The sequence below is a fragment of the Herbidospora mongoliensis genome, assembly GCF_001570545.1.
GTDB classification, from domain to species: Bacteria; Actinomycetota; Actinomycetes; order Streptosporangiales; family Streptosporangiaceae; genus Herbidospora; species Herbidospora mongoliensis.
This window is the reverse complement of record NZ_BBXD01000013.1, coordinates 173,015-287,676: the sequence shown is the minus strand read 5'-3', so window position 1 is coordinate 287,676 and position 114,662 is coordinate 173,015. Positions and strand designations below refer to the sequence as shown.

106 protein-coding genes (1 of these 106 cut by a window edge) are annotated in these 114,662 nt (G+C 69.1%); 60 read left to right on the top strand and 46 right to left on the bottom strand.

What is annotated here, in order from left to right; translation table 11 throughout:
• The first annotated feature begins 289 nt into the window (after positions 1-289).
• From AW272_RS43195 to AW272_RS18365, 5 genes are all read left to right on the top strand, one after another.
• Positions 290-559 (top strand): hypothetical protein, encoded by a 270-nt coding sequence (locus AW272_RS43195; protein ID WP_066366516.1) that lies wholly within the window; start codon positions 290-292, stop codon positions 557-559.
• A gap of 37 nt (positions 560-596) precedes the next feature.
• Positions 597-1,229, top strand: coding sequence for a hypothetical protein (locus tag AW272_RS18380; protein WP_066366514.1), 633 nt, complete (start codon positions 597-599; stop codon positions 1,227-1,229).
• Complete coding sequence (locus AW272_RS18375) at positions 1,226-2,284, top strand: helix-turn-helix domain-containing protein (RefSeq protein WP_066366509.1); 1,059 nt, start codon at positions 1,226-1,228, stop codon at positions 2,282-2,284. The genes AW272_RS18380 and AW272_RS18375 overlap by 4 nt, the downstream gene beginning before the upstream one ends.
• A 221-nt stretch (positions 2,285-2,505) precedes the next feature.
• Positions 2,506-3,228 carry a hypothetical protein gene (locus AW272_RS18370; RefSeq protein WP_066366507.1) on the top strand — a complete coding sequence of 241 codons (723 nt, stop codon included), beginning with the start codon at positions 2,506-2,508 and terminating at the stop codon, positions 3,226-3,228.
• Entirely contained in the window at positions 3,225-4,193 is a 969-nt protein-coding gene (locus tag AW272_RS18365) for an LLM class flavin-dependent oxidoreductase (RefSeq protein WP_439649151.1), read from the top strand. The genes AW272_RS18370 and AW272_RS18365 overlap by 4 nt, the downstream gene beginning before the upstream one ends.
• Positions 4,194-4,206: 13 nt before the next feature.
• Here the strand turns inward: AW272_RS18365 and AW272_RS18360 are convergent, their stop codons facing one another.
• Entirely contained in the window at positions 4,207-4,668 is a 462-nt protein-coding gene (locus AW272_RS18360) for a GNAT family N-acetyltransferase (RefSeq protein WP_066366501.1), read from the bottom strand.
• A 27-nt stretch (positions 4,669-4,695) separates the two neighbouring features.
• Here AW272_RS18360 and AW272_RS18355 point away from each other — a divergent pair, with 27 nt between their 5' ends.
• Together AW272_RS18355 and AW272_RS18350 are read left to right on the top strand one after the other, a co-directional pair.
• Positions 4,696-5,244, top strand: a complete 549-nt coding sequence (locus AW272_RS18355; protein WP_066366497.1) for a CGNR zinc finger domain-containing protein — start codon at positions 4,696-4,698, stop codon at positions 5,242-5,244.
• Positions 5,245-5,263: 19 nt separating this feature from the next.
• A complete protein-coding gene (locus AW272_RS18350; protein ID WP_066366495.1) occupies positions 5,264-6,562 on the top strand; it encodes an FAD/NAD(P)-binding protein in 1,299 nt (432 codons plus the stop codon).
• On the opposite strand, the gene AW272_RS18345 is transcribed toward AW272_RS18350, so the two are convergent.
• The gene (locus AW272_RS18345) at positions 6,523-7,662 is read right to left on the bottom strand and encodes a glycosyltransferase (protein ID WP_066366493.1); all 1,140 of its coding nucleotides are present in this window, start codon (positions 7,660-7,662) and stop codon (positions 6,523-6,525) included. The two genes, AW272_RS18350 and AW272_RS18345, sit on opposite strands and share 40 nt — an antisense overlap.
• On the bottom strand, positions 7,662-8,210 hold the full coding sequence (locus AW272_RS18340; protein ID WP_066366491.1) for an EXLDI protein: 549 nt from the start codon (positions 8,208-8,210) through the stop codon (positions 7,662-7,664). Before AW272_RS18340 ends, AW272_RS18345 begins: the two co-directional genes overlap by 1 nt.
• A 297-nt stretch (positions 8,211-8,507) precedes the next feature.
• Here AW272_RS18340 and AW272_RS18335 point away from each other — a divergent pair, with 297 nt between their 5' ends.
• Both AW272_RS18335 and AW272_RS18330 read left to right on the top strand, forming a co-directional pair.
• Complete coding sequence (locus AW272_RS18335; protein ID WP_245657613.1) at positions 8,508-9,617, top strand: glycosyltransferase family 4 protein; 1,110 nt, start codon at positions 8,508-8,510, stop codon at positions 9,615-9,617.
• Positions 9,580-9,882, top strand: coding sequence for a hypothetical protein (locus tag AW272_RS18330; protein ID WP_157518626.1), 303 nt, complete (start codon positions 9,580-9,582; stop codon positions 9,880-9,882). The genes AW272_RS18335 and AW272_RS18330 overlap by 38 nt, the downstream gene beginning before the upstream one ends.
• Here the strand turns inward: AW272_RS18330 and AW272_RS18325 are convergent.
• Complete coding sequence (locus AW272_RS18325; protein ID WP_157518625.1) at positions 9,879-10,802, bottom strand: RNA polymerase sigma-70 factor; 924 nt, start codon at positions 10,800-10,802, stop codon at positions 9,879-9,881. The two genes, AW272_RS18330 and AW272_RS18325, sit on opposite strands and share 4 nt — an antisense overlap.
• Before the next feature lie 59 nt (positions 10,803-10,861).
• On the opposite strand from AW272_RS18325, the gene AW272_RS18320 reads away from it, so the two are divergent.
• Entirely contained in the window at positions 10,862-11,917 is a 1,056-nt protein-coding gene (locus AW272_RS18320) for an NAD(P)/FAD-dependent oxidoreductase (protein WP_066366484.1), read from the top strand.
• A gap of 214 nt (positions 11,918-12,131) precedes the next feature.
• Positions 12,132-15,269, top strand: a complete 3,138-nt coding sequence (locus tag AW272_RS18315) for a glycosyl hydrolase family 95 catalytic domain-containing protein (protein ID WP_157518624.1) — start codon at positions 12,132-12,134, stop codon at positions 15,267-15,269.
• A gap of 80 nt (positions 15,270-15,349) precedes the next feature.
• Here the strand turns inward: AW272_RS18315 and AW272_RS18310 are convergent, their stop codons facing one another.
• Positions 15,350-15,955, bottom strand: coding sequence for a hypothetical protein (locus tag AW272_RS18310; RefSeq protein ID WP_066366482.1), 606 nt, complete (start codon positions 15,953-15,955; stop codon positions 15,350-15,352).
• Between the two features lie 165 nt (positions 15,956-16,120).
• Here AW272_RS18310 and AW272_RS18305 point away from each other — a divergent pair, with 165 nt between their 5' ends.
• Together AW272_RS18305 and AW272_RS18300 are read left to right on the top strand one after the other, a co-directional pair.
• On the top strand, positions 16,121-18,133 hold the full coding sequence (locus AW272_RS18305) for a sensor histidine kinase (RefSeq protein WP_157518623.1): 2,013 nt from the start codon (positions 16,121-16,123) through the stop codon (positions 18,131-18,133).
• Positions 18,130-18,774 carry a response regulator gene (locus AW272_RS18300; RefSeq protein WP_066366480.1) on the top strand — a complete coding sequence of 215 codons (645 nt, stop codon included), beginning with the start codon at positions 18,130-18,132 and terminating at the stop codon, positions 18,772-18,774. Before AW272_RS18305 ends, AW272_RS18300 begins: the two co-directional genes overlap by 4 nt.
• Positions 18,775-18,779: 5 nt before the next feature.
• Here the strand turns inward: AW272_RS18300 and AW272_RS18295 are convergent, their stop codons facing one another.
• Both AW272_RS18295 and AW272_RS18290 read right to left on the bottom strand, forming a co-directional pair.
• On the bottom strand, positions 18,780-19,757 hold the full coding sequence (locus AW272_RS18295; protein ID WP_066366478.1) for an aldo/keto reductase: 978 nt from the start codon (positions 19,755-19,757) through the stop codon (positions 18,780-18,782).
• Between the two features lie 36 nt (positions 19,758-19,793).
• The gene (locus AW272_RS18290) at positions 19,794-20,423 is read right to left on the bottom strand and encodes an HAD family hydrolase (protein ID WP_066366475.1); all 630 of its coding nucleotides are present in this window, start codon (positions 20,421-20,423) and stop codon (positions 19,794-19,796) included.
• A 27-nt stretch (positions 20,424-20,450) separates the two neighbouring features.
• On the opposite strand from AW272_RS18290, the gene AW272_RS18285 reads away from it, so the two are divergent.
• The 3 genes from AW272_RS18285 to AW272_RS18275 all read left to right on the top strand — a co-directional run bounded on the left by AW272_RS18285 (position 20,451) and on the right by AW272_RS18275 (position 22,458).
• Positions 20,451-21,305 carry a hypothetical protein gene (locus AW272_RS18285; protein ID WP_066366473.1) on the top strand — a complete coding sequence of 285 codons (855 nt, stop codon included), beginning with the start codon at positions 20,451-20,453 and terminating at the stop codon, positions 21,303-21,305.
• Positions 21,306-21,362: 57 nt separating this feature from the next.
• Positions 21,363-21,953 (top strand): HNH endonuclease family protein, encoded by a 591-nt coding sequence (locus AW272_RS18280; RefSeq protein ID WP_066366470.1) that lies wholly within the window; start codon positions 21,363-21,365, stop codon positions 21,951-21,953.
• 73 nt (positions 21,954-22,026) lie between these two features.
• Complete coding sequence (locus AW272_RS18275) at positions 22,027-22,458, top strand: ester cyclase (RefSeq protein ID WP_066366849.1); 432 nt, start codon at positions 22,027-22,029, stop codon at positions 22,456-22,458.
• Here AW272_RS18275 and AW272_RS18270 read toward each other — a convergent pair.
• Positions 22,445-23,164 carry a GDSL-type esterase/lipase family protein gene (locus tag AW272_RS18270; protein ID WP_083958426.1) on the bottom strand — a complete coding sequence of 240 codons (720 nt, stop codon included), beginning with the start codon at positions 23,162-23,164 and terminating at the stop codon, positions 22,445-22,447. The genes AW272_RS18275 and AW272_RS18270 overlap by 14 nt on opposite strands.
• A 49-nt stretch (positions 23,165-23,213) precedes the next feature.
• Here AW272_RS18270 and AW272_RS18265 point away from each other — a divergent pair, with 49 nt between their 5' ends.
• Positions 23,214-24,389, top strand: coding sequence for a cytochrome P450 (locus tag AW272_RS18265; RefSeq protein ID WP_066366461.1), 1,176 nt, complete (start codon positions 23,214-23,216; stop codon positions 24,387-24,389).
• A 34-nt stretch (positions 24,390-24,423) separates the two neighbouring features.
• Here the strand turns inward: AW272_RS18265 and AW272_RS18260 are convergent, their stop codons facing one another.
• On the bottom strand, positions 24,424-25,395 hold the full coding sequence (locus AW272_RS18260; RefSeq protein ID WP_066366460.1) for a polysaccharide deacetylase family protein: 972 nt from the start codon (positions 25,393-25,395) through the stop codon (positions 24,424-24,426).
• 193 nt (positions 25,396-25,588) lie between these two features.
• Here AW272_RS18260 and AW272_RS18255 point away from each other — a divergent pair, with 193 nt between their 5' ends.
• A complete protein-coding gene (locus tag AW272_RS18255) occupies positions 25,589-27,589 on the top strand; it encodes a cellulose binding domain-containing protein (protein ID WP_066366848.1) in 2,001 nt (666 codons plus the stop codon).
• Positions 27,590-27,840: 251 nt separating this feature from the next.
• Here the strand turns inward: AW272_RS18255 and AW272_RS18250 are convergent, their stop codons facing one another.
• The 3 genes from AW272_RS18250 to AW272_RS45615 all read right to left on the bottom strand — a co-directional run bounded on the left by AW272_RS18250 (position 27,841) and on the right by AW272_RS45615 (position 31,138).
• Positions 27,841-28,809 carry a shikimate dehydrogenase gene (locus AW272_RS18250; protein ID WP_066366456.1) on the bottom strand — a complete coding sequence of 323 codons (969 nt, stop codon included), beginning with the start codon at positions 28,807-28,809 and terminating at the stop codon, positions 27,841-27,843.
• 70 nt (positions 28,810-28,879) lie between these two features.
• Positions 28,880-29,524, bottom strand: coding sequence for a TetR/AcrR family transcriptional regulator (locus AW272_RS18245; protein WP_066366454.1), 645 nt, complete (start codon positions 29,522-29,524; stop codon positions 28,880-28,882).
• Between the two features lie 24 nt (positions 29,525-29,548).
• Positions 29,549-31,138 carry a sugar phosphate isomerase/epimerase and 4-hydroxyphenylpyruvate domain-containing protein gene (locus AW272_RS45615; RefSeq protein ID WP_066366451.1) on the bottom strand — a complete coding sequence of 530 codons (1,590 nt, stop codon included), beginning with the start codon at positions 31,136-31,138 and terminating at the stop codon, positions 29,549-29,551.
• Positions 31,139-31,258: 120 nt separating this feature from the next.
• Here AW272_RS45615 and AW272_RS18235 point away from each other — a divergent pair, with 120 nt between their 5' ends.
• Positions 31,259-32,587 carry an MFS transporter gene (locus AW272_RS18235; protein WP_066366448.1) on the top strand — a complete coding sequence of 443 codons (1,329 nt, stop codon included), beginning with the start codon at positions 31,259-31,261 and terminating at the stop codon, positions 32,585-32,587.
• 5 nt (positions 32,588-32,592) lie between these two features.
• On the opposite strand, the gene AW272_RS18230 is transcribed toward AW272_RS18235, so the two are convergent.
• Genes AW272_RS18230 through AW272_RS18215 form a run of 4 tightly spaced genes read right to left on the bottom strand, consistent with a single transcriptional unit; the run spans position 32,593 to position 37,250 of the window.
• Positions 32,593-34,329, bottom strand: coding sequence for a glycoside hydrolase family 127 protein (locus AW272_RS18230; RefSeq protein WP_066366445.1), 1,737 nt, complete (start codon positions 34,327-34,329; stop codon positions 32,593-32,595).
• Entirely contained in the window at positions 34,322-35,101 is a 780-nt protein-coding gene (locus AW272_RS18225; RefSeq protein WP_066366442.1) for a carbohydrate ABC transporter permease, read from the bottom strand. Before AW272_RS18225 ends, AW272_RS18230 begins: the two co-directional genes overlap by 8 nt.
• Positions 35,098-35,973, bottom strand: coding sequence for a carbohydrate ABC transporter permease (locus tag AW272_RS18220; protein WP_066366434.1), 876 nt, complete (start codon positions 35,971-35,973; stop codon positions 35,098-35,100). The genes AW272_RS18225 and AW272_RS18220 overlap by 4 nt, the downstream gene beginning before the upstream one ends.
• Positions 35,970-37,250 (bottom strand): ABC transporter substrate-binding protein, encoded by a 1,281-nt coding sequence (locus AW272_RS18215; RefSeq protein WP_066366429.1) that lies wholly within the window; start codon positions 37,248-37,250, stop codon positions 35,970-35,972. Before AW272_RS18215 ends, AW272_RS18220 begins: the two co-directional genes overlap by 4 nt.
• Positions 37,251-37,399: 149 nt before the next feature.
• On the opposite strand from AW272_RS18215, the gene AW272_RS18210 reads away from it, so the two are divergent.
• The 4 genes from AW272_RS18210 (at position 37,400) to AW272_RS18195 (ending at position 44,314) form a co-directional block, all read left to right on the top strand.
• The gene (locus AW272_RS18210) at positions 37,400-38,389 is read left to right on the top strand and encodes a LacI family DNA-binding transcriptional regulator (RefSeq protein ID WP_066366428.1); all 990 of its coding nucleotides are present in this window, start codon (positions 37,400-37,402) and stop codon (positions 38,387-38,389) included.
• Positions 38,390-38,457: 68 nt separating this feature from the next.
• Positions 38,458-39,828, top strand: coding sequence for a glycoside hydrolase family 43 protein (locus AW272_RS18205; protein ID WP_245657612.1), 1,371 nt, complete (start codon positions 38,458-38,460; stop codon positions 39,826-39,828).
• Entirely contained in the window at positions 39,825-43,058 is a 3,234-nt protein-coding gene (locus tag AW272_RS18200) for a galactose-binding domain-containing protein (RefSeq protein ID WP_174551830.1), read from the top strand. The genes AW272_RS18205 and AW272_RS18200 overlap by 4 nt, the downstream gene beginning before the upstream one ends.
• Before the next feature lie 68 nt (positions 43,059-43,126).
• Positions 43,127-44,314 carry a cellulose-binding domain-containing protein gene (locus AW272_RS18195; protein WP_066366424.1) on the top strand — a complete coding sequence of 396 codons (1,188 nt, stop codon included), beginning with the start codon at positions 43,127-43,129 and terminating at the stop codon, positions 44,312-44,314.
• A gap of 18 nt (positions 44,315-44,332) precedes the next feature.
• Here the strand turns inward: AW272_RS18195 and AW272_RS18190 are convergent, their stop codons facing one another.
• Genes AW272_RS18190 through AW272_RS18180 form a run of 3 tightly spaced genes read right to left on the bottom strand, consistent with a single transcriptional unit; the run spans position 44,333 to position 48,163 of the window.
• Positions 44,333-45,577: a hypothetical protein gene (locus tag AW272_RS18190; RefSeq protein WP_066366422.1), complete on the bottom strand. Its 1,245-nt coding sequence runs from the start codon at positions 45,575-45,577 to the stop codon at positions 44,333-44,335.
• 31 nt (positions 45,578-45,608) lie between these two features.
• Complete coding sequence (locus AW272_RS18185; RefSeq protein ID WP_066366419.1) at positions 45,609-47,417, bottom strand: 3-oxoacyl-[acyl-carrier-protein] synthase III C-terminal domain-containing protein; 1,809 nt, start codon at positions 47,415-47,417, stop codon at positions 45,609-45,611.
• Between the two features lie 29 nt (positions 47,418-47,446).
• Entirely contained in the window at positions 47,447-48,163 is a 717-nt protein-coding gene (locus AW272_RS18180; protein ID WP_066366413.1) for an SDR family NAD(P)-dependent oxidoreductase, read from the bottom strand.
• A 71-nt stretch (positions 48,164-48,234) separates the two neighbouring features.
• Here AW272_RS18180 and AW272_RS18175 point away from each other — a divergent pair, with 71 nt between their 5' ends.
• Positions 48,235-49,173, top strand: a complete 939-nt coding sequence (locus AW272_RS18175; protein WP_066366410.1) for a LysR substrate-binding domain-containing protein — start codon at positions 48,235-48,237, stop codon at positions 49,171-49,173.
• Here AW272_RS18175 and AW272_RS18170 read toward each other — a convergent pair.
• A complete protein-coding gene (locus AW272_RS18170; RefSeq protein ID WP_066366409.1) occupies positions 49,104-50,270 on the bottom strand; it encodes an endo-1,4-beta-xylanase in 1,167 nt (388 codons plus the stop codon). The two genes, AW272_RS18175 and AW272_RS18170, sit on opposite strands and share 70 nt — an antisense overlap.
• A 253-nt stretch (positions 50,271-50,523) precedes the next feature.
• Here AW272_RS18170 and metH point away from each other — a divergent pair, with 253 nt between their 5' ends.
• On the top strand, positions 50,524-54,063 hold the full coding sequence (gene metH, locus AW272_RS18165; protein WP_066366408.1) for a methionine synthase: 3,540 nt from the start codon (positions 50,524-50,526) through the stop codon (positions 54,061-54,063).
• Here the strand turns inward: metH and AW272_RS42120 are convergent.
• The 6 genes from AW272_RS42120 to AW272_RS18140 form a co-directional block, all read right to left on the bottom strand.
• Positions 54,056-54,172, bottom strand: coding sequence for a nuclear transport factor 2 family protein (locus AW272_RS42120; protein ID WP_169807564.1), 117 nt, complete (start codon positions 54,170-54,172; stop codon positions 54,056-54,058). The genes metH and AW272_RS42120 overlap by 8 nt on opposite strands.
• 25 nt (positions 54,173-54,197) lie before the next feature.
• A complete protein-coding gene (locus AW272_RS18160) occupies positions 54,198-54,611 on the bottom strand; it encodes a nuclear transport factor 2 family protein (RefSeq protein ID WP_066366407.1) in 414 nt (137 codons plus the stop codon).
• A gap of 4 nt (positions 54,612-54,615) precedes the next feature.
• A complete protein-coding gene (locus AW272_RS18155) occupies positions 54,616-55,425 on the bottom strand; it encodes a sigma-70 family RNA polymerase sigma factor (protein ID WP_218010940.1) in 810 nt (269 codons plus the stop codon).
• Positions 55,426-55,471: 46 nt separating this feature from the next.
• A complete protein-coding gene (locus AW272_RS18150; RefSeq protein WP_157518621.1) occupies positions 55,472-56,314 on the bottom strand; it encodes a LolA-like protein in 843 nt (280 codons plus the stop codon).
• Between the two features lie 86 nt (positions 56,315-56,400).
• Positions 56,401-57,081, bottom strand: coding sequence for a hypothetical protein (locus AW272_RS18145; RefSeq protein WP_157518620.1), 681 nt, complete (start codon positions 57,079-57,081; stop codon positions 56,401-56,403).
• Between the two features lie 79 nt (positions 57,082-57,160).
• Positions 57,161-57,652, bottom strand: a complete 492-nt coding sequence (locus tag AW272_RS18140) for a MarR family winged helix-turn-helix transcriptional regulator (RefSeq protein ID WP_083958424.1) — start codon at positions 57,650-57,652, stop codon at positions 57,161-57,163.
• 63 nt (positions 57,653-57,715) lie between these two features.
• On the opposite strand from AW272_RS18140, the gene AW272_RS18135 reads away from it, so the two are divergent.
• Positions 57,716-58,900 carry an amidohydrolase family protein gene (locus tag AW272_RS18135; RefSeq protein WP_066366396.1) on the top strand — a complete coding sequence of 395 codons (1,185 nt, stop codon included), beginning with the start codon at positions 57,716-57,718 and terminating at the stop codon, positions 58,898-58,900.
• Here AW272_RS18135 and AW272_RS18130 read toward each other — a convergent pair.
• Both AW272_RS18130 and AW272_RS18125 read right to left on the bottom strand, forming a co-directional pair.
• On the bottom strand, positions 58,833-59,249 hold the full coding sequence (locus tag AW272_RS18130) for a hypothetical protein (protein ID WP_157518619.1): 417 nt from the start codon (positions 59,247-59,249) through the stop codon (positions 58,833-58,835). The two genes, AW272_RS18135 and AW272_RS18130, sit on opposite strands and share 68 nt — an antisense overlap.
• Complete coding sequence (locus AW272_RS18125; protein ID WP_157518618.1) at positions 59,164-60,861, bottom strand: CopD family protein; 1,698 nt, start codon at positions 60,859-60,861, stop codon at positions 59,164-59,166. Before AW272_RS18125 ends, AW272_RS18130 begins: the two co-directional genes overlap by 86 nt.
• A gap of 95 nt (positions 60,862-60,956) precedes the next feature.
• On the opposite strand from AW272_RS18125, the gene AW272_RS18120 reads away from it, so the two are divergent.
• Both AW272_RS18120 and AW272_RS18115 read left to right on the top strand, forming a co-directional pair.
• Positions 60,957-61,232 carry a hypothetical protein gene (locus AW272_RS18120; protein ID WP_066366390.1) on the top strand — a complete coding sequence of 92 codons (276 nt, stop codon included), beginning with the start codon at positions 60,957-60,959 and terminating at the stop codon, positions 61,230-61,232.
• Positions 61,229-61,555, top strand: coding sequence for a hypothetical protein (locus AW272_RS18115; protein WP_066366387.1), 327 nt, complete (start codon positions 61,229-61,231; stop codon positions 61,553-61,555). Before AW272_RS18120 ends, AW272_RS18115 begins: the two co-directional genes overlap by 4 nt.
• Positions 61,556-61,597: 42 nt before the next feature.
• Here the strand turns inward: AW272_RS18115 and mmuM are convergent, their stop codons facing one another.
• From mmuM to AW272_RS18100, 3 genes are read right to left on the bottom strand one after another with little or no spacing between them, the layout of a single operon-like run.
• Entirely contained in the window at positions 61,598-62,410 is an 813-nt protein-coding gene (gene mmuM / locus AW272_RS18110) for a homocysteine S-methyltransferase (RefSeq protein ID WP_066366385.1), read from the bottom strand.
• Positions 62,407-63,210 carry a GNAT family N-acetyltransferase gene (locus tag AW272_RS18105; RefSeq protein ID WP_066366383.1) on the bottom strand — a complete coding sequence of 268 codons (804 nt, stop codon included), beginning with the start codon at positions 63,208-63,210 and terminating at the stop codon, positions 62,407-62,409. Before AW272_RS18105 ends, mmuM begins: the two co-directional genes overlap by 4 nt.
• Positions 63,207-63,662 (bottom strand): GNAT family N-acetyltransferase, encoded by a 456-nt coding sequence (locus tag AW272_RS18100; RefSeq protein ID WP_066366382.1) that lies wholly within the window; start codon positions 63,660-63,662, stop codon positions 63,207-63,209. The genes AW272_RS18105 and AW272_RS18100 overlap by 4 nt, the downstream gene beginning before the upstream one ends.
• Before the next feature lie 23 nt (positions 63,663-63,685).
• Here AW272_RS18100 and AW272_RS18095 point away from each other — a divergent pair, with 23 nt between their 5' ends.
• The gene (locus tag AW272_RS18095; protein WP_066366380.1) at positions 63,686-64,417 is read left to right on the top strand and encodes a GNAT family N-acetyltransferase; all 732 of its coding nucleotides are present in this window, start codon (positions 63,686-63,688) and stop codon (positions 64,415-64,417) included.
• On the opposite strand, the gene AW272_RS18090 is transcribed toward AW272_RS18095, so the two are convergent.
• Positions 64,389-65,501 (bottom strand): alpha/beta hydrolase, encoded by a 1,113-nt coding sequence (locus tag AW272_RS18090; protein ID WP_066366379.1) that lies wholly within the window; start codon positions 65,499-65,501, stop codon positions 64,389-64,391. The genes AW272_RS18095 and AW272_RS18090 overlap by 29 nt on opposite strands.
• Before the next feature lie 35 nt (positions 65,502-65,536).
• On the opposite strand from AW272_RS18090, the gene AW272_RS18085 reads away from it, so the two are divergent.
• The 4 genes from AW272_RS18085 to AW272_RS18070 all read left to right on the top strand — a co-directional run bounded on the left by AW272_RS18085 (position 65,537) and on the right by AW272_RS18070 (position 68,851).
• Complete coding sequence (locus tag AW272_RS18085; RefSeq protein ID WP_066366378.1) at positions 65,537-66,103, top strand: class I SAM-dependent methyltransferase; 567 nt, start codon at positions 65,537-65,539, stop codon at positions 66,101-66,103.
• Positions 66,104-66,252: 149 nt separating this feature from the next.
• Complete coding sequence (gene modA / locus AW272_RS18080) at positions 66,253-67,032, top strand: molybdate ABC transporter substrate-binding protein (RefSeq protein WP_066366846.1); 780 nt, start codon at positions 66,253-66,255, stop codon at positions 67,030-67,032.
• Positions 67,033-67,085: 53 nt separating this feature from the next.
• The gene (locus AW272_RS18075; protein WP_083958452.1) at positions 67,086-67,823 is read left to right on the top strand and encodes an ABC transporter permease; all 738 of its coding nucleotides are present in this window, start codon (positions 67,086-67,088) and stop codon (positions 67,821-67,823) included.
• The gene (locus AW272_RS18070) at positions 67,820-68,851 is read left to right on the top strand and encodes an ABC transporter ATP-binding protein (RefSeq protein WP_066366843.1); all 1,032 of its coding nucleotides are present in this window, start codon (positions 67,820-67,822) and stop codon (positions 68,849-68,851) included. Before AW272_RS18075 ends, AW272_RS18070 begins: the two co-directional genes overlap by 4 nt.
• Before the next feature lie 5 nt (positions 68,852-68,856).
• Here the strand turns inward: AW272_RS18070 and AW272_RS18065 are convergent, their stop codons facing one another.
• From AW272_RS18065 to AW272_RS18050, 4 genes are all read right to left on the bottom strand, one after another.
• Positions 68,857-70,008, bottom strand: a complete 1,152-nt coding sequence (locus AW272_RS18065) for a UDP-N-acetylglucosamine--N-acetylmuramyl-(pentapeptide) pyrophosphoryl-undecaprenol N-acetylglucosamine transferase (protein WP_245657611.1) — start codon at positions 70,006-70,008, stop codon at positions 68,857-68,859.
• A 29-nt stretch (positions 70,009-70,037) separates the two neighbouring features.
• The gene (locus AW272_RS42115) at positions 70,038-70,301 is read right to left on the bottom strand and encodes a hypothetical protein (protein WP_066366376.1); all 264 of its coding nucleotides are present in this window, start codon (positions 70,299-70,301) and stop codon (positions 70,038-70,040) included.
• Between the two features lie 104 nt (positions 70,302-70,405).
• Positions 70,406-71,293, bottom strand: coding sequence for a sporulation protein (locus AW272_RS18055; RefSeq protein ID WP_066366373.1), 888 nt, complete (start codon positions 71,291-71,293; stop codon positions 70,406-70,408).
• A 45-nt stretch (positions 71,294-71,338) separates the two neighbouring features.
• Complete coding sequence (locus AW272_RS18050) at positions 71,339-72,139, bottom strand: ion transporter (RefSeq protein WP_066366371.1); 801 nt, start codon at positions 72,137-72,139, stop codon at positions 71,339-71,341.
• A 122-nt stretch (positions 72,140-72,261) separates the two neighbouring features.
• On the opposite strand from AW272_RS18050, the gene AW272_RS18045 reads away from it, so the two are divergent.
• On the top strand, positions 72,262-72,894 hold the full coding sequence (locus AW272_RS18045) for a LysE family translocator (RefSeq protein ID WP_066366370.1): 633 nt from the start codon (positions 72,262-72,264) through the stop codon (positions 72,892-72,894).
• Here the strand turns inward: AW272_RS18045 and AW272_RS18040 are convergent.
• Positions 72,891-73,634: an oxidoreductase gene (locus AW272_RS18040; protein WP_066366367.1), complete on the bottom strand. Its 744-nt coding sequence runs from the start codon at positions 73,632-73,634 to the stop codon at positions 72,891-72,893. The genes AW272_RS18045 and AW272_RS18040 overlap by 4 nt on opposite strands.
• Before the next feature lie 8 nt (positions 73,635-73,642).
• On the bottom strand, positions 73,643-74,362 hold the full coding sequence (locus AW272_RS18035) for an SDR family NAD(P)-dependent oxidoreductase (RefSeq protein WP_218010939.1): 720 nt from the start codon (positions 74,360-74,362) through the stop codon (positions 73,643-73,645).
• Between the two features lie 85 nt (positions 74,363-74,447).
• Here AW272_RS18035 and AW272_RS18030 point away from each other — a divergent pair, with 85 nt between their 5' ends.
• The 6 genes from AW272_RS18030 (at position 74,448) to AW272_RS18005 (ending at position 81,395) form a co-directional block, all read left to right on the top strand.
• Positions 74,448-76,058 (top strand): ABC-F family ATP-binding cassette domain-containing protein, encoded by a 1,611-nt coding sequence (locus tag AW272_RS18030; RefSeq protein ID WP_066366363.1) that lies wholly within the window; start codon positions 74,448-74,450, stop codon positions 76,056-76,058.
• A 63-nt stretch (positions 76,059-76,121) separates the two neighbouring features.
• Positions 76,122-76,934 carry a hypothetical protein gene (locus AW272_RS18025; protein WP_245657610.1) on the top strand — a complete coding sequence of 271 codons (813 nt, stop codon included), beginning with the start codon at positions 76,122-76,124 and terminating at the stop codon, positions 76,932-76,934.
• A gap of 15 nt (positions 76,935-76,949) precedes the next feature.
• Entirely contained in the window at positions 76,950-78,032 is a 1,083-nt protein-coding gene (locus tag AW272_RS18020; RefSeq protein WP_066366359.1) for a saccharopine dehydrogenase NADP-binding domain-containing protein, read from the top strand.
• Positions 78,033-78,556: 524 nt separating this feature from the next.
• Positions 78,557-78,997: a hypothetical protein gene (locus AW272_RS18015; RefSeq protein ID WP_066366358.1), complete on the top strand. Its 441-nt coding sequence runs from the start codon at positions 78,557-78,559 to the stop codon at positions 78,995-78,997.
• Positions 78,998-79,406: 409 nt separating this feature from the next.
• Entirely contained in the window at positions 79,407-80,234 is an 828-nt protein-coding gene (locus tag AW272_RS18010) for a S8 family peptidase (protein WP_218010938.1), read from the top strand.
• A 243-nt stretch (positions 80,235-80,477) separates the two neighbouring features.
• On the top strand, positions 80,478-81,395 hold the full coding sequence (locus AW272_RS18005) for a cyanobactin maturation protease PatG family protein (protein ID WP_169807563.1): 918 nt from the start codon (positions 80,478-80,480) through the stop codon (positions 81,393-81,395).
• An 845-nt stretch (positions 81,396-82,240) separates the two neighbouring features.
• Here the strand turns inward: AW272_RS18005 and AW272_RS18000 are convergent.
• The 3 genes from AW272_RS18000 to AW272_RS17990 are packed head-to-tail and all read right to left on the bottom strand — an operon-like array spanning position 82,241 to position 92,055.
• The gene (locus AW272_RS18000) at positions 82,241-89,221 is read right to left on the bottom strand and encodes a hypothetical protein (protein WP_157518617.1); all 6,981 of its coding nucleotides are present in this window, start codon (positions 89,219-89,221) and stop codon (positions 82,241-82,243) included.
• Positions 89,222-89,234: 13 nt separating this feature from the next.
• On the bottom strand, positions 89,235-90,551 hold the full coding sequence (locus AW272_RS17995) for a hypothetical protein (protein ID WP_066366345.1): 1,317 nt from the start codon (positions 90,549-90,551) through the stop codon (positions 89,235-89,237).
• Between the two features lie 4 nt (positions 90,552-90,555).
• Positions 90,556-92,055 carry a ComEC/Rec2 family competence protein gene (locus tag AW272_RS17990; protein WP_066366342.1) on the bottom strand — a complete coding sequence of 500 codons (1,500 nt, stop codon included), beginning with the start codon at positions 92,053-92,055 and terminating at the stop codon, positions 90,556-90,558.
• A 216-nt stretch (positions 92,056-92,271) separates the two neighbouring features.
• On the opposite strand from AW272_RS17990, the gene AW272_RS17985 reads away from it, so the two are divergent.
• The 5 genes from AW272_RS17985 to AW272_RS17965 all read left to right on the top strand — a co-directional run bounded on the left by AW272_RS17985 (position 92,272) and on the right by AW272_RS17965 (position 96,710).
• Positions 92,272-92,649, top strand: coding sequence for a hypothetical protein (locus AW272_RS17985; RefSeq protein WP_157518616.1), 378 nt, complete (start codon positions 92,272-92,274; stop codon positions 92,647-92,649).
• Positions 92,646-93,569 (top strand): alkaline phosphatase family protein, encoded by a 924-nt coding sequence (locus AW272_RS17980; RefSeq protein ID WP_083958420.1) that lies wholly within the window; start codon positions 92,646-92,648, stop codon positions 93,567-93,569. Before AW272_RS17985 ends, AW272_RS17980 begins: the two co-directional genes overlap by 4 nt.
• A gap of 95 nt (positions 93,570-93,664) precedes the next feature.
• Positions 93,665-94,969, top strand: a complete 1,305-nt coding sequence (locus AW272_RS17975; RefSeq protein ID WP_066366335.1) for an RNA polymerase sigma factor — start codon at positions 93,665-93,667, stop codon at positions 94,967-94,969.
• A complete protein-coding gene (locus AW272_RS17970) occupies positions 94,941-95,588 on the top strand; it encodes a hypothetical protein (protein WP_066366333.1) in 648 nt (215 codons plus the stop codon). Before AW272_RS17975 ends, AW272_RS17970 begins: the two co-directional genes overlap by 29 nt.
• 75 nt (positions 95,589-95,663) lie before the next feature.
• Positions 95,664-96,710 carry a C40 family peptidase gene (locus tag AW272_RS17965; protein ID WP_066366331.1) on the top strand — a complete coding sequence of 349 codons (1,047 nt, stop codon included), beginning with the start codon at positions 95,664-95,666 and terminating at the stop codon, positions 96,708-96,710.
• Here AW272_RS17965 and AW272_RS17960 read toward each other — a convergent pair whose 3' ends face one another.
• Positions 96,711-97,193 (bottom strand): inorganic diphosphatase, encoded by a 483-nt coding sequence (locus tag AW272_RS17960; protein ID WP_066366329.1) that lies wholly within the window; start codon positions 97,191-97,193, stop codon positions 96,711-96,713.
• Between the two features lie 104 nt (positions 97,194-97,297).
• On the opposite strand from AW272_RS17960, the gene dacB reads away from it, so the two are divergent.
• The 11 genes from dacB to AW272_RS17905 all read left to right on the top strand — a co-directional run bounded on the left by dacB (position 97,298) and on the right by AW272_RS17905 (position 107,366).
• Positions 97,298-98,671 carry a D-alanyl-D-alanine carboxypeptidase/D-alanyl-D-alanine endopeptidase gene (dacB, locus tag AW272_RS17955; protein ID WP_083958451.1) on the top strand — a complete coding sequence of 458 codons (1,374 nt, stop codon included), beginning with the start codon at positions 97,298-97,300 and terminating at the stop codon, positions 98,669-98,671.
• 23 nt (positions 98,672-98,694) lie between these two features.
• Positions 98,695-99,786, top strand: coding sequence for a zinc-dependent metalloprotease (locus tag AW272_RS17950; RefSeq protein WP_174551829.1), 1,092 nt, complete (start codon positions 98,695-98,697; stop codon positions 99,784-99,786).
• A 1-nt stretch (position 99,787) separates the two neighbouring features.
• On the top strand, positions 99,788-100,762 hold the full coding sequence (tilS, locus tag AW272_RS17945; protein ID WP_066366327.1) for a tRNA lysidine(34) synthetase TilS: 975 nt from the start codon (positions 99,788-99,790) through the stop codon (positions 100,760-100,762).
• An 11-nt stretch (positions 100,763-100,773) separates the two neighbouring features.
• Positions 100,774-101,331 (top strand): hypoxanthine phosphoribosyltransferase, encoded by a 558-nt coding sequence (gene hpt / locus AW272_RS17940; RefSeq protein WP_066366326.1) that lies wholly within the window; start codon positions 100,774-100,776, stop codon positions 101,329-101,331.
• A 258-nt stretch (positions 101,332-101,589) separates the two neighbouring features.
• Positions 101,590-103,596, top strand: coding sequence for an ATP-dependent zinc metalloprotease FtsH (ftsH, locus tag AW272_RS17935; protein ID WP_066366322.1), 2,007 nt, complete (start codon positions 101,590-101,592; stop codon positions 103,594-103,596).
• 5 nt (positions 103,597-103,601) lie between these two features.
• On the top strand, positions 103,602-104,186 hold the full coding sequence (gene folE, locus AW272_RS17930) for a GTP cyclohydrolase I FolE (RefSeq protein WP_066366319.1): 585 nt from the start codon (positions 103,602-103,604) through the stop codon (positions 104,184-104,186).
• Positions 104,187-104,278: 92 nt separating this feature from the next.
• A complete protein-coding gene (folP, locus tag AW272_RS17925) occupies positions 104,279-105,136 on the top strand; it encodes a dihydropteroate synthase (protein ID WP_066366318.1) in 858 nt (285 codons plus the stop codon).
• Entirely contained in the window at positions 105,123-105,566 is a 444-nt protein-coding gene (locus AW272_RS17920) for a nuclear transport factor 2 family protein (RefSeq protein ID WP_066366316.1), read from the top strand. Before folP ends, AW272_RS17920 begins: the two co-directional genes overlap by 14 nt.
• Before the next feature lie 469 nt (positions 105,567-106,035).
• Complete coding sequence (folB, locus tag AW272_RS17915) at positions 106,036-106,398, top strand: dihydroneopterin aldolase (protein ID WP_066366314.1); 363 nt, start codon at positions 106,036-106,038, stop codon at positions 106,396-106,398.
• Positions 106,395-106,895 carry a 2-amino-4-hydroxy-6-hydroxymethyldihydropteridine diphosphokinase gene (gene folK, locus AW272_RS17910; protein WP_066366305.1) on the top strand — a complete coding sequence of 167 codons (501 nt, stop codon included), beginning with the start codon at positions 106,395-106,397 and terminating at the stop codon, positions 106,893-106,895. Before folB ends, folK begins: the two co-directional genes overlap by 4 nt.
• Before the next feature lie 9 nt (positions 106,896-106,904).
• Positions 106,905-107,366 carry a DUF3180 domain-containing protein gene (locus AW272_RS17905; RefSeq protein ID WP_066366304.1) on the top strand — a complete coding sequence of 154 codons (462 nt, stop codon included), beginning with the start codon at positions 106,905-106,907 and terminating at the stop codon, positions 107,364-107,366.
• Between the two features lie 142 nt (positions 107,367-107,508).
• Here AW272_RS17905 and AW272_RS17900 read toward each other — a convergent pair whose 3' ends face one another.
• On the bottom strand, positions 107,509-108,654 hold the full coding sequence (locus AW272_RS17900) for an NADH-quinone oxidoreductase subunit D (RefSeq protein ID WP_066366301.1): 1,146 nt from the start codon (positions 108,652-108,654) through the stop codon (positions 107,509-107,511).
• A gap of 26 nt (positions 108,655-108,680) precedes the next feature.
• Here AW272_RS17900 and AW272_RS17895 point away from each other — a divergent pair, with 26 nt between their 5' ends.
• Positions 108,681-109,862, top strand: coding sequence for a cytochrome P450 (locus tag AW272_RS17895; protein ID WP_218010937.1), 1,182 nt, complete (start codon positions 108,681-108,683; stop codon positions 109,860-109,862).
• A 141-nt stretch (positions 109,863-110,003) separates the two neighbouring features.
• Here AW272_RS17895 and AW272_RS17890 read toward each other — a convergent pair whose 3' ends face one another.
• Genes AW272_RS17890 through AW272_RS17880 form a run of 3 tightly spaced genes read right to left on the bottom strand, consistent with a single transcriptional unit; the run spans position 110,004 to position 112,608 of the window.
• Positions 110,004-111,176: a cation:proton antiporter gene (locus AW272_RS17890; protein WP_066366295.1), complete on the bottom strand. Its 1,173-nt coding sequence runs from the start codon at positions 111,174-111,176 to the stop codon at positions 110,004-110,006.
• Between the two features lie 8 nt (positions 111,177-111,184).
• Positions 111,185-111,667, bottom strand: coding sequence for a cation:proton antiporter regulatory subunit (locus tag AW272_RS17885; protein ID WP_066366293.1), 483 nt, complete (start codon positions 111,665-111,667; stop codon positions 111,185-111,187).
• A gap of 5 nt (positions 111,668-111,672) precedes the next feature.
• On the bottom strand, positions 111,673-112,608 hold the full coding sequence (locus AW272_RS17880) for an SAM-dependent methyltransferase (RefSeq protein WP_066366290.1): 936 nt from the start codon (positions 112,606-112,608) through the stop codon (positions 111,673-111,675).
• A 106-nt stretch (positions 112,609-112,714) separates the two neighbouring features.
• Between AW272_RS17880 and AW272_RS17875 the strand changes: the two genes are divergently transcribed.
• The 3 genes in view from AW272_RS17875 to panD are tightly spaced (at most 10 nt apart) and all read left to right on the top strand, a layout consistent with a single transcriptional unit that may run on beyond the window.
• Positions 112,715-113,605 (top strand): Rossmann-like and DUF2520 domain-containing protein, encoded by an 891-nt coding sequence (locus tag AW272_RS17875; RefSeq protein ID WP_066366288.1) that lies wholly within the window; start codon positions 112,715-112,717, stop codon positions 113,603-113,605.
• Complete coding sequence (gene panC, locus AW272_RS17870; RefSeq protein WP_066366286.1) at positions 113,596-114,426, top strand: pantoate--beta-alanine ligase; 831 nt, start codon at positions 113,596-113,598, stop codon at positions 114,424-114,426. The genes AW272_RS17875 and panC overlap by 10 nt, the downstream gene beginning before the upstream one ends.
• A 10-nt stretch (positions 114,427-114,436) precedes the next feature.
• On the top strand, positions 114,437-114,662 hold the 5' portion of the coding sequence (gene panD / locus AW272_RS17865; protein WP_066366284.1) for an aspartate 1-decarboxylase. It continues 194 nt past the right edge of the window; the window shows 226 of its 420 coding nt (coding positions 1-226); the start codon lies at positions 114,437-114,439; its stop codon lies beyond the right edge, outside the window.

Here is a 114,662-nt window from a genome sequence, read left to right as displayed (position 1 = left end):
AAAATCATGGCGTTGTGGGGAAATACCGCCGGAATGGTGGCCGTGCTGCTGTTCACGGCCCCCGCCGCACACGCGGAACCGAAAGCACGACTGAGCATCGTGGTGAACGACGGCCACGACGTGATCAGGCCGGGCGACCGCCTGACCTACACGACGACCATCACCAACATCGGCGCGGGCACCGCCCCCCCCGCTCGACATCAGCCAGACCCTCGACCCCGCCCTCTCCCTGATCTCCGCCACCCCTCCGGCCAAGCTCACCGAGGGCAGGCTGCACTGGACCCGTCCCATGAAGGCGGGCGAAAGCGCGAAGTTCACCGTGACCGTCGACGTGGGCCGCCTGACCCCGGGCCTCAAGCGCCTGGCCGTCGTCTCCTGCGCGGCCAAGTCAGGGGAGGAGCGTCCCCTGGTGTGCGCGACCGACTCGGCGCCCCTGGCCCCGGCCCCGGTGGCGATGAAGACCCAGGAACCGCCGGTGTCGGTGGCCTGGGGAGCGGCCGCCGCCCTCGTGGCCGTCTTGGGCGTCCTCGTATGGCGGCGCAGGGTGAGCAAATGGTGACGACGCGGGCACAATGAGTGCCGGTATATTTCCCGGCATGTTTTCGTATCCCGAATCCGATGAGGTCATCGAGGGTCTCGGTGACAAGGCCGTCGAGGCCTTCTCCCGGTCCGTCGCCAGGTCGGCGGACGACCTTCGCCAGTATCGCGACGTCTTCCCCTCCTTCGTGTCGCAGTCGAGCGATCGAGGCCTCGCCAACTGGATTCACGACCGGCTGTGGCATCACCTGGCCGTCCTGCTGGACGGTATGGAGAAAGTCAGACTGCACGAGAGCGGGCCGACCCGGGAGATGATCGTCGGGAACCGCTACCGCCTCCGGGCGAAGCGCCACAGTGAACGGGGAGCCGTCAGCGCCTATCCGACTCAAGGCATGATCGAGTTCATGATCCAGGACATCGAGCAGCCCACGCTGTTCGATGGATACGACGAGATCCGCCTCATCGTCGGCTACATCTGGGATCCGGACACCCGCGCCATGGGTGGCCCGGTTCTGTCACTGAGAGACGGCGTTGAGAACCTGGTGTGGATGGTCGAGCTGCCGGATGTCGGCACCGGCTACGCGGGCGGGGTCGTGATCCCGATCGTGCCGCCTCTTGACGGGGGCCCGGCCGCGCCGATCATCGAATTCGCGGAGCAGAACGATCAGACCGGGGAGAGTGAACGACGATGACCAATCTCGGCGAGGTGCTGACGACGGCTCGCCGGGCATGCGGTTATACGCAAGAGGACCTCGCCGGTGCGGCCGGGGTGACCCAGGCCGCGCTGTCCAGGTACGAGAACGACCTGCGGGAACCCGAGGCGGAGGTTCTCGAACGGCTGGCGCGGGTGCTGGGCGTCACGGCGGCGTTTCTCACCCGGGCCGGGCGCGTGCACGGCGGCATGGCGGTCGACGCGCATATGCGGCGACGTCAGACGGCCAGGCCCACCACGTGGCGGCGACTGGAAGCCCGGCTCAACATGTATCGAATGCACGCGAGCTTCATGTACGAGGAGATCTCGGTTCGGGCGGAACAGTACATCCCCCGGCTGGATCCTCTCGACACGCCGCCCGCGGATGCGGCCCGCATGGTGCGGATGCAGTGGCGGATGCCCATCGGGCCTGTCCGATCCCTGGTCCGTTGGCTGGAGGCGGCAGGAGTGCTCGTCATCGATGAGGACTTCGGTACACCTCGCGTCGACGGGATGTCCCAGTGGATCGGCGATCACCCGATCATCCTGCTCAACTCCCGGGCGCCCACCGACCGTCGCCGCCTCACCCTCGCCCACGAGCTAGGGCACCTGGTGTTGCACTCGGTTGACGTGTCCGCCTACGTCGAGGACGAAGCCGACGCGTTCGCCGCCGAGTTCCTGATGCCCATCGAGGTCATCCGACCGCAACTGCGCACTCTCAAGATGGGTTACCTCCACGACCTCAAACGGGAGTGGGGCGTGTCCATGCAGGCGCTGGTGGAACGGGCATACCGGGCCGAACTGATGACGCCTCTGGCGAGAACGAACATGTACAAGGCATTCAGCGCGCGTGGATGGCGCACCGCCGAACCTCTCGGTGGCGAGCTTCCGCCTGAGACGCCTTCGTTGGCCGCCACGATCGGCGCGACCCTCACCGGCAAAGGAATGGATCCCGGCGACATCGCTCATATCGCGGGGTTCGCCGGGCCGGAGCACAACACCCTGTTCGCGGCGCCACCGCCGCTCGGTCGGCTGACCGCGGTCAGGGGCGTCTGAAGGCGGCGAGCAGGCCCAGGACCTAGAAGAGTTCACCCGCCTCCGGGCCGAGTTCGTGACCGGCTCTCGGCCTTTCCGAACGCACAGGTCGCCGTGGCGGAGTCGCCAAGCAGACCAGGGGCCAGTGCGGGTTGTCGGCCAGGCGGGCGCCCGCGACACCGGGATGTGTCCATGATTCGTCGGGCCGCTCCTTCCTGCTCCTCGCTTGGTAGGCATGGAGGGTGAAGAACCTCCATCCCGGGCCGCCGCACGCGATCGCCGCCCTCCACTCCGAGCGGCCCGAACACGAGTGCTTCGCGGAGATGTGCGTGGTCGTGGCGGATTGTGGGAGTGTGACCAGCGGAACCGTCGCGGTGGTCCCCTGGGACGCGACGTTCGAGTACGACTTCGACGTGGCCGAGGTCACCACGGTCCTCGACCTGCCCGATGACAGGTTCCACGAGGTAGTCGGCGGCCGGAGCGATGCCGGGCGGCCGATCCAGGCGGGCTACCGGCGGAAGGCGCTGGGCGTGATCCTGGTGGAATACCTGCCGGCCCTGGGCGGGGACGCCCACGCCATAGGGGTGACGATCTCGGCCCAGACCTCCGGCGACGCCACGCGGGGCTTGGAGTCGAGCGCGCCGAGATGGCTGCGGAAAGTGCTGTCCCGCGCGGCCGGACGGTTACGCGCTCCCTACGGAGGAATCGACGTCGAGCAGCCGCCGGCCTCGCCGCGGGAGTTATCGGGCGGCCTCCACTGGCTTCCCTACGAGACCTATATCTCCCAGGAGGTCGTCGACGCCGACGAAGACCTACGGGAGGCGCTCGCCGCCGATTTCCAGACGGCGAGAAAATGGCCTACCGGCATGTTCTACGCGGGAACGGGTGACCGTTCGCGGAGCAGCAGGGCTCTGGGCCGACACTTGCACGAGGCGCCGTCACCGAGGACGAGGAGACCAGCCTGATTCGCATCGGGGTCTTCCTGGTCGGTGCGTTGTTTCCCGGCCAGTCGGCCGGCGAGGTCCTGCGGAACACCGTCGAGACCGTCGTCGCCGCCGAGCGGGCGGGCTTCGATGACGCCTGGATCGCCGAGCACCACTTCATGTCCTACGGCGTCGTCCCCTCGGCCATCACCTTGGCAGGGGTGGCGCTGGGCCGCACCAGCCGAATCACTGTCGGCACGGCCGTGAGCGTCCTGTCGACCCGGCATCCGGTGGCCCTCGCCGAGGAGGCCGCGATCCTGCACCACGCGTCGGGCGGGCGCTTCGAACTCGGTGTGGGTCGCGGCGGCCCCTGGGTCGACCTGGAGGTCTTCGGCATCGGTCTTCCTCGGTACGAGAGCGGCTTCGCCGAATCTCTCGACCTCCTCCGCGCCGCCCTGAGCCGGCAGCGGCTCTCGGCTGACGGGGAGTTCTTCCGCTTCCGCGAGGTGGAGATGATGCCCGACCCGCCCGGCCTGCGCCCGATCGTCGCCTGCACCTCGGCGGAGACCGCCGACCTGGCCGCCGCGCGCGGTCTGCCCATGCTGCTGGGGATGCACATCGGCGATCAGGAGAAGGCCGCGATGATCGCGCGCAACGCCTCCGGCGATCACATCGGCGCGGCCGTCGGCTTCGTGGGCGACTCGACGGAACAGGCCGTCGCCGAACTCAAGCGCGCCATGCCCCGCTGGCTGCGCCCCGGCCTGGCCGGTTACGTCCCCGTCGACGGCCGCCCTCGGCAGCAACGTGATGTCGACGCCTACGTCGACCTGCTCTGCCGCATCCATCCGGTCGGTTCGCCGGAGCACTGCGTGCGGGTGCTGCGCGAGACGGTCGTACAGACGGGCTTGAAGAGGTTGATTCTGCTGGTCGAAGGGTCGGGTGACCATCGCAGGACCCTGGAGAACGTGGCAAGGCTGGGGCGGGAGGTCCTGCCGCTGGTCAGGTGATCAGCGGGATGGCTCACGGGCGCCAGTACAGTGCCGGGTCGGGGTGGTCGAGGAAGCCCAGCTCGCGGTAGAGCGGTTCGGCCTGGTGGGACGCGTACAGGTCGACCCGGATGGCCTCGCGGTCGCGGAACCAGTCGAGCAGGCCGGCCATGATCGCGCGGCTGTGGCCGCGTCGCCGGTGAGCGGAGTCCGTCACCACGCCGATCACATGGCCGATCCGGCCGTTGCGGGAGTGGGGGCCGGGGAACCACTGCTCGATGCTGCCGATGCCGCAGGCGGCCAGGCCGGTTTCGGCGTCCACGACCAGGATCAGCGTGTCGGGCTCGGTCAGCTTCTGTTTGAAGACCGTGGCGAGGGCCTGGCGCCAGTCGTCCGGCGATGAGGGGTTGAAGAAGTCGCCGCCCATGTCCTCGAAGAGGAGCGCCCGCAGGCGGACGAGCTCGGGGATGTCCTGTTCGGTCGCGGATCGTGTCATGGGACAGAAGGCTGCTGTAATGGGCTTATGCACCTCAACCCTTACGGTGCCGATGTCGTCAACTTCGCCGCGGATCTCGCCAACCGCCCACTGGCCACCGCCGAAGAACTCGCTGAGCGCTGCCTCAAGGCGGGGCTCGTGCTGGAACGCCCGGTCGAGCCCGCCGATCTCGACCACGTCCTCGAAGTGACGCGGGCCTGGGTCGAGATCGTCGACGCCCCCGGTGAACGCGAGAAGGCCGATCTGCTCAACGACATGCTGGCCCGGTCGGCCGCCTACCCCCGGCTGACCGACCACGCCGGGGGCTGGCACCTTCACTACCGCGACGACCTGCAGCGCCTCGGGGCGGTGCTGTTCGCGCTCATCTCGGTCGGCACCGCGCTGCACCTGGTCTCGCGGGGTATGGACCGGTTGGGCCGATGTGCCGCGCCGGGATGCGCGGTCATCTACGCCGATACGTCGCGAACCGCCCGGCAGCGCTACTGCTCGCAGGGGTGCGCCAACCGGGATGCGGTCCGGCGCCATCGGGCCAGGCGATCCGCGGAATCAGAAATTGCCTATAAAACTTGTAGGTAAAGTCTCTTATTCTAGGGGCATGACTCCCGTCATCGTGGTCGTGGGCGGTGGGGCCAGTGGCACGCTGGCCGCCGTCCACCTGCTGCACGCCGCCCGCGTCCGTCGTCTGCCCCTGCACGTCGTGCTGATCGATCGGTACGCCCGCCACGGCCTCGGTCAGGCCTACTCCACCACCGATCCCGCCCATCTGCTCAACGCCCCCGCCGTGAAGATGAGCGCTCTGGAGCATGATCCGGCCGACTTCGTCCGCTGGGCCAAGTCGCCCGACTGCGCGTTCCTGCCCCGGCAGACCTACGGCCACTACCTGCGGGACGTGCTGGAGCGCGCGCAAGACGTACCGGAACGAACAGTGCGGCGGGTCACGGGTGACGTCGCGTCGGTGTCCCGGCGGCCCTACCGGGTCTCGCTCACCGACGGACGGGTGTACGACGCCGACGCGATCGTGCTGGCCACCGGGAACGCCGCCCCCGGGCTGAAGCTGCCGGAGAAACGATGTACCAACGACCCGTGGGCGGTGGGTGCGCTCAACGAGGTCGACAGCGGTGACGTGCTGGTCGTCGGGACGGGGCTGACCATGGTCGACCTGGCCGTCACGCTCACCCGCACGCCCGATCGAACGGTCTACGCGGTGTCGCGGCATGGGCTGCTGCCGCGCGTACACGACGAGAACCCGGTTGTTCCCCGGCAGGTCACGCTGCCCGAAGGGCCGCTGACATTGCGGGTGCTCTTCCGGGCGGTGCACGAGGCGGCCTCACACGGCGAGTGGCGGGGTGTCGTCGACGGGCTGCGGCCCAGAGTTCCGGAACTGTGGTCGCGGCTGCCGCTGAAGGAGCAGCGCCGGTTCCTCCAGCTGGCGGCGCGCTACTGGGAGATCCACCGGCACCGGATCCCGCCGGTCACCGCCGCCAAGATCGCCGACCTGCGGTCGAGCGGGCGGCTGAAGATGCTGAACGGCTGTGTGGACGGGGTCTCGCCCGGCCCCGACGGAGTGATCGTGCACATGGGCGACCGCGACATCCCCGTCTCCTGGGTTCTCAACGCGACCGGGCCGGGCTCGGTCTGCACCCGCGATCCGCTGCTGACCAGGCTCATCGGCGACAGGATGGTCCGGCCCGACCGGCTCGGGCTCGGCATCGACGCCGACGCGCGCGGGCGCCTCGTCGACGCCGCCGGACACGCCGATGATCGGCTCGTCACCCTCGGCCCGGTGCTGAGAGGCAGCCGGTACGAGACCACGGCCATCCCCGAGATCAGAGGTCAGGCCGCGACCCTCGCGCCTCACGTCATCGACGAGATCTGCGGCCGCCTGGTGAGGTGAGCCGCGGCCGTCGCCGCCCCGTCGGTGCGGATCGTGGCGGACACCTCCAGAGCCCTGGCGCGGTCGAGGGAGGCCAGCGCGCCCGGCAACTCGTCGAAGGTCGCTATCGCCGCGCCGATGCCCAGCTCGGTCACCCGGCGGGCCCAATAGGGCTGGTCGGCGGCCTGCGGCAGCACCACCTGGGGTGCGCCGGCCCGTGCGGCCGTCGTCGTGGTGCCGGCTCCGCCGTGGTGGATGACCGCCGCCACACGCCCGAACAACGCCTGATGGTTGACCTCGCCGACGACGAAGGAGCCGGTCTCGTCCAGCTCGCCCCAGCCACGGGAGACGATCACCCGGTGGCCGCCGACGACCTCCGCCGGGATGTGGACGGGCATGCTCCCGAAGCCCACGTACACCGGAGGTGGCCCGGCGTCGAGGAAGGCGAGCAGGTCGGCGGGGAGCGGCCGGGTGTCGGGCGCGAACCAGGCACCGGTCTGCAGGACGCCGGGATCCAGGCACGGGTCCAAGACGGGGTCGCTGGCCAGCCAGGGCCTGTCCCCGTGGACGTAGTCGCGCACGTTCTCCACCGGCGGCAGGCCGATCGTGGCCCGGTTGACGTTGAGGGCCTCGCCGAAGAGATCGTCGATCGTCTGGGCGTCGAACTCCCACAGATCGCCGGCCCCCGGCGGGAACGGCCGGCCCGCGTACGCCAGCGGCGGGTGGTGCGGTGAGGGCAGGGTCTGCTGCTCGAAGGTGGTGTACACACAGTCGATGCCGAGCTTCTCGGCCACCGATCGCGCCCCGGCGGCGGCCGGCATCATCCCCGCCGTCAGCAGCACGTCACAGCCCTCGGCCGCCGGGAGGACCGCCTCGAACAGGCCCGCGATCACTTCGGCGGCCCGCCGGGGCAGCCCGTCGGGTGGCGGCTTCGCCTTCGTCAGCGCCTTCGCCGACGGGCCGAACGGGACCATCGCGACGCCGACCTCGGCCAGGCGAGGGGCGAAGTCGGGCGGCGCGCACACCACGACCTCCGCGCCGAGTCTCCGCAGTTCCAGGGCGAGCCCGATCAGCGGCTCGACGTCTCCTCGCGACCCGTAGGTCGTCAGCAGCACCCGCATCAGATGTCGAGATCCTCGACCGGCGGACGTTGCGCGAGGTCGGTGATCAGCTCGTAGAACTCGAAGGGGACGCGGCCCCGGAGCTCCTCGAAGGTCGCGAACACGTCGAGGGTGGCCTCGCCCTGGACGAATCCCCAGTCCGAGTCGGTCAGGCCGAGATAGGTGCGCATCGCGTTCCGCGAGAACAGGCCCGACAGCCAGTTGTCGGCGTCGCGGGTCATGCTGTCGGTGTATTCGGGGCCGCGTTCGACGTGCAGCACGTATTTGCCCTTGCGGGACCGGTAGACGCGGTAGCGCTCGTCGCGCTGGCCCACGGTCCGCCCCCATTCGCCGAGCAGGAGCCCGGCGAACCGCTGCTTGCGGACGGCGGTGCCCTGGCCGACCTTCAGGATGACCTCCTCGTAGCCCTCCTCGCGGCCCTCCTCCATCTCGACGTAGCGCTGCAGGGCGGTGCTGATCGCGGCGGAGAGTTTGCCGCCCGCGAGCTGGGCAGCTCTCTCGAACATGGGCAGGTCATCGTCGGCGACGTAGATCGTCTTGTTGGGCACGATGGCTCCTCTCTGTATACGCATGAGTGTACGTATGCCTGGCCGTGCCACAAAAATGTGACTCAGATCACATCAGCTAATTGGTCGTTCACTGCGTCTTAATACTGGGGAAATCGCACATTTTCAAAGGGGAAACTGTTGCCCATTTCGGGAGCTTTACGACGTGCCGTCGTCCGGGTACTGGAAAGTCGCGACCGGCGCCGCGCCAGAAAAGCTCCACCGCCCGACACTCGGGAGATTCGCATTCTCCTGTTGCACGCGTACGGTATGGGCGGCACCATTCGGACGGTCTTTAACTTGGCCGCCCACCTGGCCAAAAACCACGACGTCGAGATCGTGAGCGTCGTACGGGAATTGCCCGAGCTCTTCTTCGAACCGCCGCCCGGGGTGCGGATCACCTGTCTCGATGATCGCGTCGACGGCAGGAAAGGACTGCTCAACCGTTTCCGCAGCCGTCTGACGCCATCCGACGAGGCCGCCGCCCACTGGTACACCCTGAAAACCGACATCGCGCTGGCACGCTACATCCGAGGTCGGCGCGGGGGCGTCCTCATCGGCACCCGGCCGGCCCTCAATCTGCTCATCGCCCGCTTCGCCGGCCCCGAAGTGATCACCATCGGCCAGGAGCACGCGAACCTCCCGTCGCACGGCGAGGAGACCAGGAAGCAGATCGCCCGCCGCTACGGCCGCCTCACCGCCGTCGCGACGCTGACCGAGACCGACCTGCGCTCCTACCGCAAGGCGTTGAAGAACCCGCCGGCCCACCTGGTCCGCATCCCCAACGCCGTCCCGGAACTGAACGCCCCGCCGGCCCCGCGCACCGCGCCGGTCGCCGTGGCGATCGGGCGGCTCGCCCACGTCAAGGGCTATGACCTGCTGATCCGCGCCTGGGCCCACGTGCACAAGGTCCACCCCGAGTGGGTGCTGCGCATCTACGGCTCCGGCGCCCGCCACGACAAGCTGGTGGAGTCGATCGAGAAACGCGAGCTGACCGACTGCGTCCAGCTCATGGGCCTGGCCAACGACGTCGGCACGGTCCTCGCCGGAGCCTCGATGAACATCCTCAGCAGCCGCCGCGAGGGCATGCCGATGACCATCCTGGAGGCCATGAGCGTGGGCGTCCCGGTCGTCGCCTACGACTGCCCGACCGGCCCCGCCGAGATCATCACCGACGGCCACAACGGCCTGCTCGTGCCAGCGGGCAAGATCCACGCCCTGGCCGACGCCATCGGCCGCCTCATCGTCGACCCGGACCTGAGAGATCAACTGGCCGAAAACGGCTTCGCCACGGCCAAGGAATACGACATGAGCGCCATCGGTCCCCTGTGGGATGAACTGCTCCATGCGTGCCTGGTCCAGGATGGGCGACATGACGCCGTACGACCTGGTCCGGGAAGTGGTCGCTGAGCTCCCGGAGCTGGAGGGCTTTCACCGGAAGCACCTGCGGGACAACGGCGTGGTGCTCCCGCACGTCTTCTTCTGCCTTCTCGCCGATCTGCCTTCAAGGCAGCGGGTGGCGGCCTACCTGGAGACGGTCTTCGACTCGCTCGACGCCGACGCCAGGGGAGTGGTGGACGCCGGTTTCGTCTGGTCGCTCCAAGGAGGGCCCGATGTCGTGCTGGGGGAGCGGTTGCGGGCGATTCATGAGCGCATTCTGCGTACCGGAATCTAGAGTTCCCGGCTCAACGCCGTCTCCTCGGTCAGGCGGGACAGTTTCTCCGGGTTCCTGACGTAGTAGAGCTCGGTGATCAAGTTGTCTTCGACCTTCATGGACATCACTCCGTCCAACGTCCCGTCGAGATAGGCGAGGAACACCGGGCAGCCGTTGGCCTGGGCCGGTTCCAGCGTCATGATCGAGCCGAAGTTGCGCAGGATGGCCGCGTAGAACCGGACCAGCTTCTCCGCTCCCAGCAGGGGCCGGGGCATGGCCTGGATGACGCCGCCGCCGTCGGCCAGCAAGACCACGTCGGGGGCGAGCAGGTCGAGCAGCCCCTGCAGGTCGCCGTTGTCGATCGCGCGCTGGAACGCGGCCATCGCGCCCTTCGTCTGCTCCTGGGAGGCCGTGCCGCGTGGGCGGCGGGCGGCGACGTGTTCGCGGGCGCGGTGGGCGATCTGGCGTACCGCCGCCTGGGTCTTGCCGACCGCTTCCGCGACCTCGGCGTAATCGAAGGCGAAGACCTCGCGGAGGACGAACACGGCCCGCTCCGTCGGGGTGAGGGTCTCCAGGACCAGCAACATCGCGGTGGAGAGGCTGTCGGCCAGCTCGACGTCCTCGGCGACGTCGGGGGCGGTCAGCAGGGGTTCGGGCAGCCACGGGCCGACGTAGGTCTCCTTGCGGCGGCCGAGGACGCGGAGCCTGCCGAGGGCCTGGCGGGTGGCGATGGTGACCAGGTAGGCGCGCTGGTCCCGTACCGACGAGAGGTCCACGCCGGTCCACTTCAGCCAGGTCTCCTGGACGACGTCCTCGGCGTCGGCGGCGGAGCCGAGCATCTCGTAGGCGACGGTGAAGAGCAGGGCGCGGTGGGCGACGAACGTCTCCGTGGCGGGATCGGTCATATCCATCAGATGCCGGAACCAATCGTTTCGTGACATGTCACAGAAAGGAACTTCGGAGCGTCTCTTGTCTGACGCGACCAGACGAGGAGACGGCAATGAAGATCGTGGTGGTAGGGGCCGGTTACGCGGGCACGAACGCGGCGAACCTGCTCTCCAAGAAGACTGAGGCCGAGATCACGGTGATCAACCCGCGCGGCCACTTCGTCGAGCGGATCCGGCTGCACCAGCGGGTGTCGGGCACCTCCACGGCGCAGGCCCCGCTCACCTCGATGCTGCGTGACGGGATCACGGCCAGGATCGGCAGCGTCGAGAAGATCGGCGACGGGCTCGTCCTGCTCGACGACGGGAGCTCCATCGAATTCGACCATGTCGTGCTGGCCGTCGGCAGCACCGTCCAGCCGATGCCGGGCACCGTCCCGATCGGGACCTGGGAGGGCGCCGAACAGGCACGTGCCGCCCTCGCCGCCCTTCAGCCGCAGGCCGTCGTCACCGTCATAGGCAGCGGCCCGACCGGCATCGAGACGGCGTCCGAGATCGCCGCCGCACGGCCCGACCTGCGGGTGCGCGTCGTGGGGTCGCGTCTCGCGGCGACCTTCGGAGAGGGGGCGCGGCGCCGGGTGCGCGCCGGGCTCGCCCGGCTGAAGGTCGAGATCGTCGAGAACGGCGTCACGGAGGTGGCCGACGGGCGAATCCTGCTCAGCGACGGTACGGCTCTCGCCACCGACCTCACCCTGTGGGCGATCGTGTCGGGCGCCCCCGACCTCGCCGCGCGCAGCGGCTTCACCGTCAACGAGGAGGGCCGCGTGGTGGTGGACGAGTTCCTGCGCAGCGTCGACGACCCCCGTGTCTTCGCGGCTGGCGACTGCGCGGCCGTGCCGGGGGCGCGGTTGTCGTGCCAGGCCTCGGAACCCCAGTCGGCCACCGCGGCCCTCAACGTCGTGCGCGTCATCGAGGGCCGCGAACTGGTGCCCCACGTCGTGCGCTTCGTCGCGGTCTGCGTGAGCCTCGGCCGGGCGGACGCGGTGGCCCAGCTCACCTACCACGACGACACCCCGCGCAAGACGTTCGTGGCCGGGCGCACCGGCGCCGTGCTCAAGGAAGGCGTCTCGCGGAGCGTCAAGTGGGCGGCGAAGACGGGCCTCAAGCTCTGATTCCGATAACTCGAAATACATCCGATCTGTAGTGCTCTCCATCGGGATCAACCGGTCAGAAATCTGCCACAGGTCACGGAAACATCGGATGCCAGCCCTTGTTTCAGGGGTGTTTCGATGCTATTTCCTTGACTGACCCCTCACCTGACCGGAGGATCCCGTGCGCCGAAGATTAGGCATTGCCGGATTGACCGCATTGGTCATGCTCACGGGCATGACCGCGATCACCCAGACCCAGGCGGCGGCGCTGGCGCTCCCCCCGACCGATGACCTGACGTTGTGGTACAACTCGCCGGCGACCAACTGGGAGACCCAGGCGCTGCCGATCGGCAACGGCCCGCTGGGCGCCAAGTTGTTCGGCGGAGTGGCCTCCGAGCAGATCCAGTTCAACGAGAAGACCCTGTGGACCGGCGGCCCCGGCGCTTCCGGCGGCTACAACCACGGGAACTGGACCTCCCCCCGCCCGGGGGCCATCGACAACATCCAGGCGCAGATCGACCAGAGCCAGCGGATCGTCCCGCAGACCGTCGCGAACGCCCTCGGCCAGGGCAAGACCAACTTCGGCTCCTACCAGACCTTCGGCGACCTGTTCCTCGACTTCGCGGGCGCGCCGACCAGCACCACCGAATACCGACGTGAGCTGAGCCTGCGCGAGGCGGTCGCCCGGGTCGGCTACACCGCCGGCGGGGTCGAGTACACCCGTGAGTACTTCGCCAGCAACCCCGGCAACGTCATCGTGGCCCGCATCTCGGCCAGCCAGACCGGCCGGGTCTCCTTCACCGTGCGGCACACCTCACCGCGTTCCGACAAGACCGTCACCGCCTCGAACGGCCGTTTGACGATCAAGGGCGCGCTGGCCAACAACGGCCTGAAGTTCGAGGCGCAGGTCCAGGTTCTCAACCAGGGCGGCACCCGCACCGACTCGGGCGACCGGGTCACCGTGACCGGCGCCAACAGCGTCGTCTTGGTGCTGTCGGCCGGGACGAACTACTCCGACGTCTACCCGACCTACCGGGGCGCCGACCCGGCGTCGGGCGTCACCTCGCGGGTCACCGCCGCCGCGGCCCAGAGCTACGACGCGCTGAAGGCCGCCCACCTGGCCGACTACAAGAACCTGTTCGACCGGGTGAAGCTGAACATCGGCCAGACGAACCCGACCGTGCCGACGAACACGCTGCGCAGCAACTACACCGGCGGCTCGTCGACGCAGGACCGGGCGCTGGAGGCGATGTTCTTCGCGTACGGCCGCTATCTGCTGATCTCCTCGTCGCGGGAGAACGACATCCTCCCGGCCAACCTGCAGGGCGTGTGGAACAACGTCGTCAACCCACCCTGGGACGCCGACTACCACGTCAACATCAACCTGCAGATGAACTACTGGCCCGCCGAGCAGACCAACCTCCGCGAGACGACCAGACCCTACGACCGCTACGTGAACTCGATGGTCGCCCCCGGCCGGGTCACCGCGCAGAACATGTACGGCGCCCGGGGCTGGGTGGTCAACAACGAGACCAACCCCTACGGCTTCACCGGCGTGCACAGCTACCCGCAGTCGTTCTGGTTCCCCGAGGCCGCCGCCTGGACGACCCAGCACCTCTACGACAGCTACCGCTTCAACGGCGACATCAACTACCTGCGCAACACCGCCTACCCGGCGATCAAGGGCGCGGCCGAGTTCTGGCTGGACTTCCTGCACACCGACCCGCGTGACAACCGCCTCGTGGTCTCGCCCAGCTACTCGCCGGAGAACGGCGACTTCTCGGCCGGCGCGGCCATGTCGCAGCAGATCGTGAAGGAGGTGTTCACCAACGCCCTGGCCTCCGCCCGCGCGCTGAACGTGGACACCTCGCTCCAGGCCGAGCTCACCACCGCGCTGTCCCGCCTCGACCCGGGCCTGCGCATCGGCAGCTGGGGCCAGCTCCAGGAGTGGAAGACCGACTGGGACTCCCAGACCGACACCCACCGCCACGTCTCGCACCTGTTCGCCCTGCACCCGAGCAACCAGATCCTGCCGGGGACGGCCGAGGCCAACGCGGCCCGCGTCTCGCTGAACGCGCGCGGCGACGGCGGCACCGGCTGGTCGAAGGCCTGGAAGATCAACTTCTGGGCGCGCCTCCTCGACGGCAACCGGGCCCACAAGCTGCTGTCGGAGCAGCTGAAGACGTCCACGCTCGACAACCTGTGGGACACCCACCCGCCGTTCCAGATCGACGGCAACTTCGGTGCGACCTCCGGTGTCGCCGAGATGCTCGTGCAGAGCCAGCACGACACCGTGCACGTGCTGCCCGCCCTGCCCTCGACGTGGGCCAACGGCTCGGTGACGGGTCTGAAGGCGCGCGGCGACGTCACCGTCGACACGACGTGGAGGTCGGGCGCGGCCGAGACGATCATCCTGAAGACGGCTCGCAGCGCACCGATCAAGGTCCGCACCGCGGCCGCCACCGGCACCTACTCGGTCAAGGACGAGACCGGCGCGACCGTCACCGCCACCCGGACCGGCGACACGCTGAGCTGGGCGGCGACCGCTGGGAAGACGTACACGATCAGTTTCACCACCACCGGCGGCGGGACCACCCAGACCGTCGAGGGTGAGGCGTTCACCTCGCAGTCGGGCGTCCAGAGCGCGGGCCACACCACCGCCAGCGGCGGTCAGACCGTCGGCTACATCGACAACGGCGACTGGGCGGCCTACTCGCAGGTCAGCACCTCGGGCCTGCGCACCTTCAGCGCCCGGGTCTCCTCGGGCGGCCCCGGCGGGACGATCACGATCAGGGCCGGGTCGCAGACCGGGACCGTGCTCGGCACGGTGGCGGTCGCGCCGACCGGGAGCTGGGACACGTTCGCGACCGTGTCGACGACACTGACCGGGACGGGCTCCGGGCCTTTGTATCTGGTCTTCTCCGGCGGTTCGGGCAGCCTGCTCGACGTCGACACCATCACCGTGGGGACGACCGGCGGAACCGGCCCGCAGCCGCAGACGGTCCAGGGTGAGGCCTGGACCTCGATGAGCGGGGTGCAGCAGGCCGACCACCCGGGCGCCCAGGGCGGCTTCTCGATCGGCTACATCGACAACGGCGACTGGGCGGCCTACTCGGGGGTCAGCACCTCGGGCCTGCGCACTTTCAGCGCCCGGGTGTCGTCTGCCGGAGCCGGCGGCACCATTCAAATCAGGTCGGGATCACAGACCGGCACCCTGCTCGGCTCGGTCGCGGTGGCCCCGACGGGCGGCTGGGACACCCACGTGACGGTCTCCACGACGTTGACGGGATCGGCTTCCGGGCCGCTGTTCCTGGTCTTCACCGGAGGCGCAGGTTCCCTGTTCGATGTGGATTCGTTCACCGTGTCGGCATAGGGCTCCACGTTCAGCGCAACGGCGCGCAACGCGAAAGGGCGTCCTTTCCCCTGTGGGAAGGACGCCCTTTTCCTGGAAAATCAGCTTTCGGTACGAACCAGCTCGGGCCGGAAGGCGATGATCAGGCCGAGCGTGGTGTAGCCGATGAGCAGGTGGGTCGCGCCGACGAGGTTGCCGACCTCCGGGCCGAGGATGCCCATGCTGGGGATCGACACGACGGCCCAGCTCTCGGCGACCACGGGCCACACCCGGGCCAGGCCACGCCAGCGACCGGCGAAGGCGACCTTGACGCCGATCACGAACATGCCGAGCATCGACAGCGGCCAGAAGATGTCCAGGATGGCCAGCCAGCCGGCGTCGCGCTGATCCGGCAGGACCGCGTGCAGCAGGCTCCACGTCATGGCCGGGACCAGCAGCACCCGCTCGACCTGCAGCATGACCCGGGCGACCTTGCTCGTTCCGGTCGCCTGGGTGCGGATCATGAGGGCCAGCAGGCACATCAGCCCGGCCTGGAAGGCCAGGCCGCCGAGGTCGGTGAGCATCCAGCCGAGATTCGTCGTGGGCTGGAAACCGTAGGTGAAGCTGAGGGCCGACCAGAGCAGGGCCCCGGTCGACATGCCCAGGGCCAGCCGGCGGATCGTCGTGTCGGTGAGGGTGGGAGAGGTGGGGGTGGCGGTGAGCGTCATCGTCAGGTCCTTCGTTTCTTCGAGGTGGAACGATGACGATCCTGCTGACCGAACGGCCTGGGCCATCAGGGCGTGGCGTCCCGTTTCGGGGGCCCAGGCGATGCCCAGAAAAGACAGGACACGCGTCCTAGGGACTTCTTTGACCTGCTAAGGCATGCTTTGCTGGTGCAGAAGCTGAGGCCGGGGCCGGTGCTCTTCGCGGTCGCGGTGACCGCGCTGCCCGCCGCGGCCCTTCTTGATGTACGAGTTCCGTCGGCCCATCGCGCGCTACTGGAACTCCAGCCGGGCGCGGTCGACTCGGTGACCGGGATGGCGCTCGCGGCGGCCGGGATGGCCGTCCTGGGCCGGTTCCCGCGTCATGCCCTCGGGTGGCTGATGTCCGTCTTCGGCGCCTGGTGGGCGCTCGACGGGCTCGCGTCGTCGTGGCTGGCGTACTCGACGTACGCGGGACTCCCCGGCGGGTCGGCGGCCTTCCTGATCTACCAGCGTTTCGGCGCCGGGCTCGTGCTGCTGCTGCCGCTGGCTCTGGTGCTGTTCCCGGACGGCAGGCTGCCCACGGGATGGTGGCGTGGGATCTCGCTGGTCAGCTTGGGCCTGACGAGTCTGCTGCCGCTGGCGTTGATCGCGGCGCCCTCCGGGATCGCCCAGGCGACCTCGGAATCCGGCCCGCTCCCCGCCCCGCTGCGCGCGTTGAACCTCGACCTGCTCTACCTGCCGCTGCCCGACGAGCTCTGGACGGTCCTGCTGCGGGTGGCCCAGCTCAGCGCGCCGCTGAGCCTGGTCGCACCGTTCGTCATGGTCGTCCGGCGCTACCGGGGGTCGGCCGGGCTCGACCGGATGCGGCTGCGCTGGCTGGTCTGGGCGGGCCTGGTCGACCTCATGGTCATGCTGACGTTCCGGCTGCTCCCCGGCTCGTGGACGGCCGCCGGCCTGGCCGTCGGGGTGACCCTCACGGCGGCGGCGGTCGCGATCGGCATCGTCCGCCCCGACCTGGTCGACGTCGACCGGCTGCTCGGCGGGACGGTCGTCTACGGGCTGCTGCTGGCGCTGACGTTCGTGCTCGACCTGGTGGTCCTGGGGAGCGTCGGCCAGTTCCTCGGTTCGCGGCTGAACGACGGAGAACGCCTGGTCATCGCGGTGTTCGCGGTCGCCATCGCCTACGCGCAACTGCGCGGCAGGCTGTGGCGGCTGGTCCGGCGCTGGGTCATGGGCGACCGCGACGACCCCTACCACGTGGTCTCCGGCCTGGCCGAACGACTTGAGGCGACCGACGACTCCGAGGCGCAACTCCTCACGCTGGCCCGCACGGTCAGGAAGGCCTTCAGATCCTCGTACGTCGGTGTAGAGATCACCGACGCGCTGCTGGTCGAAGACGGCGAACGCCCCGCTGAGACCAGGGCCCTCCCCATCGCCTACCGGGGCGAACGCATCGGCCGGTTGGTCCTTCCTGCCAGGGTCACCCGCCCCACCTCCGGCGACGAGCGCCTGCTCGCCGACGTGATCCGGCAGGCCGCGGCGGCGGCGAGGGCCGTCCACCTGGCGGAGGAACTCCAGCGCGGCCGGGAGAGAATCGTGTCGGCCGTCGAAGACGAACGGCGGCGACTGCGCCGCGAACTCCACGACGGCCTGGGCCCCACTCTGGCGGCGGTCGCCGCCCGCATCGACATGGCCAGGATCACCGCCCGCCGCTCCGGCGAGGACGCCGACCAGATCCTCGGCCAGGCCCGCCAGGAACTCACCGGCCTCCTCGCCGAAGTGCGCCGGCTCGTCCACGGCCTGCGCCCACCCGCACTCGACGACGTGGGCCTGGTAGGCGCGATCCGCCAACTGGCACCGGGCCTGACCATGCGCGTCGAGGAACACGGCGACCTGGCCGGCCTGCCGGCCGCGGTCGAGGTGGCGGCCTACCGGATAGCCGCAGAGGCGATCACCAACGTGCGCCGCCACGCCCAGGCGACGACCTGCACCGTCACCCTGACCCGTTCGAACGGGGTCCTGGACGTCGAGATCACCGACGACGGCATCGGCTTCGGCCCCGGCGCGGTGAGCGGAGTCGGCCTGGTCTCCATGCGCGAACGCGCCGCCGAACTGGGCGGCACCTGCGTGATCGACCCGATCGAGCCAACAGGAACCAGGGTGTGGACGCGCCTGCCCGCCCGCGACGAGGTGACGGTATGACGATCAGAGTCCTGGTCGTGGACGACCACCCGGTCTTCCGCGAGGGCTTCGCCGCCCTGCTCGGCAGCATCGACGACATAGACGTGATCGGCACCGCGTCGAACGGCGTCGAAGCCGTGGAGAAGGTCCTCCGGCAGCACCCCGACGTGGTCGTCATGGACGTCTCGATGCCCGAGATGGATGGCATCGAGGCCACCCGCCGCGTCCTGGCCGAACGCCCGGAAACCGGCGTGGTCGTCCTCACCATGTCGGAAGAGGACGGCACCATCTTCGACGCCCTCCGCGCCGGCGCACGCGGCTACCTGCTGAAAGGCGCCGAACCCGACGAGGTCGTCCGCGCCATCACCACCGTGGCGGGAGGCGGCGTCGTCTTCGGCGCGGTCCTGGCCACCCGCATCGCCGACTTCCTCACCTCTCGCCCCCCGGTCATGTCCGGCGAGACCTTCCCGACCCTGACGGCGCGCGAGCGGGAGGTCCTCGACCTGGTGGCGGCCGGCCTGTCGAACACCCAGATCGCCACCCGCCTCTTCCTGTCCCAGAAAACCGTCCGCAACCACGTGTACGCCGTGGTCACCAAACTCCAGGCAGCCGACCGAGCCGAGGCCATCATCCGCGCAAGGGACGCCGGCCTCGGCCGTTAGCCGGTCTACCAGCGATCGCCGATCTGGGGGGCGATCAGTTCGTCGTAGATGGCGTTCACCGCGGCCAGGATCTCGTCGCTCAGGGGGGCGAGATCCGCGGCGGCGGAGTTGGAGCGGGCCTGGCCCGGGTTGCTGGCGCCCGGGATGATAGCGCTCACACCCGGCTGGTCGATGATCCAGCGCAGTGCGAACTGGGCCATCGTGGCGCCGTCGGGGACGAGCGGGGTCAGGCGGCGGACGGCTTCCAGGCCCGTTTCGAAGTCGACGCCGGAGAAGGTCTCGCCGACGTCGAAGGCGGCGCCGTGGCGGTTGTAGTTGCGGTGGTCGTTGGCCGGGAAGGTGGTGCTCAGGTCGTACCGGCCAGAAAGGAGACCGCTGGCCAGCGGGACCCGGGCGATGATGCCGACCCCGGCCTTCTGGGCGGCGGGCAGGACGTCGGCGAGCGGGCCGAGGCGCAGCATGTTCAGGATGATCTGGACGCTGGCCACCCCCGGACGGGCGATCGCGGCGAGTGCCTCCTCGCGGGTCTCGACGCTGACGGCGTAGTTGGCCATGCGGCCTTCCTGCACCATCGTGTCGAGGGCGTCGAAGACCTCGTCGGTCGAGTAGACCGCCGTGGGCGGGCAGTGGAGCTGGACGAGGTCGAGGGTGTCGACGCCCAGGTTGGTGCGCGACCGGTCGTTCCAGGCGCGGAAGTTGTCGATGGTGTAGTTCCCGGGGACCTGCTCGACCCGGCGGCCCATCTTGGTGGCGACCAGGATGTCCGGGTGGTCCTTGATGAAGCGGCCGATGATCTGCTCGCTGCGGCCGTTGCCGTAGACGTCGGCGGTGTCGAAGAAGTCGACGCCGGTCTCGACGGCGGCTTCGAGGACGGCGAAGGCGGTCTCCTCGCTGACGTCGCCCCAGTCGGCGCCGAGCTGCCAGGTGCCGAGGCCGACGACGGATACGTCCCTGCCGGTCCGGCCGAGTGTGCGGTGTTCCACGGATTTCCTTCCATCACGAATTCTGCAGGTCCGAGCCTAGTCATCCGAGATCAGCGGTTCGGCGTCGAGGACGTCGCTGACCACGTGATCCGCCGGAGAGTCACCCTGCTCCGAGGTGACCCAGATGGTCCGGAGACCGGCGGCGCGGCCTCCTTCGATGTCGGCGGTGAGGTTGTCGCCCACCATCCAGCCGCCCTTTTCCAGCGAGGTCCCGCACCGGGTGGCGGCGATGGCGAAAAGGGCCACGTCGGGTTTTCTGATCCCCTCGACGCCGGCGACGGCGAATCCGTCGACCGCGTCGGCCAATCCGGTGGCGCGGAGTTTTCCGAGCTGGTTGTCGGCCATTCCGTTGGCCACGATGCCGACCTTCCAGCCGCTTTCGCGGAGGCGGGCCAGCATGGCGAGGACTTCGGGTCGGCATTCGACGAGAAAGGGCATCCGGGCCCGATATTCGGCCCACAGGTCATCTGCCGATGCCGCAATATCGAAGTGGTATTTGATCCACCGGAACATCAGGTCCCGGTGGGGGATGTCGAGGTCCAGGATCCACTGCAGGCCGCCTGCGCCCAGGTCGTGGGTCGCGGCGAACTCGGCGGCCCAGGAGCCGAAGGCCCCGTCGAGGTCGATGAGTGTGTTGTCCATGTCGAAAAGGGCCAGCCGTTGCACGCGGCCGATTCTATGGAGGAGACCTGAATGAAGCGTGTCCTGGCCACGCTGGCCCTACTGGTGAACACGCAGTGCGCGGCCGATCCGGAGGCCGTCTATCTGGTCAAGAACACCGACCAGACGGTGACGGTCTACAACACCGTCGGGGTCGCCGTCAGCGACGACCTGAAACTGCCGGGAGTCGAGCACGTCCAGCGCATCACCGCCGCCGACGACGGATTCCATGTGCTAGGCATCACCGGCGACGCCGAGCCGCGCTATTTCCACTTACCGAAGCCCGCCTACACGCCCGAACTCATCGCGTCGATGGACGGTGTCGGCACCGCCAAACACGCCTGGGCGATGACCCGCGACGGGTCCAAGGTCGCCTTCATGGCCGGATTCACGGGTGGCCGCGATGCCGCCACCTCTCTGGTCATCCGGGACATCGCGACGGGGCGGGAGACGATCAGGAAGATGACCGACGTGCGGCGGCTGGTCTGGTCGCCCGACGGCACTCGGCTCCTCCTGGTGGTCTCGCTGCCCTGCACGTCCACTCCGCCGCCGGAGTCGAGCACCGCCATCTGCGCTCAGCCGGAGGAACTCCGGTTCCTCGACGCCGACCGGCCACTGAAGACGTCAAGCGGGGGCGTCGTCGACCCGGTGGTCACCGATGAGGAAGTCCTCGTCGCCCGCTCCGGCGGGGTCATCGAGCGCTACTCGGTGAGCGACGGCAGGTTCCTCGCCCGGATCGAGGTGCCGGGAGAGGTGCGACGCTTCTCCGTCTTCAAGGACCAGCTGCTGGTCGACGGAGGTCCGGTCGTCCGCATCGGTTCTCTGACGGGCGGAAAGTGGCGCGACTTGCCGTGGGACAACAGGATCATGGAAACCGCGATCTGGTGACGCGATGATCACGTTCGCCGGACCACGGGGGCCCGGCAAGAACGTGAGGAATGACCGATGAGCTGGGTTCTGGCTGCTTTTCTCCCGCTGGTCACGGCAGTGGTGCCCGGGATGCCGACCATGGCGGAGGCGGTGAATCAGCTGTCCACTCTGGAGGTGGCCGAGGAGCGGAACGCGTCGAGCTACGACCGGGTGCTGTTCCCCCACTGGGCGACCGTGGGCGGTACCTGCAACACCCGCGAGACCGTGCTCAAGCGCGACGGGGTCGACGTCGTCACCGACGCGGCGTGCCGACCGGTCTCCGGCACCTGGCACAGCCCTTACGACGGCGGCATCTGGACCGATGACTCCGACGTCGACATCGACCACATGGTCCCGCTCAAGGAGGCCTGGCGGTCGGGCGCCTGGGCGTGGACGACCGAACGCCGCCGCCAGTTCGCCAACGATCTCACCGGGCCGCAGCTGTGGGCGGTGACCGACAACGTCAACCAGGCCAAGGGCGACAAGGACCCGTCGGTCTGGAAGCCGTCGCGGCCGGATTTCCAGTGCGCGTACGCGAAGTCCTGGATCGCGGTGAAGTACGCGTACACGCTGACTCTTCAGCCGGCGGAGAAGACGGCGCTGCTGGACATGCTGCTCACCTGCTGAGGCAACGACTCGGGCAAATGGCTTCAAACCACCCCGAGCTGGTTGTTAGTTTCGGTAAGAGGAGGTGGTGGTGATGGCCAGTGCCCGGGAAGTCAAAAACCGGTGCTTCGCGGCCTATAACCAGCACGACGTCGAGGCGATCATCCAGCATTTCTCGCCCGACGGAGTGCTGGTCACTCCGACGGGGCTCCAGGAGGGGCGGGAGGAGATCGCCTGGTACTACACGCACTGGTTCGAGGGCTTCTCCGACCTGAAGGTCACGCCGTGGCACATGCCCATGGTCGACGACCCGGCCGTCACCGAGTTCACGGTCACCGGCACCCACGACGGGCCGTTCCTGCTCAGCGATGGGGCGGAACTGCCCGCCACGGGGCGGCGGATCGCACTGCGGGGGGTGTCGGTGTGCACCATCGAAGACGAACTGGTGGTGACCGACCGTGACTACTACGACCAGTTGGAGCTCTACAGTCAGCTCGGGGTGCCGATGACGGTCACACCGGTCTGAGCTCGGCCACCTTCGGGAACGGGCGCGGATAGGCCGCGCCCACGCCGAACTGACCCGCGAGGGTGTCGGCGAACGCCGCCGCGATGCGGAGTTCGCCGTCGCCGTTGGGGTGGGTGCCGTCCCAGGTGTGCGCCGAGGCGACGAACTCGGCGTGGGTGGCGGCGATGACGATCGGGGAGCGCTCGGTCGTCATGTCGCACGCGGTCAGGATCAACCGGCGGTTGAACTCCGACACTCGGGCGTTGAACTCGGGGTCGACGCTGGCCTTGTGGGTGTCGAGCAGGGTGCCGAGGATGATCTTCACCTCCTGGTTGCCCGTTCTCGCGTTGGAGATGAAGGCGCGCAGGTTGGCCTCGTTCTGGTCGGGGGAGTGGCCGTACCAGAAGAGATCGTTGATCCCCAGCAGGACCAGCATGTAGGCGGGCCGGTGGGCGGCCACCTTCTGGGCGATCTCTCCCATTTCCAGGCAGTAGGGGCGGCCCCACTGGGCGTTGTGGTCGGGGTCGAAGTCGGGGTCGGCGTAGGTGGCGTCGCCGTCGCCGATCTCGGGGGTCTCGATGGCGTCGAGGTCGTTGCGGGGGCCGACGAAGTCGAGGGCGATGCCGTGCTGTTTGAGGTGCTTGAAGAGCCGATAGCGCCAGGTCCAGTCGCCGCTGCTGCCGTGGCTGATCGAGTCTCCGACGATCATCATGGTGACAACGCTCATAATCACTGAATGTAGCCGTAAGAACACGGTTCGTCATTCAGGAGTTGTCATGCTGCCACTGCACATGCGCCGCGAGGAGTTCGACCCGCACCCCGATCTGACCGGATTGCTCCGGCAGGAGGGGCTCGTCCGGGTGCCCACGCTGTACGGCGGGCCCGACGCGTGGCTGGTCACCCGCTACGACGAGGTGCGCGACGTGCTGCGCGACCCCGAGACGTTCAGCAACGCCCGGAGCATGGATCTGCGCCTGCCCGAGCTCCCGGAGCCGACGCCGGAAGAGAAGGTCCAGATGAGCGCGGGCGCGATCCTCATGATGGACCCGCCCGAGCACACCCGGCTGCGCAGGATGCTGACGCCCGAGTTCACGATGCGGCGGATCCGGCGTCTGGAGCCCCGGGTGACCGAGATCGTCCACGACCATCTCGACGCGATGGAGGCCAAGGGGTCACCGGCCGACCTGGTCACCGACTTCGCCATGCCGGTTCCCTCGCTGGTGATCTGCGAACTGCTGGGCGTGCCCTACGAGGATCGGGTGGCGTTCCAGGAACGCACCGCCATGATCATGGACTTCGCCCGCACGCCCGAGGAGCGGCTCGACGCGCAGCGGGAGGCGCGCGCCTATATGGCCGACCTGGTCGCGCGGCACCGGGCGGCGCCCGGCGACGACCTGCTGGGGATGCTCATCCGGGACCACGGGCACGACCTGTCGGTCGACGAGCTCATCGGGATCGGCGGGCTGCTGCTGATCGCGGGGCACGAGACGACCGCGAACATGCTGGGCCTGGGCACGCTCGCCCTGCTGCGTCACCCAGAGCAGCTCGCCCGGCTGCACGACCACGTCGACGGCGCGGTGGAGGAGCTGATGCGCTACCTCAGCATCCTCCACGCGGGTGCCGTGAAGATCGCCACCCGCGACGTCGTACTCTCCGGCACGACCGTCCGCGAGGGCGAGGTCGTGATCCTCTCGCTCCCGGCGGCCAATCGCGACCCCGCGTTCGTCGAGGACCCCGACCGCTTCGACATCGGCCGGGAGAATCCCGCGCACGTCGCCTTCGGCTACGGCGCGCACCACTGCCTCGGGGCGCCGCTGGCGCGCATGGAGATGCGGATCGCCTACCCCGCGCTGTTCGCCCGGTTCCCGGACCTGCGCGAGACCGATCCGCCGGCCGAGTTCCGTTCACACCATTTCGTGTACGGCCTCACGACGCTCCCCGTCGCCTGGTAACGGCGCTTAAGGGAGCGTCGCGAGTCCGAAAGTTTCAGCCGACCCGGCAGGAGACCGTCGGCCAGGTGTTGTTGCCGTTGCGCATGATGGTCACGCCCCAGTTGTTGCCACTGCCGTTGGGCCGTGCCGTCAGGGTCTGCGCGTTGGGGAAGGACGCGGAGATGTTCCACGTCGAGCTGATCTTCGCGGGTGACGGGACGTTCATCGTCACCGTCCAGTTGCTCGAACCGGTGACCGCGACGTTCAGGTTGTAGCGGTCACTCCACGACTGGCCCGCCGACAGCGACGCCGTGCACGAGCCACCCCCCGAGGTGGGAGTGGGGGTGGGCTGAGGGCTGGGGTTTCCGCCGGTCGGGGCCACCGCGCGCCCCGTACTGGTGGAGATCATGCCGGCGCACAGGTTGCGGCTGGCCAGGTTCTGGGCGATCTGCGGGATCGCGGACACGGTGGTGGAGTACTGGTCGTGCATCAGGATGACCTGGCCGTTCTGCAACCGGCCGGCCGCCTGGACGATGGCCGAGGTGCTGGCGCCGTTCCAGTCCTGCGAGTCGACGTCCCACAGGACCTCGGTCAGGCCGAGCTGCTGCTCGATCGACCGGAGCGTGGAGTTGGTCTCGCCGTAGGGCGGGCGGAACAGGCGCGGGGCGGTGCCGGTGGCCGACTGGATGGCGCTCTGGGTGCGGGACAGTTCCGACTGGATCGCCGAGCTGCTCATCTGGGTCAGGTGCGGATGAGTGTAGCTGTGGTTGCCGACCCACATACCGGCGCTGACCTGGGCGCGGACCAGTGAGGGGTTGGTGGCGGCGTTCTGGCCGGTGTTGAACATGGTGGCCCGCAGCCCCGCGTTGCGCAGCGCGTTGAGCAGGTTGTTGGTGTTTCCGCCGGGGCCGTCGTCGTACGTCAGGCCGACGTAACCACCGCTGCAGTCGGCGGCCTGCGCGGGCAGGGAGACGAGTGCTCCGGTCAGGGCCAGGGCTGTGGTCAGCAGGATCGCTTTCAAACGCATCACGGAACCTCCGGGTGGCGGGTGGAGGTAGGGGAGCGGCTACCGATGCACATTCTGGGAACGTGTTACGAAAATTGTCAATGAGTAACAGAAAGTTTCGGTACTTGACGGGGACGGGCCACCCGACGCACGATCATGGTGCCTTCTGGTCAGGAGGAGGCTTCCGTTCACCGCTCCCGAGCCAGGTGTTGTGATGCCGAAAATCCTCCTGCGCGCCGCGTCTCTGCTGTTGCTGACGCCGCTCCTCACTCCGACCGCCGCCTTTGCCGATCCCCCCGCGCCCGTTCCGGTGACCGTGAACGCGCGGGCCGGGCTCGCCGTCGTACCGGACACCGGAATCGGTGCCAACCACGCCGTCTGGGACACCACCCTGGGCGCGAACGACACCGCCGACCTGCTGAAGGACGCCGGGGTGCAGGTCGTGCGCTACCCCGGCGGGTCCTACTCCGACATCTACCACTGGGAGACCCACACCGCCCCCGGCGGCTACGTCGCCCCCAACACCGACTTCGACACGTTCATCGCCGGAGCCCGCCGGACCGGCGCGAAGCCGATGGTGACCGCCAACTACGGCACCGGCACCGCCGAGGAGGCCGCGGGCTGGGTCGAGTACGCCAACGTCACCAAGGGCTACGGCGTGAAGTACTGGGAGATCGGCAACGAGAACTACGGCAACGGCCGCTACGGCACCCCGTGGGAGGCCGACGAGCGCGCCGACAAGAGCCCGGCCGAATACGCCCGCCAGGTGATCGCCTACGCCGACGCGATGAAGGCCGTCGACCCGACCATCAAGATCGGCGCCGTGCTGACCACGCCGGGCGAGTGGCCCGACGGCATCACCGCCGGCGGGGACGCCGGGCCGTGGAACCAGGTCGTGCTGACCAACGCGGCAGCGAAGATCGACTTCGTCATCGTGCACTGGTATCCGGGCGCGACCAACCGGACCGACCGGATCGCCGACATGGTCCAGCTCACCAAGGAGCAGGTCGCCAAGTACACCGGCCGCTCGAACATCGGCATCGCGATGACCGAGTTCAACACCGGCAGCAGCGCCAACGGCGCGACCACCCAGCCGGGCGCGGTCGCCGCCGCCGACTCCTACGCCCAGCTGCTCTCGGGCGGGGTTTTCTCGGTCGACTGGTGGAACGTCCATAACGGGCTCGGCGCGGTGAGCCAGGTCGCCGGGCACACCGACTACGGCGACTTCGGCCTGCTGTCGAGCGCCGGGTGCACGAGTGACGGCACGGTCTGCGAACCGGCCTTCAACACCCCCTTCGCGCCCTATTACGCGCTGCAGATGATGAGCAAGTTCGTCCGCCCCGGCGACCAGTTCGTCAAGGCCACCACGGGCAACCCGGCCGTGGTCGCGCACGCCGCTCGCCGCCCCAACGGCGACCTGGCGGTCCTGCTGCTGAACACCTCCCACGACACCACCCACGCGGTCAGCCTCGGCTACCAGGGCTTCACCCCGTCGGCCGCCGCCCCCACCGGCTGGCTGCACACCAACGGCGCGTCGTCGCTGTCCACCTCGCCCTCGACGACCCTCGCGCCGCTGTCGATGACCACACTGGTGATCAAGGCGCAGGCCAACCCGAGCGGCCTGCCCGGCGCCCCCGGCCAGCCGGTCGTCTCGAACGTCACCGGCACCACCGCGACGGTCACCTGGCCGGTCGCGACCGCCGGGTCGCGCCCGATCAGCAAGTACGAGGTCCACAACCAGACCGGCGGCCAGCTCGGCGAGACCCCCGGCACGACCCTGAACCTGAACAACCTGATCCCGAACACCCGCTACACCGTCAACGTGATCACCCGCGACAACGGCGGCGGCACCTCCCGCCCGTCGGTCCCGCTGACCTTCACCACCGGAAACCCCACGCCGGGCGGCTGCAAGGTGACGGTCACCGACGCGTCGAACTGGGGCAACGGCTACGTCGGCTCGGTCGACATCACCAACCTCGGTGACCCGATCGACGGCTGGACCCTGACCTTCAAGTGGCCTCGGACCTGGCAGAGCCTGGGCAGCGGCTGGAACGGGACCTGGACCGAGTCCGCCGGCACGGTCACGGTGACCAACGCCGACTTCAACAAGACAGTGGCCACCGGCACCACGATCAACATCGGCTACGTCGGCAACTACGCCGGCCCGAACATCTACCCGACCGGCTTCACCCTGAACGGCCGCGTCTGCGGCTGACCACCGATCCCCGGGCCGCCCACGAACCGTGGCGGCCCGGGGCCTCCACGACCGGGCCGTGGTCAACCGACGAGACTCAAGGCGCCCGCAGTCGGCGCAGGCCCGGCACCCTCTGCCGCCGGGCCCGTGGTTAACCGACGAGACCCCGGGCAGCTCACCACCCGTGGCGGCCCGGCTCTCCCCCGCGGTGCCGGGCCGCCCGGTGGTCCGCCGTCTGGTGATCACACCGACCGTGCGGCGACGTTTACTGATCAGATGAGTTCGGTCAGGTGATCGAGCATGCGGTCCACATTCGGTTCCACCCCCGTGAACAGCCGGAACGACCTGGCTGCCTGGAAGACGACCATTCCGCCCCCGTCGAGGGTGCGGCAGCCGAGTCGCCGCGCGTGCTTCAGCAGGTCGGTGGCCAGCGGCCGGTAGACCACGTCGGCCACCCACAGGTCGGGGCGCAGCAGCGCCGGGTCGAGTGGGGTGCCGGGATGGGCGGCCATGCCGACCGGGGTGACGTTGACCAGGCCGTCGGCGTCGGCAAGCAAGGCGGGCAATTCGGTCAAGGCCGCCGCGCGCAGTCGCCCCACCCGGTCGTCGGACTTCGCGGACAAGATGGGCAATTCGGCCGCGTGCAGCCGGCCCGCCCGGTCGTCGGGCTTCGCGGGCGAGGAACCAGGCGATGGGGCGGGGTCCGCCCGCCCTTGGTCCGGGTGGCCGGGCTGGTTCAAGGGGTCCTGCTCTAAACGGGCGGCCAGGTCCTGGGATCGCATGAGGTCCACGTCCACCACCGTCACCTGCTCCGCTCCGACGGTCAGCAGCGCGTGGGCGACCGCCGCGCCCGCGCCACCCGCGCCAAGCTGCACGACGTGCCTGGTCGTCGCTCCCGGCAACCCGCGCCGGAAGGACTCGGCGAAGCCCGTCCAGTCGGTGTTGTGGCCGATCGCCCGGCCGCCGGTGAAGACGACGGTGTTCACCGCGCCGAGTCTCGCGGCGTCCGGGGACAGGTCGTCGAGGTGCTCGATCACGGTCTGCTTGACGGGATGGGTGACGTTGAGGCCGTCGTACCGCATCGAGCGGGCGGCCCGGATCAGGTCGCCGATGGGTTCGGTGAACTCGATGCGGCGGTAGAGGTAGCGCAGGCCGTGGTGGTCGGCTTCGCGTTCGTGGAGGGCGGGGCTGAGGGAGGGGCCGATGCCTGCGCCGATCAGCCCGACCAGGTAGGACGTCATGCGATCCTCCTATGTACGAACTAGTACGTTAACTTATAGCCCACGTCACGGCCAGCCGTAAGGTCGCGCTCTACTTACCGGCGCCCTTCAGATAGGCCACGATCATCTCTCCGACCATGGTCCGCAGCCGGTCGCGGTGCTCCGGGGCGGTCATGTCGCGCCCGAAGAGCGCCCCGAACGTGTGCTGGTTGGCCACCCGGAAGAAACAGAACGAGCTGATCATCATGTGGACGTCGATCGCGTCGGCCTCGGTCGTGAAGTCGCCGGTGGCGTGTCCCGCGTCGAGGATGCGGGAGATCAGGTCGAGCACGGGGGCGCCGAGGTTGGCGAGCACCTCCGACTTGCGGATGTGCTCGGCCCGGTGCACGTTCTCGATCGCCACCAGCGCGATGAAGTCGCGGTGGGCGTCGTGGTGGTCGAAGGTGAGCTGGGCCAGGGTGCGGATCGCCTCGACCGGGTCGAGGTGGTCGATGTCGACCGTCTTCTCGACCGCTCTGACCTCGGCGTACGCCTTCTCCAAGGCGGCTATGTAGAGCTGTTCCTTGCCGCCGAAGTAGTAGTAGATCATCCGCTTGGTGGTGCTGGTCAGGTCGGCGATCTCGTCGACCCGGGCGCCGGCGTAGCCGCTCCGGGCGAACTCGGCCATCGCCACGTCGAGGATCTCGGCGCGTGTGCGGTCGGCGTCGCGCTGGCGATCCCCGGGGGTGGCGGACATTCGGCTCCATGAGGTCGGGCTGGTCTACTCGCGCCTCATTTTATGACCGTGTTGTGCGGCCAGCCGGACGGGCGCGTTGGCGGCGCCGTATCCGGAATATCCGCCGATGCGCTGCACCACCTCGAAGAAGACCCGGCCGATGGTGGCCGTGTAGAGGTGCAGGAACTCGCCGTCCCCAGTGTGGTCATAGGTGCGGTCGTACAGGACGTCGGTGCCGCGGAGGTCCGGTGCGCCGGGGAACCGGGCGTCGAGGTCGTCGTAGTAGTTGGCGGGGATGCGCAGCGGCGGTTCGCCGGCCGCCCTGAGCCGCCGGGCCATGCCGACGACGTCGTCACAGGCGACGGCGACGTGCTGCCAGGGCAGGTCCGCAGGCGTGTCGGCCATGTTGACCGCGACCATCACCCTGCCGTTGGCGCTGGTCATGGCCCGGCTGCGGACCAGCCCGTAGGGGTCGGGCAGGTCGAGGCTCTCGTGCGGGCGCAGCCCGAGGACGCAGCGGCACCAGAGCGCCGCCTCCGCCGCCGGGGCGGTCAGCGCCACGTGGTCGATGGTCGAGTCGCCGGGTTCGCGGGCGCTGAACGTGATCCGGGTGCCGTCGGGCGCCTCGGCCGGGGCCGACAGCGCGGCGGCGTGCCCGGCCGCCTTGGCGGGATCGGGTGTGGAGATGCCGATCGCGCGCAGCTCCGCCGCGTCGCCGCCCTCCACCAGCCGGGCCCGGTCGAAGCCGAGCACCTCCACCAGGCGGCGCAGCCGGTCGCCGTCGGGGCCGGTGGCGAGCTCGACGTAGGCGAAATCCGTCAGGACGGGCGCGCTGCCGTCCTCCAGGAAACGCAGCGAGAGCATGGCGTCGGCGGCGGTCCGCGCCGTGTCGGAGCGCCGGAACACGTCGTTGAACACCTCCAGCGAGAGGGGCCCGCGATAGCCCGCGTTCTGTACGTGCTGGGTGAACCCCGCCAGGTCGAAGTCGCCCTGACCGGGGAAACAGCGGTAGTGCCTGGACCACTGGAGGGTGTCCATGGTCAGCCGGGGCGCGTCCGCGAGCTGGAGGAAGAAGATCTTCTCGCCGGGTATCGCCTCGATGCCGCCCGGGTCGGAGCCCTTCGACAGGATGTGGAAACTGTCCAGGCACACCCCGAGCGCCGGATGCCCGGCCATCCGCACGATCCGCCACGACCGCAGGTAGTCGTTGACGTGCCGCCCCCAGGCCAGCGCCTCGTAGGCGATCCGGATCCCGTGCCCGGCGGCCCGCTCGCCGAGCAGCCGCAACTGCTCGGCCGCCAGGTCGTCGTCGTCGATCGCGTACGGCGCCACGTTCGAGCAGACCAGCAGCAGGTCGGCGCCCAGCCGGGACATGAGCCGGAACTTGTGCTCGGCCCGCCGCAGATTCCCCGCCAGCAGGTCGGCCGGCACGGCTTCGAAGTCGCGGAAGGGCTGGTAGAGCTCGATGCGCAGGCCCAGGTCGGCGGCCAGGTGGCGGACGTCCTCGGGGGAGAGCGGGCAGGCCACCAGGTCGTTCTCGAACAGCTCGAACCCGTCGAACCCGGCGGCCGCGATGGCCTGCAGTTTCTCCGGCAACGTCCCGCTCACGGACACGGTGGCGATCGACTTCCGCATAGGCCCTCACTCGCAATGTACGAACTAGTGAGTTATTTGACTTCATCATCTTGACACGCCGATGGTGCGAACGCAGCATTGCGGCACCATGTTATGAACTATCCAGTTAGGACAGGCTTCATGACCGAGGACAGACGCGAGGCCACCCCCCGCCGCGCCGCCGTCGCCGCATGGATCGGCAGCGCCCTGGAGTACTACGACTTCTTCATCTACGGCGCCGCCGCCGCGCTCATCTTCTCCAAGGTCTTCTTCGACGCCTCCGATCCGGCGACCGCGACCCTGCAGTCGCTGGCCTCCTTCGGCGTCGCCTACGCCGCCCGTCCGGTCGGCGCCCTGATCCTCGGCCACATCGGCGACCGCTTCGGCCGTCGCCGCATCATGGTCTTCACCCTGGTCCTGATGGGTGTGGCGACGTTCCTCATCGGCTGCCTGCCGACGCGGGAGCAGATCGGCGGCCTCGCGCCCGTGCTGCTGGTCGTGCTGCGCGTCCTGCAGGGACTGTCGGCGGCGGGCGAACAGGCCAGCGCCAACTCGATGACGCTGGAACACGCCCCGGAAGGCCGGCGCGGCTATTTCACCAGCTTCACCCTGAACGGCACCCAGTTCGGGCAGATCCTCGCGACCCTCGTCTTCATCCCCGTGGCGGCCTTACCCGAGGACCAGCTGCTGTCGTGGGGCTGGCGGGTGCCGTTCTGGTGCAGCGTGATCGTGGCCGTCGCCGGCTACCTCATCCGCCGCCACCTCAGTGAGACCCCGGCCTTCCAGGCGCAGGTCGCCGACGGTTCCGTGCCGAAGATGCCGCTGGCCGAACTGTTCCGCACCCACTGGATCGACGTGCTGCGGGTCATCGGGGCCGCGCTGATCGCGACGGTCAGCACCATCTTCACCGTGTGGGCGCTCAACTACGCGACCAGTGACGAGATCGGCCTCGACCGCTCGGTCATGCTGTGGGTCGGCGTGCTGGCCAACGTCGTCGCGCTGGGCGCCATCCCGTTGTGGGCCCGGTTGTCCGACCGCATCGGACGCCGCCCGGTGTTCCTGATCGGCGCGATCGGCAGCCCCATCATGATCTTCGCCTATCTGGCCTCGATCAACTCGGGCAACTACCCGCTCATCTTCCTGGTGGGCTGCGTCTGCTTCGGGGTGGTCTACTCGGCGTCCAACGGCATCTGGCCCGCGCTGTACGGCGAGATGTTCACCACCCGCGTCCGCCTGTCGGGCATGGCCATCGGCACCCAGATCGGCTTCGCGGTGGCCGGCTTCGCGGTCGCGTCGGCGGCCGGGATCATGACCGACGACGGCTGGCTCGGCCTGCAGGGCTGGGTCGGCGTGGGCATCTTCACCGCGGTGCTCTGCGCGATCAGCGTGATCTCGGTGCTGACCGCGAAGGAGACCTACCAGATCCCGACGGCCGACCTCGGCAGGAAGGACGCGGCCGTCGGCGTCTGACGGGTTCACCTTTTGGGCAACCACACCCTCATGGTCGCCGGGCCGTGGTTGCCCCACTGGTAGTAGGGCCGCAGCCGCAGGCGGAGCGGTTCGCCCTCGTCTTCGACGGGCCGGCCGTACGGCCACGGCTGGTCCTCGATCTGCGTCAACGTGGCCGCGACCTCCAGGCCGTCGTCGGTCACCGCAGGCGGCTGCGAGGTGTCGACGGTGATCCGGGACAGCGGCGGCTGGTCGCCCGGAGACTCGGCGCAGTAGACGAGGGGGCCGCGTTCTACCGCCACGCAGCCGCGCAGCGCGTCGATGCGGGGGTCGGGCTCGACGAAGCGCGGGGGCATCCGCAGGTCGACCGATACCTCTTCACCGGGTGCCCAGACGCGGGACCACTCGGCCGTGCCGCCGCCCGCCCACAGCGGGAGGCGCAGCGACAGGACCCGCAGCCGGTCGGGGGCCTCGACCACGCGCAGGGTCGCGGCGCCCGACCACGGCACGTCGGTGGAGACCTCGACGACGAAGCCGTCGTGCTCGATGCGGGCCGGGGTCAGGTGCTGGATCTGCACTCCGGCGTCGTTGCTGGTGGCGACATAGGCGGGCAGGGCGGCGAAGGTGCGGGCCAGGTTCGTCGGGCAGCAGGAGACCGCGCGCCAGGGTGCCCGAAGGCCGCCGTCGGCGCGGGGGCTGACGCCCGTGACGGTCTCGCCGGCGACCCTGACCTGGAGGGGGTTGGTGTAGAAGAACGACTGGCCGTCGAGGGCGGGACCGGCGGCGATGACGTTGTAGAAGGTGCGCTCCGCGACGTCGGCGTAGCGGCGGTTGCCGGTGGCCAGCAGGAGGCGGTGCGACAGCATGAACGACGCCACCCCGGCGCACGTCTCGTTGTAGGCCCGGTCGGGGGGCAGTTCCCAGTCCTCGCCGAACGACTCGCCGCTGTGCCGGGAGCCCATGCCGCCGGTCAGGTGGGTGCGGCGGGCGACGGTGCGTTCCCACTGGCGTTCGACCAGGTCGAGCAGGTCGCGGTCGTTCGTCTCCACGGCCAGGTCGACGACCGCGCTGGTCAGGTAGAGCATTCTGACCGCGTGGCCGCGGAAGACGTCGGCCTTCCTGAACGGCACGTCGTCCTGGAAGTAGGCCCGGCCGAACTCGATGTCGGCCAGGGCCGGGGCGCCCCGGCGGTCGATGAAGCGGCGGGCCATCTCCAGGTAGCGCTCGGTCCTGGTCACCCGGTAGAGCTCGATCAGAGCCATCTCGATCTCGGCGTGGCCGCAGACGCCCCGGCCGTTCATGAACACGTGGCAGACGTGGTCGGCGGCGCGCTTCGCCACTTCGAGGAGTTCACCGCCGCCGGCCGTGCGGGCCTGGGCCACACCGGCCTGGATCAGGTGGCCGTAGCAGTAGAGCTCATGACCCCACTCCAGGTCGCTGTAGCGGGCCTGGCCCCACTTCGTGTTCAGATAGCCGTCGGCCTCCTGGGCGTGGGCGAGCACCGAGGTCAGCTCGTCGAGGCGCGGGTCGCCGGTCCAGGCCATCGCCTCCATCAGCTTGTAGACCTCGGAGTCGCTGAACTCCCGGCCCCGGCGCGGGGCGCCGGTGAAGTTGGCCACCCAGCCGACCCGGTCGATCCACTCGTGACAGTGGTCGATGATCGTCTCGGTGGGGAATGAGCCCCAGAAGCCGTCGTGAAGTCGTACCGAAGAGATCCCCAAAGGGGTCAGCACGCCACCCGATGGCACGACAGGACTATCCACGCAAGGCTCCAGACATGAATCCGCGCACGTAGTAGCGCTGGAGAACGAGGAACAGGATCAGACACGGAATCGCCATGACCATGACGCCCGCCTGCAGCACGCCGTAGTCGATCGCGCCGAAGGTGCGCTGCGTCATGCTCACCACCGCCACCGGCAGCGGGAAACTCGCGCCGTCGCTGAGCAGGATCAACGGCGCGAAGAAGTCGTTCCACGAGGCCAGGAACGCGAACAGCCCGACGGTCACCAGGCCGGGCCGCACGGCGGGCAGCAGCACCGACAGCAGCACCCGCAGCGACCCCGCGCCGTCGACGAGCGCCGACTCCTCGATCTCACGCGGGATCGCCTCGAACGAGTTGCGCATCATGTACAGCGCGAACGGCAACTGGAACATCACGAACACGAGCGAGAGCCCGAGCAGCGAGTTCTGCAGCCCGACATAGTCGAGCAGCACGTAGAGGGGGATGAGAATGGTCGCGTACGGGACCATCAGAATCGCCAGCGCCGCCAGGAACAGCAGGTTCTTGCCCGGAAAGCTGAACCGGGCGAACGCGTAGCCGCCGAGCGTGGCCACCAGCACGGTGCCGATGACGGTCATGCCGGACAAGGTCAGGCTGTTGGTGACGTAGGTGCCCAGCCCTTCACCGAACCCGACGATGCTCCGGTAGTTGGCCGTCGTCAGCCCGTCAGGCCCCTGCACGGACGCCCACCCGCTCCAGATCAGCGGAAACAGGAAGATCACGGAGAGCGCGAGCCGTGGGGAGTAGTACTTCACTTGGTCGTCGCCCCTCTCAGAATCCGCATCTGTACGGCGTTCAGCGCGACCAGCACAACCAGCAGCACCATCGAGAGCGCCGCCGCGCCGCCCAGGTCGAAGCGGAAGAAGGCGTTGCGGTAGACCACCATCACCATCGACACCGTGCTGTTGTCCGGGCCGCCGTTGGTGAAGATGAAGAACTGGTCGAACGCCAGCAGCGACCCCGTGATCGACAGGATCAGCATCAGCGCGATCGTCGGCCGCAGCAGCGGCAGGGTGATCCGCCGGAAGATCTGCCAGCGGTTGGCGCCGTCGGCCCGCGCGGCCTCGTACACCTCGACCGGAATGGCCTGGAGGCCGGTCAGCAGGATCAGCATGTTGAACCCGGCGAACCTCCAGAGCACCAGGATGATCGTCGAGGTCAGCGCCATGTTCGGGGAGCCGATCCAGTTCACCCCGAGGAACCCGAACGGCCCGAAGTCGTTGTTGAGCATGCCGTAGAACACCAGCCCGGCCGCGGCGAACCCGACCGCGCCGGGCAGGAAGAACGCGGCCCGGAAGAAGCCGACCCCGCGGCGGCGGTCCTGCACCAGCAGCGCGAGACCCAGCGCCACCGCCGACAGCAGGATGGTGATGATCACCGTGTACTTCAGGGTGAACAGCACCGAGTCGAGGAACAGCGGGTCGCCGGGGATCTTCGTGTAGTTGGCCGGGAAGTTCAGCTTGGCCGCGCCCAGCAGCGGCCACTTGTTCAGCGACATGAACACGACGAGCACCAGCGGCGCGATGAACAGCACCAGCACGATGAGCGCCGTGGGGGCGGCATACGCCCAACCGGCCGGCGCGCGACGGCGCGCCGGCCGGGGAGCGGTCGTGGGCTCCACTGTCACTGAGTCAGCGACTGGTTGATGGTCTCGTTCAGCTCGGCCACCTTCGCCACGTCGCCGAACACGGCCTCACGGGCCAGGCGGAGCCACGGCCCCTGCGGGTCGTTGAAGGTCTCACCGAACTTCAGCGCGTACGGCGTCCGGCCCTTGCCGACCAGTGAGTTGATCAGGACCACACGCGGGTCCTCGGCCGAGTACTTGTTGTTCGCCAGGTCGACCCGGGCGAGCACGTCCTTGTTCTTGGCCATGACCTCGACCTGCGCCTCGTCGGAGACCGACCAGGACAGGAACTCCCACGCCGCGTCGACGTTCGTCGAGGTCGAGGAGATGCCGACGGAGTCGCCGCCGACGAAGGTCGACTCGCCGCCGTCGGGGCCGGCGATGGGGGCGACGCCGATCTTCATCTCGGCCGGCATCGAGCCGAGCGTGGTGGACGGCATCGGCATGACGCCGATCTCGCCCTTCGGGAAGAAGCCGGTCCAGGTCGGGCCCTGCTCCTCCTTCGTGGTCGGGCCGCTGACCTTGTTCTCGTAGAGGCCCCGGTAGATCGAGAAGACGTCGGTCATGGGGGAGGAGCCGACCGCCGACTCGGTGCCGTCGGCGTTCATGACCTCGCCGCCGGCCGCCCAGACCGAGGGCCAGAACGTGAAGACGTAACATCCACCGCAGTTGCCGCCGAAGAACGTGCCGTGGACCTTTCCGTCGGCGCCGAGCTTCTCCTGCACGGTCGTGGCCTGCTCGGCGAACTCCTTGAGCGAGGCCGGGCCCTTCTCGGGGTCGAGCCCCGCCTTCTCGTAGAGGTCCTTGTTCCAGAACCAGACCGAGAGGTCGAGGGTGTGCGGCAGCGTGTACTGGCGGCCCTCGTAGGTGCCGAGCGTCATGTGCGACGGGGCCAGCGAGTCTTTGAACGGCAGTGCCGCGATGCGGTCGCTGATGTCGGCGAACAGCCCCTGCGAGGTGTAGTTCGGCACGAACACCACGTCGGATGCGAAGATGTCGGGCAGCTGCTTGGCCCCGGCCGCGGCGGCGATGCGCGGCTGGTAGTTGTCCGTCGGGATGACGGTCATCTTGACCTGGTTCTTGTGCGAGGCGTTGTATGCCTTCACCAGGCGTTCACTTTGCGCCTGCGTAGCCGCACGGGTCCACATGGTGACGGTCGTAGGTCCGGCTGCGGCCGGTTCCTGCGAGGTGGCGGGGGTCTCTTCAGCGCCGCCACCGCAGGCGGCCAGGGATGTTGCGAGGAGCGCGGCCACGGCGAGCGCGGGCAGTTTTTTGAGCATGGGGGGTTCCTCTCAACCGAAAAACTGAAAAGGTTTTCGGAAATGTAGCCGCAACATACGCCCCGATCCGGGGCATGGGAAGCCCTTGCTCTGTTACAAATGCGCAGCTACCTTCGGGCGTTAGAACCCCACTACGGAAAAGGCTTTCGATGCGACGTATCGCCACGATCAGCGATGTGGCTCACCTGGCCGGCGTGTCGATCGCCACCGCGTCGAAGGCGCTCAACAACAAAGACCAGGTGCGCGCCGAGACCCGGCAGCGCGTCCTGGAGGCCGCCGAACAGCTGGCGTTCAAACCCAATCCGGCGGCCCGCAGCCTGCTCGGCGGCCCCACCCGCACGGTCGGCCTGCTGACCAGTGACAGCGTCGGCCGTTTCGGCATCCCGGTGATGCTGGGCGCGGAAGACGCCTTCGGCGGCGGCGAGATGGCCGTGCTGCTCTGCGACGCGCGGGGCGACTCGATCCGCGAGCAGCACTACATCCGCACGTTACTGGCCCGGCGGGTGGACGGCATCATCGTGGTGGGCGAGAGCACCGACCCGCGCCCGTCGATCAGTCGTGACCTGGGCGTTCCCGTCGTGTACGCCTACGGCCCCTCCGACGATCCGGAGGACGTGTCGTTCGTGCCCGACGACGTCGAAGGGTCGGCCACCGCCATCAGGCACCTGGTGACCCTCGGCCGCCGCAGGATCGCCCATGTGACCGGGCTGGCGACCTACCAGGCGGCGAAGGAACGGGCCGAAGGGGCCGCCGCGGCGCTGGCCGAGGCGGGGCTGGAACCGGGGCCGGTCTTCTGGGGCCAGTGGTCACAGCGCTGGGGCCGCCAGGCCGCCGCGATGGTGCTGCACGCCGACCCCGACGTCGACGCGGTGTTCTGCGGCAGCGACCAGATCGCGGCCGGGTTCGTGGAGGCCGCCAGGGAACGTGGGCGGCGCATCCCCGAAGACATCGCCATCGTGGGCTACGACAACTGGGAGGTGCTCGCCGCCGAGAGCCGGCCGCCGCTGACCACCATCGACCCCAACCTGGAAGTGCTCGGCCGCACCGCGGCACAGCACCTGTTCGCGGCCATCGACGGCCGTGCGACCCCCGGCGTGCACCGCATGCCGGTGCAGCTCGTCATCCGCGACTCCACCTGAGCCCCGCACCGCCACCCAGGCGGTGTCCTATGAATGTTAGCGCTAACATTTCGGAAGGAACCGCTCCCGTGAAACGCCGATTAGCCATTCCGACGACCCTGCTCCTGTTGCTGGGCGTCGCGCTCCCCGCCCAGGCGGCGGCCCCCATCACCACCCAGATCTACACCGCCGACCCCGCCGCGCTCGTCGTCGGCGACACGCTCTACCTCTACACCGGCCATGACGAGGCCACTTCCACCGGCCAGAACTTCGTCATGCGCGACTGGCACGTCTACTCCTCCAGCGACGCGGCCACCTTCACCGACCAGGGCGCGCGCCTGGCGATCTCGAACTTCTCCTGGGCCAGCCTCGACGCCTGGGCCGGTGAGGTCGAACGCGGCGCCGACGGACGCTACTACTGGTACGTCTCCATCAACGGCAACGGCCCCGGCTGGATGAACATCGGCGTGGCCGTCGGCAACAGCCCGACCGGCCCGTTCACCGACGCCATCGGCGGCCCGCTGATCAGCGACTCCACCACCAATTCGAGCCCTCTCAACATCGACCCGACCGTCTTCACCGACGACGACGGCCAGGTCTACATGTACTGGGGTTCGTACTACGGCCTCCGAGCGGCACGACTGAACAGCAACATGACCTCTCTGCAAGGCTCGGTCGTCACGCCGTCCGGAGTGTCGAACTTCTGGGAGGCGCCGTGGATGTTCAAGCGCAACGGCACCTACTACCTGGCCTACGCGGCCAATGACTCCGGCTGCGCCTCCCCGGAGTACGCCTGCATCCGCTACGCGACGGCCTCGAACCCGCTCGGTCCCTGGACGCATCGCGGGGTGGTGCTCGACATGGTCAGCTCGACGACCAACCACCCGGCGATCATCGAGTACAAGGGCCAGTGGTACATGGTCTACCACAACGCCGCCGCGCCGGGCGGAGGCAATTTCCGCAGGTCGGTGACGCTCGACAAGCTCTACTTCAATGCCGACGGGACGATGCAGAAGGTCGTCCAGACCTCGGGCGGCACGTCCTCGAATCTGGCTTCGAGTGCCACCGCCTCCACGTCCTACGTCTCCTCGTGGGAGACGCTGAACGCGATCAAGGACGGGTTCGCGCCGACGAACTCGGCCGACCGGTCGCACGGCGTCTACGGCAACTGGAACCAGCAGGGCACCCAGTGGGTCGAATACCGCTGGCCGACGGCGCAGAACATCAGTAAGACCGCCGCCTACTGGTTCGACGACGACCAGGGGATCGATCTGCCGGCGTCGTGCCAGCTCCAGTACTGGAACGGCTCCGCCTACGTGAACATCGGGTCGTGCGGCGTCGCCGCCAACCAGTACAACACCATGACCTTCCCGCAGGTCTCCACCACCCGGCTCCGGCTCAACATGACCTCCCGGACCGGTCTGTCGACCGGACTGATCGAATGGACGGTGGGCGTATGAAGTTCCTCCGCGCTTCTGCTGCTCTGGCGCTCTTAGCCGGGCTGATCGTCGCAGGTCCAGCCGCTTCGGCGGCGCAGACGATCGGCTTCCCCAGCTTCAGCGGCCCGGCCGTTCCGGCGCCGCCCGTGTCGTACACGACCGGCAACATGATGCAGGCCATGTACGACGCGGAATCCTCCGGCACCGACTTCTGGATGGACCGTCTCCTCGGCAGAACAGGCAGTGACCCGGCCGGGAACTGGCTGATGACGCGGGGCCGGGCGCTCTACATGAAGACGCACAACCCCGGCACGCTGGGCTTCTCCGGCCAGGTGGCGTACTGGGAGGCGATCGGCGGGTCCTCCGCCTTCACCGTGGCCATCACGCCCGGCACCTTCTCCGAGCAGGTGTCGCAGCGGTTCCAGGCCCCCAGCTTCTGGCGCAGCGTCCACACGAGCGGGTCCCTCGTGGTGACGCAGCAGAAGTTCATCACCGACGACAACGTCGCCGTGGCGAACTACTCGATCGTCAACAACGGCTCGTCGTCATCGACACTGCAGCTCAGGGCTACCTCGCCCTATGCCACGAGCGGCTCGGGAAACGAGCTGACGGGGCAGGTGAACGCGTACAACAACCTGACCACGCTGTTCCCCAGGCTCAGCGGTGACGGCTTCGCCGTCAGCAGCGGCGGCCTGAACCGCTCCGTCACGGTCGCGCCGGGCGCCACCGTGACCGCGAAGGTCGTGATGGGTTTCGTGACCAACGAGATCCCCGGCTCGCTGACCGAATACAACACCTACAAGGGCTTCACCAACGCCACGGCGTACGCCACCCACGTCAGGGCCTACAACCTCTGGTGGGCGCAGAACCTGCCGTACATCGACGTGGCCGAGGCGGCGATCAAGAAGAACGTCTACTACCGCTGGTGGTTGATGCGCTACAACAACCTCGACGCGGACATCCCCGGCCAGACGTTCCAGTTCCCGGTGTCGATGGAGGGCGTGCTCGGCTACAACAACGCGATCGCGCTGACCCAGCCGATGCACATCGACGACCTCAAATATCTGCGGACGCCCATGTACGCCTACGGCAACTGGCTGTCCACGGGTCAGACGTCCAGGAACGGCCGGTTCATGGACAACCCCGGCGACCCGGAGAACTGGTCGAACAGCTACACCCAGTACATCTCCGAGGCGGCCTGGCGGGCCTACCAGATCCACGGCGGCCAGCCCGCCATCGCCGGCGCGCTCGCGCGTTACGCCGAACGCGACGTGAAGGGCCAGCTCAGCTACTACGACACCGACAACAACAAGCTCATCGAGTACGACTGGGGCGCCCTCACCGGCAACGACGCCGACGCGGTCTCGTTCCACTGGAAGCCGGGCCGGATGGACCGGGCGGAGTCGGCCTACCAGTACAGCGGCGCGCTCGCCGCTTCGCAGGCCTACGCGGCGGTCGGCAACACCGCCAAGGCCGCCGAGATGCAGACGCTGGCGACCGACATCCAGAACGCCATCGTCAACGTGCTCTGGAACCCGTCCCGCCAGCTCTTCGAGCACCGGCTGAAGTCGACGAACGAGTACGTGCCGTGGAAGGAGATCAATAACTACTACCCGTTTTCTGTCGGCGCGATCCCGAACACCGCCACCTACCGGCAGGCGCTGCGTCTCTACGACGACCCGGCGCAGTATCCGATCTTCCCCTTCTACACCGCCAACCAGACCGACAAGGCGGCCGCCGCGGCGGCGGGGAACCCGGGCTCCAACAACTTCTCCACGATCAACTCGACGGTCCAGTTCCGGCTCTACTCGTCGGTCCTGCGCAACTACCCGAACTCGTGGATGACCGCGAACGACTACAAGAAACTCCTCTACTGGAACACGTGGGCGCAGTACGTCGGCGGCAACACCGCCTGGCCCGACGCCAACGAGTTCTGGGCCGACTGGAACGGCTCCTCCGTCCAGTACCGCTCCTGGATCCACCACAACATCCTGGGCAGCAGCAACTGGACGGTGATCGAGGACGTCGCCGGCCTGCGCCCGCGCAACGACGCGAAGGTGGAACTGTCCCCGATCAACATCGGCTGGACCCACTTCACCGTCAACAACCTGCGCTACCGCAACGCCGACCTGACCATCACCTGGGACGACCCCGCCGACGGCGTCACCCGCTACCCGGGTGTGCCGCAGGGCTACTCGATCTTCATCAACGGCACGCGGGTCGCGACCGTGAACTCGCTGGTCCCGTTCACATGGGACCCCGCCACCGGCGCGGTGACCACCTCCGGGACGGTCGCCTACAACCAGGCCTACTCGGGGATCCAGTCGCCCAACCAGGTCGCCTTCACCGGCGGCCGGATGACCGACATCCTCGACAAGGCGGGGATCAACGTCGCCTCCGGGCTGATTCCCTCCACCGGGAGCGCGTCTTCCGGCACCAATGTCGCGGGCGCGGTGGACGGCCTGCCGGTCAACGAGCCCTTCTGGGGCGGTACGGGCGCCACGACCGACTGGTATGAGCTGAACCTGGGCTCGTCGCAGCCGGTCAACGAGATGCGGATGTGGTTCAAGGACTCGCGGCCGGCCTCGGCGACGTATCGGGCGCCCTCGGCGTACACGATCCAGTATCTGAACGGCTCGACGTGGACGGCGGTGCCCTCGCAGACGAAGACGCCCTCGGCTCCACGGGCCAACTACAACGTGGTGACGTTCCCGTCGGTGACGGCGGCCAGGATCCGCGTGCAGGTGACCAACGCCGGGAGCGCCAAGAGCGGGCTCACGGAGGTCTCGGCCTACAACCGGGGCGGCACCCCGCCACCGGTCGGCAACCTGGCCCTGGCGGCGACCCCGTCGGCCTCCTACACCTCGTCGTGGGAGACGGCCGCGGCGCTGAACGACGGCATCCAGCCGCCGTCCTCGAACGACACCGTGAACCCGCGCTGGGGCAGCTGGCCCGAGACCGGGACGCAGTACGGCGAACTGACGTGGTCGTCCGCCCAGACGCTCAGCCGTGCGGAGGTCTACTTCTTCGACGACGAGCAGGGCATCGACATGCCGTCGGCCTGGAAGCTCCAGTACTGGAACGGGTCTTCCTACGTCGACGTGCCCGGGGCCGGTTCCTACGGGCTGGCCAAGAACCAGTTCAACTCGGTGACCTTCACCCCCGTGAGCAGCACCCGCCTGAGAGTGGTGCTGACCAGCACGGGAACCGCTTCGCTCGGCCTTCTTGAGGTCAGGGCGTTCGCGAACTAGGTCCATCGGCGGGCGCCGCTCCTCGCGACGGCGCCCGCTTCCACCCACCATATGGGAGCGCTCCCACAATGAGACGAACATCCTTCTGGGCCGTGGCCCTCACGGTCATGGCCGCGCTGGGCGTGATCGTCGCCCAGCCCGCGCAGGCGGCCGTCGCCTGCTCCGTCACCTACGCCAAGGCGTGGGAGAACGGCGGCGCCTTCGGCGGCAACGTCACGATCGACAACCTCGGCGATCCGGTGAACCCGTGGACGCTGCGGTTCTCCTGGCCGGGCAACCAGCAGGTGAGCCAGGGCTGGAACGGGACCTGGACCCAATCCGGCGCCAACGTGACTGTGTCGGCCCCCGGCTACGCGCCCGTCCTGTCCACGGGCGCGAGCATCACGATCGGCTTCAACGGCACCTACAGCGGGGCGAACGGGTCGCCCACCTCGTACACCCTGAACGGAGTGACCTGCGGCGGCCCGGCTACTCCCAGACCAACCCCAACCCCCACACCGACGCCTCCGCCCGCTAGTGGCTGGAACCCGCCGTCGAACCTGGTCTCCCCGCTGAACCAGGTCTGGTCGCACGTCGAGAGCACCTACCCCAACCTCTACGGGTTCCGGAACTACGGCTGGGACCAGATCATGGCCAACCGGGGATACGTGAACTACTGCGTGCGATGGGACTCCTCGGCCACGGTCACCGCGGCCCAGCGGGACGCCGTCCACGCGACCCTGGCCCGGCAGTTCAAGAGGTGGATGGACGTCATGGCCGGGCACAACGCCTGGCCCTACGGCGACGTGCCGGTGCGGGTCGTCGGCTGGGCGGTCCGGGACCGGGCCCAGCTCCAGTGGACGGACAACTCGGTCGACGTCTACGTCGGCGACATCGGCGAGAACGCCCCGCAGTGCGCCCCGCCGTGCGGCCGGTTCTTCAACCAGGGCGGCACCTATCCGAACTGCCCCGGCGGGGCCGCGCGGCACTACGACATGTCGCTCTGGCTGACGTCGGGCTTCGGCGGCGGCGCGGGCGGCGACTGGGGCCAGCGCATGGGGTCGGAATACTTCATGAACAACCTCAATGCCGCCAACCTGCACATCTTCCTGCACGAGGTCGGCCACACCTTCGGCCTGGACGACTTCTACGACTGGACCCCGTCAGGAGTGAACGGCTTCCTGATGAAGGCCGGCAGCGCTTCTCAGATCACCGATTTCGACGCCTGGATGTTCCGCGACTTCTGGCGTCATCTGAAGAACAGATACGGCCTCTGACCCGTTCGGGCCGGGCGGTCAGCGGCTGCCCGGCCCGATCTGGGCGAAGATCTGCAGACCTGTCAGCACGATCGGCAGCAGGACGACCGTCGCGAACGCCCCGAACGGCACCGTGCGCAGCCGCATCGGCCTGATCCGGGCGGCGTTGGTCCGGGCGAACTCGGCCACGAGCGGCTGCACCTGGCTGAGGTCGCGCTCGTCGACGTCCGCGAGGAGTTCCGACAGTTCGGCGATGCGGGCCTGCTTGGCGGCCCGCTCCACGGTCCGGAAGCACAGCCACGGCACCAGCGTGTAGACGGGGGCGAGCAGGACGTACAGGAGAATCAGCCCGAAGACGGAGATGGGCACACTGCTGCCCAGAGCCGCGATCAGAACGGCGATGGCGGTACCGAGCAGGACCAGCGCCCAGTAGGTCGTGCGGTAGACGCGGGCGACCGGGGTCCAGCCGAAGCGGCCGTCCCGGTTGTACCAGTCGGCGCGCAGGTCGGCGGCGAAGTAGAGGGCGACGCTGAAGTAGACGGTCAGCACGCCGACCACGTTGAACGTGAAGATCAGCACCATCGCCAGGAACGCCAGCACCGTGTAGATGACCACGCCCAGCGGGTGTTCCGGCCCGGCCCACCAGTTCTGCTTGGCCAGCTCGACCCATTGGGCCTGCTCGGCGGCGGAGACGCCGCGGGGCGCGAAGACCCGGAAGGCGTTCTGGCTCAGACCGTTGGCCAGCAGGGTCGCGAAGATGAAGCTGACGAAGACGACCGAACCGAACAGAACGATTTTGGTACGGGTGGTGACGACGCCGAACTTGTGGTCGAGCCGGTCGAGCGCGGTGCCCTCGTCGCCCGCGAGCAGCCGGTCGATGCCGAGCAGCCGGGAGAACACGTTCGACTTGGGCACCGGGCGGGGCACGATCGTGCGCGATTCGCGCAGCGCCGTGAGGGCGGTGGAGACGTAGTGCCAGTTCCGGTGCAGTAACGCGAAACCGGTGACCACCAGGAATCCGCACAGCAGGCTGGTGAAATCACGGAGCAGCGGGAAATTCGGCTCGGATGATTTCCCGGAACCGGTCAGCGCGTAAGTGACGTCGGCCGGGAAACGGAAATCGGCCGGCCGCCCGAACGTGCCCTCGATGAGGGTGCACGCCACGGTGACCAGGAAGACGACCAGCCCGGCGAGTAAGATCCAGGTGGTCCCCCTGTCCCGTAATCGGCCGGGGAATATCGGTATGTATTCGAATGGATCGAACTGCGCGCGTGGTTCACTCATCTGCTCTCCCGCACGCATGCTAAATGGGTGATCACATTCGGTACAACGCCGCGCCGATCTCAATTCCGCTCGCCGCTCCGACGATGACGACGAGATCTCCGGGGGCGGCCTCCAGCGTCGCGAACGCGAACGGCAACGCCGAGGTGAACAGCTCGATGTCCGGCATCAGCACGGCCGAGATCTCCTCTTCGGTCACGCCGTGGGCGGCCAGCAACTCGGCGACAACCTGGGGGACCAACGCGGCGGTGCGGTCGGCGAGCAGCTCACGGTCGCCCGCCCGCGCGAAGGAACGGCCGTCCTCCTGCACCGCCCCCGCGTAGAAGTCGGCGAGCTGCTCGTCGAAGTGGCGCGAGTGGAAACCGGCGAAACCGCCCTCGCCCGCTTCCAGGAGCAGCGCGGACCCCCGGCGCGCCACGCCGCCGCCGTCTTCGGACGCGACGACCAGCACCGTGTTCACCGTCCCGGCGCTGATGAGCTCGGCGGCCACCCGGCAGGCGTCGAGGGTGCCCAGCCCGCCGTTGGTGAGGTCGAAGCCGAGGAAGTCGCCGCCGAGACCGAGTTCCCCCGCCGCGGTCGCGGCGACGGCGGGCTCGGCGATGAGGCCGGTGACGTAGACCCCCGTGTGGATGAGCAGATCGGGCTGCTCGCGGCCGGCCAGGCAGTCGGTGACCGCCTCGCGGAGCAGCTCGACCGTGGTGGCGCCTTCGGTGGCCAGCCCGACCGCGCCGATGCGCACCCCCCGCAGCGGGGCCGGCGTCGCCGGGGGCGTGGGCCGGTCCGACTTACGGCCCTCGGCGAGCCGGTCGGGCAGGTCGTCGAGGGTGTAGACGGCGGTGCCGACGGTCACGCCCGACGCGGCGATCTCGAAGAGCACCCGCTGCCCCGATTCGACGCGGCCGTCGTGGGAGGCGTCGTGCAGGGCCACCAGGTGGGCGGTCGTGGACGTGTTGCCCCGCGTCGCCAGGTTGTCGATGACGTTGCCCTTGTCCAGGACCTTGGCCCCGAACGCGCGGTTGGCCTGCCGGATGCCGGCCCTGATGGCCAGGGACGACATCTGGTGCGGGATGAACCGGTCGATGTCGCCGATCGGCAGGTCGATGGCGGCGAGCGACTCGGCGGCGTGCGCGATCGACTCACGGATGCAGATGGCCGCCAGTGTCGCCATCTGGGTCTTCATCACCGCGCCGCCGTGCGGCTGGTCGGAGGGCCCGGCCACGCACAGCGTGTGGTGCTCCCCGATCGTGCGAAGCCCGATGTGCCGGAACCCGGCGCGGTCGTCGTCGGAGCGGGTCAGCAGCACCGCCGCGCCCGCGTCGCCGAGGGTGAGGCAGGCGATGCGCGGATCGTTCTTGCCCTCGATCTCGAGCTGGGCCGTGGGGATCATGTGGGAGACGAACTCCCCGCTGACGACCAGGGCGGTGCGGATCCGCCCCGCCCGGATCAGCGCGTCGGCGAGCCAGATGCCGGTGAACGTCCCGGCGCACGCGTTCGCCAGGTCGAACGTCCAGGCGTCGTGGCAGCCGAGGAGCCGGCGCAGCCGCGTGGCCAGGGCCGGTTCGTAGGTCGCCCACGACGGCCCGTCGACCCGCGAGATGCTCGTGTTGATCAGCAGGTCGACCTCGCCTGCCGGGATCGACGACCGCGACAGGCAGTCGAGCCCCGCCCGGGCCGCCAGGTCGACCGAGTATTCGCCCTCACCGGCCACCCGCCGGGAGACGATCCCGGTCGTCAGCTCCAGCGGTAGGTCGAGCGGCCGCAGGCAGCCGTCGACGACGTCACGGGTGGCGACGATACGCGAGGGCGACGCCACCCCTAAGGAGTCGATGACCGTCCGGACCATCCGCCAACCCTACGTTCCCCGGGTCTCGATTAGGCGGTCTGCCCGCCGTCCAGCGGAATCCTGGCCCCGTTGAGGTAGCCGGACTCGTCCCCCGCGAGGAACACGGCCATGTCGGCGACGTCGGTCACCGTCCCGATCCGGCGGGAGGGGATGGTCTCCAGGTCGACGTACTCCCGGGCGGCCAGTGACATCGGCGCGTCCACGATCGGCAGGGTCAGCGCGTTGGCGGTGAGACCGTACTGACCGTATTCGTGGGCCCACGACTGGGTGAGGTTCTCCAGCGCCGCCTTGCTGGCGTTGTAGACCGACGCCCCGGGCCAGGCCCGGCGGACCCCCGTGCTGGAGATGTTCACGATCCGCCCGCCGGGCTTCCTGATCAGGTGCGGCAGGACGTCCCGCGTGATCAGGTAGGCCGCCCGGAAGTTGAGCCCGACGATCCGGTCGAAGTCGTCCTCGGTGACCTGGTCGGTGAGCGTGTCGCCGAAGGCGGCGGCGTTGTTGACCAGCACGTCGAGCCCGCCGTGCGCCTCGACGGCGGCGACGAGCGCGTTCCGGGTCCCGGCCTGGGTGAGGTCCCCCGGGACGAACGTGGCGCCCGCGATCTCCTTGGCGATCAGCTCCCCGAGGTCGGCCCGGCGGCCCGTGAACACGATGGTCGCCCCTTCGGCGCCGAAGCGCCGTGCGATGCCCTCACCGATCCCGGAGGTGCCGCCGGTGACGAGCGCGATCTTTCCTGAAAGTCTCATGGCTCTGACGCTAAGAGCGCGGGGTTCATAAGATCAAAGACCGATTGTCAATGCGTTGATAAGCTGAAAGCATGAACTTCGAGCTGCGCCACCTGGAGGGCTTCGTCGCCCTGGCCGAAGAACTCCACTTCGCCCGCGCCGCCGAACGTCTCCACATCGCCCAGCCGGCCCTGTCGCAGCAGATCCAGAAACTCGAGTCGGTCCTCGGCGTCGAGCTCCTGATCAGGGAGAAACGCCGCACCCGCCTGACCCATGTGGGGGAGCTGTTCCTGGTCGAGGCCCGCCGCACACTGGCCCAGGCGAAGGTCGCCCAGGCGGTGGCCGACCAGGCCAGACGCGGGGAGCTGGGGCGTCTCAGGGTGGCGTACATGCCGACCACCTCGTCGGGCCCGTTCCTGGCGATGCTCGCCGACTTCCGGAACCGTCACACCGGCGTCGAGGTCGACCTCCTCGAACTCCCGCTGGGCGCCACGACCCAGCCGCCGGATGTGGACGTCGCCTTCATCTCCCGCATCGGCGACATCGTCTGCCCGGAGGGCACGATCCTCTCGGTCGAACCGTTCATCGCCGCCCTGCCCGTGCACCACCCGCTGGCGGCCGACCCGGTGATCGAACTCACCGACCTGTCCCAGGACCCCTTCGTCATCCTCGACCTGGCCGACTGCGCCCAGTGGGCGGAAACCGTCCATGGCATGTGCACCACGGCCGGTTTCCGCCCCAACGTCACCCACCGCGTCTGCCAGGTCTCGACGCAGCTCATGAGCGTCGCGGCCGGGCTGGGCGTGGCCCTGGTCCCCGCCTCGGCGGAGGGCCTCCGCCGGGAGGGCGTGGCCTTCGTCCCGTTGAAGGGCCCCACGGCCACGATCACCGCGGCGGCCCTGTGGCGGGCCTCCGATTCGTCACCGGTGCTGACGAGGTTCGTCCAGGGCCTTGTCGAAGGTCAGCGGCGTGGTCTGGGCAGGACGTTCGGCGGGCCCGCGAACACCAGGTCCGACTTGATCGAGTTGTAGGCGCGCTTCGGCTGGTAGTTCTCGTCGTAGAGGGTCGCGAGGCCCTCCGGCGGGTTGGTGAACCAGGTCGGCACCCACGAGTGCTTGTCCGTGAAGCCCCACACCGTGTACGACAGGCAGTGCCGGTTCAGCAGGCAGGCCTGCAGGAGCACGCTGAAGTTCGAGGCGGAGGCCTGGAGACGGGGGTTGATCTCGTTGGTGTCGCCGGCCTGAACGCCGGCGGTCATCTGGCTCCGCACGTCGACCTCGGTGAACGCGCTGACCATCCCCAGGTCGGAGAAAGCGTCCAGGACCTCCTTCACCTGGAAGGCGTCGAAGTTCCCGTACTGCGTTCCGAGGTGCCCCTGCGAGCCGAACCCGTCGATCGGCACGCCCTGGGAGCGCAGCTTCTTGATCAGGTTGTAGATGAACCAGACCTTGTCACCGGCGCCCCGGTCGCCGAAGGCCTCCATGTTGTAGTCGTTGTAGAACAGCAGCGCCGAGGGGTCGGCGGCGCGGGCCCAGCGGAAGGCGTCGGCGATGTAGTCAGGGCCGAGGTTCTGCGCCCAGAAGCCCTTCAGGTGGATCTCCGAGGGGGTGTCCCACGGGTCGCTGGCGGCCTCGTTGACGACGTCCCACTGCCAGATCTTGCCCTTGTAGCGCTTCACGACGGTCGTGATGTGCTTGCGGAGCAGGTCGCGAAGCTGGGTCTTGGAGATCGAGCCGTCGGCGACGCCGGCGGTCAGCCATGCCGGCAGCTGGTTGTGCCAGACCAGGACGTGGCCGCGCACCTTCTGGTTGTTCTTGCGGGCGAAGTCGATCAACGCGTCGGCGGCGGCCCAGTCGTAGGTGCCGCGGGTGGGCTCCAGGCTCTCCCACTTCATGGCGTTCTCGTGGGTGACGCTGCTGAACTGCTGGGTGGCGATGGTCTTGTACTGGGGTTCGGCCAGGGCGTCGTTGCTGATCGCCGTGCCGATCGCCAGGTTGTGCCGGGCGGCTAAGGCTTTCAGGCTCTGGTCCTGTACGGCCGGAGGCCGCCCATTAGCCGACACGGGTCCCGGGCTGAGCACAGCCACAAGTCCGAGCGCCGTGGCCGCGATGACCACCAGTCGTCTCATCGAACTCTCTCCTTTGGGGGGTCAGGCTCCAAAATGTTTCGGAGATGTTCCGAAATCGAATGCTAGCCAGACCGAGCAAAGTGAGAAAGACCCAGTTTGTAGGACCGAAATATTTCGATGGTCTTGACATGCGGTGGGTTTGTTAAACTGGTCCGCAGGTCGAGAGGCGCTGCAACGGGCTTGTGAACGCCCGCCACGCTCGGCTGGAACCATCCCAGTAAGGTCGCCTCTTCCTTAGTACGGAGGAGGCTCAGTGGATCTTCGTCAGCTGCTCGCCGACCGAGTCGCGGTGCTCGACGGAGCCTGGGGCACGATGCTCCAGGGCGCCGGGTTGACCGCGGCCGATTACGGCGATGAGCGTTACGCGGGCGACCCCGACATGCTCAACCTGACGCGGCCCGACCTGATCCTCGACGTCCACCGGCAATATCTCGCCGCCGGCGCCGACATCACCACGACCAACACCTTCACCGCCACGAGCATCGGGCAGGCCGACTACGGCGCCGAGCACCTCGTGCGGGAGCAGAACCTCCAGGGCGCTCGGCTGGCCAGGCAGGCCGCCGACGAGCTCGGCGGGCGGTTCGTCGCGGGCTCGGTCGGGCCCCTCAACGTCACGCTGTCGCTGTCGCCCAAGGTCGAGGACCCGGCCTATCGGGCGGTGAACTTCGACCAGGTCAAGGCCTCCTACGCCGAGCAGATCTCCGCGCTCGCGGAGGGCGGGGTCGACCTGCTGCTGATCGAGACGATCTTCGACACGCTCAACTGCAAGGCGGCCATCGCCGCCGCCCGCGAGGTCGCGCCGGAACTGCCCCTGTGGATCTCCGTCACGATCGTCGACCTGAGCGGGCGCACGCTGTCCGGGCAGACCGTCGAGGCGTTCTGGCGGTCGATCGAGATCGCCAAGCCCCTGGTCGTCGGGGTCAACTGCTCGCTGGGCGCTACCGAGATGCGGCCCCACGTCGCCGAACTGGCGAAGATCGCGGGTACCTACGTCGCCAGCCACCCCAACGCCGGTCTGCCCAACGCGTTCGGCGGCTACGACCAGACGCCCGAGGAGACCGGCGCGCTGCTCGGTGAGTTCGCCCGGCAGGGCATGGTCAACATCGCCGGTGGGTGCTGCGGCACGACCCCGGCCCACATCGCGAAGATCGCCGAAGCGGTGAAGGGCCTCCCGCCGCGTGGGGTGCCCACTCCCGCGCCGCAGACCCGGTTCAGCGGTCTGGAGCCGTTCGCCATCGGGCCCGACACCGGGTTCGTGATGATCGGTGAGCGCACCAACGTGACCGGTTCCGCCCGGTTCCGGCGGATGATCGAGGGCAACGACCACCAAGCGGCCGTCGACGTCGCCCTGGAGCAGGTGCGCGGTGGCGCCAACCTGCTCGACGTGAACATGGACGCCGACCTGCTCGACAGCGAGCAGGCCATGACGACCTTCCTGAACCTGATCGCGACCGAGCCCGAGGTGGCCCGGGTGCCGATCATGGTCGACAGCTCGAAGTGGACGGTCCTTGAGGCCGGGCTCAAGTGCGTCCAGGGCAAGGGCGTGGTCAACTCGATCAGCCTCAAGGAGGGCGAGGAGGTCTTCCTCGACCACGCCAGGCAGATCAAGAACTACGGCGCCGGTGTCGTCGTGATGGCCTTCGACGAGCAGGGCCAGGCCGACACGACCGAGCGCAAGGTCGCGATCTGCGGCCGGGCCTACGACATCCTCACCCAGCAGGCCGGGTTCGTGGCCGAGGACATCATCTTCGACCCCAACGTCCTGGCGGTGGCGACCGGGATCAGCGAGCACAACTCGTACGCGAAGAACTTCATCGACGCCCTCCCGCTGATCAAACAGCGTTGCCCCGGTGTCCGGATCAGCGGTGGCATCTCGAACCTGTCGTTCTCGTTCCGGGGCAACGACATCGTCCGCGAGGCCATGCACTCGGCGTTCCTGTTCCATGCCGTCACGGCCGGGCTCGACATGGGCATCGTGAACGCCGGGCAGCTCGCCGTCTACCAGGACATCCCCGCCGAGCTGCTGGAACTCGTCGAAGACGTGATCTTCGACCGGCGTGAGGACGCCACCGACCGGCTCGTCTCCTACGCCGAGACGGTCAAGGGCAGCGGCACCGCCCGTGTCGTCGACCTCTCGTGGCGGGAGGCGCCGGTCAAGGAGCGGCTGGCGCACGCTCTCGTGCACGGCATCGTCGACTTCATCGTCGAGGACACCGAGGAGGCCCGGCAGATGTCGGCCCGTCCGCTCGACGTCATCGAAGGCCCGCTGATGGACGGCATGAAGATCGTCGGCGACCTGTTCGGGTCGGGCAAGATGTTCCTGCCGCAGGTCGTGAAGAGCGCCCGGGTGATGAAGCGCTCGGTCGCCTACCTCGAACCGTTCATGGAGAAGGACAAGTCCGACTCAGGCCAGGGCACTGTGGTGCTGGCGACGGTGAAGGGCGACGTCCACGACATCGGCAAGAACATCGTCGGCGTGGTGCTGGGCTGCAACAACTACAAGGTCATCGACCTGGGCGTGATGGTTCCCGCGGCCAAGATCCTCGACATCGCCGAGGCCGAGGGCGCCGATGTGATCGGTCTGTCCGGCCTGATCACGCCGTCGCTCGACGAGATGGTCAGCGTCGCCGCCGAGATGACCGCGCGGGGCATGTCGACGCCGCTGCTGATCGGCGGGGCGACGACGTCCAAGCAGCACACCGCGGTGCGGATCGCGCCCGCCTACGACGCGCTCACCCTCCACGTGCTCGACGCGTCGCGGGTGGTCGGCGTGGTGTCCGACCTGCTCGACCCCGCGCGGGCCAAGGAACTGGCGATCACGTCCAAGACCGACCAGGACCGGCTCAGGGTGCAGCACGAGACGCGCATCCGGCAGCCGCTGCTCTCGCTCAAGAAGATCCGGGCCAACCGCACGGCCGTCTCCTACGACGACCTGCCCACGCCCGAGTTCACCGGGGTGCGCACGGTCAACCCCTCGATCGCCGAGCTGCGGGAGTTCATCGACTGGCAGTTCCTCGGGCTGGCCTGGGGGCTGAAGGGCAAGTACCCCGCGATCCTGGAGCGGCCCGAGGCGCGCGAGCTCTACGACGACGCGTTCGCGATGCTCGACCAGATCATCGCCGACGGGTCGTTCCACGCCGAGGGCGTCTACGGCTTCTGGCCGGCCCACTCCGAGGGCGACGACATCGTCGTCGGCCCGAAGAGGTTCCCGATGTTGCGGCAGCAGACGCAGAAGCCCGAAGGCCGGCCTAACCGCTGCCTGTCCGACTGGGTGGCGCCCGAGGGCGACCACATGGGCGGGTTCGCGGTGGCCATCCAGGGGGCCGACGTCCTGTCCGCCCGCTACGAGGCCGACAACGACGACTACAAGGCGATCATGGTGAAGGCGCTGGCCGACCGGCTCGCCGAGGCGTTCGCCGAGTGGATCCACCTGAAGGCCCGCCGCGAGTGGTTCGAGCCCGGCGCCGAGCCGCTGCTCGAAGACCTGCACGCCGAGAAGTTCCGCGGCATCCGGCCGGCGCTCGGCTACCCCGCCACGCCCGACCACAGCGAGAAGCGCGACCTGTTCGACCTGCTCGGCGCCGAGTCGGCGGGCATCGCGCTGACCGAGTCGTTCGCGATGACCCCGGCGGCGGCGGTCAGCGGCCTGATCCTGCAGCACCCCGACGCGCGCTACTTCACCGTCGGCCGTCTCGACAAGGACCAGATCCACGACTACGCGGCCCGCCGGGGCATGCCGGTCGACGAGGTGGAGCGCTGGCTGCGCCCCAACCTCGCCTACGACCCTAAATAGCGCTCAGGTGCTGGTGGACGAGCACCCAGCGTCCACCACGCCTGGCGAACACCCGGGTCGCCCGCGACGCGCCGCCGAGGACGAGGTCGTGGCCGAACGACACCGCCACGCTGTCTCCTGAGAGAACCCGCAGGTCAGAGATCTCCCAGGGCCCTGATCTCGTCCTCGCCGGAGAGCTCCGACGGGAACGAGTGGTGCTCGTGGGCGATCCGCCACTGCCCGTCGACCATCTTCAGGCCGAAGGTGAGGCGGAGCCGTACCGGAGAGTCGTCGGTGGCGTCGGCGCAGCGTGCGATGGCGAAGGCGTACGCGACGTCGGCCCCCGCGACGACGTCGAGCTCCTCGATGTCGAAGACCGCGCCAGAACGCTGCCACTCGAAGAACCCGGGCCAGGTGTCCCGGTAGGCGCCGATGCCGCGGACCCCCTCATACGGAGGCGGCACGTCGAACATGACGATGTCGTCGGTGTGCTGGGCGGTGACCTGGTCGAGGTCACCCTCGTGGACCGCGCGGGCCCAGTTCTCGATCAGCTTGCGGATGTCGTCCATACCTCTACAACCCGAGGAAGCGCACGAATTCGTCGCTGACGAACGAGACGACCGCGGAAATCCGCGCGCCCCGGAAGACGAGCACGTCGACGCTGACGGGAAGCTCCCGGCCCTCACTGATCATGTACGTCACCCACACCTTCGGCGACGAGGTCGCGACGAACCGCCACCCGAACTGGAGCGGCCCCTCGACCAGGAATTGCCGGATCTCCGCGTGGCCGTGGTAGCGCTCGTCGAGCGGCGGCATCGTGTACTTGGCGTCCTCGGTCAGCATCGCGACGATCCCGTCGAGATCCCCGGCGTGCCAGGCGGCGGCGTAGCGCGCGGCCGCGTCGCGCTGCCCCTCCTCGCCGAGCGAGTCCTGCTCCGCGAGGGCCGCACGGGCCCGCCTGACGGCGCTGTGCACGGCGGTCGCCGAGGTCCCGAGCATGTCGGCGGCCTCCTGCGCCGAATAGCCGAGGACGTCTCTGAGCAGCAGCGCGGCCCGCTGGGGCGGGGTCAGATGGTGGATGGCCGCCACGAAGGCCAGCTCCACGCTCTCCTGGACGAGCACCTTGGTCTCGGCGCTCTCCACGAAGATGGGCGGCCCGAGCTCGATCGGTTGTTTGCGCTGCCCGATGATCGTCAGGGCGCGATTGGTGGCGATCTTGTAGAGCCAGGCGCGCAGCGAGCCCTCGAACCCGTCGAGGTTCCGCCAGGCCCGTTGCAGCGTCTCCTGTACGGCGTCCTCGGCGTCGTCCATCGACCCGAGCAACCGGTAGCAGTGGGCCCGCAGTTCGTCCCGATATACGGCGACCTCGTCGAAAGACGTCACCCCGCCGATTCTGCCGAACCGGCGGGGCGCGTTCACTGCTTCGGCGTCAGTCGCCCAGGTTGATGGCGCCGATGACGTTCGGCTTGGTGAATTCGCCGATCGCGTCCTCGAAGTCCCAGACGTACTGCTCCGCCGGCGGGTCGATCCAGACCTTCTTGCCCCACGCGGTCAGGTAGGTGTCGGAGCTCAGCTTGACCTGCTGCTTCTTGCCCTTGGTGTCGGTCGACTCCAGCACGTCGCGGGTCGTGATGCGGCGGATCAGGCCGTCTTCGGTGCCGATCCACAGCTTCCAGTTGAGGGTCCAGGACAGCGGATAGCCGGGCAGGCTCACGTCCAGCTTCTGCCTGCCGGTGTAGAGCGTGGTGGCCACCCCGTTGACGACCCCGCCCGGCTTCTTCGACGTCGTCGACTTCAGCAGCGTGCGCAGCTCTTTGGGAGACAGCACGTTGATGGCCGTGTTGCCCAGTCCTGACGAGTTGCCCTTGGCCTTGGCACGGATCCAGGTCTTGCCCGGGGGCGGGTCGAGAAGGCCGACCAGGGGACCGGACAGGTACGTGGCGCCCTTGACGTTGATCGTCTGGGTCGAGGAGAGGTCGAAGCCGCCGAACAGATCGATCAGTTCCGGCGGCAGCGTCTCTTCCTGGCTGCTGGTGGCGATGATGCTGCTCGCCGTGATCCGCGATCGGCCGAACTGGAGGTCGCCGTACGTCCGGCTCTTGAAGCCCAGGTCCGGTTCGATCTTGCTGACCGAGTTGAAGTGGACCCCGTGCGCGCTCTTCAACTGCGCGGTCAGTGCCGCCACCGGGTCTGCCGCCCTGGCCTGCGCCGCCCCCGTGGTCAGCGCCGTCACCATGGCGAACGCCGCAGCGGCCGCGATTAATCGCTTCATTCTTTTGTCACCCCGTTTGTCGTGATTGCCGGTAACCCTGTCCTATTCGGACAGGGTTATCAAGCCGTTCGCGACAAAGTGGTCAGTTAACTGCGGGAAGTGACAAGCCGCTGGTCAGGAGCGTAGATCCATACCGGCTTGCCCCATTCCGTGAGATACGTGTCACGGACGGTCCGGTCTTTTCCATCCTTTTTCGCCGTGTCACTCGTGACCCGTCGAATCAGACCGTCACTTCCGATCCAGATCTTCCAGTCCGTCACACGGATCTTGCTGCGGTAGCGGCCCTCGTAGATCGTCGTCGACACCCCGTCGAGGACGGTTCCGGCGGACTTCTTCTTCGCCGACTTCACCAGCGCGCCGATCTCCGCCACCGAGAGCGAGTGTACGACCGGGTCGTCGAGCCCGGCGGCCGTCACGTCGTCGTTCAGCTTCCAGCCGCCGGCGTCGTCGTCGTGGTAGACGTCGTCACCGACCCAGATGGTCTCGCTGATCTTCTCGTGCCGCTCCTCCATCGTGGCGGACGGCGCGAGGACCGGCTCCACGATGGCGCGGTTGGCCTTCACCCGGGACCACCCGAACTGGAGGTCACCGTAGATCTTGAAGGTGGCGTCGTCGGTTCTCTGCACGGTCTCGTAATGCACCCCGTGGGCGCTTTCGAGCTTTGCCGCGAGTGCCTGGAGGGGGTCGGCGGGTGCGGCGGCGGCCGGAGTGGTGAGAACCGTGCCCACCATGGCCGCGCTCCCGGCGAATGCGATTAATCGCCTCATGGCGGACAGCGTATTGGTGAGAAGTCTCCGCGCGATGAACTTTGCGCGCGCAATCACGAAACCTTCACATATCCGTCGGTCAGACGCCGTCGCCGAGGTCGATCAGCACGTCGCGCAGCAGGTCGGCCAGGGCGCGCAGGCGTTCCGGCGGGACGGGTGCGAGCAACTCCCGATGGGCCTTCGTGGTCTCCAGGGACAGTTGCTCTGATTTGGCCACGCCTTCGGGCGTGAGGCGTACCCAGGAGGAACGGCCGTCGGTGGGGTCGGGCTCGCGCACGATCAGGCCCGTGGACTGCAGCCGCTGGAGGATGTTGCTGGTGCCGCCCGTGGTGAGCATGACGTGGGCGGACAGACGGCTCGGCTTGAGGCGGTAGGGCTCGCCTTCGCGGCGCAGGGTGGCGAGCACGTCGAAGTCGGCGTAGGTCAGGCCGTGGGCGCCGAGGACACGGGCGGTGACCTCCTCGATCTTTCCCTTCAGCCGGCCCGAGCGCTTGACGATCTCCAGTTCCGTCGTGGCGGCCTCGGGAAGCTCGGTCCGCCACCTGGTGATCATTTCGTCCACGCGGTCCATGGCTTGAGTGTAATTGTCTCGCCTGATAGCTTTCCAAAAAGCTTTCTAGAAAGGGAAATCTCCATGCGCACGCTCATCACCAACGCCACCCTGCTCGACACCGACCCGGAACCCCGCACGGTCGAAGGCGATCTGCTCATCGAGGACGGGCGGATAGCCGCCATCGGCGGCGACCTCGCGGCGGATCACGTCATCGACGCCCAGGGGATGATCGTCATGCCGGGACTCGTCGACACCCACCGCCATGTCTGGCAGAGCGTGCTCCGGGCGCTGACGCCCGACTCCTCTCTCGGTGAATACCTCGATCTGATCCTCGGCACGCTCGCGCCCGCCTTCACCGAAGACGACGTGAACGCGGCCAACCACTGGGGCGCGCTCGACGCCCTCGACGCCGGTGTCACGACCGTGTACGACTGGTCGCACATCCCCCATCCGGAGGCGGCGCTCGACGGGCTTCGCCAAGCGGGCGTCCGGGCCGTGTTCGCGCATCCCGACCGGGACGCGCTGCCCCGCCTGAGACCCTCGGGGAGGATCACACCGGCGCTGGCCGCGATAGGGCCGGTCTACGGTCCGGTCGAGGAGGCCGTCGCCGACTTCAGGGCGGCGCGGGAGATGGGCGTGCACATCAGTCTTCATGCCACGGGTGTGGGCGCCGTCGAGATCCTGCACGAACGCGGGCTGCTCGGGCCTGATGTGATGTTCGTGCACGGCAACGGCTTCACCGGCGACGCGGTGAAGATGATGGCCGATGCCGGTGCCACCGCCTCGGTCGCACCCGCCGTGGAGAGGCAGATGGGGCACGGCGAACCGCACACCGTGAAGTTCCGGGCGCACGGGATCCCGACCGGCCTCGGGGTCGACACCGTCGTCACGGTGCCCGGCGACCTGTTCTCGGTCATGCGGGCCGCGCTGCCGGGGACTCCGGCCGCCGACGTCCTCAGGATGGCGACCATCGAAGGCGCCCGGGCCATCGGGCTCGACCGGGAGATCGGCTCGCTCACGCCCGGCAAGCAGGCCGATCTCATCATGATCTCTACGGATTCGCCCGGCATGGCGCCGGTGATCGATCCCGTCGCCGCCGTCGTCGCGTCGGCGACCAGGGGCGACGTCCACACCGTCTTCGTCGCTGGCCGCGTCGTCGGCACCACGTCGGCCAAGGCCCGTGACGGGGCCGAGCGGGCTAGCCGGAATGTCCTCCGTGCTCTGCCACCTCGACGTGTCCGCCAAGGCGCGGGATCAGGCCGTTGAGCTCCTTCTCCGGGCCGACCACGACCCAGCGGGTGCCGACCAGGTAGGTCCCGCCGTACGCCTGGGCGCCCTTCAGCCAGTCGGTCTGGTTCTGGTCGCCCTTGAAGGTCAGCACGACCGAGCGGTACGACGGCGCGGAGCACATCGCCTGGCGCATGTCCGGCTGCTTGCCCTGGATCTCGGGGGTGCAGCCGATGACGCCGGTGATCTCCTCCAGCGTGTGGGTCGGGGCCGCGGCGTGGTGGCCGGTGGCCTGGGACTCATCACCCCCGATGGTCCACCAGATCACGGGGATCGCCGCCAGCGCGAGGATCGGTAGCGTCCAGCGTCTGGTCACGACTAGAGACATGACCGTCCTCCTTCTTCGGTGAGAGCCGCGCCGTCGCCACCGCGACGGCCGCGATTGCGGCATAGACCAGGGCGCCGAGCCACTGGTCGCCGGTGGGCAGCCAGGTGATGTCACCGAGCTGCGAATACCAGCCCATGCCCTGGGCCGGGCCGAACAGCAGATAGAGGGCGACCAGCGTCTGGGTCCCGGCCATCAAGGCCCAGAGCCCGGAACAGATGGTCGTGTACGCCGCCACGGCGAGCCCCAGCAGCACGACCAGCCGGACCGCCAGGACAGACTGCGAGAGTTCGAACAGAGGCGTGGTGAACAGCGCCAGGTAAGGCACCGTCGCGGTGACGAGGCCCAGCCACGCCGGGGGCCTCCAGGGCCGCCAGGCCATGGCCAGCATCGCCGGGACCAGCGCGCCGACGATCGCCCACTGGATGAGCTGGAAGGAGACCATCGCGCGGGCGTAGGTGCCCAGGCCGCCCACGGTCGCGAAGGCGAACAGGGCCAGGCCCGCCGCCCACATGACCGGCCGCTGCCGGTCCGACCAGCGGAAGTAGGCCGCGCAGGCGAGCGCGACGGCCAGCAGCAGGATCGGGTCGGGCCGCCACTCCGTGACGAACCGTCCGGGGGCCAGGATCGGCAGGTAGAAGCCGAGCACGCCGTGGGCCGGCGAGCTGCCGGGCGGCGGCGGGGTGCGCGACAGCGCGACGGCCAGGCCCATCGTGGCGGCCATCAGGACGAGCTCGCCGGCCGCCAGCTTCAGGAACGGGACCTTGCTGGTGGTGAGGGCCGCGATGGTGCGGGTCCGGTGGCGCCAGCCGAACCACCCCAGTGCGCCCACCGCGGCCAGCTTGAGGAGCACGAGGATCCCGTACTCGGACGACCAGAGGTACTCCAGCCGGCCGAGCCGGACCCAGGCGTTCAGCAGGCCCGACAACGCGACCGCGACGTAGCACCACAGGGCCAGCGAGCTGAACCGCTCGACGGCCCTGACCGGGGCCGTGCGCATGAACGCGATCAGCCCGAACAGCCCGCCGACCCACAGGGTGACCCCGGCGAGGTGGACGAGCAGGCTCGACACCGCGAAGTCGTGGTCGACGGCCGAGGCCGAATGTCCCGCGTAGGCGGGCGGCAGCACCGCGAGCACGGCCGCCACGAGCAGCACCCACGGCCTGTCCCGCAGGACGAAGCTGAGCAGGGTGATGGCGAGCGTCAGGACGTACACGATCAGGAAGGACAGCCCCTGCGGGACGTACAGGACGAAGGTCGAGAGCATCCCCGACCGCAGCGCCTCCAGCACCGGCGAGCCGACGAAGTCCGACAGAGTCAGCAGTACGGTCCCCGCCGCGCTCCCCGCCCACGCCAGCGCCCACCGGGGGACCGCGCGGGCCAGGATGTCCCGGTCCTTGAGGAGCACGGCGGCGAGCAGCGAGCCGACCGTGCCGACCGCGCAGAGGTCGTGGACGAGCCGCATGATCGGCAGGCCCCACGTGGTGAAGGCCCCCGGCGACGGGAGCCCTCTGATGGCGGGCAGGTCACGCGGCCCGCCGAACAGCTGAACGAGCACGAGAGCCGCCAGCCCCGCGGCCAGGGCCAGCGCGCACACGACTACGGGACGCCTCACGCACGGAGATACGCCGCGCGGGCCGGTCGGGTTCGGCCAACGAAAAGGTAACAATGTGCCCGGCTCAGTGCCGGAGGGTCCGTATTCCTCTCCGCGTGTTCATTGAGCTGCGCTTTTCCGCCCCGCACAGTGGACACATGGTGACCTCATATCGCGAAGTCGTCGACCGCATCTACAGCCTGGCCCGGTTACATGCGCTGTCGGTCAGATGGCGCGAAACGACCTCGGGTAGTCGCCTACTCTTGCTCTACGACGGAACCGAGGTGGTCGTGGGGCGCTCGATAGTGCCGATACGAAACATCACCAGAGCGGCCCTTGACGACGTCGAACACGACCTGGAGCACGTCTTCGGAAGGGGCTGGTTGCGGTGACCACCGCCGTCCACCGGCTGACCGTCAGGGTCAGCAGGGAACGCGCACTCGACCGTGACCTCGAGGTCTGGTACGCCCGCCCGGTGGACGCCCCGATCCGCTCGGGTGTGTCGGCGCAGACCCTGACCGAACTCCGTGAGGCCGTGAACGGGGTCAAGCACTTCATCCTGGACGTCTCGTCCGACACCCCGGTCGAGGTCGACTACCAATACGACCTCCCGGGCGTCTCACCCGAGGTCTGGCAGGCGCACCGCGAGCTGCTCGCCCACCTCGACAAAGCGGGCCTGTCCCCGGCCGACCGAGCGGAACTGCTCGCGGGTTGATCCCACGCGTCACCGTTGTTTCACGTGGAACCGGCTTCGCCGTTACCCGATCTGACGCCTGATCGCGGTGATCTGCTCCGGTGTCGTCCGGCAGCAGCCGCCCACATGCGTCGCGCCCGCCCAGTCGGCGACGGGGAAGTTGTTGCCCACGCCCTCCCACGTCCGGCTTCGGGCGTTCCAGGTCTCGCCCGAGTTCGGGTAGACCACCCGCGCGCCCAGGGCGATCAGGTTGGCGATGTAGGCCGGGTTAGTGCAGTTGGCCCCCACCGGGACGTCGACCAGCGCGGCGGCTTCGGCATAGGGGGTTCCGTCGCTGATGGTGTGGTCGTCGCGGCAGGAGAAGCTGATCCAGCCGTCGGCGCCGGTCTCGTGGAAGAGCCGCAGCAGGGCCCTGGCCTCCGGCAGGGAGGGGATCGTCTCGGCCACGACCAGGTCGGCGCCCGCCCCCGCCAGCAGGTGGAAGCGGTCGCGGTGCCAGGCGTAGAGCTCGTCTTCGGTCAGGCCGCCGTATTCGCCGGTGTACTCCTGGCCGTCGGCCAAATAGGCCCCGTAGGGCCCGACGCTGGCCGCGACCAGGCCGGCGCCGTGCTCGTCGCGGGCCTGAAGTGCCAGTTCGACCGACGAAGCGATCAGGGAAGCGGCCTCGGCGGCCGAAGCGCCCCGCTGGGTGAAGCCCTCGATCGTCGCCTGGTAGCTGGCCGTCGTCGCGACGTCGGCGCCCGCCGTGAAGAAGTCGAGGTGGGCCTTCCTGATCACGCCCGGGTCGTCCGAGAGGAGCCGCGCCGACCACAGGTCGTCGCTCAGGTCGCAGCCGAGGGTCTCCAGGTGGGTCGCCAGGCCGCCGTCGAGGATCATGCCAGCGCCTGCATGACCGGCGCGTAGGTGCGGGAGAGGTCGGTGGTCATCGGCTTGCCGTATTCCATGAGCGTCGTGCTGAAGGAGAGGGGCAGGCCGTGGTCACGGGCCCACTGTGCGGCGGCGGGGAGGAAGGCCTCGACCCGGATCGGGCCGGTCACGTCGGCGGCCAGGTCGGAGAGCAGGTCGCGGGCGTCGGCGTCGGAGGCCGCGACGATCGGGCCGAGCACGGTCACGTGGCCGTTGTGCCAGGCGCCGCCGAAGCCGCCCTCGGTCACCCGGAAGCTCTCGGAGAACTCCGGCAGCCGGGCGAACAGTGCGCTGCGGGGAGCGCCGTAGACCTCTTCGTCGAGCTTGGTGACCGCGGCGAGGTCACTGAGTTTCTCGGTACGTCCGGACGCCGCCACCCCGACCGGGTCTCCGGCGTAGACGTCACAGGTGCCGGTCGGGCGGAAGCCGAGGCGTTCGTACAGCGGGCGGCCGTAAGGCGTGGCGGTCAGGGCGGCCGTCTCGGTTCCGGCGACGTCGAGGGCGTGGCGCATCAGGCGGGTGCCGAGGCCCTGGCGTTCGTAGCGGCCGGCCACCAGCATCATGCTGATCGCGGTCACCCGGGTGCCGAACCGGACCAGGGCCACCGTCGCGGCCAGGCCGTTTCCGTCGGGAGCCTCGATGCCGTGGACCTCGCCGATGTCGTACAGGAGACGGCATTTCTCTCGTTCCGGGGACCACGAGCGGTCGACCGCGAGGGCGAGGAAGTCGTCGAGGCGGTCGGCGCCGAGCCGGTGGATCGAAAGCGTCATTCATCAATCAATCGGTCGAAGTGGACACGGTCCGCACCTGGGCCATCGTAGTCGGCGATCGGTTCGCTCACGTGGAAGCCCATCGCGGTGTGGAAGGCGATCGACTTCGTGTTGCGTGGCGAGGTGATCGCGGCCACGCGGGTGCGGCCGGCCGAGTGGACCAGGGTGAAGAACCGGCGGTAGAGCTCGCGGCCGATGCCGCTGCGCCGGAAGGTGGGGGAGACCCCCACGTAGTGGATGTACGCGAGGTCGTGCTGCCCCTGGGAGAGGAAGCCGACGAGGAAGGCCACGAGGTGGCCGTGGGCGTACACGACGAAACTGGTGTTGTGGAAGTGGTCGAGGAACAGGCGCGTCAGCCCGCCCTGGACCGGCCAGCCCCACCACTCGTCGACGACCGCCTTGATGGCGTCGTAGTCGGCGGGCTTCGCCGGGCGAACCTCTATGTCGGGCACGACCGAAGCCTATTCTGGGCCGCATGCGACAGATCAGGGCCAATGACCTTGGTATAGCGGCGATCAGCTTCGTCGAAGGGGTCCGCGACGGACGTCCGTGGGCCGACTACCTCCAAGTGATCGGCCCCGGCGCCGTGGAGGTCATCCTGACGCAGCTCCAGGGCTGGGCGGTCTCCACCGACGTCGGCCTGGGGCAGGAACTGATCGCGCGCGGCGCCCGCAGGCTCCGGCACGCCCACTCCATGTACGCCGACCTCACGGACCTCCCCTCCGCCCCCAGCGCCCCGCCGGAGGGGGTGCGGTTCACCCCGGTCGACCGGTCACCGGACGACATCTATCCGGCCATGAGCCTGGCCTACCCGCCCGGCCACCCCGACCATCCCGACGAGCCCCGCGACCGCGACGAGGTCATGGCGACCGATCTGATCCCGCTCCTCGACGGCACCCTGGTCGGGCCGCTGATGCCGTGCAGCGCGCTGGCCGTGAACGACCAGGGCGCGGTCGTCGCGGGGGTGTTCGTGAACGACTTCAAGACCGTCCCGTGGGTGACCGAGGTGTTCCGCCATCCGGAGCTGTCGGTGCCGGGGACCGGGGGGAGGCTGCTGCGGCACGTCCAGCTCCAGGCCGCCGCCGCGGGCGTCACCCGGTTGGGGCTGGCCGTCACCGACGGGAACCCGGCACAGCGGGTCTATTCGCGGCTCGGCTTCACGGTGACCCACACCTCGTTCACCGTGGTGATCGGAGAAACTCCGTGACGGCCTTCTCGTAGTCGTCCGGGTCGACGTTCCACGAGCCGGTGTGGCCGCCGCCCTTGGTCTCCACCAGCGTGGTGATGTCGGGCCTCCTCGCGTCGAACGCCTGGGCCCGGTCGACCGGGACCGTCGCGTCGTCGTGGTCGACGAAGATCAGAATGGGCAGGTCGAACTCGGCGGCGTGCTCGACGTGGTCGAGGTCGTCGAAGCTCAGGCCGGTCCGCGCCGAGATCACCCACTGGCCGACGGTGGTGAGCAGGCCGGGAACGCCCATCTGCCGGGCGCCCTGCGCGATCGGCGACCGCCAGTCGAGGACCGGGCTGTCGAGGATCAGCGCGGTGATACCCGCGTCGGGGAGCCGTCTGGCCGCCACCGCGGCGATGCCGCCGCCCATCGACCAGCCGTAGAGGACGAACTTCCGCGCTCCCTGGGTCCGCGCGTAGTCCATGGCCGCCCGGACGTCCTCCCACTCGGTGTCGCCGAGGTGGAACCGGCCGTCGGGGCTCGCCGGGGCGCCCTCGTCATTCCGGTACGAGATCGCGAGCACCGGATGGCCCAGGTCGTGCAGCGTGGGGAGGATGCGCAGCGCTTCGCCGGCGCGGGCGTTGCGGCCGTGGATCGCGATCACCCACGTGTCGGACGAGCCCTCGGTCTGCCAGGCCGGGAAGGTGCCCAGCGGCGACTTCACCCCGACGTCCTTGTACGGGACGCCGACCGACTTCGGGGTGCCGTCGCTCCACATCCACCGGTCGAGGTAGGCGAACACGCCCGGCTTGAGGTCGCCGGAGATGACCTTGTCGAGCGTGCGGGTGACCGTGCCGGCTCCGACGGAGATCGTCTCCCCGAGCACGGCGTTGCCGCCGGCCCAGGTCAGGCCGTACGACCCCGGTGCGCCGGTGTCGACGCCGCCTTTCAGGGTGACCCGGCCGTCGCCGACGGCGGTGACCTCCAGCGGGTAGGCGGAGGCGTGGACGGGATCGATGACGAGCCCCGAGTAGTAGTACCCGGCGGCACCCAGGGCGAGCGCCACGACGACGACCGTGCCGGTCGCGCCGAGCACCACGCGGCGTCGCCAATTTGTCCGCATGGGTGCAATTTATACGTGGGCCTAGCATCGCTGACATGGAAAAGGACGAGACCAGAGCCTTCTTCGCGGCCCGCGCCGCGACCTGGGATTCCAAGTTCCCCGACGACGGCCCGGTGTTCGCGGCGGCCGTGGCGCGGCTGGAACTGGAGCCGGGCTCGGTCGCTCTGGACGCGGGCTGCGGCACGGGCAGGGCGCTGCCGCTGCTGCGCGCATTCACCGACCGCGTCGTGGGTGTCGATCTGACGCCGGAGATGGCGTCCGTCGCCCGCGAGCGCGGCCAGGTGCTGATCGGCGATGCCGCCGAGTTGCCGTTCGCGGACGCGACCATCGGCGGCATCCTGGCCGCCGGGCTCATCGGCCACCTGGGCGACCCTCGGGGGACGCTGCTGGAGTTCGCCCGGGTCGCTCAGACGGGGGCCAGGCTCGCCCTGTTCCACCCGGTCGGCCGAGCCGTGCTGGCCGCTCGACATGGACGTGAACTCTCGCCGGACGACATCCGCGCCGAGGACCACATCAAGCCCCTGCTGCGGGCTGCCGGTTGGGAACCCGTCCATTTCCATGACGGCGATGACCACTACTTGGCGGTGGCGCGCCTCGCGTGAGGGCTCTCGCTGGGTGCGGTGGGAGCTTTCCTGTCTCGCAGAAGCGAGGGTATTGCTCGATTAGTTCGGTGATTGCGATGGGTTCGCCATCGTACGGTTAGCAGGTGCGGCGTATCTTGGAGCCTTCCGACTGTTAGGAGTGCTCGGTGCTGAAGCGTCTGTCCCTGATCGCCGCCGTCGCGTCCGTGTTCGCGCTGGGGGCCTGTGGGTCGTCGTCAACGGACGGCGCGGCCCCGACCTCCGCCGCCGCCCCTGCGGAGAGCGCGCTGACGGTGTTCGCTGCGGCGTCCCTGACCGAGACCTTCACCGAACTCGGGAAGCAGTTCGAGGCCGCCCACCCGGGCAGCAAGGTGACCTTCAACTTCGGTTCGAGTGCCACGCTGGCCCAGCAGATCACCCAGGCCGCCCCGGCTGACGTGTTCGCGGCGGCCTCGCCTGCGACAATGAAGACCGTGAGCGATGCGGAGCTGGCCGGGACGCCGACGGTGTTCGTGCGCAACAAGCTCCAGATCGCGGTCCCGCCGGACAATCCCGCCAAGGTCGAGAGCCTGAAGGACCTGACCGATCCCCAGGTCAAGGTCGCCCTCTGCGCCGAGCAGGTGCCCTGCGGCGCCGCCGCGGTCAAGGCGCTCGACGCGGCCGGGCTCAAGGTCACCCCGGTCACGCTGGAGCAGGACGTCAAGGCCACCCTCACCAAGGTCGAACTCGGCGAGGTCGACGCCGCCCTCGTCTACCAGACCGACGTCATCGCCTCCGCCGGGAAGGTCACCGGCATCGCGTTCCCCGAGGCGGACCAGGCGATCAACGACTATCCGATCGCGACGCTGAAGGGCGCTCCCGCGCCGACGCCGGCCCAGCAGTTCGTCGATCTCGTCCTGTCCCAGCAGGGCAAGGACGTCCTGACGAAGGCCGGTTTCGAAGCCCCGTGAAACTGAGCAGGGGGCGCGTTCCCTGGCTGCTGGTCGTCCCAGCCGTCGTGGGGATGGCGTTCCTTGTCCTGCCGCTGGCGGGGCTGCTCATCCGGGCGCCGTGGTCGACGCTGCCGCAGCGGCTCTCCGAACCCCAGGTTCTGGAGGCGCTGCGGTTGTCGCTGGTCACGGCGTCGATCGCGACGGTGGTCTGCCTGGTTCTCGGGGTGCCGCTGGCCTGGCTGCTGGCCCGCACCGACTTTCCCGGGCGGCGTCTCCTGCGGGCGCTGGTGACGGTTCCGCTGGTGCTGCCGCCGGTGGTGGGTGGTGTGGCGCTGCTCCTGGTTCTGGGGCGGCGCGGGCTGGTCGGGCAGTGGCTGGAGTCGGCGTTCGGGTTCTCGCTGCCGTTCACGACGGCCGGGGTGGTCGTCGCCGAGGCGTTCGTGGCGATGCCGTTCCTGGTCATCGCGGTGGAGGGCGCTCTGCGGGCCGCCGACCTCCGCTATGAGGAGGCCGCCGCGACGTTGGGGGCCTCGCGGTTCACGGTGTTCCGGCGGGTGACGCTGCCGCTGGTCGCGCCGGGCGTGCTGGCCGGGGCGGTGCTCTGCTGGGCTCGGGCCCTGGGGGAGTTCGGCGCGACGATCACGTTCGCCGGGAACTTCCCCGGGCGGACCCAGACGATGCCGCTGGCCGTCTATCTGGCGCTGGAGACCGAGCCGGAGGCGGCGATCGTGCTCAGCCTGGTGCTGCTGGCGGTGTCGGTGGTCATCCTGGTCGGGCTGCGTGACCGGTGGCTGGGGGCGGCGGCATGACGTTGAGCGCGCGCATCGTCGTCCAGCGGCCGTCGTTCCGCCTCGATCTCGACCTGACGGTCGGGCGGGGCGAGGTCGTCACGCTGCTGGGCCCCAACGGGGCCGGGAAGACGACCGCCCTGCGCGCCCTGGCCGGGCTGACCCCGCTGACCGAGGGGTGGATCGACCTCGACGGCGACCGCATCGAACGCCGGCCGGCCGAACGGCGGCCCATCGGCGTCGTGTTCCAGGACTACCTGCTGTTCCCGCACCTGTCGGCGCTCGACAACGTGGCCTTCGGTCCCCGCTGCCATGGTGCGTCCAAAGCCGAGGCCCGTCTCAAGGCGCGGGAACTGCTCGACCGCATGGGCCTGTCGGAGTTCTCCTCTGTACGCCCCCGGCGCCTCTCCGGCGGACAGGCCCAACGTGTCGCGCTGGCCCGAGCCCTCGCGGTGGAGCCGCGCCTGCTGCTTCTCGACGAGCCGCTGGCGGCCCTCGACGCGCACACCCGGCTGGAGATCCGCTCCGAGCTCCGCCGCCGCCTGACGGGGTTCGACGGCGCGACCGTGCTGGTCACCCACGATCCGCTCGACGCGATGGTCCTGGCCGACCGGCTCGTGGTCATCGAGAACGGGACGGTGGTCCAGGAGGGATCGCCTGCCGAGATCGCGCGCCGGCCGCGCACCGACTACGTGGCGCGGCTCGTCGGCCTCAACCTCTACCGGGGCGAGGGAGACGGAGACCGGGTGCGGGTCGGCGACCTGGCCTTCACGACCGAGGAACATGTGACCGGCCCGGCGTTCGTGGCCTTTCCCCCGCGCGCCGTCGCCCTCTACCGCGCCCGCCCGGACGGCAGCCCCCGCAACCTGTGGGAGGGCCGGATCGACGGCATAGAACGACATGGCGACAACATCCGCGTCCACATCGACGGCCCGGTCGCGGTCGCCGCCGACGTGACTCCGGCGGCCGTGGCCGAGCTCGACCTCACTCCGGGGCGGGAGATCTGGGTAGCGGTCAAAGCCACCGAGACGCACGCCTATCCGGCGTGACGGTTTTATCGGGCGGCCGACAGGACGGCGTCGGTCAGGCGTTCGGCGGCGTCGGGGCGGCCGTGGCCTCGGGCCTGGGTGGCGAGGGCCACGCGGCGGGCGGGTTCGGCCAGAAGCGGGGCGATGGCCGCGCGCAGCCCTTCGGCGGTGACCTCGCCGAGCATCGCGACCGCCGCGCCCGCCTGGTGCAGGTGGGTGGCGTTGTGCGCCTGCTCGTTCCCGGCCGAGGTGGCCAGCGGGATCAGTACGGCCGCCTTGCCCAGGGCGGTGACCTCGGCGATGGTGCCCGCGCCGCTGCGGGAGATCACCACGTCGGCCAGGGCGAGCACGTCGGGCAGTTCGGCGCCGACGAACCCCTGCACCCGGTAGCGGGCAGCCAACTCCGGCGGCAGCGCCTGGGCCGCCGCGGTGACCTGCGGCTCCTCCGCCGGGCCGCACTGGTGGATGACGTTCGCGCGCTCCAGCAGCCACGGCAGGATGGCCGTGACGAGCTGGTTGATCTGCCGGGAGCCCTGCGCGCCGCCGGTCACGTACACGGTCGGCAGGGCGAGGTCGAAGCCGTCGACCGGGGCGCGGTCGGCCCGTCCGGTCAGCACTTCGGCGCGGACCGGGTTGCCGGTCACCACGGCCCGTTTGCGCGCGGCGGCCGACAGCAGCTCCAGCGACGCCTCGGCCGTCACCGCGACGCGGGCCGCCCCGCGCGCGAGCACCCGGTTGGCCAGCCCGAGCCGGACCGTCTGCTCGTGGATGACCAACGGCACCCGGCACACCCGCGCGGCCACGCCGACCGGGACGGCGACGTAACCGCCGGTGCCCAGGACCACGTCAGGACGGAACCGGCGGACGATCGAGCGGGCCTGGAACACCCCGAGCGGCACCCGGAACATGTCCCGGACGTTCTCCGCCGACAGCATCCCGAGCACGCTCCGGGCCCGGCGGACCTTCCCGGTCGCCACCGAGGCGAACGCGATCCCCTCCGCCGTCGCCACCCGTTCCTCCAGGCTGCCGGCCGCCCCGACCCACAGCACCTCCAGCCCGCGCGCGCCCATCCGGGCCCGCAGCGCCCGGACGGTGGTCAGCGCGGGGAAGGTGTGCCCGCCGGTACCGCCGCCGGAGACAATCAGCCGGAAAGGGGCGTCGTCGCTCTCGAAGATCACGGTCACGGACGATAGCAGCGCACCGGCCGTCAGCCGTTCCAGAGCTGATCGTCGGACCGGATCCTGATCCGGGTGATCCCACTGATCTGGCGTCCCCCGCACAGATCTCCCGGGACGACCAGATGCGGGTCGGCCAGCGGACATCCGTCCTTGGAGGTCCCGAGAAGGGCCGCGATCCCGGCGAACTCGGGGTCGATCTCGCCCCCGAGGATCGAGATCAGGAACCGCAGCCGGTCCTTCCGCGCGGCCGGATTGAACGCCGGCTGCGCGGCCGTGGCGACCGCGAGGAGCAACGGTGTCCTGCCTCGCACATGCGAACGGCGGTCACCGGGTGGGCGACCGCCGTCTGTGCCTGTCGTCATCGTCACCGGGACCTGGTTCAGATCCCGGTACGTGATCACTCCTCTTCGAAGACGTCCTCGAAGACCTCTTCCACGACCTCGCCCAGGATCAGGCCGCCGACGACGCCCGCCGCCGCGCCCGCGACGACGCCGCCCATTCCCACGCCACCGTGATGGTCGTCGTCGTGGCGCCCGTAGTGGCCCCCGCCGTGACCGCCGTGGTGGCCGCCGTAGGAGCGTTGGGACAGCCAGTTGCCGAAGACCGAGGCCCAGTCGGTGCGGACGGCCTCGTCATGCGTGGTCGGGAAGCGGCCGATCGCGTCGTGGCCGCCCTCGATCACGACCTCCAGGTGGTGGGCGTCGGAGATGAAGGTCACCTCGATCTCGCCGTACTGGTGGGAGGTGAACTCGATCTCCTGGTAGAACGGCAGCGTCTGGCGGGAGCCGCCGATGTGACCGGCCTCCAGGTCGGCGGAGCGGAAGTGGAAGCCCAGCCGCGACAGCGCCTCCAGCACGTAACGCTGCGAGGGCAGCGGCGTCACCTCGACCATGTCCAGGTCGCCCTTGTCGACGGCCTTGGCGATGGCCAGCTCGGTGCGCACACCGATCGCCATGCCACGCATGCCCTCACTGATGGGCGTCTCCCACGGCACCGGGAGCTGGAACGGGATGGTCCGGTCTTCGCCCTTCCTGAGCGTGAACGGCCCGGAGACCGGGGCGCCGAAGAACTCGCGCAGCCCGCTGCTCTCGCCTTCGCTGTGCTCGATCTCGACCCGTGCGACGAGGGTCAGGGTGATGTGCTCGATCTCCGCGTCGACCTCGCCACCCTTGATCCGGACCTCGCCGGAAAGGGCGCCTCCGGGCTGAGTGCGGGGGTTGTGCAGGACGGTGTCCACTGAGGGGGCGCCGACGCCGAATGCGCTCAGCATCCGTTTGAAGACCACGTTTTCTCCTGTCGAGTTGGCCGTTTCCGCCGCACCCCAGAACGCTCAGCGCCGGCGTACGGTTCCACGTTCAAGAAGAAGATCGAGTTTGGCATGGAGCGAGGCGACCTCCTCACGGAGTTCGACCAACTCGGCCTGGGCCAGCTCCTCCGACGGCGAGGGTTCGGCGTCGTTCATGGCGTTGACCACAACCGCGATGAAAAGATTAAGTGCGACGAAAGTCGAGATCAGGATGTACGAGATGAAGAACACCCACGCCCACGGCTTGTGCGCCATGACCTCTTTGGCAACCGTCCCCCAGTCGTCCCCGGTCATGATCTGGAACAGCGTGAACAGCGAGTCGGGCAGCTCGTCGAACCGCGCGGGCACGACCTCACCGAACAGGGTGGTCGCTATCACCGCCGACACATAGATCATCAGCACCAGCAGCCCGATGATCGAGGCCATCCCCGGCACCGCCGTGAGCAGCGCCCCCACCACCCGCTTCATGCTGGGCACGGCCGACACCAGCCGCAGCGCCCGCAGGATCCGCAACGACCGCAACACCGAGGCGGGTCCCGCGTGGGGGATGAGCGAGGCCACGACGATGATCGTGTCGAACCAGTTCCATGGATCGGCGAAGAACGATCGGCGGTAGGCGTAGAGCCGGGCGAGGATCTCCGCCCCGAAGATGGCCAGCGCGATGTGGTCGATGGTGACGAGCAGTCCACCGGCATGGGCCATCAGGGTGGCACTGGTCTCGCAGCCGATGGTGATCGCGTTGACGACGATGACGACTATCAGGGCACGCTGGACGTCGGGGCGTTCGAGGAACCGGCGAACACGTTCATGTCGGGCTAATTCCACCCGAAGATCATCCCACTGGGAGAGTGGCCGAACCCCCGCCGGGAGGGCGATCACTCGTCGTCGGAGCCTTGATCGCCACCCGGGATCTGCGCATTCGTCGCGTCATCCGTCATCATGACCCCATGGACGCCCACCTCCTGGCGGCTTTCGCGGTCGCGACGCTCCTGCTCAGCCTCGCCCCCGGGCCCGACCTGCTGTTCATCATCACCAACGGCGTCGCCGCCGGGCGCCGGGCGGGCCTTCTCGCCGCCCTCGGAATGTCCACCGGACTGGCGGTCCACACCGTGGCCGCCGCCTTCGGGCTCGGATATCTGATCACCAAGGCCCCCGAGGCGCTCACCGTCGTCAGGATCGCGGGTGCGGCGGTGCTGCTGTACCTGGCGTACACGACCTGGAAGGGCAGCCGCGACCCGCTTGAGGCACAGGAGGTCCCGAGGCGGTCGCTGCGCCGGACCTATGTGATGGCCACGCTCACCAACCTGGCCAACCCGAAGATCATCCTGTTCTACCTGGCCTTCGTCCCCCAGTTCGTCACCAGGGGCGAGCACGCCTGGCCGGTCACGATCCAGATGCTCCTGCTCGGCCTGACCTTCATCGTGGTCGGCCTCATGGTCGACGGCACGGCCGGCCTGCTGTCCGGCCACCTGTCGGAGCGCATCGCCCGCCGCCCCGGCTTCCGCACGTGGATGGAGCGCATCTCGGCCGGAGTCTTCGCGGCGTTGGCGGCCCGGCTCGTCCAGGAGTCGACCCGTTAGAGCGACCGGGCCCCGCCGTCGACGAAGTAGTTGGCCCCCGTCATCCACCGTCCCCGGTCCGACGCGAGCATCGCGACCAGTTCCGCCACCTCCGACGGCTCACCCAATCGCCCCAGCGGGACCGCCGAGGCCTCCGGCGGGTTGCCGAGAGCCTCCCGCACCCGGTCGGCCCCGGGTGTGTGCACCGGTCCGGGAGTCACGATCGTCACCCTGATGCCCTGGGGCGCGAGCTCCTGCGCCAGTGATCGCGTATAGGTGTTCAGCGCCGCCTTGGCCGCCCGATAGTGCGCCATCGGCCCCGGTGACGCGCCGAGACCGGCTGAGGACACGTTCACGATCGCGGCGGAATCGGATCGCCGCAGTGCGGGCATCAGGGCGGCCGTCATCCGTACCGCCGACAGGAAGTTGATGTCGATCGAGTCCTGCCAGGCCTCGTCGGGCATCTCGGCCGCGCCTTCGGGGTGGACCTCCATCGAGCCGGCGTTGTTGACCAGGATGTCGCAGCCGCCGAGCACCCCCAGCGCCTCCCCGGCCGTCGATTCGACGCCGTCGGACGAAGCCAGGTCGCCGTTGACGAACGTCGCGTCGTCCGGTGTCTCGGGCGCGCGATGGCGGGCGGTCACCACGACCTGCGCGCCCCCGTCGATCAGGCGCCGGGCGACGGCGGCGCCGATGCCCTGGGAGCCTCCGGTCACCACGGCCCGGCGGCCGAGGAACTCCTTGGTCAGATCCGGCAGCATGACATCTCCTACAGTGCTGTGCCGCCGCCGTCGACCGGCACGACTGCCCCGGTCATGTACGAGGCCTTGTCGGAGGCCAGGAACGCCACCACGTCGGCGACCTCCCGGGTGGTCGCGGCCCGGTTCAGCATCGTGGCCTCGTTGAACTCCTTGGCCTTCTCCGGCGTCATCGAGTGGAACATCGCGGTCTCGACCGGGCCGGGCGCGACCGCGTTGACCCGGACGCCCCGGTCGGCGAACTCGGCCGCCCACGTGCGGGTGAGCTCGCTGAGCGCGGCCTTGGTGGCGGAGTAGACGGACATGAGCGGCACGGCCACCGAGGCGGCCACGCTGGAGACGTTCACGATCGCGCCGCGTCCGCGCTCCAGCATGCCGGGGGCCACCGCCTGGGTGAGGAAGTAGGGCGCCCTGATGTTGAGCGCGAAGGTCTTGTCGAAGACGCCGGCGTCCTGGCCGACGGTCGCGGACACCGGGGCCATCCCGGCGTTGTTGACGAGCACGTCGACGTCGCCCGCCTCGGCGGCGAGATCGTGGAGCGCGTCGAGGCTGGACAGGTCGGCCGGGATGAAGCGGGCCGAACCGCCGTTCTGGACGATCTCGTCGACCACCATCGCGCCCTTGCTGGCGTCGCGGCCGGAGACGATCACGTCGTCGCCCTGGGCCCCGAACACGCGGGCGCTCTCGGCGCCGATGCCGTCGGTCGAGCCGGTAATCAGTACAGATCTCATATGAGACATAACCGACAAATCGGTCAGTCAAGTTCCGGTGGGATAACTGTTGGCACCCGATCTCCCGTCTCAATACCCTCGATCCATGGCCCACGTCGAGATCGCCCATATCACCCATGTCCTCCCCGATGGGCGGCCACTGCTCAACGACGTCTCCTTCCGCGTCGGCGAAGGCGTCAAGGCGGCGCTCGTGGGTCCCAACGGCGCGGGGAAGACCACGCTCATGCGCCTGATCGCCGGTGACATCCAGGCGGTCGACGGCTCGGTCGCCAGTTCCGGCGGCCTCGGGGTGATGCGCCAGTTCATCGGCAGCATCCGCGACGAGCGGACCGTCCACGACCTGCTCGTCTCGGTCGCCCCGGCGCGGGTCAGGGAGGCCGCCGCCCATCTGGCCAAGATCGAGCTCCTGATGATGGAGCGCGACGACGAGAAGACCCAGATGCGCTACGCCCAGGCGATCACCGACTACACCGACGCGGGCGGCTACGACATCGAGGTCCTCTGGGACACCTGCACGATGGCGGCTCTGGGGATCTCGTACGACGGCTGTAAATACCGCGAGGTCAACACGCTCAGCGGTGGTGAGCAGAAGCGGCTGGTCCTGGAGGCGCTGCTGCGCGGGCCCGACCAGGTCCTCCTTCTCGACGAGCCCGACAACTATCTCGACGTACCGGGCAAGCTCTGGCTCGAACAGGCCCTCAGGGAGACCCAGAAGACCGTCCTGCTGGTCTCGCACGACCGTCAGCTCCTCGCCAACGCCGCCGACCGCATCGTCACCGTCGAGGGCGGCAACGTCTGGATCCACGGCGGGGGCTTCGGCACCTACGCCCAGGCCCGCCGCGACCGCAACGAGCGCCTCGACGAGCTGCGCCGCCGCTGGGACGAGGAGCACGCCAAGATCAAGCGCCTGGTCGTCATGCTCAAGCAGAAGGCCGCCTACAACGACGGCATGGCCGCCCCCTACAACGCCGCGTTGACCCGGCTGCGCCGGTTCGAGGAGGCCGGCCCGCCCGAGGTGTCGGCGAGGGAGCAGCAGATCACCATGCGCCTGCGCGGCGGCCGTACCGGCAAGCGGGCCGTCATCTGTGAGGGCCTGGAGCTGACCGGCCTGATGAAGCCCTTCGACCTGGAGGTCTGGTACGGCGAAAGGGTCGCCATCCTCGGCTCGAACGGCTCCGGGAAGTCCCACTTCCTCCGGCTGCTGAACGGCGGCGACGTGAACCACACCGGAGTCGCGCGGCTGGGCGCGCGGGTGGTCCCCGGGCACTTCGCCCAGACCCACTCTCATCCCGAGCTGATGAAGCGCACCCCGGTCGACATCGTGATGAACGAGCACGCCCGGCTCAAGAACGAGGCCATGAAGGCCCTGTCCCGCTACGAGCTGGCCGGGACCATCGCCGAGCAGCGCTTCGAGACCCTGTCGGGCGGTCAGCAGGCCCGGTTCCAGATCCTGCTGCTCGAACTGTCGGGCACCACGCTGCTGCTGCTTGACGAGCCGACCGACAACCTCGACCTGGCCAGCGCCGAGGCGCTCCAGGAGGGTCTGGAGGCCTTCGAGGGCACGGTTCTGGCCGTCACGCACGACCGCTGGTTCGCCGACGACTTCGATCGCTACCTGGTCTTCGGCGCCGATGGGAAGGTCTACGAATCGTCAGAGCCCGTCTGGGACGAGGGGCGGGTCGTCCGCGCGCGTTAAAGATTGGGTCCGCGGTTGGCGGGTCGAGGTGAACGGGACGCGCGCACGAGTTATCACGGCCTGGTGACGCACCGTATGACAGCCCTGGCCCTGTCGCTCCTCTCCGTGACGCTCCTGGTTTCCGGGTGCTCGAGTGACGAAGAGGCCAAGAAGACCGAACTCGCCCCGCTCGCGCTGAAGGAGCAGACCTCCTCGGTCGTGCAGGCCAGCGGCGGTTACCTGGTGAACTGGGCCGCCGTGCTCAACAACGGCAACAAGTGGCACTTCGGGGAGAACGCGGTCGCCACGATCACCGGGAAGGACGCCGCAGGCAAGGAGGTCGTCCGGATGGAGCAGCCGCTCGACGTGGTCGCCCCGGGTGGGGCGATGGCGTTCACCGGGGAGGCGCTGGCGGTGGAGAAGCCGGTCAGCGTGAAGATCGACTACAAGCCGGCCTCCTGGCACCAGGCGGCGCGGGTGCCGTCGGCGTACAAGTCGTTCCCGGTGCAGCGCGTGTCGACCGAGAAGCTGAGCGCCTCGTCCTACCTGATCACCGGTTATGTCGAGTCGCCGTTCCAGCGTCCGGCCGGGAGCCTGGTGGTGACCGGGCTGCTGCGCGACGCCGCCGGCAAGCTGATCGGCGGGGGCACCGCCTTCGTCGACGACGTGCGGCCGGGGGTGAGCCGCCGGTTCATCATCACGGTCGAGAGCGTCAGCGGTGGGGCCGCCGCCGTCACCAACGTGTCGGCGCGCACGTGGGGCGCCACCGCGAAGCCCTACGAGGACCTGGCGGCCGGAGGCGCCCAGCCGATCTACACCCAGGCTCCCAAGACCGCGCCTTTCGCCAAGGACCGCGGTTACACCGTCATCACCGAACAGAAGCCGTCAAAGCCGTGAGGTTACGGTAATGACATGACGACCCCCCGTATCGTCCTGTTCGGCGCCACCAGCTACACCGGGCGGCTCACGGCCAAGGCGCTGGTCGCCCTGGGCGCGGAGCCGCTCCTGGCCGGGCGGGATCCCGCCCGGCTGGCCGAACTGGCCGCCTCGCTGCCGGTCGCGCTGCCCACCGCGGTGGCCGACGCGACCCGGCCGCGTTCGGTGGCCCACCTGGTCGAACCCGGCGACGTGCTGGTCTCCACCGTGGGACCATTCCTGCGCTGGGGCGACGCGGCGGTCACGGCGGCGATCGGGGCGGGGGCGGTCTACCTCGACTCGACCGGCGAGCCTCCTTTCGTCAAGCGCGTCTTCCAGCGCCATGGCCCCGAGGCCGCTGCGGCGGGCGCGACCCTCATCCCCGCCTTCGGGTACGACTACGTCCCCGGCAACCTCGCCGCCGCCCTGGCCCTGCGCAAGGCGGGCACCGACGCGGTGCGGGTCGACGTGGGCTACTTCCTGCGCGGCAACATGGCCAAACGGGCCAGTGCGGGAACACGTGCCTCCGCGCTGAGCATGATCTTGGAGCCTATGTACGGCTTCCGCGACGGCCGCATCGTCCGCGAGTCGGGCCGCACGAGGGCCTTCGCCTTCGGCGCCGGCCGCCGCCACGGCATCGCCATGGGCGCCAGCGAACACTTCGCGCTGCCCCGCACGCACCCCAGGCTGCGCGAGGTCAACGTCTACCTGGGCTGGCTCGGCGGCTTCACCAGGGCGGCCGGCGTGTTCGCCAGATTCACCCCGGTCTTGAGGGCCTTGCCCGGTTCCAGGAAGCTCACGACCCTCATGTCGGAACGGGCGGCGCGCTCGGCCAATCACGAGGCACCCCCCGTCGCCTCCCAGACGATCGCCGAGGCCTACGCCCAAGACGGCACCCTCCTCGCGACCGTCCGCCTCAACGGCGGCGACCCCTACGAGCTCACCGCCAAGGTCCTCGCCTGGGGCGCCACGACCGCCCTGGTCGGCGGGGTGGGCGGCATCGGCGCGCTGGGCCCGGTCGAGGCCTTCGGCCTCGACGCCCTGGCCGACGGCTGCGCCGCCATCGGCCTAACCCCGTAAGCCTCCGTGATCTGATCGTCGCCCGCCGCGACAGCGGCTTGATCGTGGTCACCGACCGTCGGGCGCGGGGAAGTCTTCTCTCCCGCATGCCGGTCTACTGCCGGGCCTGACGGCTCCCGCTTTTCGGCGACGAGTGGATCAGAACAGGAAAGGTCACGGTCACCGCGATTTCCTTGCGGAGGCAGGGCTATTTACCCCCGCGCGGTCATGAAAAGCGGGGTGCAAGGGCGAACGCGAACTATACCTCAGCATGCACGCCATCTGAATAGCGTCGAGGAAACTCGGCGGAACAGGTGGAATCTTGAGATTCCTCTTACACGCACCTGATTGCCTCGAATGTTCTCCCGTGATTGCGTGAGTGAAAGAGAGGCCATTTCGGGATAACTGATCCCGGCATGATCCACGGCGTCTCTCGAATCGATCGTCATCAGGCCATGCTCGAAACAGGAGGTGTGAAACGCGACCCCAAGCGCTTATGGCATCGGCCGACAGTCGGGGAACGACGACATAAGGAGACGACCCACATGGTGGAGATCTTCAATCAGCGCATCAACGGCGGGGCCCTGGAAGACGACCCTGATTACCACTTCATGGTCACATACAAGGCGTCGTTCGACCCGGGCGAATTGAACGACACCTTCCATGAATTCGTGAGACTTTGCGAGGAGGACGACGCTCTCACCGGTGGTGACGACTTCATCACGGCACAGGGTCCCGCGGGGAACGTCTTCACACCCGGCGCGCTTCCACAACAGAACGACAACCGCCCTGGTCATCAGGGTATGAAGGTCGTCGACCGGAGCCTCGGCTTCGTCCTTTCGCGGGAGATCGCGAACACGGAACCCGGCCATGAAGAGGTCTACGCGGACATCTGGCTGCGTTCGTCCGGGAATCTGGCGAGTACGGGTTGGCCCGGGTCGGACAGCGGGAAAGCAACGACCAACGTCGGCGACTTCAATCCCTGACCGGCTCTGCGACGACTCCAAATGCTCCGGAAAGGGCCGACCAGGCATCGGCCCATTCCGGGCGACCTCGAAAGGCCGCCCACTCCCTACTTCGGGGATTTGGACGAATTCATCACGGAGGAAAATCCTTCGGGGAGGACCTTCATGCCCGGCGCATCTCCTCAATACGACGATGACCGCTCGGGGCACGAGGGCATGAAGGTGGTCGATCGAAGTGTCGATTTCGACGGGCCGGTCGAGGACGCGCCACCGGCGTCGGCGACTTCGACCCTGGGGGTGGTTGTCACTGATTTGCCCGGCCTCGGTCTCGCTGAATGCAGGCATCCACTCGACGGCAGGCGATCATATGGTCACCCTTGATCAAGTCCCGCACGTTGATCCGCTTGAACTCGTCGGCCTCCCTCGCCTCATGGCGCGGACCACCGGTCGGCGGACCACGAGGATCGGGCTCATCGACGGCCCGGTTCTGGCCACTCACCCGGGCCTGGCCGGTGCGGACCTTGAATTGCCTGCGCGGCAAGGCGTCTCGCCCGCGATGTCGGATGTCGCGTCCCATCACGCGACATCTGTGGCCGGCATCCTGGTCGCCCGGCGCGAATCCGGCGCTCCAGGCATCTGCCCCGGCGCCACCCTGGTGATTCGTGCGATTTTTCCCTCGGCGCCTTCACGTCGTGGTGGCGTGACCACCGCCCGGCCGAGTGCCCTCGCGGCCGCGATCGTGGAGACAGCCGACGCAGGCATCCGGATCCTCAATCTGAGCCTGACGCTGAGTCCGCGCGGCTACGACACTCATCGCGTCCTGGAGAGGGCCCTCGATCATGCTGCCGCCCGGGGCCTGGTCGTTGTGGCGGCCGCCGGAAATCACGGGACGATCGGCGGCTCGGTCATCACCCGCCATCCGTCTGTCATTCCGGTCGTCGCCTACGGCCTGCACGGGCACCCTGTGGAGAATACGAATTCCGGACCGACGATCGGCCGCCGCGGAGTGGGTGCGGCCGGTGCGGGGATAGTCAGCCTCGGCGCGGACGGTGGACTACGCCCCTTCGGCGGAACAAGCGCCGCCGCGGCTCTGGTCACCGGCGTCATCGCCTTGTTGTGGTCGGAATTTCCCGACGCCACATCTGCGGACCTGACGCGCGCGGTGACCAGATCCACGTCCCGTCGCTCCTCTGTGGTTCCACCACTGGTGAACGCCTGGAGGGCGTACGAGATTTTGGGCACGAGACGTCATCGATAAGGAGGTACCCGGGATGACCGACCAGGACAAGCCCGAGCCGCAGTCCTCTCGCCTACGTCTACCCGGATTCGTCAACGACGAGGACATCGGTCTGGGCGACGTCATGAAGCGCTTTTCCCGGGCCACCGGCATACGACCGTGTCGCGGCTGCGGACAGCGGGCCGCCGCGCTCAACCGCTGGCTTGTGTTCTCCGGCAGGAGTGGACGGCAGCGATAAGCGCCCGAACCGGAAGGAGCAGCCTTATGGAAGAGCTCGAGCAGCTGACTGTGCAGCCTGCCTCAACGGAGACGTCACCTCACGATACGACTCCTGTGCCGCCGCCAGAAGCGCATGGTTGCCTGAAATGCGGTCACGGAGTATCCGCGGCCGAAAGCCAGGGCGGTGAAGTCGGTTCACCCTATGTATATGCGCTCGGCCGGATCGAACCGCGTATGCCGAGCCTGGGCGTGGAGAAGGAATTCGCGCAGGCGACCGGACGCGCCGAAACCGCGGACATGACCGATCGCCAAGCGCTGCACGCCGTGCTCTCCGCATCACAGAATCGCTACCTGGCTCGCCAGTTGTGCTATGTGCTGACCATCCAGGGGCTGGACACCTACCTACTGCGTGCACGCGACCCCGCCGACGTCGCGCAGCTCGTGGAGGCCCTTGGTGAGGCCCCGCGGTCGACAGATCTTCATGCCGTGATCGGGCTGCGGGGACCTCTCGCGCCGCCTGACGTCTGCAACGGACTGATGCTGCCGATGGTGGCATTCGACCAAATCTACGCTTTCAGCGCCGGCTCACTCGTCCAGGCTCTGCCGAAGCCGGAGGATATCGCGGAGGAACAGTTCCGCGCGGCTGCGGAGGAGCTGTTCGAGAGGGTCATGCAGATCACCGACAACGCCGGTGCGTACGACGAGCACCGCGCGGTCAATTATGTGGCCCTGCGATATCCCAGCATCTATGCCAAGTGCGCGGTGGCGCATGCCGCCGGCGCCACGCTGACGGCGATCGAAACCCGTCCGTCGCGCCTGAGCGGGGTGCGCAAGATCCTGGACGTCATTTTCTCGTTCACCGACCGGAGGACCGACGTCACGGAGAAATTCTTCGTCCGGGTGGATGTCGAAGAGGAGTTTCCTTATCTGACCACCAAGCTGTCTCCGTACTACGACCGATAACGCAGCCGGGAGGCGCGGGCGTCATGGTAATGCCGACCGCTACGGCGGAGAGTTCGCTCTACCAGACCAGGAGGCAATACCGCACAGTCGCGAGCGGGGCCGGCATGGAGAGCCGTGTCCTGCCTGCGGACTGCGTGGAGGACTGCACGAGAGAATGCATGGACGGAGGTGGAGAACGATACGAATGTGAGCCGCCATGTCGGATCTGGTGTGATTCCCCGCCGCTTCCGCCGTGCGATTCATTCTGGCTGGACGGAAAGGAATACTGCTGCTATCGAGGCACCGACCCGTGCATCGGTGAGCCGCGTCCTGATGGAGGAAGAAACGTTTCCTGCCTCCAGCGTGACATGTCGTGCTGCGACGGCAACGCCTACTGGCCGGACACTTCGGTCTGCCGCGATGGCATCGTTGAGAACTGCTGGCCGGGGACACCCTGCTCGCCATTCGGGTGCTGTCAGCCCAACGAGGCATGTACCGAAGAGGGATGCGTTCTCCACAGCGAGCTCTGCCTGCCCTCGCGCCGGCGCTGCAAGCCTGACGAGGTATGCACCAATGAGGGGTGCATCCCGCGCGGCGAGGTCTGCCAGGCGTCGGGCCGGCGTTGTAAGCCCGACGAGGTGTGCACGCAGGAGAACGGCTGCTGCCCGCGCGACAAGGCCACACCGCAGCGCACACGCTGCTGCGGGCAACGCACTCCCTGTCCCGACAGTGGGGAGCAATGCTGTGACCAGTGCTGCGACGGCATTGCCTGCTGCAACCACCCCGGAACATGCGGCACCCGCATTGTCGTCAGAGGAGAACCGGGCGTGCCCTACTGCAAGGGCTAGTCTCAACCACGACCGGGCTCAATCCAGCGCTCTCGCGGCGGCGAGGACGTCATGGACCTCCGCGTCGGTCAGCACCCCCCGGTCGGCCAGGAGCCGCATCAGGCGCAGCAGCAGCGTCCGTGGAAGCGCCGGTGAATCGGGGAAGGCCAGCCAGGTGGTGTTCGCCGGCGACGGCAGGTAGACCGCCACCCGGTCCTCGGTCACCCCGAACACCGCGTTCCCCCGCGTCCCGGGCGCAGCGGCGCCGGGCAGGGTGCCCGTTCCGAACGCGACGCAGACCACGGGCCCCGTTCCCTCCCTCGCGTACGCCGACGTGATCGAGCCGTTGAACACCTGGTAGGGCGCGGCACCGGTCAGCACCCCCTTGGCCGACAGCACCGAGACGAGCCGCAGCAGGACCTCCAGCACCCGATGAGGTTCAGGCAGCGCGCTGACCTGAGCGGTGACCGCGTGCTCCGGCCCGGCGGTCACGGCGGCGTACACCTGCTCCCGGGTGGCCCGGTCCGCCGCGACGATCGCCGCCGCCAGCAGCGCGATCACCGACAACGGCCCGCCGGGCCCCTGCTGGGAGGCCACCCAGCCGGTCCGGGGCGAGGCCTGACTCGGTCTGTACACGGCGTCGAGATCCTGCTTGGACACCCGCAGGACAGCCGGGATGTAGGCCCCCAGCCCGCTGCCCGGCGCGACCCCGAGCGCCAGGCACGTGTAACGGGCCACCTGGACGACCGGCGACCACGGGTGCCCCGGCACCCTGACCTGCCCCGTCACGGCAGGGACCGGCATCTCGGCGAAGAGCGCCGGGGTCACCGTGACCCGCAGGACGGTGCCCTGCGCGTTGAGCAGCCGGGCCCGATACTGGGCCGCCCCCTCGACCGGCGACCAGGTCATCCGGACGGCGACACCGTTCCAGTCGGCGGTCAGATCCTCCGGCGGGCCGAGAGGCCGCAACTCGACGGCCTCACTCCAGACGCCGACGTTCTCACCCGAGACGGCCCGGACCAGAAACCGCCAGACCACGGGCTCGTCGACGTGCCCGGTGGGAATGTCGAGCCCCGGTGTGGTGACGACCGTCCGCACGTCGCCGGGGTCCTGCCGGACCTCGTAGCCCGCGCTGCCGACGTCGGTCCAGGCCAGGTGGATCGTCTGGTCGGCATAGGACGACTCGGTGACCGTGACGGCGGACAGGACGTCCGGATACGTGAAGTGCCACGGCCCCGTCTGACCGGGCAGGGTGAACCGGATCCGCAGCCCGCCGAAACCCTGACTCAGGTCCATCGCCGTCCGCCCGTCGGCGGCCTCCCCGGTGGCCTCGGCCAGGACGTCCTCCCGGAAGCTCGACCCGCTCTCGATGACGTTGCCGTCCTCGTCGGTCCTCACCCACGACCAGCCGTGCCCGACATAGAACTGGGCCTGATACCCCAGCGACCCCGACGGGGGCGTCCAGGTCAGCCACAGCGTGTCGCCGTCCTGACGCATCGGTCCGAGCACCGGCGCGGGCAGCGGGACGAAAGCGACCTCCCTCCAGTCACCGGGGATCTCGCCCGCCCTGACCGCCCTGACCTTGACGGTCACCGGTTCCTCCGGCACGGGCGCCGTGAACCGGTCGCCCTCCACCGCCATCAGGGCGTCTCCCACCAGAACCTCGTAGACGTCGGCGGGCGAGGGGTCGGTCCAGGTCACCACCAGATCCGGCCAGACGGAGGCGACGGTGACCACCGGCGGAGGCGACTTGACCAGCGGCAGCGCCGCCCAGCCACTGACCGCCGGCCCGCGAGCCGCCCGGACCCGGCCGTGGTGAACGCCGTCGGCCAGCCCGGGAGCCTGGAGGGGAATCTCGACCGTGAGCGCGAGGCCGACGTCATGCGACCCCAGGCTGACACCCGCCGGATCGAGCAGTTCGAAGGTGTACGCACTGCCCCGCGCGGCGGCGTCCCACGCCGCGGTGATCTTCCCGTCGGCGTAGGTGAGCCGCTTGAGCACCGGCACATCGGGAACGTCGGTTCCGGTGCCACCCCCGGAGCCTTCCTCGGAGTCGTCATCCGAATCCGACCCTGAGCCGCCACCCGACCCGCCGCCCGAGCTGTGTTCATCGGAATCCGACAGCGACTCGGTCACCACGCTGAGCAGGGTCGCGGCCGTGATGACCGTCACGCCCGCCGCCGCTGCCGCGAGCGCGGCGGCCTCGGCGGCGGCCGCCACCGCGCCCCGGACCAGGCCCTCGCACGCGAGCTGGATCGCCGCCTGCACGGCCTCCTCCCCGACCAGCATGCCGACCAGGATGGCGATCTTCTCCGGCTGGGCGAGCAGATCCGCCGCGAACCGGGGAGCGGCCACCAGAACCGCCGCCGCCAGCCGTTCCGGCACCTGCTCCCACGTCGTGCCGACAGCCATCTCCACCCGCAGCGGCGGCAGCGTCACCTCCAGGAACGCGTGCTCCGCCCGGTCCATCCGATAGGAGTACGTGCCCGTGAGGTCGAAGGCGAGCAGCCCGTCGGCCACGCTCACGTCGGGGCTCAGCGTGAACGCCGTGTGATAGACACGCCCGGCCACCAGCTTGGAGAGCTGCCCACATGGCCCCGACGAAGCGGCCATCGACCTGATCGTCGCGAAGACGTCGAACAGCTCGCGCGTCCACGTGAAGTCGGGCCAGTTGACGATCTCGACCTCGCTGTCGAGGCCGGGATGGGTCGTGTACGCGATCTCCAGCTCGGGCTTCCCGAAGGGCTCCAGCTCCCTGGCCGCCACGAGCGTCCCGGTGAACCGGTTCCCGCCGTCCGGCTGCCTGCGCACGGCGATGGTGGCGTGCATGAACGGGCTGCCCAGGACGTTGACGCCCGTGCTGAGCTCTAACTTCGGCGTGGCGCCCGTCTCGATCGTGAGCCGGGGACCGCCCGTGTAGGGCGCGTCGGGCACCGCCGCGAGGTCATCCGGCGGCCCGGCCAGTTCCAGGATCACCAGGTCGAGCGAATGGAGCAGCGCGATGTCGGCCTGTACGCCCACCCGGTTACCGTCGCCGTCGCTGAGAAAGGTGACGGTCGCGGACAGGTCCAGCGTCACCAGCAGCGTCACCCGGATCCGCGCGGCGATCTCCAGCCCCGCGTGGAACGACGGGTGTGCCCGCACCCATTTCGGGGTGGCGTAGCGCACGTTCGTGTTCCTGAGAAAGACCAGATCCACATAGTCGGCGGGCCAGTCGGCCCCGTCGCCGGTCACCAGGGAGGCCAGCAGGCGGCCGATGTCCAGATCACGGTCGACCTCGATCGAGAACAACTCGGGGGAGCCGTCGACGAGCCGCAGCCGCCCGGTCAGCGAGGCCCGGTCGTCGGCCGCGCCCACCGCCGGGACCCGCCCGATCAGGACCTTCCCGACCAGCTCATAGGTCGAGGTGGTGGGCGCGGCGCCGACTCCCCACGTGTAGGCGATCTCCACGCCGAGCTGGGCGAGCTCGATGCCGGGCAGCCCGAACGGGTTGGTGATCTTCTCGGACGTCTGCTCGACCGTGGTGACCAGCCCGGTGTCGTCCACGATCAGGTTCACGCCGAAGCTGTAGGACGTGTCGAAGATCCCCGTCAGCCCGACCGTCCCGGTCAGCTCGATCCGGTCCTTCAGCGCGGGCCGGTAGACCAGCCGCATCCGGGTCAACGCGATCGTGCTCAGGACCACGATGTCCGGCAGGTCGGCCCCGAAGACGGTGTTGACCGCCCGCGCCTGGTCCACCACGGCGAAGATCCGCACCACCGGCGGTGTCTCCGGCTGCTCGCCGATCTTCAGCACATGGGCGAACAGTCCCGTGCCGAACTCCAGCTCGGCGGTCACGTAGACGCCCTGGGACAACGCCGCCGGATCGGGGCCGAGCGCCTTCAGCGGGGATGCCGCGGTCTGGTCGACGCGGGCCAGCGTCTCCGTGGTGGTCGTGGCGAGCTCGCCCAGACTCGTCTCCGGCAGGTCGCACACCACCAGACGGGCCTCCCGCACCAGCAGGATCCCGTCGATCACCGACAGCGCCGGGAAGAGATGGGCGAACCTGAACCCGCTGCCCAGCCCGAGCGCGAGGGCGTACGACCACCCCTCGGAGCCCGGTTCGCAGTAGACCAGCGCGGTCGCCACGTGAGGTGTGGCGGGAGGTCCCCAGGTGATCTCGCCGTACACGAGGAACGTCCGCGCGGTGAGGTCGAAGGCGAGCGCGGCCTCGGAGAACGCCAGCGCCGGCAGGTTCGCCGGGAAGGCGGAGCCGCCGGTCCCCATCCCGGTGACGGCCTTCGGGTCGAGGGTGCCGAGATGGTCGTCCACGACCGCGGTGAGCACGGTGTGCGTCTCGCCGAACCGCAGCCCGACCTCCGCGCGCACGGTCGCGAACTCGAACTCGCCGGTCACCCGCGCGACGACCGGCTCGGCAGACCCGGGCACGACGTCGACGGCCCCGCCGACGGACCGGACCGCGAACCGCGTGTCCGCGATCGTGAACTCCCAGTCGAAGCCGGCGCTGCCGGTGAAGTGGAATTCCCCCCGGTCGGGGATCGCGCGCACCTCGGCGCTCTCGATCGTGATCGACGTCGGCAGGCCGAAGTCCTCCGCGTCAGCGGGCGGCGCGAGCCCGGCCAGCTCACCGGCGGCCGACACGAGATCGATCGTCAGCCCCTCCAGCAGGACGCCGGTGAACTCCCACGGCTGCCCGTCGCCCGGTCTGACGGCGGTGATGCCGATGTGCGCCCCGGCGATCGTCACGACCCCGCCCAGCCGGGCCACGATCGCGCCGGTCTCCATCGGCCACGGCATCTCCAGCTCGGCCCTGACCCGCGTCAGCGACAGGTGCGGGTCGATCACCGTCCACAGGTTCGCGGCGTACAGGGTGAAGCCGAAGGACGTCAGATCGCCGCTGCCCGCGGCGAAGCGGAACCAGACCTGGGCGACGTCGAACCCGTCGGCGAGCGGCAGCGCGGGCAGCATCCGGGAGATCGTGCCGGACGCGAACCAGTCCTCCAGTTCGTCCCAGGCGTTCACCGTGATCGAGTTCATGTACGCGGCCCGCAGCACCCAGTCTTCCTCGGGACCGTTCTTGACCAGCCCGGCGTCGACCTCGGTGTCGCCGATGACGATGGTGCCCTGGAGGAACCCCGCCGACCCGCCCGGGGAGATCGACAGCGCGGCCGAGAAGTCGGTGAGCGCGAGCGAGCCGTCGATGATCACCCATTCGGACGACTGGCCGATGCGCAGGAACAGGTACTCGATCCGGGTGAGACCCGGATCGAGGGAGAGCTTGAACCCGGTGATCTCCAGGCTGTCCAGGTTCCCCAGCCCCGCGGGCAGCGCCGGGCTTCCCACCAGGTCGAGCAGATCGTCGATCGAGGGCAGCGGCACGACCGAGTCCTCGGCGAGCTCCAGCGTCCAGAACTCCTCCGGAGGCAGGCTCACCGAGATCGGGAAGTCGGCTCCGCCGATGGCGACCGTCCCGGCCAGCCGGGCCGAGGGCCGCCAGGTCCCGGCCTTGTCCGGGGCCAGCGAGAACTCCGCCGTCCACCCCGTGATCGTCAGGAGGCCGGTCGTCAGCGGCCTGGTCTGCGCGATCGTGAACTCGATCTCGAGCAGCGTGTCCGCCTCCGGGTCGGCCAGCACGGCGGCGTGGGTGAGCGTCAGCGGGACGTCCTCGAACAGCGACGCGGGCAGCAGGCCGGTCGCGTCGCCGACGCCCATGTCGGCGAGCCCGGTCAGCGCGTCCGGCGGCACGGTTCCGGCCCGGTCGAGCTCCAGATACAGCGGCCCGTCGGAGAAAGCCCCGGCCCGGATCGTGTACTCGCCTTCGCCGATCGTCAGCGTGCCGGCCAGCGCGGCGGCGCAGGCGCCCGGCCAGACGGTCGCCTCCAGCCGGAGGTCCGACAGGGTCAGTCCGGGTCCCGGCGACCACGACGCCCCGAAGGCGAGCGTGAGCGTGGTCACGGTGGGCGTGATCGTCACCCCGCGCAGCCGCGCTCCGGTGACCTCCAGCAGGGACGCGGGCAGCCGCTCGCCGACCACGTCGTCCAGATCCAGGAGGGCCAGCAGGTCGGCGGGGGTCCCGGTCAGTGACGAGTCGGTCAGCCGCAGAGCGGGTTCTGGCGTGATGGTCGTGGGGAAGTCGAGCACGCCGTCGGCCGCGTGGTCGGCGGTCAGCGGCACCGAGCCGTGGATCTCCAGCCGCGCAGGCGTCAGCCGTACCCGGCCGTCCGTGAGCGACAGTGGGTGATGGGCGAGCGGGGCCAGGGTTCGCTCGCCGGTCCAGTCGAAGGCGGGTACGTCGCCGTCGACGGTCAGCGCGCCGCCGACCCGCAGTTCCTCGGGCTCCAGGATTCCGGCCTGGAACGACAGCCCCTCCCGGAGCGGGAAGAACACGCCGTCCACCGTGTGCGCGAACGTGGTGGCGACGAACACCGGGCCGGTCAGGTCGAGGTAGTCGTACTCGCCTCCGGCCAGCGTCTCGAAGGTGTCGGCCAGCCGGTAGGGCTCAGGGGGCCGGGCCGTCCACGTGGCGCGCAGCAGGTGGTCGGGCGACACGGTGAAGACCAGGTCGACGTCGCCCGGCACCTCCGTCAGGGAGGTGGAGGAGCCGGTCAGGGTGAGGGTGAGGGCGGTCTCGTCGAGGGCGGTCTCGGCGTCGTACAGGACGAAGGAACCGATCAGCGCCGCCACGTCGGGCTGCTCGATCGTCTCGAACGTCTGGGCGCGACCCCCGCCCAGCCGGTCGCGCAGGTCGCGCAGGATCAGGAGGTCGTCCGGGATCGTCAGCGTCACGGGCTCGCTGGGTCGGCCGACGGCCTCGACGGTCACCGTGTAGCCGACCCCGGGTAAGGGCGTGAAGGCGCAGACCAGCGGTGGTTCGGCGACCTCCTCGCGGTGTTCGAAGCCGGGGGCGGTCACCACGACGCGGTAGCGGAAGGCGCCGGGAACCGAGGTCCATGTCGCGATCAGCCGCTCGCGCTCGTATCGGAGCGTCACGTCCGGTCCGGGCCACGGGGGAGTGCTCATCGGACGACTCCTGTCAGAGGAAGGTGAGCTTGGTCCCGGCTGCGAAGTCGTCGCGGAGCATGGCGGCCCGGGTGAAGTCGCCGATGTCGATGGCGTACCGCGAGCGCAGCGGTGAGGTCCGGCCGTCGAAGTAGGCCCTGCTCGTGGGCGCGGGGGCGAACCTGGTCAGTTCCTTCGGCCGCCTGATCGTGGAGCACTCCATGAGCCCGGTGTCCTCGTCGTAGCTCAGCAGCACCGACCAGGTGAAACCGGAGACGAACCGCTCACCGCCCCGGCGCATACGCGTCTTCGCCGCGGCCACGATGGTGGTGTACCTCATCTCGATCTTGTAATCGGTGGGCTTGAGCGGGAAGGGCGGGGCGTTCAGGCCGCCGCGTCCCCGCCTGCGCTGGTGCGTGGTCATGGCCTGGAAGAGCTGGGTGCCGGTCAGCGCGTCCTCGTCCTTGAGGTACTCGAAGATCCGCCAGAGCGCCGCCGACGCGACGTTGGCCGTGGTCGCCGCCATGTCGCACTCGGCGATCAGGTAGACCACCACCCGGCGGGGCCGCAGATCCGTCGTGATGACCAGCGTCGGCCCGAACTGCTCCTCGCCGGGCAGCGTCAGCAGCACGTAGTCGCCCACGACCTTGGCCGACATCGCCGACGTGGGGACGTCCTCCAGGAGCGGCGCGTCGTCCTCGTCGTCGCTGTCGACGTTGCGCGCGGTGAGATGGTCGATCGCGATCCGGTACGGCTCCCGCGTGTCGTCCGGCCTGATCGGGATCTCCACCAGAGCCTCGTGCCGGGCGACCAGAGCGGTGACATCCGCGGCCTCCAGGAGATCGGCCGACACCTCCGCCACGATCGAGGGGCACCGGCTCAGCCCCGTCCCGCCGCCGACCCTGTAGAGGGAGCCGTTCGTGTGGGGATGCAGGTACCAGTCCTGGAAGGGGCCTTCGAGCAGGATCGCGTTGTAGGCGTAGAAGGGCACCTCCAGCCGCTGGAACTCGGCGTCGCCGGGGTCCATGAAGTCCACGAACGTCTGGTCCTCGGTCGTGTAGAGCTCCCGGGCGGTCATCCGGGGGCTGAAGACCGACGGCGGGATGGGCACGCCGTCATAGGTGAACTGGACGAACTGCTGATATCCGACGGTCTCGTAGCCGCTCGGCAGGCTGAGGTGGGTGGGGTCGTAGAACGCCCGCATCACCAGCGGATTGCTGAAGTCGTCGTCGAAGCCGACCCAGTGGTTTCCCACCGGAAGACTCCGGGTTCCCAGGTAGACCTCGGCGGAGCCGTCCACGACCCCGGTCAGGTAGAAACGCCCGTTGCGCTCGATCCTGGTGAGAGGCACGCGCCTAGCTCCTCGGGTGCTCGTAGGGGCCGATCGGATAGGGGCCGCGGGTGTCGCCGGCCGAGTCGAACAGCTCGTTCCCGCTGTCGGACGTGTCGGTCTGGTCGCCGGTGCCGTACACCTGGACCTTGACCCGGGGCAGGCCAGAGGCGCTGGCCCGGACGCTGACGATCGAGTCGTCCGTCGGCCGGATCACGATGTCGCCCACCAGCCGGCCGTCTCCCACATGCGTGTCGTACGTCCGGCCCTTGCGTTTCTTCACGACCTCGGTGAGATACAGGCCCTCCACGCTGTTGGGCACCTTGGCGGTGGTCCCGCGCACCCCCCATTCGGCGGTGGCGGTGCGGTGGAGCCGATTCAGCACCTGCTGGGTGGGATGGTCGTGCGCCCGCGCCTTGAACCCGCAGGAGATCGCCACGACGTAGGGCCGGATCGTGGTCAGGAAGTGCACGTCCACGCTCGACGCGCTGGCGTGGTGGCTGGCCTTCATCACGGTGGCGTGCCCGTTGAAGGGGAACCTGTCGAACCCGGGTTTGCGTTTCTCCGTGGGCGTGGCCGGGAACGCGGCCTCCAGCGCCGGGCCGAGGACCGTCTCGACGTCGCCGTGCGACGAGCCGATCTTCTTGTTCTTTTTCTTTTTCGAGTTCTTCTTGCTCGTGGGCCGGTCGCTCATCGCGTTGAGGAGGAAGTTGCCGCCGACGTCCTTCCCGTCGCCCGCGATGTCGCCGCCGCTGAAGAATCGGAACGATCCATAAGTGAGCATGAAGCAGAGCGATCGGTCGTTCATGTCCACGGCGTTCTTGTTCTTGCCCTTGGGCGGGACGTCGTCCAGGTCCTTCTTCGCGGGGTGGTAGACCCGCTGTCCTGAGGCCACCATCCGGATGTCGATGGGGATGCGGTGGCCGTTCCGGTCCGTGGCGCCGTCGCCGAGGCTGATCGTGAGCGGCCTGCGGAAGGTGACGGAGGGATCGAGGCCTCCGGGCAGGACCGTCACGACCTGGGTGCGGCTCGCCCCGCGGGACAGGTCGCTGATCTTCGTGATGATCTCCATGAACGCGGGGAAGAGCTTGTTCTTCGGGACGGTGGCCTTCTCGTACAGCGGATTGACGAAGATCTTCCCGGGGACGTACCGGAGGAGGTAGCCGGGCCGTTTGCCCTTCTTCTGCGAGGGCTGCTTGGTGGCCAGCACCCCGTGCAGGCCGGCTTGGTGGTCGGCGTGGAAGTGGCTGACCATCATGTAGAGGTCCTTGTAGAAGCCCGGTTCGTCGACCACGCCGAGGCGCCGCATCATCACCACGACGTCGTCGCCGTACGAACTGTCACCGCCGTCGATCAGCAGCGCCCGCTTCACGGTGCCCAGGAGCGGCACTTCCTTCTCCACCGCGAAGGGGAGGTGGTCCATCTCGTCGGAGGGCAGCGACGACCGGTGGCCCGCCTTGCGGATCGCCTTCTCGAGTTCGACCGGGTCCCGGTTGACGATGAGGATGGAGTCGCCCTGACTCACGTTGATGACGTGGATTTCCAGGCATGCGGTAGCGATCAGACTTCTCCGTCCAAAGAGCCCCGATGGCGAAAAATCCGACTTTGACAGTACGTTGGCACGTGCCAACGGTCCATAGATCGGCCAGGGAACCTCAAGAAACCGTGCGTCGCGGCGCGATTACCCAGCGTTCGTGATAATCCCCGAATAAGGCACGATCTTCTTCCGGGGGCGGTTTCCATGAAGAACCTCAAAGTACGACCCACTCCGCGATTCGGGCGTGGCACCGCCTCCACGAAAGACCTGATGACCTCCTGGGCCCTGGTCGAGGCCGCGGTGGCCCGGCGCGACGCCCCGTACACCTCGGTCGTCTGGACCGCCCGGCTCGGCTACCTCTCGCTCCCGCTCCTCTTCCTGGGCGGCGTGGGCGTCTTCCTCGCCCTGGCCGCGCTGGTCACCGGCGTCCGGGCGCTGCGCGAGATCGCCGCCGACCACCCGAGGTCGATCAACCGGGGCGTCGTCGAGACCGCCATGGTCTGCGCCGGGGTGACCCTCGCGCTGGGCGCCTCGGCCGCCGCCGCGGCCGGCCTGGCGATCGTGGCCGGCGGGCTGGCGTGAGACCACGTCTGTGGGCGGGGGTGCTGACCCTCGCCACGGTCGTCGCCCTGGGCTGCGGCCCGGTGACCAGAGTCGAGCCACCCGCCCCGAAACCGGTCCCGAAGGTGCTGGTGATCGGCGTGGACGGCGTGCGCACCGACCGCGTCCTCACCACCGAGGCGACCTACCTGCGCGCCCTCATGAGCGAGGGCCTGTACGCCACCGGGGAACTCGACCTGACCCCCGGCGTGAAATCGCTGAGCGGCCCGGCGTGGTCGACCATTCTCACCGGAGTGAATCCGGAAAAGCATGGCGTACACGACAACACCTTTCTCGGCCGCCAATACACGAGATATCCGGATTTCCTGACTCGCATTGAACGGTCGCACCCCGAACTCGACACCCTGGCCGTCACCCTGTGGCGCACGTTCTTCGACACCGGCCTGCTCCGCCAGGTCGACTGGCACGCCACCCTGCGCCCCGGCGTCGACTACGCCGAAGACGTCAAGGACGAGATGATCATCCGCCGGATGACCGACCTGATCGCCCGCCACCAGGCCGACGTCGTCTTCCTGCACCTGGTCAACCCCGACAAGGTGGCCCACAAACACGGCCCGCTCGGTCCCGAGTACGCCACCGCGCTCGACACCATGGACCTGGCGATCGGGCGTCTCGCCGACGCGGTCAAGCGACGGCCCACGTTCCCGAACGAGAAATGGTCGGTCATCGTGGTGACCGACCACGGGCACCGGGACGAGGGCGGCCACGGCGGCGCGACCCCGGTCGAACGCCAGATCTTCCTGCTCGCCGCAGGCCCCGGAATCCGGCACGAACGCCGCCATGAGGCGAAACTCGTCGATGTCGCGCCGACCGTTTTCGCCCAGTTGGGGATAAGTATTCCGAACGACCTGGAAGGCACGCCGCTCGGTGGAGAAAAGTGAGATCGCGAATCCGCCTCGAATACCCGGGAAAATAGCGGCCGAGAATGCGGCAGAAATCCTGAACTGCAAGTTACGAATCCATTACCTTCGGTGACATGACCGATCGCGACCTGGTTCAGGCCCTGCGCGCCCGCGATCCGGGTGCTCTCGCATCTCTCTACGACGCCCACGCCGAGGGCGTCTACCGCTTCTGCTGGTTCATGCTCGGCGCCGAGGGCGCCCAGGTGGCGTTACGCGACACGATGATCGCCGCCGAGGCCCACGTCGACGTCCTGCGCGACCCCGACCGCCTCTACGTCTGGCTGCTCGCGCTGGCCCGCGCCGAATGCAACCGCAGGCGGCAGTCCGGCCTCCCGGCCGAGCCCGAGGAGGCCCCCGACGCCGCCGCCTGGCACGCCGTCCACGGCCTGCCGCCGGCCGACCGCGAGATCCTCGAACTGTCGCTGCGCCACGGCCTGGCCGCCGCCGACCTGGGCACGGTGCTCGGCCTGAGCACCCGCCACGCGGAGGCGCTGAGAGAGTCGGCGTCGCTGCGGCTGCAAGACGCCATCACCGCCGAGGTGCTGGCCCGCCGCGACCCCGGCGACTGCCCGGCCCGCTCGGTCCTGGTGGCCGACGCCGAGGGCGGCGACCCCGACGAACGCCGCGCCCGGGTGGTGAACCACATCTTCACCTGCGAGACCTGCCGCCCCCACCGGGCCCGCCAGGTCTCGGCCGGCAAGGTCTTCGCCCTGCTGCCCCTCCCGGTCATCCCCGACACGGTCCGCGTGCGGGTGATGAGCTGCTTCGTCGATCCCGAACTGCTGCCCTACCGGCGCTACGTCGCCCGCCGGGCCGGGCCGCTCGACCCCCAGGGCTTCCCCGGTCCCGAGATCCGGCGCGGGCGTCACCTGGTCGTCGGCGCGCTGGCCACGCTGGTCGCCGCGGCCGTGGTGGTCGCGCTGGTCCTGCAGGTCACCGCCGATCCGATGGAGAACCGCAGCGGGGTGGCCGCGCCCCCGGTGGCGACACCGGTCACGACCCCGGCCGTCCGGGTCTCCGACTACCCGCCGAAGGTCCCGCCCGTGATCCGCGTCCTCACCCCGGTCGAAGAACCCTCGCCCGACAAGACGGTGAGACCGCGTCCGCGCCCGACCGTCCTCGGCGTCCGCTACCCCCGGCCCGAACGCGTCCGGTTCCCGCGCCCCACTCCCAGCAGAACCCCTGACGAGACCCCGCAGACCCGCCCCCCGCGGCCTTCGCCCACCCCGGTCGCCACGGTCACCCCAGTCGTCACGGTCACCCCGGTCGAGGTCGAACTGGCCTCCACCGCCCCTGAGACCCACGAAAACGACCACGACCACGGGCACGACCACGTGAAGGGCGAACGCCATGGCCGCAAACGGCTTTGCCGTTCGTGATCGCCGGGTCTATCCGGATCTGCCGGCCGAGCCGCTGGCCGCGCTCGTGCCGAAGGCCCACGAGGCGGCCTGGCCGGTCTGGCTCGACCCGGGCCCCCGGATGCTCCGCGACGTCCTCGACCTCAGCCGCCTCCAGGCTGCCCGCGCCCTGGCCATCCTGACCTGGCTCGCCGAGGCCCAGACCCCCGACGACGTCACCTGGCTCTGGTCCTCCCGCCGCCTCACCGGCCCCCGCCAAGACCGCATGTACGGCGAGGCCGCCCGCCTCCCCGCCCCCGTCCTCAACCTGGTCGTCGCCAACTGGACGTGGGTGCAGAGCACCCCCCACGCAGGCAGGGTCACCGCCCCCTACCTGGCCGGCACCGCCTACCCCGACGACGGCTACGCCGCCGCCCACGCCGCCATCACGCTGACCCAGATCCACGAACGCCACCCGGAGGCCCGCCCGGCCCTGTCGGTCGCGTGGGCGGCCTGCCGGACCACCGCCGACTGGTGCAAGGCGGCCGAACTGAGGGCCACCCACGGCGGCGACGCCCCGGTGTTCGCCTACCCGCGCGGCCCCGACCCGGTCACCACCGGCATGCGCCCCTGGATCTCGCGGTTGCTGAGACTCGCGTAGGGGTGGTGCCTCAGAGACACAGCTTTGCCATTGAGGGCCGTGTGTCATGAGTGACCTGCGGGAATCAGCCTCCGCATGTCGAATCGCAGGTCAAGGGCACTTCCCGCGACGATCATCGTCGTCGGGCTGCTGGCCGGGACGCCGGGAGAGGCCGTCGCGACGCCGAATCCTCGCGACACGATCGCCGCACAGGTCCGGGAGCTCGCCCGGACCCAGGTGAAACTGGCCCGCGCGAAGGAGCGCCGCCGCGAGCTCATCAGGAACGCCGAACGCCTCATCGAGGCCTACAACGGCGAGCTCGTGAAGGTGAAGGAGGCCCAGACCGAGCACGTCGAGGTCACCGCCGACCTGATGGCGGCCGAGAAGACCGTCGAGGAGGCCAGGAGCCGGGCCGCCGCCCTGGCCGCCGACGCCTACGGGGTCGACCTGGCCCGCCCGATGATGGCCCTGCCGGGCGCCCCGGCCGCACTGATGCGCCGGGCCAGCTTGGTCACCCAGCTCGGCGACGAGCGCGCGGCCGTCCTCGACAACCTCGACGACAGCCGCGAGGTGCTCCGTATCCTGCAGAACCAGGCCGCCGACATGCTCGACGAGGCCGAGCGGGCCGTCGAGGAGGCCGGGCATCTGAAAGTGGCCGCGGAGGAGGCCGTCAGGACGCAGGTGACCGAGACCAGGGAACTGCGGAAGGCGCAGCGGGAGATCGAGGACCGGCTCGATCTGGCCAGGTTCCGGGTCGGCGCGATCCCGGCGCCCACCTGGGCGCTCACCGCCGAAGGGCCGGGCGGCGACGCGACCCGCTGGGCGCTGACCCAGCTCGGCAAGCCCTACGTGTGGGCGGCCGACGGGCCTTCGAGCTTCGACTGCTCGGGGCTGACCATGCGGGCCTGGGAACGCGTTGGAGTCCCGCTCGACCACTGGACCGGCACACAGTGGACGGCGGGGCCGCACGTCGAGAACGACGACCTGCGCCCCGGCGACCTGGTGTTCTTCGGCACCCCGATCCACCACGTCGGCCTCTTCATCGGACGCGGCCTGATGGTCCACGCCCCCCAGACGGGAGACGTGGTCCGCATCGCGTCGATGTGGCGGCCCGACTACGTCGGCGCCACGAGGCCGGGCTGATCAGTGCTTGACGGCGCGCTTGTAGGAGCGCTCGATCTCCAGCTCGGCCTCGGCCCGGCCGACCCAGTTGGCGCCCTCGACGGACTTACCGGGCTCGAGGTCCTTGTAGACCTCGAAGAAGTGCTGGATCTCCAGCCGGTCGAACTCGGGGACGTGGTGGATGTCGCGGATGTGCTCCTGGCGGGGATCACGTGACGGCACGCACAGCACCTTGTCGTCGCCGCCCTTCTCGTCGGTCATGCGGAACATGCCGACGGCGCGACAGCGGATGAGGCAACCGGGGAAGGTCGGTTCCCCGAGAAGGACGAGGGCGTCGAGGGGGTCGCCGTCCTCGCCGAGGGTGTTCTCGATGAAGCCGTAGTCGGCAGGGTATTGAGTGGACGTGAAGAGCGTCCGGTCGAGTCGGATCCGGCCGGTCTCATGATCCACTTCATACTTGTTGCGTTGCCCTTTGGGAATCTCAACGACAACGTCGAACTCCACTGCCATTTCCTCCGCTCAAGCCATCCGAGTGGTCCCGGAGTGGCGTTAGTGTCTCGTAGGCGTAACTAGGGAGAGGTCACGTGGTAAGACGCGAACGTTGGGTGGTGATCGCCACCCTCGCGCTGCTGCAGGTGTTCGTCATCGCCGCAGGCGTTTACCTCGTGGTCAACGGCAGCGAGCGGATTCCGATACAGGCGGCGGCCCCGAAACCGGCCCCCACACCGATCGTCACGGCACCGCCTGTTCTGATCGCCGCGCTGGACGGCCCTCTCCCGGCTAAGAGTACTTTGACCACCCTGCTCCGTGACGCCATGGGTGACCCCGGAATAGGGGGCAAGGTGGCAGGTGCGGTCATCGACACGGAAACAGGGCAAACCCTGTTCGATGGGGGCTCAACGACCGCGCTGACCCCGGCGTCCACCACCAAAGTGGTCACCGGAACGGCGGCTCTGGCCTCGATCGGCGCCGATGTGACGTTCGCCACGACGGTCATGCAGAACGCCCCCGGGAAGATCGTTCTGGTCGGCGGCGGCGATCCGACCCTCGCCGGGCCCAAGGCCGACCCGCGTGACCACTATCCGCGGGCGGCCTCGCTCCAGACCCTGGCCGCCCGCACCGCCAAGGCGCTGAAGACCGCCGGAGTGACCTCGGTCACACTTTCCTACGACGCCTCGCTCTTCCAGGGGCCCACGACAGCCCCGGGCTGGAAGCCGACGTACGTGCCCGAGGGGAGCGCCTCCCCGGTGACCGCGCTGGCCATCGACGAGGGCCGGGTCGTGCCCCGCCAGGACTTCCCGCGTTCGGCCAACCCGCCGGCCGACGCCGCCCAGGCGTTCGGCGGCCTGCTGGCCAAATACGGCATCAAGGTCGGCAAGACGATCAAGCCCGCCAAGGCGGCCCGGTCCGATCAGCAGCCCGCCCAGGAGCTCGCCCGGGTCGAGTCGGCCCCGGTCTACGCCCTGGTCGAGCGCATGCTCACCGAGAGCGACAACGACCTGGCCGAGGCGCTGGCCCGCCACGTCGCCATCGCCGAGAAGCAGCCCCACACCTACGCCGGGCAGGCCAAGGCCTACCTGGCCGTGCTGGCCCGGCTCGGGATCACCGAGGGCATCGAGGTCCACGACGGCAGCGGCCTGTCGACCGCCAACAAGATCACCCCGGCGGCGCTGGCGAAACTGGTCGCGCTCGGGGCGTCGCCGCAGCACCCCGAACTCCACTCGATGGTCAGCGGCATGCCGGTCGCGGGCTTCACCGGCACCCTCGGCAAGCGCTACACCGAGGCCGACTCGAGGGCCGGCGCCGGATTGGTCCGGGCGAAGACGGGCACGCTCGACGGGGTGAACACACTCACGGGTCTGGTCCACTCCGCCGACGGACGGCTGCTGAGCTTCGCGTTCATGGCCAACGGCGTCACCGACCCCGGCAAGACCGTCAAGGCCCTCGACCGGCTGGCGACCCTGGTCTCGCGCGCCGCGTGAACCGACGACATACGGTGGTGAACATGCAGGTGATCGACTGGGATCTCGCCGTCGCCACAGGGGTCAGGCTCGTCCGCCCCGGGCCACAGGTGAGCCGTGAAGAAGCGAAACAGGCCGTCAGCGAGCTTCGGCGCCTGTCGCGCGAGGCCGAGGTCCACGTCAAGGAGTTCACCGGGATCGACTCGGCGCCGCCGGAGGAGGCCCACGTCGTCGACCGGCCCGGCTGGATCCGGGCCAACGTCGAGGGGTTCAAGGTCGTCCTCGAACCGCTGGAGGGGAAGGTCGGCAGCATGCCGGCCATCGTCAGCGCCGTCGGCTCCCGCATCACCGGCGTCGAGGTCGGCGCGGTCCTGGCCTTCCTGGCCAGCCGGGTCCTCGGGCAGTACGAACTGTTCCTGCCGCCCGACCCCGACGGCAACGCCCCGATCGGCCGCCTCACCCTGGTGGCCCCCAACATCGTCAACACCGAGCGTGAGCTGCGCGTCGACCCGCGCGACTTCCGCCTGTGGGTCTGCCTCCACGAGGAGACCCACCGGGTCCAGTTCACCGGTGTCCCGTGGCTGCGCGAATACCTCCAGGCCCAGATGAAGGAGTTCCTCACGATCTCCGACATGGACCTGTCCACGCTCCTCGAACGCGCGCGTGACGTCGGCGACGCGGTCGCCGACGCCTTCCGGGGCGGCGAGGGCAACCTCATCGAGGCGATCCAGACCCCCGAGCAGAAGGCCGTGCTCGACCGCGTGACCGCCGTGATGACCCTGGTAGAGGGCCACGGCGACTACGTGATGGACGCCGTCGGCCCCAGCGTGGTGCCGTCGGTGGCCGACATCCGGGCCAAGTTCCAGCAGCGCCGCGGCGGTGGCTCCCGCGTCGACCAGGTGATCCGCCGCCTGCTCGGCATCGACATGAAGATGAAGCAATACGCCGAGGGCTCCACCTTCGTGACCACCGTGGTCGAAGAGGCCGGAATGGATGGCTTCAACCGGGTCTGGACCTCCCCGGAGACCCTGCCCACCCGCAAGGAGATCGCCGATCCCCAGGCGTGGATGCGCCGGGTCCTCACCGCCAATGCCCTGGAGCAGGGCGAGAACGGGTCTCAGCCCAAGTCCGCCTGACATGGGTCCCCATCCGGCGGTCGCCGACGTCCGCCGCGCGATCCGCGTTTCACTCGCCTCACTGGAGAAGGGCCGGTTGGTGCTCGCCGCCTGCAGCGGCGGCGCCGACTCCCTGGCGCTGGCCGCCTGCCTCGGCTTCGTCGCGCCGCGACTCGGCCTCCGCGCCGGGCTGGTCACCGTCGACCACGACCTGCAGCCCGGTTCCCGGGCGAGAGCCGATGATCTCGTACGGCTCTCGCCCACCCTGGGCCTCGACGTCGCCGAGGCGGTGACGGTCGAGGTCGGCACCCTCGGGGGGCCCGAGGCGGCGGCCCGCATCGCCCGCTACGCGGCGCTCGACTCGACTTCTTCGAGACTGAACGCGGTGATCCTGCTCGGCCACACCCGCGACGACCAGGCCGAGACGGTCCTGCTGCGGCTGGCCAGGGGCAGCGGCTCGCGTTCCCTCTCGGGGATGGCCGAGGTCTCCGGCGTCTACCGGCGGCCACTGCTGGGCGTCAGCCGTACACGAACAGAAGAGGCCTGCGAGGCACTCGGCCTGAGCCCGTGGCACGACCCCCACAACGACGACCCCCGGTTCACCCGGGTCAAAGTACGGCAAACCTTGCTGCCCGCACTGGAAGCCGAGCTGGGTCCCGGCATCGCCGACGCGCTGGCCCGCACCGCCCGGCTCTGCCGCGACGACGCCGACGCCCTCGACGACTGGGCCGACCGGGTCTACGCCGAGGCCAGAGACCTGGGCACCGGGCTGGTGACCGCCACCCTGGCGGAGCTGCCGGCGGCGGTGCGGCGCCGCGTGATCCACCGGGCCGCCGTCGCCGCCGGGTCGCCTCCCTCGGCCCTGGCGGCCGTCCACATCGAGGAGGCCGAGCGGCTCGTGACCAGCTGGACGGGGCAGAAGGGAGTGGACCTACCCGGAGGGGTGGGTGTGGTGCGGCGATATGGCAGGCTGATGTTCACCAGCTCCCTCTCGTAAGGAATTCGCAGGTGGACGCAGCCGACATGGGCACAGACCTGTCCAAGGTCCTCATCTCCGAGGAAGAGCTTCAGGCCAAGGTCAAGGAGCTCGCCGGGCAGATCGACGCCGACTACGCGGGCCACGAGCTGCTGATCGTCGGGGTGCTGAAGGGGGCCGTCATGATGATGGCCGACCTCGCCCGCGCGCTGCACGCGCCCATCCAGATGGACTGGATGGCGGTGTCCTCCTACGGCGCCGGCACCAAGTCGTCGGGTGTGGTCCGCGTGCTGAAAGACCTCGACACCGACATCGCCGGCCGCCACGTGCTGGTCGTGGAAGACATCATCGACTCGGGCCTCACCCTGTCGTGGCTGCTCAACAACCTGCAGTCGCGCAACCCGGCCTCCGTCGAGATCTGCACCCTGCTGCGCAAGCCCGACGCGGTGAAGGTCCCCCTCGAGGTCAAGTACGTCGGTTTCGACATCCCCAACGAGTTCGTCATCGGCTATGGGCTCGACTATGCCGAGCGCTATCGGAACCTCCCATTCATCGGCACTCTCGCGCCACATGTCTATGGCGGCGAATAAGCCCTGAGCGAAGTGACCCCTCGGGGGGCTTGATATTTGCTCTCCGCGAGGGGAACACGTCTGTCCCTGACGTACGTTGGATGAGCAATGCCCGAGCCTGCCGTGCGGTGACCCTCACCGGCGGCTCGGTGTACCTTCTGATAACCCGGGGGCGGCCCTGGGATCAGTAGAAGCGGCAAAGGGTGCCGCGACCCCCTTTACCCAAAGGGGGCCAGGCCTTGGTCAGGAAGGGACGGGCCCGCCGGGGTTCCGCATCGGATGGATCTCAAGCGATTTACACGTGGGCCACTGCTGTGGATCCTGGGCATCGTCGTGCTTCTGCTGCTCGTCACGACGTTGATGAACACTGGTGGGAACTACACCAGCGCCGACACCTCCACGGTGCTCCAGCAGATCAACAGCGGCAATGTGGTGAGCGCCAAGGTAATTGACAAGGACCAGCTCGCCCAGGTGACGCTGGCCAAGCCCATCAACGTCGGCTCCAAGTCGACCGACCGCATCCAGTCTTCCTGGGTGACCGGTCAGGGCGTCCAGTTCACCGACGCGCTGGCGAAGGCAAATCCGAAGAACGGGTGGACGGTCGAGGTTCCCAAGGAGAACTTCTTCGTCACCCTGCTGTTGAGCTTCCTGCCGATCATTCTGATCGTGCTGTTCTTCTTGTTCTTCCTGAACCAGATGCAGGGCGGCGGCTCCCGGGTGATGAACTTCGGGAAGTCGAAGGCCAAACTCATCACGAAGGACACGCCGAAGACCACCTTCGCCGACGTGGCCGGAGCCGACGAGGCGATCGAGGAACTCCAGGAGATCAAGGAGTTCTTGCAGGCGCCCGCCAAGTTCCAGGCCATCGGCGCCAAGATCCCCAAGGGCGTGCTGCTCTACGGTCCACCGGGAACCGGTAAGACCCTGCTCGCCAGGGCCGTCGCCGGTGAGGCCGGCGTGCCGTTCTACTCGATCTCCGGTTCCGACTTCGTCGAGATGTTCGTGGGTGTCGGCGCGAGCCGGGTCCGTGACCTGTTCGAACAGGCCAAGGCCAACGCCCCCGCCATCATCTTCATCGACGAGATCGACGCCGTCGGCCGTCACCGCGGCGCAGGCCTCGGCGGTGGTCACGACGAGCGCGAGCAGACCCTGAATCAGCTCCTCGTCGAGATGGACGGCTTCGACGTCAAGGGCGGCGTGATCCTCATCGCCGCGACGAACCGGCCCGACATCCTCGACCCCGCGCTGCTGCGTCCCGGCCGGTTCGACCGGCAGGTCACCGTCGACCGTCCCGACCTCGAGGGCCGCAAGGGCATCCTCAAGGTCCACGGCCGAGGCAAGCCGTTCACCGAAGACGTCGACCTCGACGTCATCGCCCGCCGGACCCCCGGCTTCACCGGTGCCGACCTGGCCAACGTCCTCAACGAGGCGGCGCTGCTGACCGCCCGCCAGGACAAGAAGCTCATCACGATGGACATCCTCGAGGAGTCGATCGACCGGGTGATGGCGGGTCCCGAGCGCAAGTCGCGGATCATGTCCGACCAGGAGAAGAAGATCATCGCGTACCACGAGGGCGGACACGCCCTGGTGGCCCACGCGCTGCCCAACTCCGACCCGGTCCACAAGATCACGATCCTGTCGCGCGGCCGCGCCCTCGGTTACACGATGACGCTGCCGATGGAAGACAAGTTCCTGGCCACCCGTTCGGAGATGAACGACCAGCTCGCGATGCTGCTGGGCGGTCGCACGGCCGAGGAGCTCGTCTTCCACGAGCCCACGACCGGCGCGTCCAACGACATCGAGAAGGCGACCACCATCGCCCGCCGCATGGTCACCGAATACGGCATGAGCGAGAAGCTCGGCGCGCGCAAGTTCGGCTCCGGCACCGGCGAGGTCTTCCTCGGCCGCGAGATGGGCCACGAGCGCGACTACTCCGAGCAGATCGCCTCGTCGATCGACGACGAGGTCCGCCGCCTCATCGAGTCGGCCCACGACCAGGCTTGGGAGATCCTCGTCGAATACCGCGAGGTGCTCGACAACCTGGTCCTGGAGCTCATGGAGAAGGAGACCCTCTCCCGCGACCAGGTCATGCGGGTCTTCAGCTCGATCGTGGTCAGGGAGAAGCGGCCGTCCTACGCCGGTTACGGCAAGCGACTGCCCTCCGACCGTCCTCCGGTGACCACGCCCAAGGAGGTCGCCGCGGCCAACGGTCACGGCACCCCCGCGATCGCCACCGGCAACGGGTCCGCTGTCGCGCAGCCCGCTCCCCAAAAGGACGAGGCGTAAGAAAAGTGGTTGGCAAGCCTCTCCAGGTCGACAACGCCCGGATCGAAGCGGCCGTACGCGAGATTCTGATCGCGATCGGCGAAGATCCGGAGCGTCAAGGCCTGGTCGAGACCCCGGCACGTGTCGCCCGGGCCTACGCGGAGCAGTTCGCGGGGCTCGGGCAGCACCCGGAAGACGTACTGACGACGGTGTTCGACGCCGACCACGACGAGATGGTCCTGGTCCGCGACATCGAGATCTACTCCACGTGCGAACACCACCTGGTCCCCTTCCACGGGGTGGCCCACATCGGCTACATCCCCAACGCGCAGGGCCAGGTGACGGGCCTGTCCAAGCTGGCCCGCCTGGCCGACGTCTACGCCCGCAGGCCCCAGGTCCAGGAGCGGCTGACCTCTCAGGTCGCCGACGCCCTGATGGACGTCCTGAAGCCCCGTGGCGCGATCGTCGTGATCGAGTGCGAGCACATGTGCATGACCATGCGCGGCGTCCGCAAACCGGGCGCCAAGACGATCACCTCGGCGGTCCGCGGCATCTTCCGCGAAGACGACAAGACCCGCGCCGAGGCGATGTCGCTGATCATCGGCCGTTAAATTCGATCGTTATCCACAGGTGGCCCCCGGGCGGCTGATCGTGATGCCCGAACGCCTAGGCTTGATCCCGATCGACCACTGAGGAGCCGTTGATGAGCGCGTTCACCGTGCCGGGGCTGCCCGACACCGGGCGCTGCCTCGTCATGGGTGTGGTCAACGTGACTCCCGACTCGTTCTCCGACGGCGGCCGGTGGTTCAACCCCGACACCGCCGTCGCCCACGGCCTCGCCCTGGTCGAACAGGGCGCCGACATCGTCGACGTGGGCGGTGAGTCGACCCGTCCGGGGGCGGCGCGGGTCTCCCTGGAAGAAGAGCTTCACCGGGTCGAGCCGGTGATCAGGGGGCTGTCCGCCGAGGGCGTCGTCGTCAGCGTCGACACGATGCGCGCCGAGGTCGCCGAGATGGCCGTGGCCGCCGGGGCGAAACTCGTCAACGACGTGAGCGGTGGTCTGGCCGATCCCGCGATGGCCCGGGTGGTGGCCGCCTCCGGCGTCGCCTACGTGCTGATGCACTGGCGCGGCCACAGCCGAGACATGGAGAACCGGGCGATCTACACCGACGTGGTCACCGAGGTGAGCGAAGAGCTGCGCAAACGCGTCGACTCGGTGCTCGCCGAAGGCGTCCGCGAGGATCAGCTGATCCTCGACCCCGGCCTGGGGTTCTCCAAACAGGCCGAGCACAACTGGGCGCTGCTGGCCGGTCTCGGCCGGCTCGGCGAGCTGGGCCGTCCCCTGATCATCGGGGCGTCCCGCAAACGCTTCCTCGGCCGTCTGCTGGCCGGGGCCAACGGCGAGCCGCGTCCGTTCGCCGACAACGACGACGCGACCCTCGCGGTCACCGCGCTCGCCGCCCGTGACGGCGCCTGGTGTGTAAGAGTCCACGACGTCCGACCCAACGCCGACGCCGTGCGGGTTGCCGCGGCGTGGAGGGCAGCTGATGAAAGAGGTTGAAGACCTCAACCAGGCCTTTTACGCCGCGATCGAAAGCGCCGACCTGGATCGGATGTCGGAGATCTGGGTGGAGGACGTGCCCGACCATCTGGTCGCGATGTGCGTCCACCCCGGGTGGCCGCTGCTTTCTGGGCGTAGCGAGGTGCTGCGGTCGTGGGCGCTCATCATGGCCAACACGCCCTACATCCAGTTTGTGCTGACCGACGTACAGACGACGGTGTTAGGGAGTGTCGCGGTGCTGACCTGCGCCGAGAACATCCTGACGGCGGCCGACGCCGAAGACACGGGCGACACGGGCTTCGCGGCCGGCCGGGTGGTGGCGACCAACACCTTCGTGAAGACGGCCGGCGGCTGGCGCCTGTGGCACCACCACGGCTCCCCGGTCCTGCAGACCGACGACGATGACGAGGAAGCAGAGGAAGCCTCGTAACCTGCGGCACCGCCGACGGCGCGGCGGGGCTTTTCCGCATCCCTGAGGCTCGGGGTTTCGAACGTGTCATGGCCCGCGTCGCCGTGAGGTCGGGCATTGGGGTCGGGCGGTGCGTGGCGGTTGGCCTGCGATGGCCTGTGGCGTCGGAGTTCGGGGCCTTGAGCGTGGTGTTGCCGGCGTCGCCGTTGGGTGTCGTCGTTGGCCCTGCGATGGCTTGTGGCGTCGGGGTTCGGGCCTTGAGCGTGGTGTTCCCGCGTCGCAGGGTGGTGCCGGGTTCAGGGCGGCGGTCGGAGCCATGGGCGGGTTCTGGGTTTTGGTAGTTGTGAGGCTGTTCGGTGGAATGGGTGTTCGGGCAGGGGGCGTTGTGGTTCTCGGAATCGGTTGCCTGTAGAAAGTGATCTCGGGCAGAGAAGCGTTGTGATTCCGGGGATTGGGCTTCTGTGGTGGACGAGATGGGCGGGGAGGTGTCGTGGGTCTCGATTCGGTGAGCTTGAAAGGGCTTCGGGCGCGGGGGCGGCATGGGTGCCTGCCCGCCGAGCGTGAGCTGGGGCAGGAGTTCGTCGTCGACGCGACGCTGTTCTTCGACGTGGGCCCGGCGGCGGCCGTCGACGATCTGACCAAGACCGTCGACTACGGGGCGCTGGCGCTTGAGCTGGTGGCCGTGGTCGAGGGGGAGCCGGTCAATCTGATCGAGACGCTGGCCGAGCGGCTGGCGGGCGTCTGTCTGCGGCATGAGCGGGTGGAGAGCGTGGAGCTGGCTGTGCACAAGCCCGCGGCGCCGATCCCGCTGCCGTTCGACGACGTGGTGGTGACGGTCAGGAGGTCGCGGTGAGGGCTGTGTTCTCGCTGGGCTCCAACCTCGGGCAGCGGATGGACTATCTGCAGAGCGGCCTCGACGCGCTCTTCGACGCGCCCGGGATGGCGTTCGTGGCGCTGTCGCCGGTCTACGAGACCGATCCGGTCGGCGGGCCTTCGCAGGGCGCCTACCTGAACGCCGTGGTGATCGCGGAGACCTCGCTCGACCCCCGGACCCTGCTCGATCGGGCCAACGGGATCGAAGACGCCTTCGGGCGGGTGCGCAAGGAGCACTGGGGGCCGCGCACACTCGACGTCGACATCATCATGGTCGATAACCTGATGTCCGATGACCCCGAGCTGATCCTGCCGCACCCTCGCGCGCACGAACGGGCCTTCGTGCTGGTGCCGTGGTCCCAGGCCGACCCCGCGGCGGTGCTGCCGGGCCGGGGCTCGGTGGCGGCGCTGCTGGCCGGTGTCGATCAGAGCGGCGTGCGCCTCCGGGCCGACCTGTCGCTGGAACCCCCGCTTTAGGAGCCTGTCGTGAAGCCCAGCAACCCCGGTGTGCTCGTCGGCGTCGTGGTCGTGTTCGCCGTGGTGACCTGGGGGTTCCTGCAGGGGGCCTATTCGGGCCTGCCGCAGGTGCCGTGGACGGCCATCCCGACGTTCGTGCTGCTGGCGATCGGTGAGGCGTACACGGGATGGATGACGCGGGCGCGGATCAACCGGAAAGAGGGCACCACGCCCCCTGAGCCGCTGGTGGTGGCGCGGCTGGCGGCGCTGGCCAAGGCCACGGCCACGGCGGCGGCGGGGCTCGCGGGGGTGTTCGCCGGGTTCTTCATCCACACCCTGGGGATGTTCGACATCCCCGGCCCCCGGCAGGACGCGCTCGTGGCGGCTGGATCGCTGGTCTCGGCCGTCCTGCTGGTGTGCGCGGCGCTCTATCTCGAATACTGCTGCCGGGTTCCCGAAGACAAGAACAAGCCGAATCAGTGGTCGGCCTGACCGTTGCCCATGGGGCGGATCCCGTTTCGTCAGTGCCCCATCGGCCGCCCCTCGGGCGAGCGGCCCCGGAGACTGACGTGTCGTCGGCCGTGTGCGGTGGCGGCGCCCGGCTTGACCTCAGGTCCCACGTACCGAAATTTCGTTATTTGTCGATGTCGCCGACGACGAAGAACATCGAGCCGAGGATGGCGACCATGTCGGCCACCAGGTGGCCGGGGAGCATTTCGCGCAGCACCTGGATGTTGTTGAAGCTGGCGCTTCTCAGTTTCAGGCGCCACGGGGTCTTTTCGCCCCGGCTGACCAGGTAGTAGCCATTGATGCCCAGCGGGCCCTCGGTCCAGGCGTAGGTGTGGCCCTCGGGGACCTTGAGGATCTTCGGCAGGCGCTGGTTGATCGGGCCCGGCGGCAGGTCGGCCAGTCTGTCGAGGCAGGCGTCGGCGAGGTCGAGGGAGACCTTGACCTGGTCCATCAGGACCTCGAAACGGGCGTGGCAGTCGCCGGCGTCGCGGGTGATCACCTTGACCGGGAGCTCGCCGTAGGCCAGGTAGGGGTCGTCGCGGCGCAGGTCCCAGTCGACGCCGGAGGCGCGGGCGATGGGGCCGCTGACGCCATATTGGCGGATCGTCTCGGGGGTCAGGACGCCGACGCCCTTGGTGCGGGCCAGGAAGATCTCGTTGCCGGAGATCAGGTTCTCGATGTCGGGCAGGCGGCGGCGCACGTCGGCGACGGCCTGCCGGGTGCGGGACATCCAGCCCTCGGGGATCTCCTCTTTCAGGCCCCCCACGCGGTTGAACATGTAGTGCATCCGGCCGCCGGAGATCTCCTCCATGACGGCCTGGATGGTCTCGCGCTCGCGGAAGGCGTAGAAGAGCGGGGTGATGGCGCCCAGTTCGAGGGGGTAGCTGCCGAGGAACATCAGATGGTTCAGGACGCGGTTCAACTCGGCGAGCAGGGTCCTGGTCCAGACGGCCCGGACGGGGACCTCCATGCCGAGCATGCGCTCGACCGCGATGACCACGCCCAGTTCGTTGGCGAAGGCCGACAGCCAGTCGTGGCGGTTGGCCAGGACGATGATCTGGCGGTAGTCGCGGACCTCGAAGAGCTTCTCGGCGCCCCGGTGCATGTAGCCGATGATCGGTTCGGCCGTGCCGATGCGTTCGCCGTCCAGGGTCAGGCGAAGGCGGAGCACGCCATGGGTCGACGGGTGTTGCGGGCCGATGTTGAGGATCATGTCCTCGGTCGCGAGTTCCTTGGCGCCCGCGCCCATGCCGACCACGATCTCGCTCATGGAGTCATCGTAATAGCATGAGAAATGTGCGGTTTGACCCTTGGAACCCGGATTTTGTCGCCCATCCCTACGGTGTCTACGCCGATTTGCGTGCCGTCGGGCCCGTTTCCTACTTCGACAAGACGGATCAATATCTGATCCCGCGCTATGAGGACGTCAACGCCCTGCTCAGGGATCGGCGCCTCGGGAGGTCCTACCTCCACCTCGAAGACCATGTCGTTTTCGGCCACGTACCGGAACCGGAATTTCAGGAGCCGTTCTGGCGGGTGGTCCGGGCCGGAATGCTGGACGTGGAGCCGCCCATCCACACGCGGCTGCGGCGGCTGGTGTCCAAGGCGTTCACGCCGCGCATGGTCGAGTCGCTGCGGCCCCGGATCAAGACGATGGCCACCGAGCTCGCCGACGCGCTGGCGGCCAAGGGCGGCGGCGACCTGATCGCCGAGGTCGCCGAGCCGCTGCCGGTGACGGTGATCGCCGAGATGCTCGGCGTGCCCGAGCAGGACCGGCCCCATCTGCGGCCGTGGTCGGCCGACATCTGCGGCATGTACGAGCTCAACCCGTCCCTCGAAGCCCAGCACACCGCCGCGCGGGCGGCCGAGGAGTTCGCGGCCTACCTGCGGGACCTCTCCCGCGTCCGGGCCGAGAACCCGGGTGACGACCTGATCAGCGCGCTGACCCAGGTCGGGCTCACCGAGGACGAGCTGATCGGCACCTGCGTGCTGCTGCTCAACGCCGGGCACGAGGCGACGGTCAACGTGACCGGCAACGGCTGGTGGTCGCTGTTCCGCAACCCCGCCGAGCTCCAGCGGCTCCGCGAGGACCGGTCGCTGCTGCCGACGGCGGTCGAGGAGATGATGCGCTGGGACACGCCGCTGCAGATGTTCGAGCGGTGGGTCCTGGAGGACATCGAGGTCGGCGGTATCGCGATCCCGCGCGGCGCCGAGGTGGCCCTGCTGTTCGGCTCCGCGAACCGCGACCCGTCGGTGTTCCCCGAGCCCGACCGCTTCGACGCCGGACGCGCCGACAATCCACACATCTCGTTCGGAGCGGGCATCCACTTCTGCCTGGGCGCGCCACTGGCCCGCATCGAGCTCATCGAGTCGTTCGGCGCGCTCCTCGACCGGGGCCTCGACCTGGTCGAGGAACCGACGTGGAAGCCCGGGTACGTGATCCGGGGCCTCACGGAGCTGCGGGTCTCCACGGCCTGAAATATCCGTTACGGCTCCGCCCGCCCTGGCACCGGCCGCCGCTTCCGGCACCCGCCGTATCCGGCGCTCCGCAGCCGCTCCTGGCTCTGTGTCCGACGACTCCCTTTATCCACAGGCTGTGGATAAAGGGAGTCGTTTCGCTCAGTGCGGGGCGGGCGTGGCCTTCGTCAGCGCCGCGACCAGGGGCGCCGTCAGTCGGGCCGCCAAGGGACCGAAAGCCGCCAGGATCAGCACGTATGCGGCTGCCAGCGGTCCCAGATCGGGGTGGGCTCCGGCGGCCACGGCCAACCCGGCGATGACGATGTTGAACTCGCCTCGGGGGATGAGGGCGATGCCGGCGCGGACCCGGCCCGCTCGGCCGATGCCCGCCCGGCGGGCGGCGTAGGCGCCGGTGAGGAGCTTGGTGATCATGCTGACGATCGCCAGGATCGCGGCCAGCCACAGCACCGGCAGGATCTTGGACGGGTCGGTCTGCAGGCCGAAGAAGACGAAGAAGACCGCCGCGAAGAGGTCTCTGATCGGCATCAGCAGCGCGCGTGCGTCGTGGGCCAGTTCACCCGACAACGCGATGCCCACCAGGAAGGCGCCGACCGCCGCGGACACCTGGAGCTGCTGGGCGAGGCCGGCCACCAGCATGGCCAGGCCGATGACCTTGAGCAGCAGCACCTCGGAGTTGGGGCTGGAGACGAACTTCTCGATCCACTTGCCGAACTTCAACGCGATCACCAGGACCACGGTGACCGTCGCCAGCGCGATCGCCACGGTGATCGCGCCGCTCAGCAGGGAGACCCCGGCCAGCAGCGCCGTCAGGATCGGCAGATAGAGCGCCATCGTCAGGTCTTCGAAGACCAGCAGCGACAGCACGACCGGTGTCTCGCGGTTACCGATCCAGCCCAGGTCGGACAGGACCTTCGCGGTGATGCCGGACGAGGTCGCATAGGTCACGCCGGCCATCGCGACCGCCGCCACCGGACCCCAGCCCAGCAACAGCGCGGCGATCGCACCGGGAGCCGCGTTCAGGACCAGGTCGACCAGACCGCTGGGCGCGTTGCTCTTGAGGCTGGTCATGAGCTCGTCGGCGTTGTATTCCAGGCCCAATGTGAGCAGCAGGAGGATCACGCCGAGTTCGGCGCCGGTGGCGATGAACTCTTCGCTGGTCGCGAGGGGAAGGATGCCGCCGGTCCCGAAGGCCAGGCCGGCTACCAGATAGAGGGGAATCGGCGAGATGCCGACGCGGAGGGCGAGAGCGCCGAGGATTCCGAGCGCGAGGACGACCCCGCCGAGCTCGAGGAACAATATTGCGGTGTGGTGCACCCGGCGACCTACCCGTCAGCCAGGATGTCGGCCACGGCCCCGGTGTTCTCGGCGTCGCCGACCACCACGACCACGTCTCCGACCCGGAATTCGAAATCAGGGGTCGGGCTGGCGTGCACCTGTCCACCGCGCACCACGGCCACCACGGAGGCGCCGGTGCGGGTGCGGATGCGGGCGTCCCCGAGCGTGCGGCCCTCGTAGGGCGAGCTGGGGGTCACCGGGATCTGCACGCTGACCAGGCCTTCGACCTCGCGGTGGAGAGCGTTGAGGCGCTGGACGATGCGGGGGGCGCCGAGGAGCTCGACGAGGGCGTCGGCCTCCTCGTCGGTGAGCTGGACGCTCTCACATGCCCGATCAGGATCGTCGCGGTCGTAGATGATCAGATCGCGTCTGCCGGAACGGTGGGACACGATGCCGATGCGACGGCCCGTATGGGTCGTGAACTCGTGTTTGAGGCCGATTCCTGGCAAGGCGGTCTGTTCGATCTCCACGCCCTTTACCGTACCTGTTGCAACCAGCCGAAACCTCCCAGCCCCCCGGGGTCGATGAGCTCGGCTTCGGCCGACGCGCGGGCCAGGGCGCGCAGGTAGCCGCGTGGGTCCGAGGAGGCCAGTCCGAGAGGCGGGCGGGCGCCCGTGACGCCCAGGTCGCGCAGGGCCTCGCGCTGGGTGGTGAGCAGGCCTTCGCCCCGGGCGCAGGCGTCGAGGGCGACGTGGGCGGTGATGTCGCGGGTTCCGTCGGGGACGGGGGCCACCGCGTGGCCGTTCCGGTAGCCGGTCAGGGTGCCGAGCTCCGGGCGGTCCGCCGCGGTGTGGGCGTAGTCGATGGCGACACAGGTGCCCCGCGTGAGCCGTACAAGCAACTGAGACCACGCCTCGTCGCGCGGACGGCCGATTTCGGCGCGCGACCCGGTGCGGGGGAGCGGCCACCAGGCGGCGAGCCAGGCGAGGTCGGCGGGATCGGTGAGCGGGGGTCCCAGCGTCTCCGCGCCGGTCTCCGGGTCGACCAGGACCAGGCGGGGGCCGTCGTCGGCCTGCTCGACCACGTCGAGCGGCACGTTGTCGAGCCACTCGTTGGCCACGATCAGGCCGGTGATCTCCTCGGGAGGTTCCTCGGCCCACTCGATCGCCGAGGGCAGCCCGTCGGGCCGGGGCGCCAGGTCGACCGCGACCACCCGGAGTCTGGTCCCCCCGAACGCCGCCAGCACCCCCGCCGCCAGCAGCCCGTCACCCGCGCCCATGTCGACGAAATCGAGTCGCGGGGGGTGGCCCAGGGCGACGTCGACCCGGGCCAGCAGGCGGGCGATTGCCTCGGCGAAAAGTGGGGAGGCATGCACGGACGTGCGGAAATGCGCAGAAGGGCGCTCTTCGCGGTAGAACCCGCCATCTTCGTAGAGCGCCCGGCGGGTCGCCTCCCGCCACGAAACCCACATCCGCCCGACCTTACCGGTGTCCGGATGTGGACACCCTTGATCAAGGACGAGCCCCTAACGGTTCCCAGTCCGTGACCGCCGTTACTCTGGCGGTCGGGAGGACGGCATGGACACAAGCGATCGCCCCGCGCGACTCACCGTTGGGGTGCTCGGAGCCGGACGGGTGGGTTCCGTTCTCGGTGCCGCTTTGGCCCAGGCGGGACACCATGTGGTGGCTGCCAGCGGCGTTTCCGACGCGTCCCAGCGGCGCGCCAACGACCTGCTGGGCATCGATCTGAGCAGACCCGACGAGGTCATGCGCAGGGCCGAACTGATCCTGCTGACGGTGCCCGACGACGTGCTGCCCGGTCTGGTGTCCGGGCTCGCCGCCACCGGCGCCGACCTGCGGGGCAAGCTGCTGGTGCACGCCAGCGGCGCCTACGGACTGGGGGTGCTGCAGCCCGCGACCGACCTGGGCGCGCTGCCGCTGGCGCTCCACCCGGTGATGACCTTCACCGGACGCGGCGACGACTTCGGGCGGCTCAACGGCGCGACCTTCGGAGTGACGGCGTCCGATCAGTTGCGGCCGGTGGCCGAGGCGCTGGTGATCGAGATGGGCGGTGAGCCGGTCTGGATCAACGACCGCGACCGGCCGCTCTACCACGCGGCCGTCGCGGGGGCGGCCAACCACATGGTCACCCTCATCGCCGAGTCGCAGGACCTGCTGTCACGCATCGGCGTCGAGCACCCCGGCCGGATGCTGGGGCCGCTGCTGGGGGCCGCGCTCGACAACGTGCTGCGGCTGGGCATCAACGGGCTGACCGGGCCGGTCGTCCGGGGAGACGCGGAGACGGTGCGCAAACACGTCGACGCCCTGATCCTGGCGGCGCCGGAGGCGGCCGACGCGTACATCGCGCTGGCCCGGCTGACCGCCGACAGGGCGCTGGCGGCAGGCCTGTTGAAGCCGGAGGCGGCCGAACGGCTCCTCGACGCGCTGGGAGGCAACATATGGACCTGACGGTCGCCGGGAACCGCGCCGAGCTCGCGGGCGCCAGGAGGCCCGGCTCCTACGCGCTGGTGCCCACGATGGGCGCGCTGCACGAGGGTCACCGGTCGCTGATCCGGCTGGCCCACGAGCAGGCCGACCACGTGATCGTCAGCATCTTCGTCAACCCGCTCCAGTTCGGGCCGAACGAGGACTTCGGCCGCTATCCCCGGACGTTCGACAGCGATTTGGAGGTGTGCGGCGAAGAGGGCGTGAGCGTCGTGTTCGCGCCCGCCGTGGAAGACATGTACCTGCCCGACCGGCAGGTCTCGGTGTCGGCCGGGGCGATGGGCACGGTCGCCGAGGGCGCGTTCCGGCCGGGGCACTTCGACGGGGTGCTTACGGTGGTGCTGAAGCTGTTCAACCTGACCCGGCCCGACGTGGCCGTGTTCGGCCAGAAGGACGCCCAGCAGCTCGCCCTGATCCGCCGGATGACCGCCGACCTCGACGTCCCCGTGAAGATCGTGGCGGGTCAGACCGTGCGGGAGCCCGACGGCCTGGCCCTGTCGAGCCGCAACCGCTACCTGTCGGCAGACGACCGGGTGACCGCGCTCTACCTGTCGAAGGCACTCAACGCCGCTGCCAGGAACCCCCACAAGGCCAAGGAATCGGCGAAGGCGGTGCTCGAAGAGGCCGCCCGGCTCAAGCCCCCGCTGCTGCTCGACTACCTGACATTGGCCGATCCCGCCACGTTCGACGAGGTCCCCCCAGGTCACCGGGGGGAGGCGGTCCTCGCGGTGGCGGCCAAGGTCGGGACGACCCGGCTGATCGACAACGTTGTACTCATCGTCTGAGAGGACCCCGATGCTCAGGACCATGCTCACCAGCAAGATCCACCGGGCCACCGTGACCCAGGCCGACCTCCACTACGTGGGTTCGCTGACGGTCGACGAAGACCTGCTGGACGCGGCCGGCCTGCTGCCGGGTGAGCAGGTCCACGTGGTCGACATCGACAACGGGGCGCGGCTTGTGACGTACACCATTCCGGGCCCCCGGGGCTCGGGGATCATCGGCATCAACGGGGCCGCCG

Coding starts and splice junctions, on each gene's coding strand:
- AW272_RS43195 (WP_066366516.1), top strand. CDS start 290: ATGAAGGCGGGCGAAAGCGCGAAGTTCACCGTGACCGTCGACGTGGGC.
- AW272_RS18380 (WP_066366514.1), top strand. CDS start 597: ATGTTTTCGTATCCCGAATCCGATGAGGTCATCGAGGGTCTCGGTGAC.
- AW272_RS18375 (WP_066366509.1), top strand. CDS start 1,226: ATGACCAATCTCGGCGAGGTGCTGACGACGGCTCGCCGGGCATGCGGT.
- AW272_RS18360 (WP_066366501.1), bottom strand. CDS start 4,668: ATGACACGATCCGCGACCGAACAGGACATCCCCGAGCTCGTCCGCCTG.
- AW272_RS18355 (WP_066366497.1), top strand. CDS start 4,696: ATGCACCTCAACCCTTACGGTGCCGATGTCGTCAACTTCGCCGCGGAT.
- AW272_RS18350 (WP_066366495.1), top strand. CDS start 5,264: ATGACTCCCGTCATCGTGGTCGTGGGCGGTGGGGCCAGTGGCACGCTG.
- AW272_RS18345 (WP_066366493.1), bottom strand. CDS start 7,662: ATGCGGGTGCTGCTGACGACCTACGGGTCGCGAGGAGACGTCGAGCCG.
- AW272_RS18330 (WP_157518626.1), top strand. CDS start 9,580: ATGACGCCGTACGACCTGGTCCGGGAAGTGGTCGCTGAGCTCCCGGAG.
- AW272_RS18325 (WP_157518625.1), bottom strand. CDS start 10,802: ATGTCACGAAACGATTGGTTCCGGCATCTGATGGATATGACCGATCCC.
- AW272_RS18320 (WP_066366484.1), top strand. CDS start 10,862: ATGAAGATCGTGGTGGTAGGGGCCGGTTACGCGGGCACGAACGCGGCG.
- AW272_RS18315 (WP_157518624.1), top strand. CDS start 12,132: ATGACCGCGATCACCCAGACCCAGGCGGCGGCGCTGGCGCTCCCCCCG.
- AW272_RS18310 (WP_066366482.1), bottom strand. CDS start 15,955: ATGACGCTCACCGCCACCCCCACCTCTCCCACCCTCACCGACACGACG.
- AW272_RS18300 (WP_066366480.1), top strand. CDS start 18,130: ATGACGATCAGAGTCCTGGTCGTGGACGACCACCCGGTCTTCCGCGAG.
- AW272_RS18285 (WP_066366473.1), top strand. CDS start 20,451: ATGAAGCGTGTCCTGGCCACGCTGGCCCTACTGGTGAACACGCAGTGC.
- AW272_RS18280 (WP_066366470.1), top strand. CDS start 21,363: ATGAGCTGGGTTCTGGCTGCTTTTCTCCCGCTGGTCACGGCAGTGGTG.
- AW272_RS18275 (WP_066366849.1), top strand. CDS start 22,027: ATGGCCAGTGCCCGGGAAGTCAAAAACCGGTGCTTCGCGGCCTATAAC.
- AW272_RS18270 (WP_083958426.1), bottom strand. CDS start 23,164: ATGAGCGTTGTCACCATGATGATCGTCGGAGACTCGATCAGCCACGGC.
- AW272_RS18265 (WP_066366461.1), top strand. CDS start 23,214: ATGCTGCCACTGCACATGCGCCGCGAGGAGTTCGACCCGCACCCCGAT.
- AW272_RS18260 (WP_066366460.1), bottom strand. CDS start 25,395: ATGCGTTTGAAAGCGATCCTGCTGACCACAGCCCTGGCCCTGACCGGA.
- AW272_RS18255 (WP_066366848.1), top strand. CDS start 25,589: ATGCCGAAAATCCTCCTGCGCGCCGCGTCTCTGCTGTTGCTGACGCCG.
- AW272_RS18250 (WP_066366456.1), bottom strand. CDS start 28,809: ATGACGTCCTACCTGGTCGGGCTGATCGGCGCAGGCATCGGCCCCTCC.
- AW272_RS18245 (WP_066366454.1), bottom strand. CDS start 29,524: ATGTCCGCCACCCCCGGGGATCGCCAGCGCGACGCCGACCGCACACGC.
- AW272_RS45615 (WP_066366451.1), bottom strand. CDS start 31,138: ATGCGGAAGTCGATCGCCACCGTGTCCGTGAGCGGGACGTTGCCGGAG.
- AW272_RS18235 (WP_066366448.1), top strand. CDS start 31,259: ATGACCGAGGACAGACGCGAGGCCACCCCCCGCCGCGCCGCCGTCGCC.
- AW272_RS18215 (WP_066366429.1), bottom strand. CDS start 37,250: ATGCTCAAAAAACTGCCCGCGCTCGCCGTGGCCGCGCTCCTCGCAACA.
- AW272_RS18210 (WP_066366428.1), top strand. CDS start 37,400: ATGCGACGTATCGCCACGATCAGCGATGTGGCTCACCTGGCCGGCGTG.
- AW272_RS18200 (WP_174551830.1), top strand. CDS start 39,825: ATGAAGTTCCTCCGCGCTTCTGCTGCTCTGGCGCTCTTAGCCGGGCTG.
- AW272_RS18195 (WP_066366424.1), top strand. CDS start 43,127: ATGAGACGAACATCCTTCTGGGCCGTGGCCCTCACGGTCATGGCCGCG.
- AW272_RS18190 (WP_066366422.1), bottom strand. CDS start 45,577: ATGAGTGAACCACGCGCGCAGTTCGATCCATTCGAATACATACCGATA.
- AW272_RS18185 (WP_066366419.1), bottom strand. CDS start 47,417: ATGGTCCGGACGGTCATCGACTCCTTAGGGGTGGCGTCGCCCTCGCGT.
- AW272_RS18180 (WP_066366413.1), bottom strand. CDS start 48,163: ATGAGACTTTCAGGAAAGATCGCGCTCGTCACCGGCGGCACCTCCGGG.
- AW272_RS18175 (WP_066366410.1), top strand. CDS start 48,235: ATGAACTTCGAGCTGCGCCACCTGGAGGGCTTCGTCGCCCTGGCCGAA.
- AW272_RS18170 (WP_066366409.1), bottom strand. CDS start 50,270: ATGAGACGACTGGTGGTCATCGCGGCCACGGCGCTCGGACTTGTGGCT.
- AW272_RS18160 (WP_066366407.1), bottom strand. CDS start 54,611: ATGGACGACATCCGCAAGCTGATCGAGAACTGGGCCCGCGCGGTCCAC.
- AW272_RS18150 (WP_157518621.1), bottom strand. CDS start 56,314: ATGAAGCGATTAATCGCGGCCGCTGCGGCGTTCGCCATGGTGACGGCG.
- AW272_RS18145 (WP_157518620.1), bottom strand. CDS start 57,081: ATGAGGCGATTAATCGCATTCGCCGGGAGCGCGGCCATGGTGGGCACG.
- AW272_RS18140 (WP_083958424.1), bottom strand. CDS start 57,652: ATGGACCGCGTGGACGAAATGATCACCAGGTGGCGGACCGAGCTTCCC.
- AW272_RS18135 (WP_066366396.1), top strand. CDS start 57,716: ATGCGCACGCTCATCACCAACGCCACCCTGCTCGACACCGACCCGGAA.
- AW272_RS18130 (WP_157518619.1), bottom strand. CDS start 59,249: ATGTCTCTAGTCGTGACCAGACGCTGGACGCTACCGATCCTCGCGCTG.
- mmuM (WP_066366385.1), bottom strand. CDS start 62,410: ATGATCCTCGACGGCGGCCTGGCGACCCACCTGGAGACCCTCGGCTGC.
- AW272_RS18105 (WP_066366383.1), bottom strand. CDS start 63,210: ATGACGCTTTCGATCCACCGGCTCGGCGCCGACCGCCTCGACGACTTC.
- AW272_RS18095 (WP_066366380.1), top strand. CDS start 63,686: ATGCGACAGATCAGGGCCAATGACCTTGGTATAGCGGCGATCAGCTTC.
- AW272_RS18090 (WP_066366379.1), bottom strand. CDS start 65,501: ATGCGGACAAATTGGCGACGCCGCGTGGTGCTCGGCGCGACCGGCACG.
- AW272_RS18085 (WP_066366378.1), top strand. CDS start 65,537: ATGGAAAAGGACGAGACCAGAGCCTTCTTCGCGGCCCGCGCCGCGACC.
- AW272_RS18075 (WP_083958452.1), top strand. CDS start 67,086: ATGGCGTTCCTTGTCCTGCCGCTGGCGGGGCTGCTCATCCGGGCGCCG.
- AW272_RS18070 (WP_066366843.1), top strand. CDS start 67,820: ATGACGTTGAGCGCGCGCATCGTCGTCCAGCGGCCGTCGTTCCGCCTC.
- AW272_RS18045 (WP_066366370.1), top strand. CDS start 72,262: ATGGACGCCCACCTCCTGGCGGCTTTCGCGGTCGCGACGCTCCTGCTC.
- AW272_RS18040 (WP_066366367.1), bottom strand. CDS start 73,634: ATGCTGCCGGATCTGACCAAGGAGTTCCTCGGCCGCCGGGCCGTGGTG.
- AW272_RS18035 (WP_218010939.1), bottom strand. CDS start 74,362: ATGAGATCTGTACTGATTACCGGCTCGACCGACGGCATCGGCGCCGAG.
- AW272_RS18030 (WP_066366363.1), top strand. CDS start 74,448: ATGGCCCACGTCGAGATCGCCCATATCACCCATGTCCTCCCCGATGGG.
- AW272_RS18020 (WP_066366359.1), top strand. CDS start 76,950: ATGACGACCCCCCGTATCGTCCTGTTCGGCGCCACCAGCTACACCGGG.
- AW272_RS18015 (WP_066366358.1), top strand. CDS start 78,557: ATGGTGGAGATCTTCAATCAGCGCATCAACGGCGGGGCCCTGGAAGAC.
- AW272_RS18010 (WP_218010938.1), top strand. CDS start 79,407: ATGGCGCGGACCACCGGTCGGCGGACCACGAGGATCGGGCTCATCGAC.
- AW272_RS18005 (WP_169807563.1), top strand. CDS start 80,478: ATGGAAGAGCTCGAGCAGCTGACTGTGCAGCCTGCCTCAACGGAGACG.
- AW272_RS18000 (WP_157518617.1), bottom strand. CDS start 89,221: ATGAGCACTCCCCCGTGGCCCGGACCGGACGTGACGCTCCGATACGAG.
- AW272_RS17985 (WP_157518616.1), top strand. CDS start 92,272: ATGAAGAACCTCAAAGTACGACCCACTCCGCGATTCGGGCGTGGCACC.
- AW272_RS17975 (WP_066366335.1), top strand. CDS start 93,665: ATGACCGATCGCGACCTGGTTCAGGCCCTGCGCGCCCGCGATCCGGGT.
- AW272_RS17970 (WP_066366333.1), top strand. CDS start 94,941: ATGGCCGCAAACGGCTTTGCCGTTCGTGATCGCCGGGTCTATCCGGAT.
- AW272_RS17965 (WP_066366331.1), top strand. CDS start 95,664: ATGTCGAATCGCAGGTCAAGGGCACTTCCCGCGACGATCATCGTCGTC.
- AW272_RS17950 (WP_174551829.1), top strand. CDS start 98,695: ATGCAGGTGATCGACTGGGATCTCGCCGTCGCCACAGGGGTCAGGCTC.
- tilS (WP_066366327.1), top strand. CDS start 99,788: ATGGGTCCCCATCCGGCGGTCGCCGACGTCCGCCGCGCGATCCGCGTT.
- ftsH (WP_066366322.1), top strand. CDS start 101,590: ATGGATCTCAAGCGATTTACACGTGGGCCACTGCTGTGGATCCTGGGC.
- folP (WP_066366318.1), top strand. CDS start 104,279: ATGAGCGCGTTCACCGTGCCGGGGCTGCCCGACACCGGGCGCTGCCTC.
- AW272_RS17920 (WP_066366316.1), top strand. CDS start 105,123: ATGAAAGAGGTTGAAGACCTCAACCAGGCCTTTTACGCCGCGATCGAA.
- AW272_RS17900 (WP_066366301.1), bottom strand. CDS start 108,654: ATGAGCGAGATCGTGGTCGGCATGGGCGCGGGCGCCAAGGAACTCGCG.
- AW272_RS17880 (WP_066366290.1), bottom strand. CDS start 112,608: ATGTGGGTTTCGTGGCGGGAGGCGACCCGCCGGGCGCTCTACGAAGAT.
- AW272_RS17875 (WP_066366288.1), top strand. CDS start 112,715: ATGGACACAAGCGATCGCCCCGCGCGACTCACCGTTGGGGTGCTCGGA.
- panC (WP_066366286.1), top strand. CDS start 113,596: ATGGACCTGACGGTCGCCGGGAACCGCGCCGAGCTCGCGGGCGCCAGG.